Below are 92,950 nucleotides of genomic sequence, written 5' to 3' on the forward strand. Positions count from 1 at the left end.
CCCCCCACCCCCCCCCCACACACAACGGCAGCACTCGACGCGCCGCTCTCGTCGTCGGGCCGGCTCCACACGCCCTTGTACGTCCTTCATCCCGACGGGAGCGCCCCTTCTCGTGGCTACATTCCTCTACAAACTCGGACGGTTCGCCTTCCGGCGACGCCGCTTCGTCGCCCTGATATGGGTGGCGCTGCTGGCGGTCGCCGGTGTCGGCGCCGCCACCGCCTCCTCGCCCGCGGCCGACTCCTTCTCCGTACCGGGTACGGAGTCCCAGAAGACCTTCGACCTGCTGGGCGAGCGCTTCCCCGGCACCAAGGCGGACGGCGCCACCGCGCGCGTGGTCTTCAAGGCGCCGGACGGGCAGCGGGTGACCGCGCCCGAGCAGAAGCAGGCCGTCGAGAAGGTCGTCGGCGAGCTGAAGTCGTCTTCGCCGCAGGTCGCCTCGGTCTCCGACCCGTACCTGGCCAAGGGCGTGGCCAAGGACGGCACCGTCGCCTACGCGCAGGTCACATACAAGGTCTCCGGCTTCGAGCTGAAGGACGACGCGCGCGACGCGCTCAAGGACGCGGCCCAGCACGGCCGGGACGCCGGACTGACCGTCGAGATCGGCGGCAACGCGCTCCAGGCCATGCCGGAGACCGGCGCCACCGAGGTCATCGGCATCGTCATCTCCGCCGTCGTCCTCGTCATCACCTTCGGCGCGCTGATAGCCGTCGGCCTGCCGCTGCTGACGGCGCTGATCGGGGTGGGCATCGGCGTCTCGTCGATCACCGCGCTCGGCAGCGTCCTGGACCTGTCCAGTACGACGTCCACGCTCGCCATGATGATCGGCCTCGCCGTCGGCATCGACTATGCGCTGTTCATCGTCTCCCGCTACCGCTCCGAACTGGCCGAGGGCCGCGAGCGCGAGGAGGCGGCCGGGCGCGCGGTGGGCACCGCGGGGTCCGCGGTGGTCTTCGCCGGACTGACCGTCGTCATCGCCCTGGTGGGCCTGTCGGTGGTCAACATCCCGATGCTCACGAAGATGGGCATCGCGGCGGCCGGCACGGTCGTCATCGCCGTCCTGGTCGCACTCACCCTCATCCCCGCGCTGCTGGGCTTCGCGGGCAAGCGGGTGCTGAGCCGCAAGGCCCGTAAGGGCGCCGCTGCCCCGAGTGAAGCCGACGGCGGCAAGCCCAACATGGGCACCCGCTGGGCGCGCTTCGTGCTGCGGCGGCCGGTCGCCGTGCTGCTGGCCGGGGTCGTCGGCCTGGGCGTGATCGCCGTACCCGCGAGCTCGCTGGAGATGGGCCTGCCGGACGACGGCGCGCAGCCCACCAGCACCACCCAGCGCAAGGCGTACGACCTGCTTTCCGACGGCTTCGGGCCGGGCTTCAACGGGCCGCTGATGCTGGTCGTGGACGGGCAGGGCAGCAAGGACCCGAAGGCCGCGGCCGCGAAGGTGGCCGGTACGGTCGCCAAGCTGGACGGTGTCGCGGCCGTCACCCCGCCGACGTTCAACCCGGCCGGCGACACCGCGATGCTCAGCGTCGTGCCGAAGTCCAAGCCGAGCAGCACCGAGACCGAGGACCTGGTCCACGAGATCCGCGGCAAGGCGGGCGACGCGGCACGGGACGCGGACGCGCGGGCGCTGGTCACCGGCACCACCGCGATGAACATCGACGTGTCCGAGAAGCTCGACGACGCGCTGCTGCCCTACCTGGCGCTGGTGGTCGGCCTGGCCTTCCTGCTGCTGATGGTGGTCTTCCGGTCCGTCCTGGTGCCGCTGAAGGCCGCGCTCGGCTTCCTGCTCTCGGTCGTCGCGGCGCTCGGCGCGGTGGTCGCGGTCTTCCAGTGGGGCTGGCTGGCGGACCTGTTCGGCGTCGAGCAGACCGGCCCGGTCATGAGCATGATGCCGATCTTCATGGTGGGCGTGGTCTTCGGACTCGCCATGGACTACGAGGTCTTCCTCGTGACCCGGATGCGCGAGGCGTTCGTCCACGGGGAGCGGCCGGGCCAGGCGGTCGTCACCGGCTTCCGGCACGGCGCGCGGGTGGTCACCGCCGCCGCGGTCATCATGATCTCGGTCTTCGCGGGCTTCATCGGCTCCTCCGAGTCCATGATCAAGATGATTGGCTTCGGGCTCGCCGTCGCGGTCTTCTTCGACGCGTTCGTGGTCCGGATGGCCATCGTCCCCGCCGTCCTCGCGCTCCTCGGCCGCGCCGCGTGGTGGCTGCCCACGTGGCTCCAGCGGGCGCTGCCCAACGTGGACGTGGAAGGCGAACAGCTGCAGAAGCACCTGGCCCCCGAGCCGGCCGAGGAGCGGCCGGAGCTCGCCAAGGTGTGATCAGCTCCGGGGCAGCCGTGTGAGCGGCGCGGCCGTCCCGGCCCGCGCCGCCCCGTGGGGACGGGGAGCGGCGCGCGACGCACGGCCCGGCGACGGGTCCCGTACGGTACGGGGCCGGCCGCCGGGCCGTGCCGCGTTCCCGGGGTCAGGCGGCGCGTCCGGCCAGGCCCGGTGCCGCGTACACCGCGTTGACCAGCGCGAGGTTACGGGTGTCGTCGCCCGTCGTGCCGCCCTCGAACTTGTTCATCACATACGCGTACGCCAGCCGGTTCTCCAGGTCGGCGAAGGCGAGCGAGCCGCCCGCGCCGCCATGGCCGAAGGCCGCCTGGTTCGGGCCGAAGAAGCCGGCTGTGTTGAGCATGTAGCCGCAGGCCCAGGCGAACGGCAAGGAGGCATCCGGCGCGAACGCGCCGAGGACCAGGTCGGTTTCGCCGGGGCGGCTCTGCCGCTCCCGCAGGGATGCGAGGGTGCCGGGGCCGACCAGCTCGCCCTCGACCAGCGCGCGGTAGACCGCCGCCAGACCGCGTGCGGTCGCGTTCCCGTTGGCGGCGGGGATCTCGGCCGAGCGGCACGCGGCGCTGTTCACGTCGCCCGTGGGCAGGTGGCGCATGGCGAGCGCCAGCGGGGCGAACGGGTGGGCGTCCAGGGACCGGATGGTCCCGTCCGGCACCCCGGGGAACGCGCTGCTGAGGGTGCCGTCGCCGTCCGGGCCGATCAGCTGGGCGCAGCGGTGGTGCTCGGAGGCCGGGGTGCCGATGTAGAGGTCCGCGCCGAGCGGTTCGGTGATCTCCGTACGCAGGAACGTGCCGAGCGAGACGCCGGTGATCCGGCGCACCACCTCGCCGACCAGGAACCCGAAACTGACGGCGTGGTAGCCCTGGGCCGTGCCCGGCTCCCACCACGGCTCGGTGGCGGCCAGCACCGCGCAGGTCTTCTCCCAGTCGTGGACGTCTTCCGGTGTCAGGCGCTCCCGCGGCCCGATGAGGCCCGCGCGGTGCGAGAGCAGCCAGCGCACCGGTACGTCCCCCTTGCCGGCCTGCGCGAACTCCGGCCAGTAGCGGGAGACCGGCGCGTCCAGATCCAGTTCGCCGCGGTCGGCGAGCAGATGGGCGCACAAGGAGGTCATGCCCTTGCTCGTCGAATACACATTGACCAGCGTGTCGCGCTCCCACGGCCGGGTGCCGCCCGCGTCCGCGTACCCGCCCCACAGGTCGACGACCGTCTCCCCGCCCAGGGTCACCGCGAGCGCCGCTCCCACCTCGCCGCGTTCGGCGAAGTTGCGCGCGAACTCGGCCCGTACATTCTCGAACCCGGGGGCGCAGGTGCCTTGAACGGTGGGTGTCACGGTCACCGACTCCTCACACGGGCGGGATGGATGCCCTGGCAACCTAACTCCGGGCGGTGGCCCCGTCCAGGCCGTTACCGAGCGGTTGGACGGCCCGGGAGCGCTCCGGATTCAGACCGCCGTCCGCTCCCGGTGCGAGGAGTCCTCGTCCAGCAGCCGGGCCGCCATGTTGTCCAGCGCGCGGGCCAGCCGGGCGCGGTCCTCGGGGTCCTCGGCGGTCCAGCCCTCCAGGCGGTCGTCCAGCCAGCCGCGCCAGGCGACGATCAGCCGGTCGATCTCGGTGCGGCCCGCCTCGGTCGGCACCAGCCGGCCGCCGTCGTGGCGCGCGTACCCGGCCGAGACGACGCGGGTGAAGATGGGCTCCAGGACCTCCTCCGGCATGCGGTGGGCCCGGGCGATGGCCGCGAGCGAGGTCTCGCCGTGGATGCGCGTACGCCAGTGGATCTGGCCCAGCGCCCACGCCTGGCCGGGTGTGATCGGGCTGCCGGACGCGGCCAGCACCTCCAGGCTCACCGGCCCCTCCGCCTTGCGCATCACCCGGGCCACCGCGCGCTCCAACTGCTGGTCGGAGTCGGTGGAGTCGGGCGCGGCGAAGCCCTCGCCGAGGTCGCCGGCGGCGGCCCGCGCGCTGTCCCGCAGCGGCACCTCCTTGAGGAACCACGCCACCAGGAACCCGGCCAGCGCGACCGGCACCACCCACTGGAAGACATGGTTGACGGTGTCCGCGTACGCGTCGATCACCGGCCTGGCCTGCGCGTCGGGCAGGCGGTGCAGTGCCTGCGGGCTCGCCGCGGCCTCCGGCGGCACGCCCGGGGACTTCGCCAGGGCCGCCTTCAGATTGGGGTCGAGGCGGTTGCTGTAGAGCGTGCCGAAGACGGCGGTGCCGAACGACGAGCCGAGCGTACGGAAGAAGGTCACGCCGGAGGTCGCCGAGCCCAGCTCGTGGTAGTTGACCGTGTTCTGCACGGCGATGGTCAGCACCTGCATGGCCAGCCCGATGCCGAGGCCGAGCACGAACATGTACAGCGACTCCAGCCATACGCCGGTGTCCGCGCCCATGGTGGACATCAGATACAGGCCGAGGGCCATCACCCCCGTACCGATGATGGGGAAGACGCGGTAGCGGCCGGTGCGGCTGACGACGACGCCGGAGAGCATCGAGGTGCCCAGCAGCCCGGCGACCATCGGCAGCGTCCGCACGCCCGACATGGTCGCCGAGACGCCGTCCACGAACTGGAGGTACGTCGGCAGGTACGTCATCGCGCCGAGCATCGCGAAGCCGACGATGAAGCTGAGCACCGAGCAGATGGTGAAGACCGGGTTGCGGAACAGGTGCATGGGGAGCATCGGCTCCTTCGCCCGCAGCTCCACCACGACGAAGGCGGCCAGCAGCACCACCGAGCCCGCGAACAGGCCGATGATCACCGCCGAGCCCCAGGCGTACTCGTTGCCGCCCCACTCCAGGCCGAGGACCAGCCCGGAGGCGCCCAGCGCGACCAGCACGATGCCGAGGTAGTCGATCAGCGGGCGCACCGCGGCCCGCACCACCGGAATCGTCCGGGCCGCCATCGCGACCATCACGACGGCGATCGGGATGTTGACGTAGAAGCACCAGCGCCAGGACGCGTGGTCGGTGAACAGGCCGCCCAAGGTGGGGCCCACGACCGTGGTCACGCCGAAGACGGCGCCCAGCGCGCCCTGGTACTTGCCGCGCTCGCGCAGCGGGATGACGTCCGCGATCAGCGCCATCGCGGTGACCATCAGGCCACCGCCGCCGACGCCCTGCACGGCGCGGGCGACGACCAGCATCAGCATCGAGGTGGAGGCGCCGGCCAGGACGGAGCCGCCGACGAAGACCACCGCGCTCACCTGGAAGATGATCTTCCGGCCGAAGAGGTCGCCGAACTTGCCGACCAGCACCGTTGAGACGGTCTCCGCCAGCAGATAGGCCGTGACCACCCACGCCATGTGCCCGCCGCCGCCCAGGTCGGCCACGATCGTGGGCAGCGCGGTGGACACGATGGTCTGGTCCAGCGCGGCCAGCAGCATGCCGAGCACGATCGTGGTGAAGACGAGGTTGGTACGGCGGCGGCCGAGCGCGGGCGGAGCGTTGCGCGCTTCGGGGGCGGGGGCGTGCGCGGCGGCCGTGGTCATGCGTCCCAGCCTTTGCGCCAATGGCCCGCTTCGCCACCTTTTGCTGCCGCGGGGGTGACGTACCGGCGCCCTTTCGCGGCCCGTGGGCTCTTGCGACACGTTTGCAGTACGGCCACGATGAGAGGACTGCGCGGCTGAGCGGAGACCCTGATGCACGTACCCGACGGATTCATCGACGCCCCCGTTTCGGCCGCCGCCGGTGTCCTCGCCGCTGCCGCCGTCGCGGTCGGCCTGCGCGGCGCCCGCCGCGAACTGGGCGGCACCGGCCCGCACACCGGACTCGGCGCCGAGCGCACCGCGCCGCTCGCCGGGCTGGTCGCCGCCTTCATCTTCGCCGTGCAGATGCTCAACTTCCCCGTCGCCGCCGGGACCAGCGGACACCTGCTCGGCGGCGCGCTGGCCGCGATCCTCGTCGGCCCGTACACCGGCGTGCTCTGCGTCTCCGTCGTCCTGCTCATGCAGAGCGTGCTCTTCGCGGACGGCGGGCTGACCGCGCTCGGCGTGAACATCACCGATATGGCGGTGGTGACCGTCCTCGTCGCGTACGGGATCTTCCGCGGGCTGGTCAAGGTGCTGCCGCGCGGGCGCCGCGCGGTCACGGCCGCGGCCTTCGTGGCCGCGGCCGTCTCCGTACCGGCCGCCGCCGTCGCCTTCACCGGCCTGTACGCACTGGGCGGCACCACCGACGTACCGATCGCCACCGTCTTCACGGCCATGACCGGCGTGCATGTCCTCATCGGCCTCGGCGAGGCCGCCATCACCGCACTCACCGTCGGTGCGGTCCTCGCCGTGCGCCCCGACCTCGTGTACGGGGCGCGCGGGCTGGCCAAGCCGCTCGAACTGCGGACTTCCCCCTTGGCCGGGCCCGCGGCGGCAGCGGGGGAGCGGGAGCCGGAACCGGTGGAGCCGGCGCGGCCCGTCGCCGCCCGGCGCTCCACCCGCCGTGTCTGGCTGGCCGGCGTCGCCGCCGCGCTCGTCTGCGCGGGCGGCCTCAGCTACTACGCCTCGACCAGTCCGGACGGCCTGGAGAAGGTGGCCCGGGACCAGGGCATCGACGCCAAGGCCGAGGAGCACGCCGCGAAGGACTCGCCGCTGGCCGACTACAGCGTCAAGGACATCGCGAACCCGCGGATCTCGGGCGGGCTCGCCGGGGTGATCGGGGTGGGCGCGACGCTCGCCGTCGGCACCGGGGTCTTCGTCGTCGTACGGAGGCGGCGGACCTCCGCGCGGGACACCGCCGTCCCGGAAGCCGCCGGGGACGCCGCGCCCCCGCGCCACTCCCCGGAATCGGCCTGACATGGGCGCCGGGCACGCCCACAAGCTCTACCGGCCCGCGCGCTCGCCGGTGCACGCGCTGCCGCCGCACTGCAAGATCGCGGCGGTGCTGTGCTTCGTCCTGGCCGTCGTCGCCACCCCGCGCACCGCCCTGTGGGCCTTCGCCCTGTACGCGCTGCTGCTCGCCGCGGTCGCCGCGGCGGCCCGGGTGCCCGCCGGATTCCTGCTCAAGCGGCTGCTCATCGAGGTGCCGTTCGTGGCGTTCGCCGTCCTGATGCCGTTCGTCGCCACCGGACCGCGGGTGCACGTCCTCGGGCTGTCGCTGAGCGAGTCCGGGCTCTGGGGCGCCTGGAACATCCTCGCCAAGGGCACGCTCGGCGTCGCCGCCTCCGTCCTGCTCGCCGCCACCACCGAACTGCGCGGCCTGCTGCTCGGCCTGCAACGCCTGCGGATGCCGCCGCTGCTCGTCCAGATCGCCTCCTTCATGATCCGGTACGGCGACGTCATCGCCGACGAGCTGCGGCGGATGCGCATCGCCCGCCTCTCCCGCGGCTTCGAGGCGCGCGGCGTACGCCACTGGGGCGTCCTCGCGAAGTCCGCCGGCGCCCTGTTCATCCGCTCCTACGAGCGCGGCGAACGCGTCCACCTCGCCATGGTCAGCCGCGGCTACACGGGCACCCTGCCCGCACCGGACGCCGCCGCAGCGACCGCGGCCGAGTGGACGCGCGCCGCCGCCCTGCCCGCCGCCGCCCTCGCCGTATGCCTGCTGGGATGGACCCTCTGACCGGGATGGAACCTTTGAACAGCCCCGCGACCGCCCGCACCACCGCACCCGTACCGGCCTCTCCCGCGGCGGACCCGGCGGCCTCCACGCTCTCCCTGGAGGTCGCCGGGCTCGCCTACGCCTACCCCGACGGCCACCAGGCCCTCTTCGGCGTCGACCTGACCGTGGCCCGCGGCGAGCGGGTCGCACTGCTCGGCCCGAACGGCGCCGGGAAGACCACGCTCGTCCTGCATCTGAACGGCATCCTCGCGCCCGGCGCCGGCACGGTCACGGTCGCCGGGCTGCCCGTCGTACGGCGGCACCTCGCCGAGATCCGCCGCCGCGTCGGCATCGTCTTCCAGGACCCCGACGACCAGCTGTTCATGCCCACCGTCCGCGAGGACGTGGCCTTCGGGCCCGCCGCGGCCGGGCTGCGCGGCGCCGAACTCGACGCGCGGGTGGCGGAGGCGCTGGGCCGGGTCGGCATGGCGGACTTCGCCGACCGCCCGCCGCACCACCTCTCCTTCGGGCAGCGCCGCCGGGTCGCGGTCGCGACCGTGCTCGCGATGCGCCCGGAGATCCTGGTCCTGGACGAGCCGTCGTCCAACCTCGACCCCGCCTCGCGCCGCGAACTGGCCGGCATCCTGCGGGCGTTGGACGTGACGGTGCTGATGGTCACGCACGACCTGCCGTACGCGCTCGAACTGTGCCCGCGCGCCGTCGTCCTGTCCGGGGGCGTGATCGCCGCGGACGGGCCGACGCAGGAACTGCTGAGCGACGCGGACCTGATGGCCGCGCACCGACTCGAACTCCCCTTCGGATTCGACCCGCGCTCTGTGACGATCCCCACGTCCTGAGCGCACCCCTGGACACCGCGTTCGCCGACGCCCCTGGTCACCAGCACTGATCCGCGCGTTGCACCATTGATAGGTCACAAACGCGACGGATGAGTGGGAAGCGGGAAACAGTGGTGGACGTCCAGGGCACGGTCGAGGACGGCTTCGAGCCGGTCCGCGACGCCTTCGCGGCCAACTTCGCGCGGCGCGGGGAGCGCGGCGCGGCTGTCGCCGTCTACCGGCACGGGCGCAAGATCGTCGACCTGTGGGGCGGGAGCCGGGACGCGGACGGCCCCGAGGACGGCGGAACCCCCTGGGAGGCGGACACCGCCCAGGTCATCCGCTCCGCCACCAAGGGCGTCGCGGCCATCGTGCCGCTCCTGCTGCACCAGCGCGGCCTGCTCGACCTGGACGCGCCCGTCGGCACGTACTGGCCCGAGTTCAAGGCCGCCGGCAAGGACCGCGTCCTGGTCCGCCATCTCCTCTCGCACCGCGCGGGCCTGCCTGTCCTGGACACCCCGCTCACCCCCGAGCAGGCCCTCGACGGCGTCAGCGGACCCGCCGCCCTCGCCGCCCAGGCCCCCGCCTGGACGCCCGGCGCCGAGCACGGCTACCACGCCCAGACCTACAGCTGGCTGCTGGCCGAGCTGGTCCTGCGGGTCACCGGCCGCACCATCGGCACCTGGACAGCCGACGAGATATCCGGGCCGCTCGGCCTGGAACTGTGGGTCGGCGCCCCTGCCGACGCCCTCGCCCGCACCGGCCGCCTGGCCGACGTCGAAGCACCGGCTCCGCCCGCCTCGGCCGGGCTGCGCGTCCGCCCCAAGCGGGATGTGGCCGACGCCTACCGCGACCCCGCCTCCCTCACCCGGCGCGCCTTCGGCGCCATCACCCCGGCCCCCGACGAGAACGCCGACGCCTACCGCGCCGCCGAACTCCCCGCCTCCAACGGCATCGCCACCGCTCGCGCCCTGGCCCGCTGCTACGCGGCGCTCATCGGCCCCGTCGACGGCCATCCCCGCCTCTTCGCGCCCGCCACGCTCACCCTGGCCCGTACGGAGGAGTCGGCGGGCCCGGACCGCACCCTCGTCGTCAACACCCGCTTCGGCCTCGGCTACATGCTGCACGGCCCCGCCTCGCCGCTGCTGGCCCCCGGCTCCTTCGGCCACCCCGGCCGCGGCGGCTGCCTGGCCTTCGCGGACCCTGAGTCCGGTACGGCCTTCGGCTACGTCACCAACGGCATGCAGCAGAACGTGACGGCGGACCCGCGCGCGCAGGCGCTGGTGCGGGCGGTGCGGGCGGCGCTCGACGCCTGAGCCCGGGGCGGACGTGTCGTAGGTGACGGGTGGGGCACCCGTACGCCTGACACCCCACCTGAAGGAGCCGACATGGCCGACGAGCGGAAGATGAAGGACCCCCGGGAAGCCGGGCCCGCCCAGGACAAGCCGCAGCCGCACCGGAGCGAGCGGGACCGCAGCGCCGAGGAGGTCAACGCGGACCAGCCGTCCGTACGGGGCGAGAAGCCGAAGCCCGCGCCGAAGCGGTACTGACCGGGCGGACGAGGGCTCCACGGTCTGTTGCCCGTGAGGCCCATGCGCCAAGGTGTGCGCATGAGGCGATTCGACGGCTACAGCGTACTGATCACCGGCGCCGGCCGGGGCATCGGCGAGGCCACCGCACGGCGGCTCGCCACCGAGGGCGCGCGGGTCCTGGTCACCGACCTGGACGGGGACCGCGCCGAGCAGGCCGCCGTCCGTATCCGCGAGAGCGCTCCCGTACGGGACGGCGGCGGCACCGCCGAGGCGCTCGCCTGCGACGTGGCGGACCGCGACGCCGTCGAGGCGGCCGTCGCGCACGCCGTGCACCGCTTCGGCGGGCTCGACGTGCTGGTCAACAACGCCTACCGGTGCCTGCCCGACCCGCCGCGCTTCGAGGACCACCGGGACGACAACTGGGCCGGTGACCTGGACATCACCCTCGGCGGCGCCTTCCGCTGCGCCCGCGCCGCGCTGCCGCACCTGGCCGCGGCCGGCGGCCGCGGCGCGATCGTCAGCGTCGGCTCGGTCAACGGCGAGCAGGACTTCGGCAACCACGCCTACAGCGCCGCCAAGGCGGGCCTGGCCTCCCTCACCCGTACCCTCGCGGGCGAGGCGGCGGCCCGGGGCGTACGGGTCAACCTGGTCGCCCCGGGCACCGTCGACACCCCGATCTGGGCCGACCGCCCCGACGCCCTGAAGCGCGCCGCGTCCGCCTACCCCCTGGGCCGCGTCGGCCGCCCCGACGACATCGCCGCGGCCGTCGCCTTCCTGGCCTCCACCGACGCCGCCTGGATCACCGGCATCACACTCCCCGTGGACGGCGGCATCCTGACCGGCAACGCGCCGCTGCGCGAAGCGCTGCACGGCGGGCCCGCACCGACGCCCTAGGCGTGCATCATCAACGCGATCCCCGCCACCATCAGCCCCGCCGCCACCAGGCGCGGGGCCCCGAAGCGCTCCTTGAAGAACAGGGTGCCGATGGCGGCGCCGACGATGATCGAGGATTCGCGGAGGGCGGCAATCGGCGCCAGGTGGGCCTGGGTCTGGGCCCACAGGACCAGACCATAGGCGAAGACGGACAGGACACCGCCGGCCGCGCCGCGCAGCGCCACCGGGCGCAGCTGGGTGAGCAGGGCGCGGCGGCGGGTGGCCAGGGCGTAGACGGGGATGGCCAGGCCCTCCAGGATCATCAGCCAGGCGATGTAGCCGGGCGCGGTGCCGGAGGCGCGGACGCCTACGCCGTCGACGGTGGTGTACGACGCTATGGCCAGACCGGTGGCGAGCGCGGCGACCAGGGCAGGCCAATGCGGCTTCGTCCCCGAGCCGCGGATGCCCCAGAGCGCGACGCCGACCAGGCCAGCCGAGGCGAGCGCCACCCCGGCCACGCCCCACGCGTCCGGCACCTCGCCGACGAAGACGGCGGCCAGGACCGTGACCACGAGCGGCGCGGTGCCGCGTGCGATGGGGTACATCTGCCCGAACTCGCCCAGCCGGAACGACTGCATCAGCAGCACCTGGTAGACGATGTGCAGGACGACGGAGGCGAGGAGCGGCGGCCAGGCGCCGGCCGCGGGCAGCGGCGCGAAGCAGGCCAGTACGGCCCCGCAGAGCGCGCCGCCGCCACCGACCAGGGTGAAGGCGAGCAGCTGGTCCTTGATGTGGTGGGCGATCGCGTTCCAGCCGGCGTGTGTGACGGCGGCGGTCAGCACCGCCGCGACGACCAGGGGGCTCATGCGGGCGTCCGCCCACGTATGCCGGCCGTCCGGCTGCGGGCGTGCGGGCGGGGAGCCGGGGGAGCGTACGGGAAATGGCGCATGGCCCGCACGCTAGCTCTAGGTGTACGGGCCACGCGATGGTCGGCGGGCGGGGTGTGACAGATCACCCCGGGGCCGGGACCGCGGCCCCGGCCCGGAAGTGCCTCAGCCCGCCGACAGGATCGAGCGGACGACCGGCCCGGCGTTCGAGCCGCCGTGGCCGCTGGCCGGGACGACGGCCGCCGCGGCCAAGTCCCCGCGGTAGGCGGTGAACCAGGCGTTCGGCTTCTCCTGGCCGTCCACCTCGGCCGATCCGGTCTTCGCGCCGATGTCGCCGCTGAGCCCGGACATCGCCTCCGCCGCCGTACCGGACGTGGCGGTCAGCTTCATCAGGGACTTCAGGGCCGACGCGGTGTCCGGCTTCATCGAGCGCGGGGCCTTGGCCAGTGACCGGCCGTCGACCGAGGGCGCGACGATGTACGGCTGGTGGAAGCCGCCGCTTTGGACGGTCGCCGCGACCGAGGCGACGGTCAGCGGGTTCATCCGCACCCCGCCCTGCCCGATCAGCGAGGCGGCCATCTGCGCGTCGCTCTGCACCGGCACCGCGCCGTCGAAGGTGGGGATGCCGGTCTGCCAGTTCAGACCGATGCCGAAGACGTCGCGCGCCTGCTTCGTCAGATCGTCGTCCTTGAGCTTGGGCGCCATCGAAATGAACGCGTTGTTGCAGGACGCGGCGAAGCTCTGCGCGAAGGTGCCGTTCTTGATCTCGGTCTTGTTCAGGTTCTGGAACTTCCAGCCGCCGACCGTCACGAACTTCTCGCACGGGTGCGGCTTGTCCGGCGCCGTCAGCCCCTTGTCGATCAGCATCGAGGCCGTCACGATCTTCATCGTGGAGCCGGGCGCCAGCGAGCCCTGGGCCGCGGTGTTGAAGCCCTTCTCCGGGGAGTTGGCGAGGGCGAGGATCTCGCCGGTGCTCGGCTTGAGGGCGACAGCGGACGCCTTCGGCTTGCCCTTGACCGCCTTCTCGGCCGCCGCCTGCAGCTTGGCGTCCAGGGTGGTCTTGAGCGTGCCGGGCTTGCCCTTGGAGAGCACCTTCAGCGTCTCGTCGGGCCGCTGGGCCTTGTCGCCGCCGGGCCGGTCGACGAACACCTCGACGCCCGGCTTGCCGTCCGTCTTCTTGCCGAACTTGTCGCGCAGGCTGTCCAGCACCCCGGCCAGCGCCGGGTGCGCCTCCTTGGTCAGCTCGGCGCCGTTGCGGTCCACCGCCTTGATGGGCGGCGCCTCGGACTCGCCGGTGCGCAGCACGTCGCCCTTGCCCAGCTTGGGGTGCAGCACGCTGGGCGCCCAGGCGACGCGCGGCTCGCCGGTCTCCGCGTCCCGCTTGACGGTCAGTGAAGTGCCGTAGGAGAACGGCACCTTCATGTCCTTGTACGAGACCTGCGCGCTGACCGTGTAGGCGACCTTGTCGCCGGTGGCCTTGCCGGGCGTGACCTTCAGGTCCGTGAAATGGGCCTGCTTGGGGTACGCGGTCAGGGCGGCGGCGGCCGTCTTCGCGTCGTCCGTGAGCGCGGCGGCCTTGTCGGCGGACCCCGCCTTCCAGGCGTCCAGGAACTTCCCGGCGGTGCCGGTCACTTCGGCGGCGGACAGCGGGCCGGACTTCACCGCGGGCGCGCCGGCGGGCTTGCCGTCCTGGGCGGCGCGGACCTGCTGGGGCCGCTCGTCGTCACCGGAGCCGCCCAGCAGCGTGTAGCCGCCGACGCCGCCCGCGATCAGGGCCACCGCCCCGCCGATCAGCCCGTACCTCACCTCACGGCGCATGTCGCCGATCCCCTCCCGAATCCTCGTTCTTCCGCACGCACACAAGAACGTGCAGCGCACTCTATGGGACACGGGGTACGGGGGTGAGTCTCGACCCTGTGATACGGGCGACGCCGTGCCGCCCCGGCCGGTGCCGGTGACGCCTCAGCGCCGCGGCGGCCGTTCCGTGGAGAGCGGCGTCCAGCGCCGGGAGTCGACCACCACCATCGCGGTGATGCGGAAGACCACGGTCTTCTGCCCGTCGACCTCGGTGGTGGCCGTCAGCCCCACCGCGTCACCGACCAGCGGGTTGTTGCTCTCCTGCCAGGTCAGGCCGGGGTAGTGCTGCCGTTCGGCCCAGATCTCGGCCTCTTCCCTGGCCTGTTCCATGTCGGTGAACGCCGCGAGGGCCAGCTCCTTGCAGGCGGGCGCGACCGTACGCAGCGCACCGTGATCCTCGACCTGTTCCGGCTTGTTGTGCTCGATGACGTACACGAGCTGTGGCGTGCTCACTTGCGGTCCCTCCCCGGTACCCGTGGCCCCAAGGCCGCGATCGGCATCGACCGGCATCGTCCGACGGCGTCCAAGTATGACCGCCGCCGCTGCGCGGACGGCGCTTTCGGCGTACGGGTCACGGTCGTGTCGTGACGCTAGACCCAGGTGTCGAACCACATCCGGTTGTGCCAGGCGCTCTTGGGGATCGGCTGCCCGGTGTAGAGCGGATAGAAGTAGATGAAGTTCCACACGATGAGCAGGACGAGTACCCCGGCGCCGACCGCGCCCACCGCGCGCCGCCGTTCGCCCGACCCCGGCGGGCCGAGGATCGCGCCGGTCATCATGGCCAGCGCCAGGCACACGAACGGCACGAACACCACCGCGTAGAACAGGAAGATCGTCCGGTCCTGGTACAGGAACCACGGCAGATAGCCCGCCGCGATGCCGCAGGCGATGGCGCCCGCCCGCCAGTCCCGCTTGAACAGCCAGCGGTAGAGCACATACAGAAGCGCGAAACACCCGGCCCACCACAGCAGGGGAGTACCCAGCGCGAGCACTTCACGCGCACAGCCCTCGGCCGCCGTACACCCGTCGTGCCCCATCTTCGGGTCCTCGTAGAAGTACGAGACGGGGCGGCCCTGCACCATCCAGCTCCACGGATTCGACTGGTAGGCGTGCGGCGTGGACAGGCCCTTGTGGAAGTCGTAGACCTCGGTCTCGTAGTGCCACAGGCTGCGCAGCCAGTCCGGCAGCCACGACCCGCTGCCCGCGCGCCCCTCCGGGGTGGCGGTGGCCCAGTCCCGGTAGTAGCCGCCCTTGGTGACCAGCCAGCCGGTCCACGTCGCCAGATACGCGGCCATCCCCACCACGACGGTCGAGACGAACGCGGGCAGCAGATCGCGGCGCAGCACGGCGCGTACGGGATGCCGGGCGCCCGCCGTGCGCCGCCCGGCCACGTCCCACAGCACCATCAGCACCGCGAACGCCGCCAGGTAGTACAGGCCGTTCCACTTGCTCGCCGCGGACAGCCCCAGGCACAGCCCGGCCGCCAGCCGCCACGGCCGCCACCCCAGCCGCAGCCGGTCGCCGACCTTCTCGTCCGGCCGGGCCAGCCCGTCCGGGCCCACCGGCAGTGCCGCCGCCAGCCGCGCCCGGGTACGGTCCCGGTCCACCAGCAGACAGCCGAACGCCGCCACCACCCAGAACATGACGATGAGGTCCAGCAGCGCCGTACGGCTCATCACGAAGTGCAGACCGTCCACCGCCAGCAGCGCGCCCGCCAGGCAGCCCAGCGCCGTCGAACGCAGCAGCCGGCGGCCGATACGGCAGACCATCAGCACCGACAGCGTGCCGAGCAGCGCCACCATGAAGCGCCAGCCGAAGGGGTTCATACCGAACGCCCACTCGCCCAGTGCGATCATCCACTTGCCCAGCGGCGGATGGACGACGTAGGAGTGCTCGGGCGAGAGCAGGATCTGCTGCGGGTGGGCGACCAGCGCTTCGTTGGCGTCCTTCGCCCAGGTGCCCTCGTAGCCGTACTGGAGCAGCGACCAGGCGTCCTTCGGGTAGTACGTCTCGTCGAATATCACCTTCGCCGGGCTGCCCAGGTTCCAGAAGCGCAGCACGCCGGCGAAGAGCGCGACCAGCAGCGGCCCGCCCCAGCCCGACCAGCGCGCCAGCCGGCCCGCCGCGGCCGGGCCCAGCCCGAGCACCGACCACAACCGCGTCCCCGGCTCGGGGAGCGCCGGCACCAGGCGCTCACGGGCGTCGGCCTCGGGCGCCCCGGCGTAGCCGAACCGGCGCAGCCTGCGCTGCCACCGGCCGGACTGCCCGGCACTCTCCTCGGCGCGGTCGGCGTCTGTCGCGGTGTCACTCGTCACCGGCCCATCGTAGGGAAGCACCCTGTGCGGGACGCGGGGGCGGCACGGCCGGTCCGCACGGCGCGCGGACGCCGCCGGGGATGCCAGGACCGTACGGCTGGGAGGATGGGGGCGTGACTGGAACGCTGGTACTTGCAGGGACGCCCATCGGCGACGTCGCGGACGCGCCGCCGCGGCTCGCCGCCGAACTGGCCGCGGCCGAGGTGATCGCCGCCGAGGACACCCGGCGGCTGCGCCGCCTGACCCAGGCCCTCGGCGTGCACACGACCGGCCGGATCGTGTCGTACTTCGAGGGCAACGAGGCCGCCCGCACCCCGGAGCTGGCCGACGCCCTCGAAGCCGGTGCCCGCGTCCTGCTCGTCACCGACGCCGGCATGCCCTCCGTCTCCGACCCCGGCTACCGGCTGGTCGCCGCCGCCGTCGAGCGCGGCGTCAAGGTCACCGCGGTGCCGGGACCCAGCGCGGTGCTCACCGCGCTCGCCGTCTCCGGCCTGCCCGTGGACCGGTTCTGCTTCGAGGGCTTCCTGCCGCGCAAGGGCGGCGAGCGCCGCTCCCGGCTGCGCGAGGTCGCCGACGAGCGCCGCACCCTCGTCTACTTCGAGGCCCCGCACCGCCTCGACGACACCCTCGCCGCGATGACCGAGGTCTTCGGCGCGGACCGCCGCGCCGCGGTCTGCCGCGAGCTGACCAAGACGTACGAGGAGGTACGCCGCGGCCCGCTCAAGGACCTGGCCGCGTGGGCGGCGGACGGTGTACGCGGCGAGATCACCATTGTCGTGGAGGGCGCCCCCGAGACCGGCCCGCAGGACCTCGGCCCCGAGGAGCTGGTGCGCCGCGTACACGTCAGGGAAGAGGCCGGGGAGCGCCGCAAGGAGGCCATCGCGGCCGTCGCCGCCGAGACCGGGCTGCCCAAACGCGAGGTGTTCGATGCCGTCGTGGCGGCAAAGAATGCGGCGCGAACGGGACCAGCGGAAGGTAAATGACTAGCCTGGAAGGTAAAACGTGGGCCGCGCAGCCGGGCGCATTCTCTACACCCCGCCAAATCTGTGCCAACAGGTCGGAGGCCCTGCTGCGCCACCGCCGGGAAAGGCGTTCCCTGGGAGGTGGGACGTTCGTCCCCGGAGACCTTGTCCAGCGGGCAAGAGGAGCGGCTATGAGTGACATCGCGCGTACGCCGGGTACCACCACCGGCACCCACCCCACCCCCCAGACGGACCCCCCGGCACACGAGGCGTACGCCTTCGCGTGCATGAGCTGCGGCCACGGCTGGGAGCAGTCGTACGAGATAACGCACCACGTCGACGCGGACGGGCGCGCGCACTGTGTGTACTACGCGGACGGCGAGCGCGTACCGTCGCCGCTGACCCGGCCCACCTGCCTGAACTGCGGCGGCCACGTCGTGCGCATCATGCGGGCCGGACAGGTCTCGATGGTCTCCAAGGTGATGGCCGGCCTGCACAGCCAGCCGTCGGCGGGCGCCGCCGAAGGCCACGCGGGCGCGGGCGCGGGATCCGTACCGCAGCAGGGCGAGCACACCGACGACGCCGGCCCGGCCACGGAGGACGGCCACCGCGAGCGCCACCACTGGCACCTCTCCGACCTGCTGCACCCCTTCCAGCACCACCGCAGGTGAGCCGGGGGCCGCGGTCCGGACCGGTGGGTGTCACCGGGCCCTCGTAGGATCGCGGCCATGAGCAGTACGACCAAGGACACGCCGCCGCCACTGCCCGAACCGCTTCGGGTGGCGGTGGCGGACTCGCACACGCACCTCGACATGCAGGACGGGACGGTCGAGGAAGCGCTGGCCAAGGCCGCCTCCGTCGGTGTGACCACCGTCGTGCAGGTGGGCTGTGACGTGAACGGCTCGCGCTGGGCCGCGGAGACCGCCGCCGCGTACGAGGCGGTGCATGCGACGGTCGCGCTGCATCCGAACGAAGCGCCGCGGATCGTGCTGGGAGATCCTGACGGCTGGTCGCGGCAGGGTGCCCGCGAGCCCGGCGGGGACGATGCTCTCGACGCGGCGCTCGCCGAGATCGACGCCCTCGCGGCGCTGCCGCACGTCCGCGGCGTCGGGGAGACCGGCCTCGACCACTTCCGTACCGGCCCCGACGGCATGGCCGCACAGCAGCGCTCCTTCCGCGCCCACATCGAGATCGCCAAGCGGCACGGCAAGGCCCTGGTCATCCACGACCGCGAGGCCCACGACGACGTGCTGCGCATCCTGCGCGAAGAGGGCGCCCCGGAGCGCGTGGTCTTCCACTGCTACTCGGGCGACGCCGAGATGGCCAAGATCTGCGCCGAGGCCGGCTACTACATGTCCTTCGCGGGCAACGTCACCTTCAAGAACGCCCGGCCGCTGCGCGACGCGCTGGCCGTCGCCCCGCCCGAGCTGGTGCTGGTCGAGACCGACGCCCCCTTCCTGACGCCCGCGCCGTACCGCGGACGGCCTAACGCGCCGTATCTCATTCCGGTCACGCTGCGGGCCATGGCCGACGTCAAGGGGATGACGGAGGAAGCGCTGGCCACCGCCGTGGCCGCCAACACGGCGCGTGCCTTCGGTTACTGAGCGGTGCCACGCGGGCGGCGCGGCAGGATAGCGCGGCGACACTGCGTAGCGGGTCCGCTTTGTTGAGTCACCGGTGCTCCGCTACATTCCGGCCCGACAACCCCGACTCGTGGCATGTGGAGCGCCGTGACTCATTCGCAGGGCAGTCGAAGCCACCGCGCCGCGCACGCCGGACGCGGACCGGGCGCCGAGCCGCGGACCGGAGCGGTCGAGGCACCCGATCCGTACGGGAGGTACGCGCCGTACGGGGAGTACGGGGAGTACGGGGAGTACGAGGCGTACGGCGCCTACGGTTCGTACGGGACGTACGCGGCGTACGGGCAGAGCGGTCCGTACGACGTGTACGGGACCTACGGTGCGGGGACGTACGACCGCTACGAGCACGGCGACCCCGTACCGGCCCACGACCCGGCGCAGCGCTACGGAGCGCAGCCACCGGAAGCGCCGGGCGGGCCCGCGGATCCCGGTGGGGGCGGGGGCGCCCCGGAGGCCGGGACTTCCGAGATGCCCGCGGTCCCGCCGGGGCGGGTGCCGCACCAGGGACCGCTCGTGCCGCTGCGCGACGACCTCGCCGGGGTGTCCACCCCCGGCCTGCCGGCGCACCAGGGCCGCGCCGCCGCCCGCCGGGCCGCCCGCGGCACCGCCCACCGCCGCGGCATGACCGACCGCCTCGGCACCGTGGACCGCCGCGGCACCGACGGCACCGAAACCCGCCGCCGGCTGCTCCCGCAGGCCCTGGTCGTGGCCTTCCTCGCCGGCGGCACCTCCGCGTTCATCGCCCACGACAAGGCCGTCCGCATCGACGTGGACGGCGAACCGCGCACCCTGCACACCTTCGCCTCCGACGTCGGCGACCTGCTCGCCGACGAGGACGTGCGGGTCGGCGAACACGACTCCGTCCAGCCCGCCGCCGACGCCGAGCTGACCAGCGGCGACGAGGTCGTCATCCGCTACGGGCGGCCGGTCCGGCTCACCCTGGACGGCCAGCGCCGCGATGTCTGGACGACCGCCGAGACCGTCGGCGGCGCGCTGCGCCAGTTCGGCGTCCGCGCCGAAGGCGCCCACCTGTCCGCGGACCCCGCCCGGCGCATCGGCCGCAACGGCCTCGACCTGGACGTCCGCACCGAGCGCAGCGTCACCTTCGTCGCCGACGGCCGCGAGCACACCGTGCGCACCAACGCCGCCACCGTCCGCGAAGCCCTCGACCAGGCGGGCATCGCGCTGCGCGGCGAGGACACCACTTCCGTCGCGCCCGACTCCTTCCCGCGCGACGGGCAGACCGTCTCCGTGCTGCGCATCACCGGGGCCGAGAAGGTCCGCGAGGAGACCATCGCGTTCGAGACGGTCAAGAAGGCCGACCCGACGCTCTTCAAGGGCACCGAGACGGTGGTGCGGCAGGGCCGGCCCGGTGTGCGGCGCCTGACGTACGAGGTGCGCACGGTCAACGGCGTCCAGCAGAAGCCCAAGAAGGTCGGCTCCGAGGTCGTCCGCGAGCCGCGCGACCGCATCGTGCACGTCGGCACCAAGCCGGTGCCGCAGCGGGTGGCCGGCGCCGACCACCTGGACTGGGACGCGCTCGCCCAGTGCGAGGCGGGCGGACGGCCGAACGCGGTGGACGCGTCCGGCACGTACGGCGGGCTCTACCAGTTCGACACCGGCACCTGGCAGGGGCTGGGCGGCAGCGGACGGCCGCAGGACGCGCCCGCCGGGGAGCAGACCTACCGGGCGAAGAAGCTCTACATCAGCCGGGGGGCCAGTCCGTGGCCGGTGTGCGGGCGGCGGCTGCACGGGTGAGCCGGCCGAGGTGGCAGGGAGGAGCGGGCCCGGCGGGCCGGTGTGGCCGGACCGGGGGCCGGGCGCCGTAAGCTGCACGGGTGAGCAACAGCACCACCGATGAGCCCGGCCCCCTCCTGGGCGCCGCCGACATCCGCGAACTGGCCGCCGCGCTGGGCGTACGCCCCACCAAGCAGCGCGGCCAGAACTTCGTCATCGACGCCAACACCGTCCGGCGCATCGTGCGCACCGCCGAGGTACGGCCGGACGACGTCGTCGTCGAGGTCGGCCCCGGGCTCGGCTCGCTGACCCTGGCGCTGCTGGAGGCCGCCGACCGGGTCACCGCCGTCGAGATCGACGACGTGCTGGCCGCCGCGCTGCCCTCCACGGTCGAGGCGCGGCTGCCCGGCCGCGCGGACCGCTTCGCGCTCGTGCACAGCGACGCGATGCTCGTACGGGAGCTGCCCGGGCCCGCGCCCACCGCGCTGGTCGCCAACCTGCCCTACAACGTCGCCGTGCCGGTGCTGCTGCACATGCTCGCCACGTTCCCGACCATCGACCGCACCCTGGTCATGGTCCAGTCGGAGGTCGCCGACCGGCTCGCGGCCCGGCCCGGCAACAAGGTCTACGGCGTGCCGTCGGTCAAGGCCAACTGGTACGCCGATGTGAAGCGGGCCGGGGCGATCGGGCGCAACGTGTTCTGGCCCGCGCCGAACGTCGACTCCGGGCTGGTCTCGCTCGTCCGCCGCGAGAAGCCGGTCGCCACCACCGCGAGCCGCGATGAGGTCTTCGCCGTCGTGGACGCGGCGTTCGCGCAGCGCCGCAAGACGCTGCGGGCCGCGTTGGCCGGGTGGGCCGGATCGGCCGCGGCGGCCGAGGCGGCGCTGGTGGCCGCGGGGGTTTCGCCGCAGGCGCGGGGGGAGGCGCTGACGGTGGAGGAGTTCGCGCGTATCGCCGAGCACAAGCCGAGTTCCGAGGGGAGTGCCGCGTGATCGACCGGGCCACCGTTACGGTTCGCGTACCCGCGAAGGTCAACGTTCAGCTTGCGGTTGGAGGTGCGCGGGCGGATGGGTTCCACGACCTGGCCAATGTGTTCCTGGCCGTGGGGCTGTATGACGAGGTGACGGCGGCGCCTGCCGAGTCGCTCCGCGTCACCGCTGCCGGGCCGGATGTCGATCGTGTGCCCCTCGACCGTACGAACCTGGCTGCGCGTGCTGCGGAGCTGCTGGCGGCGCGGTACGGTCTCGCGCCTGATGTGCACCTGCATATCGCCAAGGACATTCCTGTTGCGGGGGGTATGGCGGGGGGCAGTGCGGATGCGGCGGGGGCGCTGGTGGCGTGTGATGCGCTGTGGGGCACTGGGGCTTCGCGGGACGAGTTGCTGGCGATCTGTGCCGAGCTGGGTAGTGATGTGCCGTTCTCGCTGGTGGGTGGGGTGGCGCTGGGGCGTGGGCGCGGTGAGTTGCTGACGCCGCTGGAGGTTGGCGGGACGTTTCACTGGGTGTTCGCGGTGGCCGATGGGGGGTTGTCGACGCCGGCCGTGTACCGGGAGTTCGACCGGTTGAACGAGGGCTTGGACGTGCCGGTGCCTGAGGCGTCCGGGGCGCTGGTGGAGGCGCTTGCGGCGGGGGATGCGGTGGCGTTGGCCGGTGCGGTGTCGAATGATCTTCAGGCTGCTGCGGTGTCGTTGCGGCCGTCGTTGGTCGATACGTTGGAGGCGGGGGCTGCCGCGGGGGCGCTGGCCGCGCTGGTGTCCGGGTCCGGGCCTACGACGGCGTTTCTCGCGAAGGATGCGGAGGCCGCTGTGGCGGTGGCTGCTGCGTTGTCGGCGTCTGGGACGTGTCGGGTTGCTCGGGTGGCTGCTGGGCCGGTTCCTGGGGCTACCGTCATCTAGGGTTGCGGGTTTGCGCCTGAGGTTCGGTGGGTGGGGGCTCGGGGCCCCGCAGGGGTCACTCCTCGGCCGCCTGGAGCGGCCGAAATGTATGGACGCAACCGGGGCTTCGGTCGCCTGCGGGGAGACCCCTACGTGTCCCCGAGCCCGGCCGGTCGGCGGCTTTCCCGCCGTCTTGGCTGGGCTCTTTACAAGCCCGTGTTGGTGGCGCTCTTCACGAGTATCTGTACCGCTGTCTCCCCGGCCGCTACTGCCGCCTTGTCCTCTGTGGGGCGGCAGCGGTTTGTCGCTGGGTTGTACTCGGTCATGATCGTGCCTGCGTGGTCGGTGGGGCACTCTGTGTAGGTGGTCGGGTGGGCTGCCTTGTGTAGTACCTCGGCCATGGTGCGGGAGTGGGTGGTGGGGATCACTGTGTCGGTTGTGCCGTGCAGGAGGTGGATGGGGGCGGTGGGTGTCAGGCCCTTTTCCAGGTCTGTCAGGGGTGGGGTGCCGGTGGTGCGGGCCGGGACGTCGTAGCGGCCGGAGAGGGCCAGGACGGCGGTCGGGGGGTGGGCTGCGGTGAGGTCGGGGTGGAGGGCTGTGCCGACTGCGGCGCCCGCGCCGGCGGACCAGCCTGCCAGGAGGAGGGTGCCGTTTGCTTCGTCCTGGGCGAAGGTGCGGGCGAAGGCCAGGGACTCCAGGAGGTGGGTGCGGCCGTTGTCCGCCGCGTCCGAGCGCCAGTCCGGTACGAGGACGGTCAGGCCGTGGTCCGCGGCCGTACGGGCCAGTGGGCGCAGGACGTCGCGTTCGTCGGGGCCGGTGCCGTGCCACAGGAGGACAGTGGCGGTGGGCGGCCCGTCGGGGCGGTGGATGTCCAGGGATTTGCCGCTGGGGCCGTAGGTCCGTATGTCCATGGGCGCACGGTATCTGTACGGGGGCGCGGCGGCTTGCCGACTAGGGTGGGGAGTCGACCGATTCGAAGTTCAGGAGCGTTATGGCCGTCAACCTCGTCAATCTGGAAGCCGTGGGCAAGGTGTACGGGACGCGTGCGCTGCTCGACGGTGTCTCCCTGGGTGTCAATGAAGGGGACCGGATCGGCGTCGTGGGGCGTAACGGCGACGGCAAGACCACCTTGATCCGGATTCTCGCCAAGCTGGAGGGGCCCGACGACGGGCGGGTCACGCACAACAGCGGGCTGCGGCTGGGGGTGCTGACCCAGCACGACTCGCTGGATCCGGCCGCGACGGTGCGCCATGAGGTGATCGGTGATCTCGCTGATCATGAGTGGCGTGGCAATGCCAAGATCCGGGATGTGCTGACGGGGCTCTTCGGCGGGCTGGATCTGCCGGGGCTCGGGCAGGGGCTGGACACCGTGATCGGGCCGCTGTCGGGTGGTGAGCGGCGGCGGATCGCGCTGGCGAAGCTGTTGATCGCCGAGCAGGATCTGATCGTGCTGGACGAGCCGACGAACCATTTGGATGTCGAAGGCATTTCGTGGCTCGCGGGGCATTTGCGGGCCCGGCGGTCCGCGCTGGTGTGTGTGACGCACGACCGGTGGTTCCTGGATCAGGTGTGCACGCGGATGTGGGACGTCCAGCGCGGTGATGTCCATGAGTACGAGGGTGGGTACAGCGATTACGTTTTCGCCCGGGCTGAGCGGGAGCGGATTGCGGCCAGTGAGGAAGCCAAGCGGCAGAATTTGATGCGGAAGGAGCTGGCCTGGCTGCGGCGGGGGGCTCCGGCGCGGACGAGTAAGCCGCGGTTCCGTATTGAGGCCGCCAATGAATTGATCGCGGATGTGCCGCCGCCCCGGGACACCGCCGAGCTGATGAAGTTCGCCAACTCGCGGCTGGGCAAGACGGTTTTCGACCTGGAGGACGTGACCGTACAGGCCGGGCCGAAGATGCTGCTGAAGCATCTGACGTGGCAGCTCGGGCCGGGGGACCGGATCGGTCTGGTGGGTGTGAACGGTGCGGGCAAGACGTCCTTGTTGCGGGCGCTGGCCGATGCCGCGCGTACGGGGGGCGAGGCGCAGCCTGCGGCGGGGCGGATTGTTGTCGGCAAGACCGTGAAGCTTGCTTATCTGTCGCAGGAAGTCGCGGAGCTCGATCCTTCCTGGCGGGTGCTGGAGGCCGTGCAGCGGGTGCGGGAGCGGGTGGATCTCGGCAAGGGCCGGGAGATGACCGCGGGGCAGCTGTGCGAGAAGTTCGGGTTCACGAAGGAGAAGCAGTGGACGCCGGTCGGCGATCTGTCGGGCGGTGAGCGGCGGCGGCTGCAGATTCTGCGGCTGCTGATGGACGAGCCGAATGTGCTGTTCCTGGACGAGCCGACGAATGATCTCGACATCGAGACGCTGACGCAGTTGGAGGACCTGCTCGACGGGTGGGCCGGATCGCTGGTGGTTATCAGCCACGACCGGTATTTCGTCGAGCGGACCACGGACCGGGTGTTCGCGTTGCTGGGCGATGCGACGCTGCGGATGCTGCCGCGTGGGCTGGACGAGTACCTGGAGCGGCGGCAGAAGGTGATCGAGGCTGCTGCGCCGGCGGCTCCGGCCGAGGCCGCGCCCAAGCAGAAGCCGGCCGCTGTGACGCGTGCCGCGCAGAAGGAGCTGCAGAAGATCGAGCGGCAGCTCGACCGTATCGGCGAGAAGGAGTCGAAGCTGCACGCGCAGATCGCGGAGCACGCCACGGACTTCGAGAAGGTCGCGGGGCTGGACGCGCAGTTGCGGGAGCTGGTGGGGGAGCGGGAGGAACTGGAGATGCGGTGGCTGGAACTGGCCGAGGACGCGTAGCGTACGGCCCGTTCCGCCGGCCCGGTGAGGCCCGCTTCGATGCTCTTCTTGTCACATACGGACAGGAAGGCGTGGGTAAGTGGGCCTGAATGGCCGGGATTTCAGCGTTGCGGCAGGCTTCTTCCCCTTAGGGGGCGCGCAACGTCGAACAAGCGTGTAGCTTCCGGGGACAAGGGGCCCGGCGGGGGCCGGGGGGCTGGGCTCGCCGGGGAATTGGGGGGTTGCTGCAATGGGCGTGCGGCTGATGGTGGTCGACGATCACCGACTGCTCGCCGAGGCACTCGCCTCGGCCTTGAAACTGCGCGGGCACCGCGTGCTCGCGGCGGCCGCCCCGAGCGCCGGGGCGGCGGATCTGGTGGTGAGCCGCGCGCCCGAAGTGTGCCTGCTGGGCACCGCCACCCCGGCCGAGCCGGGCGCCTTCGACCCGGTCGTACGGATCAAGAAGGAGCGGCCGCAGGTCGCGGTGGTGGTGCTCGGGCCGGTGCCCAACCCGCGCGGTATCGCCGCCGCGTTCGCCGCGGGTGCTTCGGGGTACGTACGGCACGACGAGCGGATCGAGGGCGTGGAACGCGCCATGATGAAGGCGCGGGCCGGCGAGGCGGCGATCGCGCCGCAGTTGCTCCAGCAAGCCTTCGAGGAGTTGCTGCATCCGGCAGCGCAGCCTGACGACGAGGGTGCCCGGCTGTTGCAGATGCTCACTCCGCGCGAGGTGGAGGTGCTGGTGCGGGTCGCCGAGGGCGAGGACACCCGACTGATCGCGGCGGGCATGGGCATCGCGCCGAGTACCGCCCGTACGCATGTGCAGCGGGTCCTGATGAAGCTCGGCGTCGGCTCGCGGCTGGAGGCGGCGGCGCTGGCGGCGCGTACGGGGCTGCTGGACCGGGCGGCGACGCGGGGCGCGGACGCGCGCGCGGCGGCGGGGGCCGAGGCCGCTCCGCCGCCGTGACGGGCGCCGCTCAGTCGGTGTCCTCCTGGAGGGCCGCGATCTCCTCGGCCGTCGGCGGGACGACCGGGCGCAGCTTGATCCAGGCCAGGAAGAACAGGCCGAGCAGCAGCATGCCCACGCCCGTCCAGAGGTTGATGTTGATGTCCTGGGCCTTCTTCAGGTCCGCGTCGGAGGCGGTGAACCCGGCGATCATCACGATGACGCCGTAGAGGGTGAACAGGCCGCCGATGATCAGGCGGATGTCGAAGAGCCGGGCGGCCGTGGCCGACCTGCGTTCGAGGTCGATCTCGTGCTGGTAGTCGCTCATGGGGCGGGTTCCTTCGGGTGCGGTCAGAAGGAGTACGGGACGTAGCAGAGCGCGGCCAGGATGATCGCGCCCCAGCCGAGCAGGGCCGGCTTGCGGTACCACGCGTCGTCGCCCTTGGCGGGCGGCTCGTCCAGGCCGGGGGACCTGGTGCCGTAGACCAGGCCGGCGAGTTCCGCCTCCGGCTTGGGCTGGGTGAACAGGGTGACGCCGACCATCACCACGGCGCCGACGACGAAGGCGACGATCGCGGAGACGAAGTTGGCGCCCTGGTCGGTGGGGATGGCGATGATGCCCTGCTTGTAGATCCAGAAGTAGTTGACCATCGCCGCGGTGGTGCCCGCGACCAGGCCCCACACACCGGACTTCATGGACGCCCGCTTCCAGAACATGCCGATGATGAACACCACGAACATCGGCACGTTGAAGAACGAGAACAGCGTCTGGAGGTAGCCCATGATGTTGTTGAAGGTGGCCGCCAGGAAGGCCGTGCCGATGCTGCACAGCACCCCGACGGCGGTGACCATCCGGCCGAACCGCAGGTAGTAGCGGTCCTCGCGGCCGGGCCTCACGTACTTCGCCCAGATGTCGGAGGTGAAGACCGTGTTGAAGGACGAGACGTTGGCCGCCATGCCCGCCATGAAGGCGGCCAGCAGGCCGGTGACCGCGATGCCGAGGACGCCGTTGGGCAGCAGATCGCGCATCAGCAGCGGAATGGCGTCGTTGTAGGTCAGGTCGGAGCCCTCCTGGCCGATCTTGGGCACGACGACCGCGGCGACCAGGCCGGGGATCATCACCAGGAACGCGATGAACATCTTCGGGTAGGCGGCGATCAGCGGGGTGCGCTGCGCGGCGGAGAGGTTCTTCGCGGACAGCGCGCGCTGCACCTCGGCGAAGTTGGTGGTCCAGTAGCCGAAGGAGAGCACGAAGCCCAGACCCAGGATGATCGTCAGCCAGTTGGCGCCGAGCGCGTTGGGCTCGCCGATGCCGGTGCCGTCCCAGGCGGTCAGGAAGCTGTGCCCGTGCTGCTTCTCCAGCGTCGAGGACAGCCCGTCCCAGCCGCCGACCCGCTTGAGGCCGATGACGCAGATCGGGATGAGCGCGGCCAGGATCACGAAGAACTGCAGCACCTCGTTGTAGATCGCCGAGGACAGGCCGCCGACGGTGATGTACGCGAGGACGAACAGCCCGGCGACGACGATGGCCACCCACTGCGGCCAGCCCAGCAGCGCCTCGACGACGATCGACAGCGCGTAGAGGTTGACGCCCGCGATCAGGATGGCGGCGAAGGCGAACAGCACCGAGCTGAGCAGGTGCGCCGACTTGTCGAAGCGCTGGAGCAGGAACTCCGGTACGGAGCGGACCCGCGAGCCGTAGTAGAAGGGCATCATCACCAGGCCCAGGAACACCATGGCGGGGATGGCGCCGATCCAGTACCAGTGCACGACGGCGACGCCGTACTGCGCGCCGGTGGCGGCCATGCCGAGGATCTCGGTAGCGCCGAGGTTGGCGGCGACGAAGGCGAGGCCGGTGACCCAGGCGGGCAGCGACCGCCCGGACAGGAAGAAGTCCAGGCTGGTCTTCACGCTGCGCCGGGCGGCGAAGCCGATGCCGAGGACGACGACGAAGTAGATGGCCAGAATCGCGTAATCGAGCCCGTTGGTGGGCAGCCGTAGCCCTGCGGCCAAGGTGATCATGGGGCACTCACTTCTCTGTGCGTGATGAACGCACAGGAACCTACGCGCGGTCCTTCAGAAACTGAAGACTTTTGTTCGTTCTCGTGGTGGGATCGTGATGGGGGCGCGCGCTTTGTGGCGGAATCTCCACGGGGAGATCCGGCCGCGGTGCGGCGCTGTCGGGCGTTGACGGGCTTGTTTAGTTGTGCTTCATTGTGTGTGTTTGTGTTTGGTGGGTGTGGCAGTGCTGCCAAGGAGTGCTCCAGTGAAGAAGACGATGACCCGGCTCGCCGACGGCCGGGAGCTCATCTACTACGACCTGCGCGACGACGTGGTACGCGACGACGCCGACCACCGGCCGCTCGACCCGGTCTCCACCGCCTCCGAGATCCGCCACGACCGCCTGCTCGGCGACTCCGTAGCCGTCGCCTCGCACCGCCAGGGCCGCACCTACCTCCCGCCGGCCGACGCCTGCCCGCTGTGCCCCTCCCGCGACGGCCGCGCCACCGAGATCCCCGCCGCCGACTACGACGTCGCCGTCTTCGAGAACCGCTTCCCCTCCCTGGCCGGCGACACCGGCCGCTGCGAGGTCGTCTGCTTCACCCCCGACCACGACGCGTCCTTCGCCGACCTCACCGGGGAACAGGCCGCGCTCGTCCTGGAGGCATGGACCGACCGCACCGCCGAACTCTCCCAGCACCCCGCCGTCCAGCAGGTCTTCTGCTTCGAGAACCGCGGCGCGGAGATCGGCGTGACCCTCGGCCACCCGCACGGCCAGATCTACGCCTACCCCTTCGTCACCCCGCGCACCGAGCGCATGCTCACCCGGCTCGCCGCCCACCGCGAGAAGACCGGCGGCAACCTCTTCGACGACGTGCTCGCCGGCGAACGCGCCGACGGCCGCCGCATCGTGCTGGACACCGAGCACTGGACCGCCTTCGTCCCCTACGCCGCCCACTGGCCGTACGAGGTCCACCTCTACCCCAAGCACCGGGTCCCCGACCTGCTCGCGCTCGGCGAGGCGGCGCGCACAGAGTTCCCACAGGTCTATCTGGAAGTCTTGCGGCGGTTCGACCGGATCTTCGGCCCCGACGAGCCCCCGACCCCCTACATCTCCGCCTGGCACCAGGCGCCGCTGCACGCCGCCGACCGCGGCGAGTTCGCGCTCCATCTGGAGCTTTTCACCGTCCGCCGGACTTCCGGCAAGCTGAAGTTCCTCGCGGGTTCCGAATCCGGCATGAACGTGTTCATCAACGACGTGCCGCCGGAGGCTGCGGCCGAGCGACTGCGAGAGGTAGCGAGCGAGTGAGCAACAAGTACCTGGTCACCGGCGGAGCGGGATACGTGGGCAGCGTCGTGGCGGCGCACCTGGTCGAGGCGGGACACGCCGTCACGGTCCTCGACGACCTGTCCACCGGGCACCGCGAAGGCGTCCCGGCCGGCACCGAGTTCATCGAGGGCCGCGTCCAGGACGCCGCCCGCCACCTGGACGCCTCCTACGACGCGGTACTGCACTTCGCCGCCTTCTCGCAGGTCGGCGAGTCCGTCACGGACCCCGAGAAGTACTGGCGCAACAACGTCGGCGGCACCATGGACCTGCTCGCCGCGATGCGCGGCGCGGGCGTGCGCACCCTGGTCTTCTCCTCCACCGCCGCCACCTACGGCGAGCCCGAGCGCACCCCGATCACCGAGTCCGCGCCCACCGCGCCCACCAGCCCGTACGGCGCCTCCAAGCTCGCCGTCGACCACATGATCGCGGGCGAGTGCGCCGCGCACGGCCTGGCCGCCGTCTCGCTGCGCTACTTCAACGTCGCGGGCGCCTACGGCGACTGCGGCGAGCGCCACGACCCCGAATCGCACCTGATCCCGCTCGTCCTCCAGGTCGCCCTGGGCAAGCGCGAGGCCATCTCCGTCTACGGCGACGACTACCCGACGCCCGACGGCACCTGCGTACGCGACTACATCCACGTCGCCGATCTGGCGGAAGCGCATCTGCTCGCCCTCGATGCCGCGGCGCCCGGCGAACACCTCGTCTGCAACCTCGGCAACGGCCACGGCTTCTCCGTACGCGAGGTCATCGAGACCGTCCGCAAGGTCACCGGACACCCCGTACCCGAGATCACCGCGGGGCGCCGCGGCGGCGACCCCGCCGTCCTGGTCGCCTCCGCGCGGACCGCGATCGACCGGCTCGGCTGGCGCCCCAGCCGCACGGATCTGGCCGACATCGTCGCGGACGCCTGGGAGTTCGCCCGCAGCAGGGAGGCCGTGCGCGGGGAGACCGGTACGCCATGACGGACACCGGCCACCTGACGGCGGACGACGCGACGCGCGCCCGGCACACCGCCGACCGCTTCCGCGAGGTCTACGGCGCCGCCCCCGCCGGGGTGTGGGCGGCGCCCGGCCGCGTCAACCTCATCGGCGAACACACCGACTACAACGACGGCTTCGTGATGCCGCTGGCCCTGCCGCACACCACCCTCGCCGCCGCCGCGCCCCGTACCGACGGCGTACTGCGGGTGCACTCCGGCGACGGCAGCGGCGGCGGCCAGAGCGTCGAACTGCGCCTGGACGCCCTGCGCCCGGCCGCCGACGGCGGCTGGGCGGGCTATCCGGCGGGCGTCGCCTGGGCCCTGCGGGAGGCCGGGCTGCCCGTCGGCGGCGCGGACCTGCACTACGAGAGCACCGTCCCGGTCGGCGCGGGCCTGTCCTCGTCGGCCGCCCTGGAAGTAGCCACCGCGCTCGCCCTCGACGACCTGTACGGCCTCGGGCTCACCCGGCAGCGCCTGGCGCAGCTCGCCCAGCGCGCGGAGAACGCGTTCGTGGGCGTGCCCTGCGGCATCATGGACCAGACCGCGGCGGCCTGTTGCACGGACGGCCACGCGCTGTTCCTGGACACCCGCGACCTCTCCCAGCGGCAGATTCCGTTCGATTTGGCGGGGGAGGGGCTGCGGCTCCTGGTCGTGGACACCCGGGTGAAACACGAGCTGGGGGACGGCGCGTACGCACAACGGCGCGCCATGTGCGAGCGCGGTGCGCGGGCGCTCGGCGTACACGCGCTGCGCGATGTGCCGTACGCGCATCTGCCCGGGGCACTGGACAAGCTGGCCGCGACGGACGAGGAGCCGGACGGCGGGAAGGGCGACGGCGGACCCGGCACGGCGGCGGTGGTCCGGCACGTGGTGACCGAGAACCGGCGGGTCGAAGAGGTCATCGCCCGCCTGGACGCCGGCGAGGCCCGCGCCATCGGCCCGCTGCTGACCGCCGGACACGCCTCGCTGCGCGACGACTTCCGGGTCTCCTGCGCCGAACTGGACCTGGCCGTCGAGGCGGCCGGGGCGGCGGGCGCGCTCGGGGCCCGGATGACCGGCGGCGGGTTCGGCGGCTCGGCCGTCGTCCTCGTGGCGGAGGCGGACGCGGACACCGTCGCCGTACGGATCACGGAGGCGTTCGCCGCGGCCGGTCACACGGCGCCGCGGATCTTCCCGGCCGTGCCGAGCGCGGGGGCGCGGCGGCTGGTGTGAGGCACGGGGGCGGGCCGGGGTCACCGGCCCGCCCCCGGCCGATCGAATTGAGACGAACCTTGTCGACTTCCGCCCCTCGACGGCCGCTGGGCCCCACCCTGAACACTTGGGCCGGGCAGTTTTGCCAATAGCCTTCCGTTGCCGCACCCCGTCCGTAATCTGAGTCCCAGCACCGGTGGGGGCCGGTGCTGATCAGGGGGCGAGACAGTCGGGTACGACGCCCGGGGGTGGGGTGGTCTTGCGGCACGGCGGCGGCCGTGTGGCTGCGTCGGCCTTGGTCCCGGGCGTCGTGCCCACTTGGTCCGTTCCCCGAGACAGGGGGTCTCAGTGCAACGCATCCGGGTTCTGGTGGTCGACGACCACCGCATCTTCGCCGAGTCCCTGGCGGCCGCGCTCGCGGCCGAACAGGACGTGGACGTGGCGGCGGCCGGCAGCGGACCGGCTGCCCTGCGCAGCCTGGAGCGGGCGGCCGCCGACGGCCGGCGCTTCGACGTGATGCTCATCGACGCCGACCTCGGCACCGTCACGGCGCCGCTGGCATCCGTGCCGGACCGGCCCGTGCCGGGCCGCGACGGCAACGCCGACGGCGGCCCGCTGGACGGCATCTCGCTGGTCGCGGGCGTCCGCACGGCCTATCCGTACGTCCGTACCGTCGTCCTCGCCGAGAAGGACGACCCGCGCCGGGCCGCCTTCGCGCTCCAGGCGGGCGCCGGCGGCTGGGTCGCCAAGGACTGCTCGCTCTCCCGCCTGCTCGCCGTCATCCGCGGCGTGCTGCGCGACGAGACGCACCTGCCGCCCGCGCTGCTGACCGGCGTCCTGCGCGAGCTGACGGCGGCGCGCAAGCACCGCACCGAAAGCGAGCGCCTGGTGGAGTCGCTGACGCCGCGCGAGCGCGAGGTGCTGCGCTGCATGGTGGCCGGGCTGGGCCGCAAGGCGGTCGCCGAGCGGCTGTTCCTGTCCCCGCACACGGTCCGTACGCACATGCAGAACGTGCTCGGCAAGCTCGGCGTGCACTCGACGCTGGCCGCCGTGGCGCTGGCGCGGCGGGCCGGAGTGGGGCCGGTGGAGCTGGAACCGGCCACGGCCGCGGCCTCCGCGCTCACCTGAGGCGCGGCGCGGGGACCGCCCGCGCCGCGCCCGGCACCGGTCAGCCGCTGGTGGACACCGCCCTTCGCGAGTCCTTCAGCACGGCCACGCCACGGGCCGGCAGCGCGATCCGGTAGGTGTGCTCCGACCGCTCCCCGCGCGCCCCGGCGAGCGCGTCGGCCATCGGGCAGGGCAGCGTGATGTCGGCCGCCCGCGCGCCGTGGTTGAGGAGGAAGAGGAAGCGCCCGCCGTCGCCCTCCCGTACGGTGGCCTGCACGCCCTCGGGCAGCCCGGCCAGCACCGGCCGCACGCCCGCCGCCGCCCGTACGCCGTCCATCAGGGCCCGCATCAGGGCCGGTTCGAGCCGGGTGCCGACGTAGGTGACCCTGCCCGCGCCGTAGCCGTGCCGGGTGACGGCCGGGGCGCCCGCCAGCTCGCCGTCGGCGAACCGGGCGACGGGCTCGGCGCCTTCGAGGAGGACGGCCTCCGACCACAGGTCGCCCGTACCGGACGGCAGCTCCCAGGCGCCCGCCGCCGCTTCCGCGCGCGCCGGCCCGCCCGGCCTCCGTACGGCCGCGACACCCCGTACGCCCACCGTCGCCCCCTCGTCCAGCGGCCAGAACTCCTCCACCCGCAGGCCCAGCAGCGAGCGCAGCGGCCCCGGACAGCCGCCGGGGTGCACCCGGTCGCAGGCGTCCACGACACCGGAGAAGAACGACACCAGCAGGTGCCCGCCGCCCCGTACGTACGCCGCCAGCCGCTCCGCGGCCCGCTCGGTCAGCAGGTACAGGTTCGGCACGACGACCAGCCGGTAGCCGGACAGGTCGCGGTCCGGCGGCACCACGTCGCATGCGACACCCGCCTCGAACAGCGGCCGGTAGTGCCCCAGCGCCAGTTCCGGCAGGCGCAGCGCCGTCGACGGGTGCGAGTCCAGCTCCAGGGCCCGCCAGCTGTCCCAGTCCGTCACCAGCGCCGCCGTCGGCCGCACCACCCGCGTCCCCGCGATCCCCGGCACGGACGCCAGCTCCCGCCCCAGCTCCGAGACCTCACGGAAGATCCGGGTGTCCGTACCGGCGTGCGGCACCACCGCGGAGTGGAACTTCTCCGCGCCGCCGCGCGACTGCCGCCACTGGAAGAACAGCACGGCGTCCGCGCCCTGCGCGACGGCCTGCCAGCTCCACAGGCGCATCGCACCCGGCGGCTTGGGACCGTTGCGGGCCCGCCAGTTGACCGCGCCGGGCGCCTGCTCCAGCAGCAGCCAGGGCTGCCCGCCGCGCGCCGACCGCATCAGGTCGAAGGTGTACGCGGCCGTCAGATGCGTACCGGCGTCGAAGGGGTCCTGGTAGAAGTCCAGCGCCATCATGTCCATGTCCCGCGCCCACGCGAAGGCGTCCACCGGCTTGTGGAACGGCATCAGGTTCGTGGTCACCGGCACCGACGGGCTCAGCCGCGCCAGCACCTCCCGCTCCGCCAGATAGCACTGGCGCAGCGCGTCGTCGCTGAAGCGCAGATAGTCCAGCTGCTGGGCCGGGTTGGGGAAGGTGGGGGCCGTACGCGGCGGCAGCACCTCCTCGAAGTCCGTGTACGCCTGCGACCAGAAGGCCGTCGACCAGGCGTCGTTGAGGCGCTCCACGCTCCCGTACCGCGCGCGCAGCCAGTCCCGGAAGTCCGCGGCCGACACATCGCAGTAGCACTGGCGGGTGTGGCAGCCGTACTCGTTGCCGACGTGCCACAGGGCCAGCGCGGGATGTCCGGCGTAGCGGGCGGCGAGCCGCTTGACGAGGCGGACCGCGTGCTCGCGGTAGACGGGGCTGGACGGGCAGTAGTGCTGCCGCCCGCCCGGCCAGCGGCGCCGCCCGTCCGGGCCCTGCGGCAGGACCTCCGGGTGCGCGCGGGTGAGCCACGGCGGCGGGGAGGCGGTCATGGTGGCCAGACACACGCGGACACCGGCGCCGCCGAGGCCGTCCACGACCCGGTCGAGCCAGTCGAAGTCGTACGCGCCGGGCCGGGGCTCGGCCCGCGCCCACGAGAAGATCCCTGCGGTCACCAGCGTGACGTGCGCCTGCTTCATCAGACGCAGATCCGCCTCCCACACCTCCTCGGGCCACTGCTCGGGGTTGTAGTCCGCACCGAAATGGATGCCCATCGGGTCTCCCGGATCGCGACGTGTACCGGCACGAGCTGCGGGCGGCGGGTACCCGGGGCACGGCCGCCCGTACGCCATGATTCCCGCCCGCGGGCGCCGCCGGGCGCACAACCGGCCGCCTCAGGACGAGTTCTTGCGTACGCTCCAGCCGCCGTCCACGACCAGCTCCGTCCCCGTCACGAACGACGCGTCGTCGGAGAGCAGGAACGCGACGGCCGCCGCCACCTCCTCCGGGCGCCCGAGCCGCCCGGCCGCCGTCTCCGCCGCGCTCGCCCGCCGGTCCGCCTCGCCGATGCCGTCCCACGCGGCGGTCAGCACCGGGCCCGGCAGGACGCAGTTCACCCGCACCTCCGGCCCGTACTCGACCGCCAGCTGGCGCGCCAGCCCGGTCAGCCCCGCCTTGGACGCGGCGTACGCGGGACGGCCCGGCAGCCCGAAGCGGGCCTGCACCGACGAGGTGAGCACGACCGCGCCGTGCTGCTCCCGCAGATCCGGCAGGACGGCCCGCACGCCCAGGAAGGCGCCGGTCAGGTTGACCGCCAGCTGCCGGTCCCAGTCCGCCGGGGCGGCCAGGTCGGCGGGCGCGTGCAGCCCTTGCAGGGCGGCGTTGCCGACCAGCGCGTCCACCGGGCCGTACCGCTGCCGGGCGGCCCGTACGGCGCGCTGCCAGTGGTCCTCGCGCGCCACGTCGCAGCGCTCGTAGGAGGCCCGGCCGCCCGCGGCGCGGATGCGGCGGGCGGTGCGCTCGCCCAGCTCGTCGTCGATGTCCAGGAGCAGCACCTGCGCGCCCTCGGCGGCCAGCCGGTCGGCGGTGGCGGCGCCGATCCCGGCGGCGGCGCCGGTCACCAGGACCGTACGCCCGGGGAAGCGCGCGCCGTCCGGGGCTCCGGAGGGCCGCCGGTGCCCGCGCCGCCCGTACGGTTCCTGCTGCTCGCGGTGTCCCGGCCGGCCCTCGCGCCCGTGCCGCCCCTCGTGTCCCTGCCGTCCCTCGTGCCCTTGCTGGCCCCGCGGGCCGTGCTGGCTCATGGCGGCGATCCAAGCCCACCGGGCGGGTGTCCGGCAAGGGGACGTGGCGGGCCGGGCGCGGCCCCGCGGGATCAGCCCGGCGTGTTGTCGAAGGGGGCCGTCAACTGGCGCAGCAGCCGGGCCAGTTCGCCGCGCTGCTGGTGCGACAGCTCGGCCAGGATCGCGCGCTCCTGGGTGAGCAGCCCGGCCAGCGACTCGTCCGCCGCCTCGCGCCCCTCCGGCGTCAGCCGCACCAGCACCCCGCGCCGGTCGCTGGGGTCGGGCAGCCGCTCGACCAGGCCCTTCTTCGCGAGCCTGTCGATACGGTTGGTCATCGTGCCGGAGGTGACCAGGGTCTGTGTCAGGAGCGCGCCGGGGGAGAGTTGGTACGGTGCCCCCGCGCGGCGCAGCGCGGTGAGCACGTCGAATTCCCAGGGCTCCAGGCCCACCTCGGAGAAGGCGAGGCGGCGGGCGCGGTCGAGGTGTCTGGCCAGCCTGCTGATGCGGCTGAGGACCTCAAGCGGTTCCACGTCGAGGTCCGGGCGCTCCCGGCGCCATGCTGCGACCAGTCGGTCGACCTCGTCCTCCATGGAGATCAGTGTAGTTGGTCTGTCGATGTGAAGTCTCTTGACGTCAAGATATATTTCCGTGGACTATTGGGCATCGTCGGCGAGGGGCCCACGCTGTGCCCGCGTGGCCTGGACCAGCCCTGCATCCGCTGAAGGGGTTCGAACATGCACGTCGCACCAACCTGGGATCCACAGCAGTACCTGCGCCACGCCGGACACCGCACGCGCCCGTTCCACGACCTGCTCGCCCGCATACCCGAGCTGCCCAACCGGAACCGCCCCGCCCGCATCGCCGACCTCGGCTGCGGCCCCGGCAACGTCACCGTCCAGCTCGCCGACCGCTGGCCCGACGCGCACATCACCGGCCTGGACAGCTCGGCGGAGATGCTCAAGGAAGCCGAGGTCTACGCGGGCCCCACCCCCGGCGGCGGCCACCTCGACTTCGGGCCCGCCGACGCCACCCGCTGGCGCCCCGAGGAGCCGTTCGACCTGATCGTCTCCAACGCGGCGCTGCAATGGGTCCCCAACCACCCCGACTCCCTGCCCGCCTGGATCGACGGCCTCACCCCCGGCGGCACCCTCGCCTTCCAGGTCCCCGGCAACTTCACCTCGCCCAGCCACGCACTGCTCGGCGACCTGTGCGACGAACCCCAGTGGCGCGACCGGCTCGCCGGCCACGGCCGCCGCTTCGTGCACATCCTGGACCCCACCGGCTACCTGGAACGCCTCACCGCGCTCGGCTGCGCCGTCGACGCCTGGGAAACGACCTACGTCCAGCTCCTCCAGGGCGAGGACCCGGTCCTCGACTGGGTCAAGGGCACCGCCCTGCGGCCCGTGCTGACCGCCCTGGAGGACGACCCGGCCGCCCGCGACGAATTCCTGTCCCAGTACCGCGACCTGCTCCGCAAGTCCTATCCACCCGGTCCGCACGGCACGGTCTTCCCGTTCCGGCGCATCTTCGTGGTGGCCCACAAGGAGCGATGACCCCCTGAGGTGAGCCCATGATCACCGGCCTCGACCACGTCCAGCTCGCCGCCCCACCGGGCAGCGAAGCCGCTCTGCGCGCGTTCTACGGGGGTGTGCTCGGGCTTCGGGAGATTCCGAAGCCGCCTGCGCTCGTCGGAGGGTGTTGGTTCGAGGCCGGTGAGGCTCAGCTCCATCTGGGCATCGACCCCGATTTCCACCCTGCCCGCAAGGCCCACCCGGCCCTGCGCGTCACCGGCCTCCGCGCGTACGCCCGGCGCCTCGCCGGCCAGGGGGTGCAGGTGAGCTGGAACGACGACCTTCCGGGCCACGACCGGTTCTACGCGTACGACCCCGTCGGCAACCGCCTGGAATTCCTGGAGCGGCGCGGCGGCGGGTGACCGGCCCCGGGCCGGGCCGGTTCGGACCGGTTCAGGACCGGCGGTGGCCTATCAGCCGCGGCTTCGGCTCCAGGCCGTCCAGCCCGTGCCAGGCCAGATTGACCAGGTGGGCGGCCACCTCCGGCTTCTTCGGCTTGCGGACGTCCAGCCACCACTGGCCGGTCAGCGCGACCATGCCGACCAGGGCCTGCGCGTACAGCGGGGCCAGTTTCGGATCGAAGCCGCGCGCCTTGAACTCCAGGCCCAGGATGTCCTCGACCTGGGTGGCGATATCGCTGATCAGCGACGCGAAGGTGCCCGTGGACTGGGCGACGGGGGAGTCGCGGACCAGGATGCGGAAACCGTCCGTGTACGTCTCGATGTAGTCGAGCAGCGCGAACGCGGCCTGTTCGAGGAGTTCGCGGGGGTGCCCCGCGGTCAGCGCGCCGGTGACCATGTCCAGCAGCTGGCGCATCTCGCGGTCCACCACGACCGCGTACAGGCCCTCCTTGCCGCCGAAGTGCTCGTAGACGACCGGCTTGGAGACACCGGCCTTCGCCGCGATCTCCTCGACCGAGGTGCCCTCGAAGCCGCGCTCCGCGAAGAGGGTGCGACCGATGTCGAGCAGCTGCTCACGGCGCTCGGCGCCCGTCATCCGCACCCTGCGGGCACGCCGGGTGCCCGCGCCGGAGGGGGCCTTGCCCTGTTTGTCGTTCACGCTGCTGCCGTCGATCGCCACCCGTCCATCATGCCTTCCCCGGCCACCGCCCCCCGGCCGCCCCGCTCGCGGCCCCGTCCAGGCGCTTGGCGTCGAGACGGGAGGCGCTCGGCCAGCGCACGTCGTACGCCCAGCCGGCCTTCTCGAACCAGCGGATCAGCCGGGCGCTGGAATCCAGCTGCCCCCGCAGCACGCCGTGCCGCGCGCACGTCGGGTCGGCGTGGTGCAGGTTGTGCCACGACTCGCCGCACGAGAGCACCGCCAGCCACCAGACGTTGCCGGACCGGTCGCGGGACTTGAAGGGCCGCTTGCCGACCGCGTGGCAGATGGAGTTGATCGACCAGGTGACGTGGTGGAGCAGTGCGACGCGCACCAGGGAGCCCCAGAAGAACGCGGTGAGCGCGCCCTGCCAGGACATCGTGACCAGGCCGCCGATCAGCGGCGGGGTGAGCAGCGAGACGACCGTCCACAGGACGAACTGGCGGGAGACGCGGCGGATCGCGTCGTCCTTGATCAGGTCGGGCGCGTACTTGTGCTGCGGGGTCTGCTCCTCGTCGAACATCCACCCGACGTGCGCCCACCACAGGCCCTTCATGAGCGCCGGCACCGTCTCGCCGAACCGCCAGGGCGAGTGCGGGTCGCCCTGCGCATCCGAGAACTTGTGGTGCTTGCGGTGGTCCGCCACCCAGCGCACCAGCGGCCCCTCCACCGCCATCGACCCCATGATCGCGAGCGCGATGCGCAGCGGGCGCTTCGCCTTGAAGGCGCCGTGGGTGAAGTGCCGGTGGAAGCCGATCGTGATGCCGTGGCAGCCGATGAAGTACATCGCCGCCAGCAGCGCCAGGTCGAGCCAGCTCACCCCCCAGCCCCAGGCCAGCGGCACCGCGGCCACCAGCGCCAGGAAGGGCACGGTGATGAACAGCAGCAGGGTGATCTGTTCGACCGAGCGTTTGCTGTCGCCGCCGAGTGTCGCGGACGGCAGCGGGTTTCCGGTTTCGGCTGGTTTGGGGGTTTCTTCGATGACTTCGGGGCTAGCGGTCATATGGCGTCCCTCGTCGGGGGCTCGGGGGCACGGCTACGGCTACGGGACCGTAACCTACGGTCTCGTAAGTATGGCAGTGCCCCCGGCACGGGCAAGGGTCCGACAGGTCGGTAACGAGTGACCGAATTGCGGCAGAACACGCCAGTCGAGCGGTGCAAGTTCCGTCACATCCGGTCAACGCGCAGGTGTGAGCGCCACCCGTGGCAGGTAGGTCCCACAGAACGGACAGGGTGATCCGCCGACCGCGCGGAGACCTATCCTGGGGAACGTCGGACAGCGCGGTCCGCGACCCTCCCCGCCCACCACCGGCAGGGAGTACCCCCTGCAAGCCCGGACGTGCTCAGATCACGAAGATCACTGCAAGGAGCCGCACCTGTGAGCAGTGCCGACATCACCCCCGCCGCGAACGACGAGCGCACCGCCGCCCCGGCCGCCGCCGACGCCGCCCGCGACAACGGGCCCCTGCGCGCCGACATCCGCCGCCTCGGCGACCTCCTCGGCGAGACCCTCGTCCGCCAGGAAGGCCAGGAGCTGCTCGACCTCGTCGAACAGGTGCGCGCCCTGACCCGCTCCGACGGCGAGGCCGCCGCCCGGCTCCTCGGCGAGACCGACCTGGCCACCGCCGCCAAGCTGGTCCGCGCCTTCTCCACCTACTTCCACCTCGCCAACGTCACCGAGCAGGTCCACCGCGGCCGCGAACTGCGCGCCAGGCGCGCCGCCGAAGGCGGCATCCTCGCCCGCACCGCCGACATGCTCAAGGACGCCGACCCCGAGCACCTGCGCGCCACCGCCGCCAACCTCGGCGTCCGCCCCGTCTTCACCGCCCACCCCACCGAGGCCGCCCGCCGCTCCGTCCTCACCAAGCTCCGCAAGGTCGCCGAACTCCTCGACCGTACGGACGCCACCGAACGCCGCCGCGTCGACCTCCGCCTCGCCGAGAACATCGACCTCATCTGGCAGACCGACGAACTGCGCGTCGCCCGCCCCGAGCCCACCGACGAGGCCCGCAACGCCATCTACTACCTCGACGAACTCGGCCGCGGCGCCGTCGGCGACGTCCTCGAAGACCTCGCCGCCGAACTGGAACGCGCCGGCACCGAGCTGCCCCCCGGCACCCGCCCGCTGACCTTCGGCACCTGGATCGGCGGCGACCGCGACGGCAACCCCAACGTCACCCCCCAGGTCACCTGGGACGTGCTGATCCTCCAGCACGAACACGGCATCACCGACGCCCTCGAACACATCGACGAGCTGCGCGGCGCCCTGTCCAACTCCATCCGCAACTGCGGCGCCACCGAAGAACTCCTCGCCTCCCTCCAGCAGGACCTCGACGCGCTCCCCGAGATCAGCCCCCGCTACAAGCGGCTGAACGCCGAAGAGCCCTACCGCCTCAAGGCCACCTGCATCCGCCAGAAGCTCGTCAACACCCGCGAACGCCTGGCGGGCGACACCCCGCACGTCCCCGGCCGCGACTACCTCGGCACCACCGGCCTCATCGAGGACCTCACCCTCATCCAGACCTCGCTGCGCGAACACCGCGGCGGCCTCGTCGCCGACGGCCGCCTGGAGCGCACGATCCGCACCATCTCCGCCTTCGGCCTCCAGCTCGCCACCATGGACGTCCGCGAACACGCCGACGCCCACCACCACGCCCTCGGCCAGCTCTTCGACCGCCTCGGCGAGGAGTCCTGGCGCTACACCGACATGCCGCGCGACTACCGCCGCAAGCTCCTCGCCAAGGAACTGCGCTCGCGCCGCCCCCTCGCCCCCAGCCCCGCCCCCCTGGACGAGGCCGGCGCCAAGACCCTCGGCGTCTTCGAGACCATCCGCAAGGCCAAGGACACCTTCGGCCCCGAGGTCGTCGAGTCCTACATCATCTCCATGTGCCAGGGCTCCGACGACGTCTTCGCCGCCACCGTCCTGGCCCGCGAAGCCGGCCTGATCGACCTGCACGCCGGCTGGGCCAAGATCGGCATCGTGCCGCTCCTGGAGACCACCGACGAGCTGAAGATCGCCGACCAGCTGCTGGACGAAATGCTCGCCGACCCCTCCTACCGGCGCCTGGTCGCCCTGCGCGGCGACGTCCAGGAGGTCATGCTCGGCTACTCCGACTCCTCCAAGTTCGGCGGCATCACCACCAGCCAGTGGGAGATCCACCGCGCCCAGCGCCTGCTGCGCGACGTCGCCCACCGGCACGGCGTACGCCTGCGCCTCTTCCACGGCCGCGGCGGCACCGTCGGCCGCGGCGGCGGCCCCTCCCACGACGCGATCCTCGCCCAGCCCTACGGCACCCTCGAAGGCGAGATCAAGGTCACCGAACAGGGCGAGGTCATCTCCGACAAGTACCTGGTCCCCTCCCTCGCCCGGGAGAACCTGGAACTGACCGTCGCCGCCACCCTCCAGGCGTCCGCGCTGCACACCGCGCCCCGCCAGTCCGACGAGGCGCTCGCCCGCTGGGACGCCGCCATGGAGACCGTCTCCGACGCCGCCCACGGCGCCTACCGCAAGCTCGTCGAGGACCCCGACCTGCCCGCGTACTTCTTCGCGTCCACCCCCGTCGACCAGCTCGCCGAACTCCACCTCGGCTCCCGGCCCTCCCGCCGCCCCGACTCCGGCGCCGGCCTCGACGGCCTGCGCGCCATCCCGTGGGTCTTCGGCTGGACCCAGTCCCGCCAGATCGTCCCCGGCTGGTACGGCGTCGGTACGGGCCTGAAGGCCGCCCGCGAGGCCGGACTCGACGTCGTCCTCGACGAGATGCACGAGCACTGGCACTTCTTCCGCAACTTCCTGTCCAACGTCGAGATGACCCTGGCCAAGACCGACCTGCGGATCGCCCGGCACTACGTCGACACCCTCGTACCGGACGAGCTCAAGCACGTCTTCGACACGATCAAGGCCGAGCACGAACTGACCGTGCAGGAAGTCCTGCGCATCACGGGCGAGACCGAACTCCTCGACTCCAACCCCGTGCTGAAGCAGACCTTCCACATCCGCGACGCCTACCTGGACCCGATCTCCTACCTCCAGGTCTCGCTGCTCCACCGCCAGCGCGCCGCGGCCGAGCGAGGAGAAGAGGCGGACCCGGTGCTGGCACGGGCGCTGCTGCTCACCGTGAACGGCGTGGCGGCGGGGCTGCGCAACACCGGCTGAACCCAGGGGCCGGCCGGGGCACGCGCCCCGGCCGGCCCGTATCCATGAAGGGCCGGGCATGGACGAAGAAACCTGGCTGGCCACACAGCGGCCGTCACGCATAAGGGAAGTCCAGGCCGGACGGCTGTCCTGGACCTCCGTGGACGTGCTGGACCTGGAGGGCGGGGACGGACGGCCGCTGCGGGACGCACTGGAGTGCTTCGGCGTGCAGGTGACCTACCTGCCCATCGGACAGCCCCGCCACTTCGTGGCCGCCCTCGACGGCAGCCGCACCGTCGCGCCGTACGTCATCCTCTGCTGCCACGGCGACGAAGGCCGCGTCCTGCTGGACGAACTCGCCCCGCAAATCGCCGCCCACCAGCCGTTCAACGGCTCCGCCGGCCCCGAAGAAGTACGGGCGCACCTCCGCCTGCCGGGCAGCGTCGTCATCAACAACGGCTGCGACACCGGCGACCCCCGCCTGGCCGACGCCTTCCTCGACGCCGGGGCGAGCGCCTACATCGCACCGCGCGGCGCCCCGTTCGGCTACGCCAGCGTCTTCGCCCCGCTGTTCCTGTTCTACGAACTCACCGAACAGCGCACCCTCACCGAAGCCGTCACCCGGCTGCGCGCCCACGACGGCGAACTCGGCATGTGGGACATGCGGCACCGGCACTGAACCCCGGCCCGTACGCCCTACAACGCCGCAAACGTAGCCCCCAGCAACACCGCCCCCAGCGCCCCCATCACCCACGCCGTACGCCGCAGCTTCATGCCGCCCGCCACCACCAGCGCCGCCAGCAGCAGCGAACCCGCGAACGGCACCCACGCGTGCAGGATGCCGGCCGGTCCGGTCCGGACGGCGCGGTCCGTGCCGGGCTTGAGAATCACCTCGACCCGCTCGCCCTCGCCGGGCGCCGCCGCGGCCGCCAACGACACCCGCGCCCGGCGCCGGCCGTCACCCCCCGAAGGCAGGTACGGGCCCGAACACCGGTCGTCACGGCAGTCCGCCACCGTCATCGTGCCGCGCTCGCGCCCCTTGACGAACATCGCGTACTGCGCCGTGTTCCACGACGTCCACACGCCCGCCACCAGCAGCAACAGCGCCAGCGCCGCCATCAGCCCGGTACGGGCGACCAGCAGCAGCCCGTAGGCGCTCTCCCCCAGCCGACGGGAACGGCTGCGCTTCTTGGCCGGACGGCCGGTACGGGTGCGCGTCTTGGTACTCGGGCTGCTCTTGGGCATGGCGGCGATCCTTGGGCATGTGACTGTCCGCGGTCAACCTCGGACGGCGCACCACACGGACCGCGCCACCCCGCCGTCACGAGTTGTACGTGCTCTGCGCCCGCTCCAGACCGTCCACGATCAGCGCCTCCACCGCGTCCGCCGCCCGGTCCACGAAATAGTCCAGCTCCTTGCGCTCCGCGCCGGAGAAGTCCTTCAGAACAAAATCCGCCACCTGCATACGGCCCGGCGGACGCCCGATACCGAACCGCACCCGGTGATACTCCGCACCCAGCGACTTCGTGATCGACTTCAGACCGTTGTGGCCGTTGTCACCGCCGCCCAGCTTCAGCCGCAGCGCCCCGTAATCGATGTCCAGCTCGTCGTGCACCGCCACGATGTTGCCGACCGGCACCTTGTAGAAGTCCCGCAGCGCCGTCACCGGACCACCCGACAGATTCATGTACGTCATCGGCTTGGCGATCACCACCCGGCGGCTGCCCGGACCCGGCGGACCGATCCGGCCCTCCACGACCTGCGCCCGCGCCTTGTGCGCCTTGAACCGCCCGCGCATCCGCTCCGCCAGCAGATCCGCCACCATGAACCCCACGTTGTGGCGGTTGGCCGCATACTCGGGGCCCGGATTGCCCAGCCCCGCGACCAGCCAGGGACCCTCAGCGTCCGTCGTCATCCTCATGTCTCCTTGCAGCAACCGGACCGGCCGGACCGGCCGATCCCCGGCCGGGCCCGTGAAACGGCTCGACCGCCGCCCCGCACGCACGGTGCGGAGCGGCGGTCGAGACAGTAACCCGTGTTACGGAAGCGATCAGCCCTCGGCGGACTCGTCGCCCTCGGCCTCCGCCGGCGCCTCGGCCTGCGCCGCGACGACCTGCAGCAGCACGGTCTCCCCGTCGATCGCCAGCGCCGAACCCGACGGCAGCTTCACGTCCTTGGCGTGCACCGAGTCACCGGCGTCCAGGCCCGCGACGGAGACGGTCACCGACTCCGGGATGTGGGTGGCCTCGGCCTCCAGCGGCAGGGTGTTCAGCAGGTGCTCCAGCAGGTTGGCACCCGGCGCCAGGTCGCCCTCGGTGTGGATCGGCACCTCGACGGTGACCTTCTCGCCCTTGCGCACGGCCAGGAAGTCCACGTGGACCAGGAAGCCACGGATGGCCTCACGCTGCACGGCCTTCGGGATGACCAGCATGCTCTCGCCGTCCATCTCCAGACGGATCAGCGCGTTCGGGGTCTTCAGGGCCATCATCAGCGCGTGGTTGTAGATGGCGACGTGCTTCGGGGCGTCACCGTGACCGTAGATCACGCCGGGAACCATGTTCTCGCGGCGGGAACGGCGGGCGGCACCCTTACCGAAGTCGGTACGGATCTTGGCTTCGAGCTTGACCTCGGCCATGTGGCACTCCTCGTAGTCGGCACGGTCGACGAAGACCGGACGGATCTGTGGGGCGTCACCCGGCCCACGACAGACCTGCTACGAAGAGCGCGTCGATAACGGACCGCCGCACCACAGAAAAGTGCGGCCTCCCTCGCCGAGCAACTCCACGAGTCTACCCGGCGGGGAGGCCGCCCCCAAAGTCGATCTCCGCGGCCCCTTGCGGGCTACGGAATCCGGCTCACTGCTCCTCGAAGAGGCTGGTCACCGAGCCGTCCTCGAACACCTCACGGATCGCCCGGGCGATCGTCGGCGCCATCGACAGCACCGTGATCTTGTCCAGCTCCAGCTCGGACGGGGTGGGCAGGGTGTTGGTGAAGACGAACTCGCTGACCTTCGAGTTCTTCAGCCGGTCCGCCGCCGGACCGGACAGGATGCCGTGCGTGGCCGTCACGATGACGTCCGCGGCGCCGTTCGCGAACAGCGCCTCCGCCGCGGCGCAGATCGTGCCACCGGTGTCGATCATGTCGTCCACCAGGACGCAGACCCGGTCCTTGACGTCACCGACGACCTCGTGGACGGTGACCTGGTTCGCCACGTCCTTGTCCCGGCGCTTGTGGACGATCGCCAGCGGCGCGTCCAGCCGGTCGCACCAACGGTCCGCGACCCGCACCCGGCCCGCGTCCGGCGAGACCACCGTCAGCTTCTCGCGGTCCACCTTCGCGCCCACGTAGTCCGCGAGGACCGGCAGCGCGAACAGGTGGTCCACCGGGCCGTCGAAGAAGCCCTGGATCTGGTCCGTGTGCAGGTCGACCGTGACGATACGGTCCGCGCCCGCGCACTTCAGCAGGTCCGCGATCAGCCGGGCCGAGATCGGCTCGCGGCCGCGGTGCTTTTTGTCCTGGCGGGCGTAGCCGTAGGACGGGATGACCACGGTGATGCTGCGGGCCGAGGCCCGCTTCAGCGCATCGATCATGATCAACTGTTCCATGATCCACTTGTTGATGGGAGCCGTGTGGCTCTGCATCAAGAAGCAGTCCGCACCACGCGCCGACTCCTGGTAACGGACATAGATCTCTCCGTTGGCGAAGTCGAACGCCTTGGTCGGGACCAGCCCGACACCCAGCTGGTGGGCGACCTCCTCAGCCAGCTCGGGGTGGGCGCGGCCGGAGAAGAGCATCAGCTTCTTCTCGCCGGTCGTCTTGATCCCGGTCACAGCAAATCTCCTCGAATCCTGTTTGCGTGCACTTATCACGGTACGCCCCGCACGGCGCACCCGAGCACGATCACTGCTCGCCGTCGGACTCCTGGCCAGCAGCAGACGCAGCCTGCGCGGCGGCGCTTCCGGGACGCTTACGGGCGACCCAGCCCTCGATATTCCGCTGCTGGCCGCGCGCGACCGCCAGCGAACCCGGGGGCACATCCTTGGTGATGACCGAGCCGGCCGCGGTGTACGCGCCGTCCCCGACCGTGACAGGAGCCACAAACATGTTGTCCGAGCCGGTCTTGCAGTGCGACCCGACCGTCGTGTGGTGCTTCGCCTCACCGTCGTAGTTCACGAAGACACTCGCCGCGCCGATATTGGTGAACTCACCGATCGTCGCGTCACCCACATACGACAGATGCGGCACCTTCGTACCCTCACCGATCGTCGCGTTCTTCATCTCCACATACGTACCGGCCTTCGCCTTCGGACCGAGATCCGTACCCGGACGCAGATACGCGTACGGACCCACACTCGCCCCCGGACCGACCTTCGCGCCGTCCGCGACCGTGAACGACACCGAAGCACCCTCGCCGACCGAGGTGTCCTTCAGCCGCGAATCCGGACCCACCTCGGCGTGCGCCGCCACATGCGTCGCACCCAGCAGCTGCGTACCCGGGTGCACCGTGGCGTCCGCCTCGAACGTCACCGACACATCCACCCACGTCGTCGCCGGATCCACGACCGTCACACCGTCCAGCATCGCCCGGTGCAGCAGCCGCTCGTTCAGCAGCTTCCGAGCCTCCGCCAGCTGCACACGGTTGTTGATGCCCAGGATCTCCCGGTGGTCGTCCGCCACCGCGGCACCCACCCGGTGCCCGGCCTCCCGCAGAATCCCCAGCACATCGGTGAGGTACTCCTCACCCTGGCTGTTGTCCGTACGCACCTTCCCCAGCGCGTCGGTCAGCAGCTGCGCGTCGAACGCGAACACCCCGGAGTTGATCTCCCGGATCGCGCGCTGCGCGTCCGTCGCGTCCTTGTGCTCCACGATCTCGGTGACCGCGCCGGTGTTCTCGTCCCGCACGATCCGGCCGTACCCCGTCGAGTCCGGCACCTCGGCCGACAGCACCGTGACGGCGTTGCCGTCCGCGGCGTGGGTGTCACCGAGCTTCTTGAGGGTCTCGCCGGTCAGCAGCGGGGTGTCGCCGCACACGACGATCACGGTGCCGTCGAGGGTGACACCGCTGTTGCCCAGCTCCTCCAGGCCCATGCGGACGGCATGGCCGGTGCCGTTCTGCTCGTGCTGCACCGCGGTGCGCACATCCGGGTCGATCTCGGCGAGATGCCCGCCGACCTGCTCACGGGCGTGACCGACGACCACGACGAGGTGCTCGGGATCCAGCTCTCGGGAGGCGGCGACGACATGCCCCACGAGGGAGCGTCCGCAGATCGCGTGCAGAACCTTGGGGGTCGACGACTTCATGCGGGTGCCCTCACCCGCTGCGAGAACGACGACGGCGGCCGGGCGGTTGGCGCTCACGGGATGCCCTTCGGCTTCTTCGGGTGGTGGACACCCGAAGGATACCGGTGCGGTTTGCTGGCGAAACGCGGGCGGGTCCCGACCGGAGGTCGGGACCCGAACTTGGCATGGCTCCCGGGGGAGGACTCGAACCCCCATCTGCTGAACCAAAATCAGCGGTCTTGCCCTTAGACGACCCGGGATTACCGTTATGTCCGGTTCGCCTCCTGGCTGCCGCGGACGCCCCCTACTATGCCGTACCACCAGCCTTCGATGCGACGGTAGAGGTCGGCTCCTTGCCGAACTCGGACCACAAGACAGCCGCGGTAGCTCTCGCCCACGTTCTTCCGAACGGTCTTCGGGTTGTGCTTCTTCAGCGTCGTCTTGCCGAAGGCCGCGGCGTCGACGCCGAGCAGGTTCGCCCAGTACTGCTCGGCCGCGGGTACGTCGGCGGACTCGTGGATCATCACACGGAAGTTCAGCCGATCCCCCGTGACGCCCATGAGCTTGAGCCAGGCGAGATAGACCTCGATCATGTCCGGATCGCTGTTGATGAACGTGACGACTTCGGCCCTGCGGTATGGCTTGCTCTTCGTGCCCTCAGCCCAGTAGAGCCCCACTCCGATCAGGAACAGTTCGCGGTCGCTCAGGGTGCCGACCTCATCGGCGGCGGCGCGCTTCGTCCGCTGCCGCTCCTCTTCGCGGCGGCGCAGCGTCGCCTCCCAGCCGCGCTTCGCGATGGCGGACGCCTGATCGCTGGTGCGCCTCGGGGGCCTGGGCATGTCCCGGACCCAGAGGGAGATGGAGCTCTTCGAGCAGCCCAGCTCGACCTGGATCGCGTCGTACGTCATCCCCTGCCCCCGCAGCTCCCGCGCCCTCGACCGGAGGTCGTCCTTCGCGTTCGGGCGGCGGGTCCAGTCCGGTGGGGGTTCGCCCTGGAGGAGGCGGTTGAGGATGTCGTTGTTGTGGATGTGGAGGCGGTCGCGGATCTGGCGGCGGCTGAGGCCCGCGCGGCGGAGGGTGACGGCCTGGTCGCGCAGGGACTCGAAGTCCGCTTGTGTGTGGCGGTGCATGCGCTCAGCTTCGGGCCGGACGCTGGACAAAGCTGTCGAAAATGTGGGCGATTCAACAGTTCGAGGGAATACGAGCCGGTACCCGTCCGTAACGGTGCACTCGCGTGCAGAGCGCTCGACGGAAAATCGCGTGCGGGCGCCCGTAGGCTGGTCGGTATGACCGCAACGGGGGCAATCGAAGCAACGGGCGCGAGGGACGCGCCCGCCGGGCCGTGGTGGTGGCCGCGGCGGCGGAGCGCCGTGCTGGACGTGTCGCTGGCCGTCGTCTCGACGCTGGAGACCGTGTTCGAGGGCTTGGACTTCGCGGGGGACTCCGGGCTGCCGGCGTGGACCGGGCTGCTGCTGGGCCTGGTCGTGGGCCCGGTGCTGCTGCTGCGCCGCCGCTGGCCGGTGGCGGTGGTGCTGGTCTCGATCGCGGTGACGCCGACGCAGATGGGCGCGCTGCTGAGCATCGTGGGCCTGTATTCGCTGGCGGTCTCGGACGTGCCGCGCCGGGCGCTCGGGCTGCTGGCCGGGATGTCGGTGATCGGGACGCTGGTCAGCAGCTTCTTCTCGCTCCGGCAGGATCTGCTCAACGAGCCCGGGTTCCGGCCGCCGACGTGGTTCATGCTGGTGATGGCGGCCGCGGTGGGGCTGATCGTGACGGCGCCGCCGGTGCTGTGGGGCCTGTACGTAGGGGCCCGGCGCCGCCTGGTGGAGAGCTTGCGGGAGCGGGCGGACGGGCTGGAGCGGGAGCTGTCGCTGCTGGCCGACCGTGCGGAGGAGCGGGCGGAGTGGGCCCGTAACGAGGAGCGGACCCGGATCGCGCGGGAGATGCACGACGTGGTGGCGCACCGGGTGAGCCTGATGGTGGTGCACGCGGCGGCGTTGCAGGCGGTGGCGCTGAAGGACCCGGAGAAGGCGTCGCGGAATGCGGGCCTGGTGGGGGACATGGGCCGGCAGGCGCTGACCGAGCTGCGGGAGATGCTGGGCGTGCTGCGGAACGGGGAGGGGGCGTCGGGCCGGTCGTCGGCGCCGGTGTCGGGCGAGCCGGAGCGGCTGGTCGCGGTGGCGTCCAAGGCGAAGGCGAAGGCCGGGGAAGAGGCCACGGGTGCGGACGCGCAGGCGCCGGGGCCGGTGGAGTCCGGTGGCGCGCGAGGTGCCGGACCGCGGTCCGGCGCGCGTGCGGCGGAGGCCGGTGCCGGTGACCGGGCGCGGGGTGGTGCCGCGGTGGCGACGGCGGAGCCGGAGGGCGGTGAGGGGCCGTCGCTGGCGGAGCTGGGTGTTCTGGTGGGGCAGTCGCGGGCGGCCGGGATGGCCGTGGAGCTGTCGGTGGACGGCGCGGCCGCGGAGAGCGGTTATCCGTCGGGGGTGGAGCAGACGGTGTACCGGGTGGTGCAGGAGGCGCTGACGAACGTGCACAAGCACGCGCCGGGCGCCCGGGCCCGGGTCCGGCTGGCGCACCGCGAGGGCGAGGTCGCCGTACAGGTGGAGAACGGTCCGTCGGCGGGCGGCGCGGTGGATGTCGGCCTGCCGAGCGGTGGCAACGGTCTGGTCGGCATGCGGGAGCGGGTGACCGGCCTGGGCGGGGTGTTCGTGTCGGGGCCGACGGAGGCGGGCGGCTTCCGGGTGTCGGCGGTGCTGCCGGGGCGGCAGGCGGAGGGGTAAGGGGGCTGAGGGCCCGTTTCGTACGGGCCCCGCATCAGCCGTAGCCGCAGGAGCAGGAGCAGCAGCAGGTCCCCAGGTCCAGGTCCGGTCCGGGAGCAGGGCCAGCCCCGCCCGCCTCAGCGCTCCGCTTCTCCCGACCCCGACCCGGAGCCAGAACCAGAACCAGAACCGGAGTCCGCCCCCGTCCCCGCCCCCGCCGCACTCAGCCGTACCGGCCGGACGCCCAGGACGAGGGTGTTCAGGGCCTGGTCGATGTCCGGGCCGAGGTACCAGTCGCCGGTGTGGTCGAGGCTGTAGACGCGGCCTTCGGTGTCGATGGCGAGGACGGCCTGGCCGCCGGCTTCCTGGCCGAGCGGGGCGACCTCCGTCTCCAGGGCGCGGCCGAGGTCGCCGAGGGTGCGGGCGAGGTGGAGGCCGTGCAGCGGGTCGAGGGTGAAGGGGGTGGGGGCGATGTGGCGGCCGGGCCCGGTGGGGTTGATGTCCAGGCCGCCGAACTCGGCCCACGCCTCGACGGCGGCGGGGAAGACGGTGTGCCGGTGCCCGGCGGGGGAGGTGTGGGTGCGCAGGGCGTCGGCCCAGTGTTCGGCCTGTTGCATGTCCCAGCGGCCGGGGCGCCAGCCGGCGTCCTGGAGGGCCGCGTCGACGGCGACGGGGAAGCGGGTGGCCGCGCTGCGGGAGTGGTCGTAGAGCGGTGCGACGGGCGCCGCGGAGTCCGCGGACGGTGCGGTGGGGGGCATGGTGCTGGTCAGCTCCCTGCGTGCGTGCCGATGGGCATGACGCCGAAGAAGGCGAGGAGGGCGTCGCAGGAGCGACAGGGGGGAGCGTAGCTGCCGTGCAGGGGGTCGCCGTCCTCGCGGATGTGCCGGGCGGTGAGTTTGGAATGTTTCAGTGAGCGGCGGGCTTCGCCGTTGGTGAGGGGTTTGCGGGAGGCGCGTTTGCCGCGGTTGGCCTCGACGGCGGTCAGGTGGCGGCTCAGCAGGACGGCTTCGGGGCAGCGCCCGGTGAAGCGTTCGCGCTGGGCGGTGGCGAGCGTGTCGAGGAAGTCCTGCACGAGGTGGTGGAGCACGGGGGGCTGTTCGGCCTTGCTCGCGGTGCAGGTGAGGGTGCGTCCGCGTACGGACAGGGCGGCGCCGACGGTGGGGAGGATGCCGTCGCGGCGGTGGCGGAGGGCAGGCGGACGGTCGTCGTCGGCGGTGCCGCTCCAGCCGACGCGGGGGTCTCCCGTGGCGGCGGTCTTCTGGTGTGCCGTGGTGCGCATGGTCAGTGCTTTTCCCTCCCCGAATCCCCGGGACGCCGGAGGTCCCCCGCAAGGGTAGGGGGAGATCAGCCTGCCAAATGCCCCGGGTCTTGGGGAAGTCGGATGGGCTGTCGGTGATGTCACGGTTGTGTCCGGGTCCGGTCGCGGTACGGGCACCGGTACGGGGATGGGCAGCGGCCGGGTGTGCGGTGGGGGCGTGCGGTGAAGTGGGCGGTCGGCGGCGGGTGTTGGGTCCGGGGCGGCGGGTGCCGGGCCGATGTGTGCGGGAGAGCCTGTTGCGGCACGGCATAGGCTGTGCCCAGTAGCCAGAATCAGCCAGGGAGCACCGCCATGACGTCAGGTCGGCACGGGCTGGGGGCACCTCCCGGCCCTCAGGCCGCGGGCCACGCCGCGCCACCGAACTCGGCCTATGCCGGGCAGGTCGTGCACTTCCCGGATCCGGTGCGGGCCGCCCGGTATCCGCGGGGGGTGCCGGTGGACGGGCGCGGGTTCCCGGACTTCTCGTCGTATGCGCGGGCGGCCGCGGAGATCGCGGAGCCGCCGGAGGGTTTCGGCGTGGACGAGCTGCGGCTGACGGACTATGTGTCGGCGAATGTGGCGCTGCACGCCGAGGGGCACGAGCTGTGGGAGGACGTGCCGCCGGTGGCGACGCCGCACGGCTGGACGTGGCACCACGTGGCGGGTACGCGGCGGATGGAGCTGGTGCCGGTCGACGTGAAGGCGCTGCTGCGGCACCACGGCGGGCTGGCGACGGCGTCGGTGGATCACGGCAGGCGCGGTACGCGGCCGTTGCAGGACACCCGGCCGGTGCACTTCGGGCTGCCGCACCGGGAGCTGTCGGTGGCGGAGGAGCAGGTGCAGCAGGCCGAGGAGTCGCTCGGGTACCGGCTGCCGGGTGCGTACCGGGCGTTCCTGAAGGCGGCGGGCGGCTGTGCGCCGGTGGGTGTGGGGCTGTACGCGGATCTGGGGCTGCTGGTGGACCAGCCGTTCTTCACGGTGCGGGACGAGGCCGCGATGAACGATCTGGTGTACGTCAACAAGTGTCTGCGCGATCACTTCACCAAGGACTATCTGGGTGTGGGGTTCGTGCAGGGCGGGGTGATCGCGGTGAAGGTGCGGGGGGACGCGCCGGGGTCGGTGTGGTTCTGCGCGTACGACGACGCGCGGGACCGGGACGGCCGGCCGGTGCAGGAGCGGGCGGAGCGGCTGCTGTTGCCGTGCGGCGCGGATTTCGACGATTTCCTCCAGCAGTTGGCGGGCAGTCCGCCGGAGCTGGAGACGGTGGCGAACCTGATGGTGGACGGCGGCTTCGCGCGTGCCGTTCCGGTGGAGGGGTGAGGCGCGGTGGTGACGTTCGCGCAGGCGCAGGAGCGCGCGGAGCGCTGGGTCAACGGTGACGTGCCGGGTCCGTTCCAGCGTGAGGTTCGGGTGCGGGAGTTCGAGCTGGGGTTTGTGGCCTGGGCGGAGGACCGCGAGGGCGGGCCCACAACCGATGGCGGCCGGGCCCGGCTGGTGATCGCGCGGGACAGCGGGGAGACGACGCTGTGGCCGGGGCTGCCGGTGGGCGAGGTGATCCGGCGGTACGAGGAGGAGTACGGCGCGATGGCGGACGCCGCCCCGGAGGCGCCGCCGCAGCGGATCGACCTGGAGGCGACGTCCTTTCTGCTGACGCCGCCGGAGTGGCTGCAGGAGGCCGCGGACCAGATCGGGCTGGCGGACCGGCGGCCGGGGCAGACGGCTGCGGGGGCGGCGGGGGTGGCGGGGACCGCCTCCGTACGGGACGAGCCGCCTGTACGGGATAGGCAGCCCGCAAGGGACGAGTCGCCCGTACAGGATGAGCAACCCGTACGGAACGAGCAGCCCATACAGGACGAGCCGCCCGTGCAGGACCGGGTCCCGGACGGGGCCACCCCTTGGTCCGGTACGGACGTCCGGGCCGACGAGGGCGGTGACGACCGCTCGGTGGGGCTGCCGGAGACCGTCTTCGCGCCGCCGCTGGCCGGGTTCGACGAGCAGGACACGCCGCCGCCGAGCGCGCGCCCCGAGGCGAAGACCGAACTGATCGCGGGCGGCAGCCAGTTGCCGCGGACGATGCTGGCTCCCGCGGTCGAGGAGCCGGGGACCGGCGGGCCGGCGTCGCCGCCGATGCCGTCGTCGCCGCCTCCCGCGCCGCCCGGCCCGCCCGCCGGGCCGATGCCGCCTGCCGACACGGCGGGGCTGGCCGATCTGCCGCCGCCGTCCGGACCGCCGGTCGCCGACGTGCCGCCGCCCCCTGCGTACGCGGGCCCCGGCGGCGGTTCCGGTGCGCCGGGTGGTTCCGAGGGGCCGGGTGTGCCGCCTCCGCCGCCGTCCGGGCCGCCGGCCGGCGGGGTGCATGCCGCGGCGACGATGCTGGCGGACGGTTCGGCGCTGCCGGGGAACGCCGGTGGTCCGCCGCCTCCCGGTGTGCCGGGCGCCCGTGACGAGGGCCGTGACCGTACGGACGCGGCGGCGCCGGGCGCCGAGGGCGGTGCCAAGGGCGCCGCCGCGAAGCCGCCTGCCGCCGCGCCCGCCGGCGGGTACATCCCGACGCAGCTCGTTTCGCAGCTGGACGCGGACGAGGTGGACCTCAGCGCGGTGGACGGCCCGGACGCGGCGTCCCCGAAGCCGGAGCAAGGCCCGCCCGCGCCGCCTTCCGGCTCTTCCGGCGGTCCGGGCGGCCCCGGCGCGTCCGGCGGTGGTGTGCATGCCGCCGCGACGATGCTCGCCAGTGACGCCGCCCTCCGCCCGGAGGCGGGCGGCCCCGGCGTACCGCCGCCCTCCGCTCCGCCCTCCGCGCCTCAGGCCGCCCCGCCCGGACCGCCCGCCGCGCCCCCCGGCCCGCCGAGCGCCCCCAAGGCGTCCGGCACGTCCGGCAAGCCGTCCGGTTCCGGTGACGCGGGCGGCCCGCCCCCGCCGCCGTCCGCCCCGCCCGGTGGCGGTGTGCACGCGGCGGCGACGATGCTCGCCGACGGCGCGGGCGGTCCGGCCGCGCCGGGCCCCGGCATGCCGCCGCCCGCCGTTCCGGGTCCGCCCGCGTCCGGCCCGGCCGTACAGCAGCCGCCGGGCCCCGACTCGTACGGCTATCCGCAGGCGCCGTCCGGGCAGCCGACGGTGGGCCCGGGTTACATGGCCGTGCTGAGCTACCGGGCGCCGGATGGTTCGGAGCAGAAGATCGTGCGGCGTTCCGCGCCGGGTGCGCCGCATCCGGAGTGGCAGCTGCTGCACGAGCTGCGCGCCATGAACGTGCCGCCGCAGCAGGTGGTGGAGCTGCACACGGAGCTGGAATCGTGCGACCTGCCGGGCGGGTACTGCGCGCGGATGGTGCGGGAGACCTGGCCGCAGGTGCGGATCAGCCATACCGCCCCGTACGGGACGGAGCACGCGTCGCGGCAGCAGGGCATGCGTCATCTCCTGGCGCATCAGGGCGAGTTGCACCAGGTGGCGGACGGTCCGGCGCGGCCGGCGCCGGTGCGGGTGCCGTTGCCGCATCCGTCGCAGGTGCAGCCGGTTCCGCCGGTGCCGCCGCAGGCGATCGGGCAGGAGCTGGAGCAGTCCTTCGGGCCGCAGGGCGTCTTCCGTTTCGATCAGCGGGCGGTGTCCCGGCAGGGTGTGCCGGACGTGGTGGCGCAGACGCTGGTGTGGGCCGGGCTGCCGGTGGACTTCGGGCCGTTCTTCTGGGCGCAGGCGCAGCCGGGCCGTCCGGTGCCGACGCTGGCGGAGCTGGCGGCGGAGCGCGGGGTGCGTCCGGCGGCGGACGCGGGGTCGTACCTGGTGATGGGCAACGACTTCGGGCGTCAGCTGTGTGTGCAGTACGGGACGGCGCACATCGTGGCGGTGCCGTTGGAGGCTGCCCCGAACGGTCAGCCCGCGGTGCCGCAGTTCGTGAACAGCGGGCTGCCGGAGTTCGTGCGCTGTATGGCGATGCTGGGCCGGATGTGGCGGCTGCGGTACGGGCTGACGCCGGAGCAGGCCGGGCGCTGGACGGTGGACTTCCAGGCGCAGCTGGTGGCGCTGGACGCGCCGGCGCTGGGGTCGCCGGAGTCGTGGTGGTCGGTGCTGCTCGAACAGATGTGGGACGGGCTGCTGTAGGCGCGGTTCACCCGGTGTGCCGCCGGTGGCGGCGCTCGACCTGCGGGACGGCCGGGTGACCATGATCCTCTGTATATGGGTCAGCCGTCCTGGTCATCGCCGCCGTCGCCGGAGGGTACGTCGGCGCTGTACCGCGCCGGGCGGCGGGGCCGCCGGCCGCGCGGCCGGCGCCCGCTGTCCTGGCCCAGGCGGATCGCGCTGGTGCTGCTGATCCTGGTGGTGCTGGCGGTGGCGGGCGGTGTGGCGCTGTACGTATGGGCGGGCGGCCAGGTGCGCCGTACGGACGCGCTCGCCGACTACTCCGGCAGACCGCCGTCCGGCAAGGGCACGAACTGGCTGCTGGTCGGCTCGGACAGCCGGCAGAGCCTGACGCCGGAGCAGCGCGAGCGGCTGCATGTGGGCAACGAGGAGGGCCTGAACACCGACACGATCATGGTGCTGCACCGCGGGGACAGCGGCCCGTATCTGGTGAGTCTGCCGCGGGACAGTTACGTGGCGGTGCCGGGCCACGGCCGCAACAAGGTCAACGTGGCGTTCGCCGAAGGTGGCCCGAAGCTGCTGACGCGTACCGTCGAGCAGGCGACCGGGCTGCGGATCGACCGGTACGCCGAGGTCGACTTCCTGGGCTTCGTGCAGGTGGTGGACGCGCTGGGCGGCGTACGGATGTGTCCGGACAAGCCGCTGAAGGACGAGAAGTCAGGGGCGGACTTCCGGGCCGGGTGCCAGGAGATGGACGGGGTGAGGGCACTGGCGTACGTACGGGCGCGCTATACGGACCCGGAGGGTGACCTGGGCCGGGTGCGGCGGCAGCGGCAGCTGATCGGTGCGCTCGGCGACAAGATGCTCGGGGCCGGTGTGCTGCTGAATCCTTTCGCCCTGGTGCCGGCGCTGGACGCGGGACTGTCGGCGTTGACGGTGGACCGGGCGGCCGGGGTGCCGGACCTGGCACGTCTGGGCCGGTCGATGAAGAACATCGCGGACGGCGAGGGCGCGGCTACCACCGTTCCGGTGGCTCGTCCCGGGGTGGACCTGGGAGGTGTCGGAGATGTGGTGGAGTGGGACGAGCAGGGAGCACGGCGACTCTTTTGGGCTCTTCGCGAAGATGTCCCGATTCCGACTTCTGGCAACAATTAACGCATCCTGGAGCATTGAGAGGGGCGGAGTGTCGCGTAACGGTCGCTTCGAATCGATCCAGAAAGATGTGCGCACAATCGCGCCGCACGCCGGGAAGGGGCTTGAGGGATGAGTGCATCGGTTTCGCCTCACGGGTTCGAGATCGTACGAGGGCGTGGCTACCGTCCCGAGGACGTCGACCGGCGGGTGGAAGGGCTCTCCATCGACCGCGACTCCTGCTGGGAGCGCGCGGCGCGGCTGACGGTCCTCGCCAACGAGATGACGGCCGAGCTGGCGGAGCTGCGGGAGTACGTACGGCAGCTGCCGCCGCAGACGTACGAGTCGCTGGGCGACCAGGCGCGGCTGATACTGACGACCGCGGAGTCGGAGGCGGCGCGGCTGCGCAAGGACGCCGAGGAGGCGGCCGAGCGGGCGCGCGAGGAGGCCGAGGCGTACGAGCGGCAGATCACCGAGGCCACCGACCGGGCGGCCCAGGAGCTGCGCGACGAAGCCGAGGACTGGGCGCGGCGCCGGGTCGCGGCGGCGTGGTCCGAGGCGGACGGCATCGAGGCGGCGGCGGCCAAGGACGCCGAGCAGTGGCGGTCCGAGGCGGCGGAGGCGCTGCGCCAGATGGAGCGGCGTACGGCGCAGATGCTGCGGGAGCAGGAGGAGGAGCAGACCGAGCAGTGGGACGCGCTCGGCCGGGACCTCGCCGCGCAGGAGGCCGACCTCGAACAGCGGGTGGCGGAGCTGGAGGAGCTGGGCCGGGCCAAGGTCGCCGAGGCGGAGCGGTTCCGCGCGGAGACCGAGGAGGCGGCGCGCCACCGCGACGAGGACGCCGAGGCGCGCGCCGCCGACCTGCTGGCGCAGGCCCGTATCGAGGTGGAGCGGATCGAGCGGGCCACGGAGCGGATACTGCGTGAGCACGCGGAGCGCCGCGAGAAGGTGCGCGAGCACATGACGCATGTGCGCAACACCCTCGCCGCGCTGACGGGCAAGGCCCCGGACGAGGACGAGGTGGCCGCGGAAGAGGGCGTCGAAGGCGCGGGGGCCACGTCGCATGCGGAGGGCGGCACGGTGCTGCTGGAGAAGCCCGGCGGTGCGGAGGCGGACGCGGCCGGGGCCGGTACGGCCGAGGAGGCGGCGGCCGGTCCGGACGGGGCCGCTGACGGGGCGCCGTCCGACTCGCGGGCGCCGGTGGACCCCGACAACGAGGACACCCTGGAGAACCAGCTGCCGCGCCCGCCCGAGCAGCAGTGATACGCGCTCTCGGGTGGACGGGGAGGGGCGCGGGCGCCGAGGGGCGCCGCTTCCTTCCCCGGCGGCCGCCCTGACCAGCGACCGGCTGCCCTGACCGGGGCTGTCAGCCCTTGAGGCCCTCGCGGCCCTTCCCGCGTGCGTTCTGTACGGCCGTACCGGGCGCCGCCTCCCCGTGCACCGGGAAGCGGCGCGGTGCGAGCAGCAGCAGGATCAGGAAGGCGAGGGCGGCGGCGACCGCGGCGCCGATGTAGACGTGCTCCACGGCGACGTCCACCGCGCGCCGCAGGTAGTCCGCGGCGCGGTCGGTGAGGGTGCCCGCGCGGGCCAGGGCGTGCGAGACGGAGTCCAGGTCGCCGGGCAGGCCGGGCCGGATGTCCGCGGGCGCGTCGGCCAGGCGGGCGTTGAGCGTGGCGTTGGCGACCGCGCCGAAGAGAGCGGCGCCGACGCACTGGCCGACCTGGCGGCAGAAGAGGATGGACGCGGTGGCGGTGCCGCGTTCCTCGAAGCCGACCGACGACTGCACGCCGATGATCAGCGGCAGCTGGAAGATCCCCAGGGCCGCGCCCAGCGCCAGCATGATCAGCGCGGGCTGCCAGGCGGCGCCCGGGTAGGGCAGCAGCGGGAAGGCGAGCAGGATCAGCGTGGCGGCGCCGATGCCGGTCATGGCGCAGGCCCGGATGCCGATCCGGTTGTAGACGTGGCTGCTCAGGGCCGAGGAGACCGGCCAGCTCAGGGTCATCGCGGAGAGCACGAACCCGGCCGCGATCGGGCCCAGGCCCAGGACGGCCTGGGCGTAGGTGGGCAGGAAGACGGTCGGCGCGACCATGAGCAGGCCGACGGCGCCGAGCGCGAGGTTGACGGCCGAGATCGTACGGCGGCGCCAGACCCAGCCCGGGATGATCGGCTCGGCGGCGCGGCGTTCGACGACGACGGTGGCGGCGGTGCACAGGGCGCTGCCGCCGAACAGCAGCAGCGAGGGCACGGAGAACCAGGGCCAGGCGACGCCGCCCTGGACGAGGGCGCTCAGCAGCAGGCCGCCGCTTGCGAAGATGGCGAGCGCGCCGGGCCAGTCGATACGGGGCCGCCGCTCGCGTTCGCGCGCGGGCAGCGACTCGCGGAAGTGCCGGATGACGAGCCACAGGGCCAGGGCGCCCACCGGCAGGTTGACCAGGAAGATCCACCGCCAGTCGGCGTACGCGGTGAGCAGGCCGCCGAGGCCGGGACCGGCGACGGCCGAGGTCGCCCACACGGTGGACAGCTTGGCCTGGATCCTGGGGCGCTCCTTCATCGGGTACAGGTCGGCGGCGATGGTGTGGATGGTGCCCTGGAGGGCGCCGCCGCCCAGGCCCTGGAGGACGCGGAAGGCGATCAGGGAGCCCATGTCCCAGGCGCCCGCGCACAGCAGCGAACCGACGAGGAAGACGATCACGCCGGTGACCAGGACGGGCTTGCGGCCGAAGGTGTCGGAGAGCTTGCCGTAGACGGGCAGGCTGACCGTGACGGCGAGCAGATAGCCCGAGAAGAGCCAGGAGAAGACGGCGAACCCGCCGAGGTCGCCGACGATCTGGGGGACGGCGGTGGCGATGATCGTGGAGTCGAGGGCGGCCAGCGCCATACAGAGCATGAGGGCGGCGACGATCCGGCCGCGGTGGGCGGGGGCGGGGGTGCTGGGCGCGGGCGTGCCCGGCGCGGGGGTGTCGGCTGCGGCCGGTCCGGGGGTGTGCGGTGCGCGTACGGGGGCGCCTGCTCCGGGTGCCGGTGCGTCCGCTTCGGACGGGGGGCCGCCCGCTCCGGGTACCGGGCTGCCCGCCCCCGGTATCGGATCGCCTGCCCCGGATATCGGACCGCCGACCGCCCCCGTACCCTGCCCGTCACCCGCCTCCCGCCTGGCCCCCCGCCCCGCCGCCTCGCCCGTGCCCTGCCCCGCGCCGTCCCGTTCCGTGCTGTTGCGGTTCACGTGCCCATGCCCCCTCGGCTGTTCCGTGTACGTCACACCCTTCCACGCGGACGCGGTATCCGGAACGGCGCTTCGCGACGGGGCGCGGCCCGGCGGCCGTGACGAGTGGAACGCGGGTGTCAGTGGGGAGTCGTACTCTTGTTGAAACCCGGCCCGTCACACGTGCCGGGCTGCTCGCGTTGTTCGTCTCACCAGGACGGGAAGCCGTAGATCTCATGAGCCTGACCGGTCTGCTCGACGCCGTTGTCCAGGACCCCGCGCTCGCCGAAGCCGTGCGGGCCGCGGGCGACGGCAACCGTCCCCATGTGGATCTGGTGGGCCCGCCGGCCGCCCGTCCCTTCTCCGTCGCGGCGCTCGCCCGCCGCAGCGGCCGTACGGTCCTGGCGGTGACCGCCACCGGCCGCGAGGCCGAGGACCTGGCCGCCGCGCTGCGCTCGCTGATGCCGGCCGGCGAGGAGAACGCGGTCGTGGAGTACCCCTCCTGGGAGACGCTGCCGCACGAACGGCTCTCGCCGCGCTCGGACACGGTCGGCCGCCGCCTGGCGGTGCTGCGCCGGCTGGCCCACCCCAGCCAGGACGACCCGGCCGCGGGCCCCGTCTCGGTGGTCGTGGCGCCCATCCGTTCCGTACTCCAGCCGCAGGTCAAGGGCCTGGGCGACCTGGAGCCCGTGAGTCTGCGGTCCGGGCAGACGGCGGATCTCGAAGAGATCGTGGACGGGCTGGCGGCGGCCGCCTACGCCCGTGTCGAACTGGTCGAGAAGCGCGGCGAGTTCGCGGTGCGCGGCGGCATTCTGGACGTCTTCCCGCCGACCGAGGAACACCCCCTGCGGATCGAGTTCTGGGGCGACGACGTCGAGGAGATCCGCTATTTCAAGGTCGCCGACCAGCGGTCCCTGGAGGTGGCCGAGCACGGCCTGTGGGCGCCGCCGTGCCGGGAGCTGCTGCTGACCGCCGAGGTGCGGGCGCGCGCCGCCGACCTCGCGGAGCGGCACCCGGAGCTGGGCGAGCTGCTGGGCAAGATCTCCGAGGGGATCGCCGTCGAGGGCATGGAGTCGCTGGCCCCGGTGCTGGTCGACGAGATGGAGCTGCTGCTGGACGTGCTGCCCGAGGGCAGCATGACGGTGGTGTGCGACCCGGAGCGGGTGCGTACGCGCTCCGCGGATCTGGTGGCCACCTCGCAGGAGTTCCTCCAGGCGTCGTGGGCGGCTGCCGCGATGTCCAGCACGGACGAAGTCCGTTCCACCAAGGGCGGTGGTGGGCGACGGGTGGGCGGCGGGCAGGCCCCCATCGATGTCGGTGCCGCCTCCCTGTGGGGCATCGCCGACGTCCGGGACCGGGCGCGCGAGCTGGGCATGATGTGGTGGACGGTGAGTCCGTTCGCCGCCGGTGAGGAGCTGGACGGGGACACCCTCAAGCTGGGGATGCACGCCCCGGAGACGTACCGCGGCGACACGCAGCGCGCGCTGGCCGACACCAAGCGCTGGGTCGCGGACGGCTGGCGTTCGGTGTTCATCACCGAGGGGCACGGCCCCGCGGCCCGTACGGTCGAGGTGCTGGGCGAGGAGGGCATCGCGGCCCGCCTGGACCCTGAGCTGGACGAACTGTCGCCGTCCGTCGTCCATGTCTCGTGCGGCTCGATCGACACCGGCTTCGTCGACCCGGGCCTGAAGCTGGCGGTGCTGACCGAGACGGACCTCACCGGCCAGAAGGCGGCCAGCAAGGAGCTGGGCCGGATGCCGGCCCGCCGCCGCAAGACCATCGACCCGCTCACCCTCCAGGCGGGCGACTTCATCGTCCACGAACAGCACGGCGTCGGCCGCTACATCGAAATGGTGCAGCGCACGGTCCAGGGCGCCACCCGCGAATACCTGCTGGTGGAGTACGCGCCCGCCAAGCGCGGCCAGCCCGGCGACCGCCTGTACATCCCCACCGACCAGCTGGAGCAGGTCACCAAGTACGTCGGCGGCGAGGCGCCGACGCTGCACCGCCTCGGCGGCGCCGACTGGACGAAGACCAAGGCGCGCGCCAAGAAGGCCGTCAAGGAGATCGCCGCCGACCTGATCAAGCTGTATTCGGCGCGGATGGCGGCGCCCGGCCACGCCTTCGGCCCGGACACCCCCTGGCAGCGCGAGCTGGAGGACGCCTTCCCGTACGCGGAGACGCCCGACCAGCTCACGACGATCGCCGAGGTCAAGGAGGACATGCACAAGTCCGTCCCGATGGACCGGCTGATCTGCGGCGACGTCGGCTACGGCAAGACCGAGATCGCGGTGCGGGCGGCGTTCAAGGCCATCCAGGACGGCAAGCAGGTCGCGGTGCTGGTGCCCACGACGCTGCTGGTGCAGCAGCACTTCGGCACGTTCACCGAGCGGTACGGCCAGTTCCCCGTCGTCGTCAAGGCGCTCAGCCGCTTCCAGACGGACACCGAGGCCAAGGCCGTCCTCGAAGGGCTCAAGGACGGCTCGGTCGACCTGGTCATCGGCACCCACCGCCTCTTCTCCTCCGAGACCAAGTTCAAGGACCTGGGCCTGGTCATCGTGGACGAGGAGCAGCGCTTCGGCGTCGAGCACAAGGAGCAGCTGAAGAAGCTGCGCGCCAACGTGGACGTGCTGACGATGTCCGCCACGCCCATCCCCCGTACGCTCGAAATGGCGGTGACGGGCATCCGCGAGATGTCCACGATCACCACCCCGCCGGAGGAGCGGCACCCGGTCCTGACGTTCGTCGGGCCGTACGAGGACAAGCAGATCGGCGCCGCCATCCGCCGCGAACTGCTGCGCGAGGGCCAGGTCTTCTACATCCACAACCGGGTCGAGTCCATCGACCGGGCCGCGGCGCGGCTGCGGGAGATCGTGCCGGAGGCGCGGATCCGGACCGCGCACGGGCAGATGGGCGAATCGCAGCTGGAGCAGGTCGTCGTGGACTTCTGGGAGAAGAAGTTCGACGTGCTGGTCTCCACGACCATCGTGGAGTCCGGCATCGACATCTCCAACGCCAACACCCTCATCGTCGAGCGCGGCGACAACTTCGGCCTGTCCCAGCTGCACCAGCTGCGCGGCCGGGTCGGCCGCGGCCGTGAGCGCGGTTACGCCTACTTCCTCTACCCGCCGGAGAAGCCGCTCACCGAGACCGCCCACGAACGCCTGGCGACCATCGCGCAGCACACGGAGATGGGCGCGGGCATGTACGTCGCGATGAAGGACCTGGAGATCCGCGGCGCGGGCAACCTCCTCGGCGGCGAGCAGTCCGGGCACATCGCGGGCGTCGGCTTCGACCTGTACGTCCGGATGGTGGGCGAGGCCGTCGCCGACTACCGGGCGTCCCTGGAAGGCGGCGCGGAGGAGGAGCCGCCGCTGGAGGTCAAGATCGAACTGCCGGTGGACGCGCATGTCCCGCACGACTACGCCCCCGGTGAGCGGCTGCGCCTCCAGGCGTACCGCGCGATCGCCGCCGCGTCCTCGGAGGAGGACATCGCGGCGGTCCGCGAGGAACTGACCGACCGCTACGGCAAGCTGCCCGAACCGGTCGAGAACCTCCTCCTGGTGGCCGGTCTGCGCATGCTCGCCCGCTCCTGCGGTGTCACCGACATCACCCTCCAGGGCTCCAACGTCCGCTTCTCCCCGATCGACCTCCGCGAATCCCAGGAACTCCGCCTCAAGCGCCTCTACCCCCGCACCATCCTCAAGCCGGCCACCCGCCAGGCCCTGGTACCGCGCCCGACCACCGGCAAGATCGGCGGCAAGCCGCTGGTCGGGCGGGAACTGCTGGCCTGGGTGGGGGAGTTCCTGACGTCGGTGCTGGGGTGAGCGAGGGCCACCCACAGGGCGCGGACGGCGGCCCTGCACACCTCTCCCGCATTTGGCTGCTGGTGCGGTTCGTGTTCCAGTGGCCGGTGCTGCTCGTGGGACTGGCGCTCGCGGTGGCCTGGTACGTCTGCGCGTTCCTGGCGAACGCGGTGGTCGAGGCCGAGCCCGGCGTCGACCGCCTGGCCACGTACTGTCTCGGCCCCCGGCGGCTCGCCCGCGAGTGGAGCCGGGACCCGGGGCGCTGGGAGGACCACTTCCGGGCGCTCCTGCCCGAGCTGCGTGCGGCGACGACGAAGATCTCGTCGTCGCCGGGGGGACGGGCTCGGTACCCGCTCGGAGCGCGCTTCAAGTACGGGATGACCCACACCCGCGCGGAGCACGGGGAGAACTCCGACCTCTGCCCCGACATCGCGTTCACCGTCCCCGCGAACCACTACCGCGGATGCGGACCGGAGGCCGCCCGGCGCATCGCCCGCGCCGACGGCTGGCGGATCATCGCGCCCGGACGGTCCGTCGGGAACGGCAAGGCCCCCGCCGACCGCGACGGCCTCGCCCTGGCGATTCCGGCCCCGCGCGGGAATGCGGCGTAACGCGGTTTGACCCGCCTTCCGCCCGATTCAGGCATCTTGGCGGTGACCGGTGGGAGATATCGCTCTATCGTCGGGCTGCCCCGTGCGTCCCACGGGGTTCCCGGCCATCGAGAACTGGATGTTTCCCCCGTGATAAGACCCCGCCGCGCCGCTCTGTCCGCCGCCTCTCTGATCACCGCGGCCCTGGTCGCCCTCTCCGGCTGTACGCCGGACGGCGGTGCGGACAAGGGCGGCGCGGCGAGCCCGTCCGCGACAGCCTCCGCCTCGGCTTCCGTCACGCCCTCGCCGTCCGCGTCGCCGACCGAGAGCCCGAGCCCGAGCGCCACGCCGTCGTCCGCCGCGCCCACGCCCGAGGCCGCCGAGCCGCCGGCGCGTAAAACCCACAAGACAGGCGGAGGATCGGACTCCGGTTCCGGTGGATCGGGCTCGGGTGGGTCCTCCTCCGGTGGATCCGGCTCCGGCGGGTCGTCCTCCGGCGGGTCCGGATCCAGTGCTTCGGACGGGGTGATCCTCGCGCCGTCCGGGAACCACTACCGCCGCGGCCAGTTCTGCAAGAAGGCCCACCTCGGCCTGACCACGCAGGACGCCCACGGCGCCACCCTCACCTGCGCGATGCAGAGCGGGCGTCCGCACTGGCAGTGAGCCCCGCGGCCCGGCCCGTCCTCACACCACGCGGGCGGCGATCAGCCGGGCGCAGGTGGCGGGGTCGGTGCCGGTGGTGTCCACCTCGATGTCGTAGGTGACGCCCCGGTGGACCAGTTCGGCCTGGGACGCCGCCATGCCGGTGACCCGGTCGCCGCGTGCGGCCTCGCGCGCGGCGGCCGTCTCCGGGGCGCAGCGCACGCCGACCCACAGCACCGACAGGCCCTTCAGCGTGCGGCGCCAGCGTTCCTGGCCTTCGGCGCCGCCGAGGAACACCTCGTCCAGGAGGACCCCGGTACCCGTGCGGGCGATGGCCGCGACGCCCTCCTGCCAGTCGGTCTGCAGGGCGCGGAAGACCGGCCCGACGGTGATGCTGCCGTCGGGCGCGAGGCCGAGGCCCGGCGCGGTCGCGGACGCCTCCGGCGTGACCAGCGACCGCGGCAGGGACTCGATGAAGGAGTCGACGCCGAAGGTCAGCCAGGGCCGGGGAAGGAGTTCCTGCAGCTGCCGGATGAGCGTCGAAGTGCCGGAGCTGGAAACGCCGTTCAGGACGACGACATCGGTGCGGGTGGACGGGGAGCCGGTGGTCATCGGGACACCGTACGCAGCCGGGGCCGGGCCTGTCCTCCGTAATTACGCGGCCGGAGCCGGACCGGAGCGCGCGGTCAGGGGCGACCGAAGCGCGCGGTCAGAGCCGACCCGAACCGCGCAGTCACAGCCGCCCCATCCGCTGCAACACCGTCACGTCACCGGCGGTGCCGACGATGCCGTAGACGGCCCGGGGGTGGCGCTTGCGGGCGTCGTCCAGGGTCTGTTCGGCCTTGCGGTCGTCGTGCTGTTCCACGGCGATGTAGTCGGGGGCGATGCCCCGGGTGTCCCCTATCCAGAAGACCCGGGCGCGGCCGGTCAGCCGGGAGATCGGCCGTATGTCCGCCTCGACCGTGGCGCCGTTAGGGATACGGTCCAGCAGGCGTTCCGCTGCCGTCGCGGCGGGCGGCTTGCGGTAGGTGGCGGCCTCGGTGAGGCGGGCCAGCGGGAGTGTGGTGGTCAGGGCGAGCGCGGCGGCCAGTACGGCGGTGGGCAGGTGGTGGGCGTACGAACGAACCCAGGGGCGTGCGGAGACCAGCGTGCGCGGCAGGGCGTCGACCAGGGCCAGGAAGACCACCGGCATCAGGACGGCGCTGTAGTGCCAGTCGACGCCCCAGTAGTGCGGCTCGTGGGAGATGAAGCGCCAGCCGAGGGTGGGCAGCGTGACCAGGAGCAGCGGGGAGCGCAGCGCGAGCATGCCGGAGGTGGGCAGCAGGATCCACAGCAGGGTGCGTACGGCGGTGTCGAACGGGATGCGCCGGGTGGGCCCGTCACCGCCGCCGATCTTGTTCCAGTAGTCGTACGAGCCGGAGCCGTTGAAGCCGGGGATGATCACGCCGAGGGTGACGGCGGTGGCGGCCAGCCCGAAGACGACCAGTCCGACGGCGAGCGGCACGGCCTGCCGCGCGCGGACGAGGATCAGCGCGCCGATGGCGGCCGCCGTCACCCCGAGGTCCTCCTTGACCAGCACGAGCGGCGCCGCCCAGCACACCGCCGCGGTCCAGCGCCCGCGCAGCACCGCTTCCAGCGCGAAGGCGATCAGCGGTACGGCGAAGGCGATCTCGTGGAAGTCGAAGTCGACGGCTTTCTGAAGGCCCCAGGACAGTCCGTACGCCACGCCGACGGCCAGGCCGCGGCCGCGCCCGAGGAACCGGATGGCGGTCCGGGTCACCGGCACGGCGGACAGCGCGAAGAGGAACGATTGTGCGCACAGCAGGGTCAGGGCGCCGGGGAAGATGCGGTAAAGGGGGGCGAGCAGCGCCAGTACGGGGCTGAAGTGGTCGCCGAGGAGGTTGGTGCCCGGCCCCTTGAGGTCGGCGACGGGCGCCCGCAGATGCGCGTAGGCCCGTACCGCCTGCTCGAATATCCCGAGGTCCCACGAGGACGTCGCCATCGCGCGAAAGCGCAGGCCGGAGACGGCGAAGAAGACGACGAAGAGGGCCGCGGCGGTCCAGTACGGGACGGACTGCGGGGCGAACAGGGCGGCGGTACGGGTGCGGAGCCGGCCGGCGGCGGGGGCGGATCCGGCCCCGCCGCCGGCCGGGGCCGGGGGCCTGCCCGTCGCCGCGGTGGCGGTGGCCGTGTCCATGCGCGTCCTCACTCTCAACTTCCGAAAAGATATCCGAGGCCGACGAACCGGCCGGTATTGCTGCCTTATTTGAGATGGGATGTCCCTCTTGCTCCGGATACGGACTGCCGCCCTGTCCCGCGAACGGAACCTGTCCCGCGTGCGGACCCGGCCACGCGGCGGCACTGTCGCCGCGGCCGGACTGGCCGCGCTGCTCGCCCTCGCCGGCTGTACGCCCGACGGCGGCAAGGGCGGCGGTACCGGGGGAGACGGCGGCGGGGAACCGGCCGCCGGGGGCACCGCGCTGCACGCCGTCGCGTCCCTGACCGTCAAGGGCCGCGCCCCCAAGACCGGTTACGCGCGCGAACGCTTCGGCACCGCCTGGGCCGACACTGACGGCAACCACTGCGGCACCCGCGACGACATCCTCAAGCGGGACCTGACCGCGGTGCGGTTCACCGACGGGCACTGCAAGGTGGCGTCCGGGAAGCTGGCCGAGGACCCGTACACCGGGCAGGCGGTGACGTACGAGCGCGGGCGCAGCAAGGTGGACATAGACCATCTCGTAGCACTGTCGGACGCGTGGCAGAAGGGCGCGCAGCAGTGGCCGGGGCGCAAGCGGGTGGCGCTCGCCAACGATTCGCTGAACCTGATCGCGGCCGACGCCTCCGCCAACCGGCAGAAGGGCGACGGCGACGCGGCGACGTGGCTGCCGCCGAACAAGGCGTACCGCTGTGACTATGTGGCGCACCAGGTCGCCGTGAAGAAGAAGTACGGGCTGTGGGTGACGCAGGCGGAGAAGGACGCGATGACGGGGGTGCTCAAGGGGTGCCCGACGCTGAAGCTGCCGTCGGGCGGGGCTCCTACGGAGGCGCCGGAGCGGTTCGCGGCGAAGTAGGGGAGTAGGGGAGTAGGGGAACGGGGGAGTAGAGGCGGGGAAGCAGGACGGGCCGCCGGCCCGGAACCGCGTGCTGCGGTTCCGGGCCGGCGGCCTGTCGGTGTGCGGGGTCCGTACTCGGTGCACGGGTGGGGCCCGTACTTGCTGTGCGGGGTCCTGCCCGGTGTACGGGCGGGGCCCTCCTCTGTGTACGGGCGCGCCCCGTGCCCGGCCCCCGCGCGGTCAGAGGGTGAGCTGCCAGTGGGTGCCCTTGTGGTCGAAGCCCGGCTTGACCTCCACGTCCAGGGTCTTCGCGCCGGCCGGTACGTCGAAGGCGAAGTCGGCGGTGGCGGTCCGGCCGGCCGTCAGGGTGCCGCCGAAGCCGGAGCCGACCTTGCCGTCGTAGATCCGCTCGGCGGTCTTGCCGTCCTTGCCGGCCCGCGCCTCGACCGTCACCAGGTCGCCGGACACGTCCTTGCCGCCCTTGTTCTCCAGGCGCACGGTGACCTTGTACGACTTGTTGCCCTGCTCGTGGCCCACCGCGAACTCGTCGGCCCGATAGGGGCTCGGCTTGGAGACGGTCACGTTCAGGCCGGTGCTGTAGACGGCGGTGGCGCCGCCCTGGTAGCCCTTCGCCGATGTGCCGCCGCCGTCCTTCGGCTTGGCCTCCGCGCCCTCCAGGGCCTTGTCGACCTCCTTGTTGACCTCCTTCACCGCCTGGTCGACCGCGGTGACGGTGATCACCAGGCCGATGGCCGAGGCGATCAGCGCGAGGACGCCGAAGATCGTGCCGGTGATGGCCACGCCTTTGTTGGTGGCCTGTCCGCGCTTCGCCCGGCCGAGTCCCACCAGTCCGAAGATCAGGGCCAGCAGGCCGAGGATGCCGGCGAGCCAGAAGAACAGCGGGATCAGGCCGCTGAGCAGGCCGATGAGGCCGAGGACGAGTGCGGCGATCCCCAGCCCGTTGCGGGCGGCCTGCTGCGGCGGCATGCCCATCGGGGCCTGCGGCGCGTGCGGGTGGTGCATCTGGTGCGACATGGAGATACGGCCCCTTCCGGGCGCTGGATCGGTGGATCGGTGAATCGGTGTGCAGCGGTGCACCGCGCGCCGGAGTGAACCGGAGCCCCCGTGTGAACCGGTGGTGCGATGGGTCAATAAGAGCATCAGCTGTGAACCGAGTCAACACAGTTAACGGGTTCGAGTGGATTCACGCCGTGAAGGGGGCGTTGACGCATTCGTGGGTATGCTCGGCGCCACAGCAGGCCAAGAGGGCCAGGGGCGAGCGGACGGGAGCCGGCCAGGTGGCGGAGCAAGCAGCAGCGGGGCACGCGACGGAGGTGACCGCCGCCGGGATCGCACGGCTGGCCGGAGTGGGCCGCGCCGCGGTCAGCAACTGGCGCCGCCGCCACGCCGGTTTCCCCAAACCCGTCGGCGGCACGGAGACCAGCCCCACCTTCGCCCTCGCCGAGATCGAGCAGTGGCTGCGCGAGCAGGGCAAACTCGCCGAGGTGCCGCTGCGCGAGCGGGTCTGGCAGCAGGTCGTCTCGCACCCGGCCGGCGCCGCCACCGCCCTGCGGCACGCCGGCGCCGTCCTGCTGTTCGTCCGCGACCGGCCCTCCGCCTGGCGCCAGCTGGACCACGCCGCCAACGACATCGAACTGGCCGGCATGCTGCCCGCCATCCTCGAATCCGTCCTCGCCGCGCACCTCGGCCGCCACCACCCCGTACACGGCCTGACCCGCGACGCCCTGCTGCCGTCCGCGGCCCTGGTCCGGGCCACCGCCGGACTCGCCACGGAAGGGGACGGCGACGACGGGGACGAAGGGGGCGGCGCCGTCCCGGCGTTCGAGTTCCTGCTCGGCCGCCACCTGGACGCCAACCCCCGGCAGTACACGCTCACCCCGCCCGGCCCGGCCGGTCTGATGGCCGCGCTGGCCGGCGCGCCCCGTAGCGTCCTGGACCCGGCGTGCGGCACCGGCGGCCTGCTGGACGCGGCCGAGGGCGCCGAGGAGCTGTACGCCCAGGAGGCCGACTCCGATCTGGCCGCGCTCACCGCGCTCCGGCTCGCGCTGCACGCCCCCGGCGCCCAGGTGCGCGTACACGCCGCCGACACCCTCAGGGCCGACGCCTTCCCGCGGCTGGCCGCCGATGCCGTCCTCGCCCACCCGCCGTTCAACGAACGCAACTGGGGTCACGACGAACTGGCCTACGACCCTCGCTGGGAGTACGGCTTCCCGGCCCGTACGGAATCCGAACTGGCCTGGGTGCAGCACGCGCTGGCCCGCCTGCGCGCGGGCGGCACCGCCGTCCTGCTGATGCCGCCCGCCGCCGCCTCCCGCCGCTCCGGCCGCCGTATCCGCGCCGACCTGCTGCGCCGCGGCGCCCTGCGTGCGGTCATCGCCCTGCCCGCCGGCGCCGCGCCCCCGTACGGCATCCCGCTGCACCTGTGGGTCCTGCGCAAGCCCGGCGCCACCGCGCAGCCCTCGCCGCACCTGCTCGTCGTCGACACCGCCGCACTCACCGCGGGCGGCGCCCCCGGCCGCGACAACGTGGACTGGCAGGCCGTACGGACCACCGCGCTGGAGGCGTGGGAGACCTTCGACCGGGACGGCGGTGTCGAGGAACAGCCCGGCGTACGGCGCACCCTGGCCGCCATCGACCTCCTCGGCGACGACGTGGACCTCGCGCCGGCCCGCCACCTGCCGCCCCCGCCGGCCGCCGGCGGCCCCGCCGGACTGGCCCAGGTGCGCGACCGGCTGGCCGACACCCTGGCCCGCACGGCCGAGCTGACCCCCGACCCGGCCGCGGCCCCGCAGTCCCCGCCCGCGCGCTGGCCGCTGACCACCGTCGGGGAACTGGCGCGCGCCGGTGCCCTAGTGCTGCGCGCCGGCGGCCCCGGCACGGCGACCGCGGACGCCGCGCCCGCCGTCCTCACCGAGCACGACGTGATCGGCGGTACGGCCCCCAGCGGCGCGCTGCCCGAGCCCGCCGGGGCCGCCGGGACCGCCGAGGAGCCGGTGCTCGTCGCGGCGGGCGACGTGGTGGTGCCCGTACTGGGCGGCGGCGCCGTCGCCCGCGTCGTGGACGAGGCCACCGCCGGGGCCGCCCTCGGCCGCAACCTCTTCCTCCTGCGGCCCGACCCGGCCGCCCTCGACCCGTGGTTCCTCGCCGGATTCCTGCGCGGCACCGCCAACACCCGGCAGGCCAGCAGCTACGCCTCCACCGCCACCCGCCTGGACGTGCGCCGCCTCCAGCTCCCGCGGCTGCCGCTGGCCGAGCAGCAGCGCTACGGACAGCGCTTCCGCGAACTGGCCTCCTTCGAGGAGACCCTGCGCCACGCGGCCCGCCTGGGCGAACAGCTCGTACAGGGCCTGCACGACGGCCTGACGGAGGGCTCGGTCACGCCCGGCTGATTTCCTACAACCCCGGCGGCATCAGCGGTGTCGTATATACGCTCGATCACACGCACCCGCAGCATGTCCCCGGCGCCGCGCCCATCGCACGGCGCCGGGCCTTGATCCGTCAGGAGCAGTAATGCACGGCCCCGTTACGGCACCGCCGCCGCACCGTCCCGCCTCAGGCAGGACGGTCGTCCTGCTGCGGGTGGTCTTCGTGGCGGTGGCCGTGCTCAGCCTGGGCTTCCTGGCCTGGGTGACGCTGCTGCGCGCCGCCGTCGTGCAGCGCCGCCCGCTGGGCTGGTGGGTGTTCGGCGCCGACCTGGCGCTGTTCGCCGCCGCGGTCGTGCTGGCCGGAGGCGAGGACGACAACTCCTGGCAGGCCAACACCGGCGCGGGCCTGGTCGTCTGCCAGATGATCGCCGCCGTGGTGTACTACCTCGTCGTCGATGTACGCGCGCACCGCGTCGCGCCCGGCTGGCAGACGTACGGACCGCCCGGCGCGGGCCCTGTGTACGGCGGCCACCCGGTGCCCGGCCCGGCCCCGGCCGCCATGCCGCCCGCCCCGAATCCGCCCGCCCCGAACCCGTACGCCGGAGCCCAGCCGCCGCGGCAGGCCGCCGAGCCGCCGGCGCAGGACTGGCCCTACGCGCAAACCCACACACAGGGCTCCTTCCAGCCCGGGCCCCCGGCCCGGCCCGCACCGCAGCAGCAGCCCGCCACCCAGTACGACCAGCCCGCCGCCCCGTACGGAGGCCAGCCCCAGCGCATCGACCAGGTGCGCGCTGAACTGGACGAGCTGAGCGACTACCTCCGCAGGGAGGAAGGGCGTTGAACGGCCGCGTCGTCGCCGAGCGCTACGAACTCTCCGCGCTGCTCGGCCAAGGCGGCATGGGCCAGGTCTGGATCGCCTACGACCGCCGCCTCGACCGCCGGGTCGGCGTCAAACTGCTGCGCCCCGACCGGGTCTCCGGCACCCCGGACGCGGAGGAGATGCGCCGCCGCTTCGTCCGCGAGTGCCGGGTCACCGCGCAGGTCGACCACCCCGGCCTGGTCACCGTGCACGACGCGGGCAGCGACGGCGACGACCTGTACCTGGTCATGCAGTACGTCGAGGGCGCCGACCTCGCCGACCACCTGGCCGAGCACGACCCGTACCCCTGGCAGTGGGCGGTCAGCGTCGCCGCCCAGCTGTGCGCCGTGCTGGCTTCCGTACACGCCGTGCCGATCATCCACCGCGACCTCAAGCCGCGGAACGTGATGGTCAAGCCGGACGGCACCCTCACCGTCCTCGACCTCGGCATCGCCGCCGCCCTGGACACTGACACCACCCGTCTGACCAGCACCGGGTCGCCCATCGGCAGCCCCGCCTACATGGCGCCCGAGCAGGCCATGGGCGGCACCGTCGGCCCGTACACGGACCTGTACGCGCTCGGCGTGCTGCTCCACGAACTGCTCAGCGGCGAGGTGCCGTTCGCCGGCTCGACCGCGCTGGGCGTGCTGCACCGCCACCTGTACGAGCCGCCGGTCCCGGTGCGCAGGCTCCGCGCCGATGCGCCCGAGCAGCTGGAGGCGCTGGTCCTGCGGCTGCTCGGCAAGGACCCGCAGGAGCGGCCCGCCGACGCCCAGGAGGTCTACCAGGCGCTGGTGCCGCTGCTGCCGGCCGCGTCCCGGGGGCGGGCCGGTACGGGCGCGCCGATGGACCCGACCCGGCCGTTCCTGCACCCGCACGCGCCGTGGCCGGTGCGCGCCGAGGCCCCGGCCGCACCGCCGCCCGCCTTCTCGCCGCCGCCCGCCGTTCCGCCGCCGGGCGCCGACCCGCGCGTATCCGGGGTGAGCGCCGGCCCGCGGACCTCAAGGCCGGGTGCGGACCCGTGGTCTTCGGGGGCGGGCATCGACCCACGCACCTCGGCACAGGCGGGCGCCGACCCGCGCACCTCCGGAACGGGCGGCGGCGGCCCCGATGTCGCCGCCGCCGTGGACGAGGTCAAGCGCCTCCTGGACCAGGGCCGCATCACCCACGCCGTGGACATCCTCGGCGGCATCCTGCCGGCCGCCGCCGCACGGCACGGCGCGCACTCCCCGGTCGTACGGACGCTGCGCAAGCAGTACGCGGCCACGCTCATGGACGACGGCCAGTACCGCCGGGCGCTGCCCGAACTGCGCGCACTGGCCGAGGAATTCGCACGCGACAGCGGGCCGGGGGCGGCGCGCCAGGCGCTCCAGTTCCACTACGAGGCCGCGCAGTGCCTGGAGCAGCTGGGCGAGGTGACGCAGGCGCTGAACGAGTACCGGGCCCTGCTGCCGCACTTCGAGCGCTACCCGGACGACCCCGTGCGGCCCCTGGAGATCCGCCGTTCCATCGGCCACCTGCTGCTCGCCCTCGGGGAACGCGGCGCCGCCCACGAGGCGCTGTCCCGCCTCCTGTACGACGCGGAGCGGCTGCACGGACCGCACGGCGCCTTCCCGGCCGAGGTCCGGCGCACGCTGTACTGGCTCGGGCAGGTCCGCGGCTGACCCCGTACATACGGGCATACCTTCAGGAGAGAAACCGCCTTCCGGGCAACTCGTTGTGCGAATCAGTGGCCTGGATCACGCGGACTCTTTAGCATCGGCATCGATCAACGCCAGGCCAGGAAAACAGGTAGGAAAAGCCGCACCGCCGCCGCACCGTCGTTGCACCCCGCCAGGAGGCTTGATGTTCCGCCGTAGGACCGCGCTTCCCGTTTCCGCCGCCGCCGCGCTGCTGGCCGCCGCCCCGCTGCTCACCGCCTGCGGTACGGACGCGCACCCCGGCGCCGCGGCCGTCGTGGACGGGCAGCGGATCACCGTCGCGCAGCTCCAGTCGCGGGTCCAGGACGTGCGCAGCGCCCAGGAGAAGTCGCCGCAGGCCGCCCAACTGGTGGAGAACACCGGCAAGCTCGGGCCCGCCACCCTGAACGGCATGATCTTCGACCGGGTGCTGGAACGGAACGCGAAGGACGCCGGGGTCACGGTCTCGCGCAGCGACGTGCAGAAGTGGCGCGCGGCGGCCGAACGCAGCGCGGGCGGCGCGGAACGGCTGAAGCAGATGTGGCTCCAGCAGGCCATCGCGCCCGGCGAGATCAACGCGGTGGTCCGCAACCAGCTCCTGCTGGACGGCATCGCCAAGCACATCGGGGCCGACCGCGGCCGGCCGCAGGGCCAGCAGCAGCTCGCCACGGAGCTGGCCAGGACGTCCCGGAAGATGGGCATCGACGTCAACCCGCGCTACGGCAAGTGGGACGACGGCCAGGTCATCCTCGGCCAGACCAAGGAGCCGTGGGTCAAGAACGTCTCCGGCACGGCGGAGCAGCAGACCTGAGCGGGGCCGGGGGAGGGGCGGGACGGACCGTGTGTGCAGGCCCCGCCCCGGCCGGACCGCAGCCGGGAGGAACCCGCCCGCCGGGACCGGGGCAGCGCTCGCGGCCCAAGCCCGGCCGGGCCGCCCGCGCTGCGCTCCCGTGCGTCGTTGTCAGTGCCGTGCGTTACGTTCGTCGGGTGAACGCTGACGCCACCGCCGCCCCCGACGCGCCGGACACCGCCCCCGGCCGCCTGGTCCTGCTCACGACCAGCCACCGGGTCGCGCCCGGCCTGCTGTCCTGGCCCGCGTGGCAGACGCTGCGCGCCGCCGACCGCGTGCTGTGCGCCGACGACGCCCATCCGCAGCTCCCGTATCTGCGCGAGGCGGGCGTCGCGGTGGAGCGGGCCGTGCCCGGCGCCCGCGAGCTGGTGGAGTTCTGCCGCGACGGCGGCCGTACGGCCGTCGTCATCACCTCCGCCGACGGCGACTCGGAGCTGACCGACGGCCTGGCCCGGATGGCCGGCTCGGGCCGGGAGACCATGCCGGACCTGGAGCTGCTGCCCGGTTCGTACGACCTGCCGGGCGCCCGCCTGCTCGATGTCGCGCAGGTCATGGACCAGATCCGCCGCCAGTGCCCGTGGAGCGGCGTGCGCACCCACGAGGACCTCGCGAAGTACGGCATCGAGGAGATGTACGAGCTGGTCGAGGCCATCGAGGAGGACGACCGGGAGGCGCTGCGCGAGGAGCTGGGCGATGTGCTCCTCCAGGTCGTCTTCCACGCCCGGATCGCCCAGGACGACCCGGACGAGCCGTTCTCCGTGGACGACGTGGCGGGCACCCTCGTGGACAAGCTGATCCGCCGCCACCCGCACATCTTCGGCGAGGAGGCCGCAGACACCCCCGAGGACGTCAAGGCCCACTGGCTGCGCGAGAAAGCGGCCGAGAAGCAGCGCACCTCGGTCACCGAAGGCATCCCACTCGGCCAGCCCGCCCTGGCCCTGGCCGGCAAGCTGGCCTCCCGGGCCCGTACCGCCGGCATCGACGTCCTCCCGGCGGGGGAGGGCATCGGGTACGAGCTGCTGGCGCTCGCCGTGCGGGCCGAGGCGTCCGGTACGGATCCGGAGACGGCGTTGCGGGCCGCTGCTCGTACCTACCGGGACGCGATCCGGTCCGCCGAGGAGGCCGCCTCCGGCGCCGCGGACTGAGCGTCGGGCCGCCCGTTGCCGCGGTGTCGCAGCCGCTCGGCCGTCCAGACGGCGGCGACGGCTGCGCTCACCGCCGCGCCCACGACGCACACCCCGCCCCAGCCGGCCGCGCCCCACACCGCGGAGGTGAGCGCCGAGCCGACCGCGCCGCCGACGAAGTAGCTGGTCATGTAGGCCGAGTTGAGGCGGTTACGGGCCTCGGGGCGTACCGCGTAGACCAGGTTCTGGTTGCTGATGTGCACGGCCTGCACCGCCGCGTCCAGGACGATCACCCCGGCCAGCAGGGCGGCCAGTGCCCAGGGGCCGCCCGCGCCGCCGGCCGCCAGCAGCGCCCAGGAGCCGAGCAGCAGGAACCCGCCGAGGCCGGTGACCCGGTGGGCCAGGCCCCGGTCGGCCAGCCGGCCGGCGACCGAGGCGGACAGTGATCCGGCCGCGCCCACCAGGCCCAGCAGTCCGATCGCCGATTCCGACCACCCGTAGGCGGGGCCGGACATCAGGAAGGCCATCGCCGTCCACAGCACACTGAACGCGGCGAAGGACAGCGCGCCCAGCGCGGCCCGCCGGCGCAGCACCGGTTCCTGTACGAAGAGGGCGAGCGTGGAGCGGATCAGTGCGGGGTAGCGCAGCCCGGCGCCGGTGTGCAGCGCGGGCAGCCGCAACCGCAGCAGGAGGGCCATCAGCAGCATCAGCCCGGCGTTGACCCAGTAGACGGTGCGCCAGCCGCCCAGGTCGGCCAGCAGTCCGGCCGCCGTACGGGCCAGCAGGATGCCCAGCAGCAGCCCGGTCATGACGGTGCCGACCGTACGGCCGCGTTCGGCGGGCGCCGCCAGGGAGGCCGCGTACGGGACGACGACCTGGGCGGCGACGGAGGCCAGGCCGGTGAGCGCGGTGCCGGTCAGCAGCAGCGCCCCGTTGGGCGCGCTGGCCGTAACGGTCAGGAAGACCGCGGTGGCCGCGCACAGACTCACCGCCAGCCGCCGCCGCTCCAGCAGGTCACCGAGCGGGACGAGGAACAGCAGCCCCAGGCCGTAGCCGACCTGCGCGACGGTCACCACCAGGGCCGTGGTGGCGGAGCCCAGGTGCAGGTCGCGGCCTATGACGTCGAGCAGCGGCTGCGCGAAGTAGTTGCCCGCGACCGACAGGCCGGTTGCCACGGACATCAGCAGCAGCGTGCCGCGCCCGAGCCCGGGCCGCCCCTCTTCCTGCGATTCCTGGGTAGACATCAGGTCCCTTTCCGCACTGCGCGCCACCCCGTCGGTGTTGCTCCGTCCCTCAGCCTCCGCGGCACCGGTCGATGAGTCCAACACATAGTTGTCATCCCACCCATCGTGAACCGCGATCGACGGTCGGCGGCGGGGCGCTGGCTACGCTCGCGGTATGGAGCTGCAACAGATGCGGTACGTGGTCGCGGTCGCCGAGACCGGTGGCTTCACCCGGGCCGCCGAGCGCTGCCATGTGGTGCAGTCCGCGCTCAGCCACCAGATCGCCCGCCTGGAGAAGGAGCTCGGCGCCCGGCTCTTCCACCGTACGAGCCGCAGCGTGCGGCTGACGGCCGCGGGCGAGGCGTTCGTGCCGGTCGCCCGGCAGGCGCTGGAGGCGGCCGACCGGGCCCGCGCCGAGGTGGAGGCGGCGGCCGGCGAGGTACGCGGCCGGCTCGCGGTGGGCGCGATCTCCACCGTCGCGGCCGTCGACCTGGCCCGTGAGCTGGGCGCCTACCGCGCCCGCTATCCCCAGGTGCGGATCAGTCTGCGCATGGAGATGAGCGAGCAGCTGATCGAGCAGGTCCGGCAGGGCACGCTGGACGTCGCCTTCGTCGGCCTGGTGCCGGGCGCCCGCAGCCAGGGCGTACGGGAACGGGCGCTGGCCCACGGCGAGCTGGTGGCCGTCGTACCGCCGGGCCACCCGCTGGCGGGCCGGGAGTGGACGGATCTGCCGCGGCTCGCCGAGGAGACCTTCGTGGACTTCACGGCCGGTTCGGCGGCCCGCCGCCAACGGGAGGAGGCGTTCCGCGCGGCGGGCCTGACGACCGAGGTGGCCTTCGAGGTGACCACCGTGGAGTTCCTGGCCAAGCTGGTCCGCGCGGGGCTGGGCATCGGCATGGTGCCGCAGGCGTTCGCCTCGGAGCTGACCGGGCTGAGCGTGGTGCGTGTCCGCAACGCCCCCGCCCGGGTCGAGCGCGTCGTATGGAACCGGCTGGGTCCCTCGCCCGCGGCGGCGGCCTTTCTGGCAGCGCTGGGCGTGGACCCTTCGGCCCCGGAGCCGGACCGGATGCCGACCGTACCGGTTGCTCAGAGCACCTGATCGGCGGTCCGGTTGCTCAAGGCACCTGACCGGCTGCCCGGCCGGCGATCCGATCGCTCAGCGCATCTGACCAACTGCCCAGCAGACCACCGCTGACCTGCGCCTTCGCCCCCGTACCGGCCGGACGGTCCGCTACCGGCCGCCGCCCGCGCATCGTCCCCGCCCACCCGGGTACCCGGGTCAAATGACAGCAACGATCGTTTCGGCCACACCGGCCCAGGACATCGGCTCTGTGCAGCAGGCCGTGGACTTCACCCGGGACATGGTCGTCGGCACCGGTCCGCTGGTCGCCGGGATCGTCATCGTCCTGGGGCTGATCCTCGCCGTGGTCTACGGCAGGCGCCGCCGGGACCGTGAACCCGACCCGCCCGAGCCGGAGACCCAGCCGACGCCGCCCAAGAACCCGACCGGGTACGAGAGCGAGCTGCGCGACCCCAACGAGGTGCCGCGCGACGGCGACCACCGGCTGACCCCGCACGAGCTGCCGGACTACGGCAACGCGCCCACCCGCCACGGCGAGGACCAGAACCGGGAGCGCAAGCGCTGGCAGGAGGGGCACAGCGGCTCGTTCGGCGGGGGTTAACGTCGAGGGGTGCGCCAGCAGACCCCACACCCTTCCGACGAACAGCCCGCGGCCCCCGCCGCGCCCGGCACCGCCTGCCCCGTGTCCGGCCACGGACCGGCGGCCGTCCCGCCCTGCCCGGAACTGTTCACGTGGGAGTTCGCCTCCGACCCGTACCCGGCGTACGCCTGGCTGCGCGAGCACGCGCCCGTACACCGCACCCGGCTGCCCAGCGGTGTCGAAGCCTGGCTGGTGACCCGGTACGCGGACGCGCGGCAGGCGCTCGCCGACACCCGGCTGTCGAAGAACCCGGTGCACCACAGCGAGGCCGCGCACGGCAAGGGCAAGGTCGGCATCCCCGGCGAGCGCGGCGCCAACCTGATGACGCACCTGCTCAACATCGACCCGCCGGACCACACCCGGCTGCGCCGCCTGGTCTCCAAGGCGTTCACGCCGCGCCGTATCGCCCGGTTCGCGCCCCGCGTACAGGAACTGACCGACGCGCTCATCGACTCCTTCGCGGAGCGCGGCGAGGCCGACCTCATCCACGAGTTCGCCTTCCCGCTCCCCATCTACGCCATCTGCGACCTGCTCGGCGTCCCGCGCGAGGACCAGGACGACTTCCGCGACTGGGCCGGGATGATGATCCGGCACGGCGGCGGGCCGCGCGGCGGCGTCGCCCGGTCGGTGAAGAAGATGCGCGGCTACCTCGCCGAGCTGATCCACCGCAAGCGCGAGGCCCTGGGGGAGGAAGGGGCCGACGACCTCATCTCCGGTCTGATCCGCGCTTCCGACCACGGTGAGCACCTGACGGAGAACGAGGCCGCCGCGATGGCCTTCATCCTGCTGTTCGCGGGCTTCGAGACCACCGTCAATCTCATCGGCAACGGCGTGTACCAGCTGCTGCGCCACCCCGACCAGCGCGAACTGCTCCAGAAGGCCGCGGCGGCGGGCGATACGGAGCTGCTCGCCGCCGGGGTCGAGGAACTGCTGCGCTACGACGGCCCGGTCGAGCTGGCCACCTGGCGCTTCGCGACCAGGGACCTGACCCTGGGCGGGCAGCGCATCGCCGAGGGCGACCCGGTCCTGGTCGTGCTCGCCGCCGCCGACCGCGACCCGCGGCGCTTCGCGGAACCGGACGTACTGGACCTGACCCGCCGCGACAACCAGCACCTCGGCTACGGCCACGGCATCCACTACTGCCTGGGCGCGCCGCTGGCCCGCCTCGAAGGCCGGACCGCCATCGCCACGCTGCTGACCCGGCTGCCGGACCTGGAACTCGCCGCCGACCCGGACGATCTGCGGTGGCGCGGCGGACTGATCATGCGGGGGCTGCGAGCCCTGCCGGTGGGGTTCACACCCGTACGGAAGTGATGGTTCCGCTTATACGGAAGTGACGCCATACCCCGTACGGAAGTGACGCCACGTCAGGCCGTGACCTGAGCGTGATCTCCGCTACACCGGCTTGTGACGAGCGGGCCGCACCGCTACTTTCATCCGTCTGAAAGGCCGGGGCGGGCCGTGCGGCCCACGGTCCCGGCCTTTCGACGACAACTCAACCGCCGCTCGAAAGGCAACCGCATGCGCTCCGGGACCGGCCGACACCGTCGCCCCCGTCAGGCTCCGGCCATCTTCGTCACGGCGGGAGTCGCCGGCGGCGCCCTCGCCATGCCCCTGCTCGCCGCCGCCGACGCGCAGGCGGCCGACGCCGCCACCTGGGACCGGGTCGCGCAGTGCGAGAGCGGTGGCGTGTGGAGCGCCAATTCCGGCAACGGTTTCTACGGCGGCCTCCAGCTGACCCAGGAGATGTGGGACAAGAACGGCGGCGGGGCGTACGCCTCGCGCCCCGACCTGGCCAGCCGCTCGCAGCAGATAGCCGTCGCCGAGTCGATCCTCGCCGCGCAGGGGCCGGACACCTGGCCGAGCTGCGCGGTGAACGCGGGGCTCAAGAAGGGCGGTGGCAGACCGGACGTGGACCCGGGCACCACCCCGTCGCCGGAGCCCTCCTCGTCGGCCCCTTCCTCCAGGCCCTCCCCCTCCACTCCCGCCGAGCCGTCGCCCTCCGGCTCCGGCAAGCCGTCCCGGACGCCCGAGCCCGGCGGCACGCGGACCCCGGAGCCGAAGCCGTCGCCGACCGACCCGTCCCGCAGCGGCGACGCGTCCCGTACGCCGGACCCGTCCGGTACGGGCCGTACGGACGACCCGGCCACTCCCGGCGGCGACAAGGCCACGGAGCCCACCACACCTCCGTCCCCGGGCGGCAAGCACCGCGGCAAGCCCAGCGAGGACGAGGGGCCCGCCACGGGCACCGGAGGCACGGGTGACGCGGGCCGGTCCGGCGGGGAGCACCCGTCGCGCGGCGGTGACGCGCACCGTACGGACCCGGCGTCGCCCGGCGACTACACCGTGCGGCCGGGTGACAACCTGTCAGTTATCGCCGAGGACCGCGGGGTCTCCGGGGGCTGGCCGGCGCTGTACAAGGCCAACAAAGGTGTCATCGGGGGCGATCCGGACCTCATCCACCCTGGCCAGCGCCTTGATCTGACCGCCGAACCGAGTGGTTCGTAAGTAATTGACCGGTTTGGTGAAAGTGAGACATGGATCTCGTTCGGCAACCCGCCGTCCGCCCTGTCCGTTGTTTCCAAACCTGCGACGACCTGCGGAAATGTGATGATCCTGTGATGTCTGAGGGTCAACTGGCCTCAGATGTAGGGGTTTGAACCGGCGGGCCGTTCGTGTTTACCGTCTTCATCGCTCGCCAAAGCGGGCCCTTCAGCCACACGCCGAATCCTGCCGGTGGCCGGAGGTCATACGTCGCGACAGCGCCGAAGGCAGGAGCGGGGGACCCAAGGTAAGTCGCCGGCCCCGCCCGCGGAAGCGGGACAGCCGGCTTGGGGTGAAGCCGCGTGGAAGCTCACGCGGCCGGGCCACTCACAGCCCGAACCCGACAGCTCACCTCGTAGGCGTCGGTGAGGAAACGAACCATGCTGAACACCAAGGGCAAGCACCGCCGTCCCTCCAAGGCCGTCCGCGTCGCCACGCTGGCCGGTGTCGCCGGTGCCGCTGTGGCCGTCCCGCTGATGGGCGCCACCTCTGCCTCCGCCGCGAACAACTGGGACGCCGTCGCCCAGTGCGAGTCCGGCGGCAACTGGTCGATCAACACCGGCAACGGCTACTACGGTGGCCTGCAGTTCACCAACTCCAGCTGGAAGGCCGCCGGCGGCACCAAGTACGCCCCGCGCGCCGACATGGCCTCCAAGAGCCAGCAGATCGCCGCGGCCGAGCGCCTGCTCGCCATCCAGGGCCCGGGCGCCTGGACCTGCGCCGGCGGCCACCTGGGCAAGGGCAACTCGAACGCCACGGCCGAGGGCGGCTCCTCGCAGGGCTCCCACAAGTCCTACAAGTCGAAGCGCTCCTACTCGGCGCCGCAGCACTCCTCGCGGTCCGAGGCCCGTAAGCAGGGCGAGGAGCTGGCCCGCAAGACCCCGGCCCCGTCCCACAAGTCGACGCCGAAGTCGAACCCCAAGGGCAACTACACCGTCAAGTCCGGTGACACCCTCGCCAAGATCGCCGCTTCCCACGGCACCAACTGGAAGTCGGTCTACGAGAACAACAAGTCCGTCATCGGCGGCAACCCCAACCTGATCTTCCCGGGTCAGAAGCTGGCCGTCTGAGCCCGCTGAAACCCGACGGCCCCCGGGTGACCGTGTCGCCCCGTACGTACGGCGGTACGCACGGAACGGCACGCGCCCGGGGCCGGGCCGCTCGCACCGGGAATCCGCTCATCCCGTGAGACCGCCCCGCCACGGCGTGTGAACCCCCGCACGCGCCGCGGCGGGGCTTCTCCCTTTCCGCCGGCCGCCCGGCTCCGCAGCGGGCCCGTACCACCCACGCGCCCACTTCCCCGTACAGCGAACATTGCGCCCGTACGTCCCGTGAACAGGGCCTTTGCGGGTGTTTTCGTCCCAAGGGCCGGGCTGGCGGCGAGCGGAACCCCGGGAGGCCGTTAGGCTCGTGCTGCAGAACTCCAGACACCCATGAAGGAGACAACGTGCCGTCCATCGACGTCGTCGTAGCTCGCGAGATCCTCGACTCGCGAGGCAATCCCACGGTCGAGGTCGAGGTCGGCCTCGACGACGGCAGCACCGGCCGTGCCGCCGTTCCGTCCGGCGCCTCCACCGGCGCCTTCGAGGCCATCGAGCTGCGGGACGGGGACCCGAACCGCTACCTGGGCAAGGGCGTGGAGAAGGCCGTCCTCGCGGTCATCGAGCAGATCGGCCCGGAGCTGGTCGGCTACGACGCCACCGAGCAGCGCCTGATCGACCAGGCCATGTTCGACCTGGACGCCACCGACAACAAGGGCTCGCTCGGCGCCAACGCCATCCTGGGCGTCTCCCTGGCCGTCGCGCACGCCGCCTCCGAGGCCAGCGACCTGCCGCTGTTCCGCTACCTGGGCGGCCCGAACGCCCACGTGCTGCCGGTCCCGATGATGAACATCCTGAACGGCGGCTCGCACGCCGACTCCAACGTGGACATCCAGGAGTTCATGATCGCCCCGATCGGCGCGGAGTCCTTCTCCGAGGCGCTGCGCTGGGGCGCCGAGGTCTACCACACCCTCAAGAAGGTGCTGAAGAGCAAGGGCCTGGCCACCGGCCTGGGCGACGAGGGCGGCTTCGCCCCGAACCTCGGCTCCAACCGCGAGGCCCTGGACCTCATCCTGGAGGCCATCAAGGAGGCCGGCTACACCCCCGGCCAGGACATCGCGCTCGCGCTGGACGTCGCCGCCTCCGAGTTCTACAAGGACGGCGTCTACGAGTTCGAGGGCCAGCAGCGCACCGCCGAGCAGATGACCGCGTACTACGCGGAGCTGGTCGACGCCTACCCGCTGGTCTCCATCGAGGACCCGCTGTTCGAGGACGACTGGGACGGCTGGAAGGTCATCACCGACCGCCTGGGCACCAAGGTGCAGCTGGTCGGCGACGACCTGTTCGTGACCAACCCGGAGCGCCTGGCCCGCGGCATCGAGGAGGGCTCCGCCAACGCCCTGCTGGTCAAGGTCAACCAGATCGGTTCGCTGACCGAGACCCTGGACGCCGTCGAGCTGGCCCAGCGCAACGGCTTCAAGTGCATGATGTCGCACCGCTCCGGCGAGACCGAGGACGTCACCATCGCCGACCTGGCCGTCGCCACCAACTGCGGCCAGATCAAGACCGGCGCCCCGGCCCGCTCCGAGCGCGTCGCCAAGTACAACCAGCTGCTGCGCATCGAGGAGATCCTCGACGACGCGGCGGTCTACGCGGGCCGCTCCGCCTTCCCGCGCTTCCGCCTTGCGGACTGACAGGCACAGCAAGGGCTGATCGGGCTGATCCTTCCGGGGCCGCGCGGCCCCGGCGGCAGTCAATGACGTACGTCCCCGGCGGCGGTCCCGTACCGTTGCCGGGGACGTACGTGCTCCGGGCCGCACCGGCCCGGGCCGCTCACCCAGGGAGGGCGACGTGTCCGCGGAACGGTTCTCCACCGCGACCCGGCTCAAGGCGCTCGGCGAGCAGGCCGCCGCCCGCGTCCAGCGCGCCCGCCCGCGCCGCCGCGGCCGCCTGACCGGCCGCGCGGCGCTGCTCGCCCTGGTCCTGTGCTCCCTGGTCGTCGCCCTCGCCTACCCCACCCGGCAGTACATCTCGCAGCGCGCCGAGATCGCCGACCAGCGCCGCCAGGCCGAGCGGGCCGGGCAGCGCGCCGACGAACTGCGCGACGAGAAGGCCCGCTGGCAGGACCCCGAGTACGTACGGCAGCAGGCCCGGCTGCATCTGCACTACGTCATGCCGGGGGAGACCGGCTACATCGTCCAGGACGGCTCCGGCGACGGGAAGCGGCGCACGGGCCAGGGCGCCGCGGAACGGCCCTGGTACGACAACATCTGGAACGGCCTCGACGCCGCCGACAAGTAGCCTGGCCGGGGCGCCTGAGCCGCCCCGCCCACCAGCCCGGCACCACCACACAACCGAAAGCATCATGTCCGTGTCTGAACACCGCATGCCCCCGCCGCAGACCGAGCGCACCGAACCGACCGAGGCGGACATCGCGGCCTTCAAGGAACAGCTCGGCCGCCCGCCGCGCGGCCTGCGCGCCATCGCGCACCGCTGCCCCTGCGGGCAGCCGGACGTCGTCGAGACCGCCCCGCGCCTGGAGGACGGCACCCCCTTCCCCACGCTCTACTACCTCACCTGCCCGCGCGCGGCCTCCGCGATCGGCACGCTGGAGGCCAACGGCGTGATGAAGGAGATGACCGAGCGGCTGGGCCGGGACCCGGAGCTGGCCGCGAAGTACCGGGCCGCCCACGAGGACTACATCCGGCGCCGCGACGAGATCGAGGAGCTCCAGGGCTTCCCCAGCGCGGGCGGCATGCCGGACCGGGTCAAGTGCCTGCACGTCCTGGTCGGCCACTCGCTGGCGGCGGGCCCCGGCGTCAACCCGCTCGGCGACGAGGCGCTGGCGATGCTGCCGCAGTGGTGGCGCAAGGGCCCGTGCGTGACCCCCTGCCAGGAGCCGGGCGAAGGAGAAGGCGAATGAGGCGCGTCGCCGCCGTCGACTGCGGCACCAACTCCATCCGCCTGCTCGTCGCCGACCTCGACCCGGCGACCGGCGAGCTGAAGGACCTGGACCGCCGGATGACGATCGTGCGCCTGGGCCAGGGCGTGGACCGTACGGGCCGGCTGGCCCCCGAGGCGCTGGAGCGCACCTTCGCGGCCTGCCGCGAGTACGCCGGGATCATCCGTGAGCTGGGGGCCGAGAAGCTCCGCTTCGTCGCCACCTCCGCCTCCCGCGACGCCGAGAACCGCGACGACTTCGTACGCGGTGTGCGGGACATCCTCGGCGTCGAGCCCGAGGTGATCACCGGCGACCAGGAGGCCGAGTTCTCCTTCACCGGGGCCACGAAGGAACTGACCGGCCGCACCGACCTGGCGACGCCCTACCTGGTCGTCGACATCGGCGGCGGCTCCACCGAGTTCGTCCTCGGCTCGGACGCCGTACGCGCCGCCCGCTCCGTGGACATCGGCTGTGTCCGTATGACCGAACGCCACCTCGTACAGGACGGCAGGATCATCGCCGATCCGCCCGGCGAGGACCGCGTCGCCGCCATAAAGGCCGACCTCGCCCGGGCCCTGGACCAGGCAGCGGAAACCGTTCCCCTCGCCGAGGCCCGCACCCTGGTCGGCCTGGCCGGCTCGGTCACCACCGTCGCCGCCATCGCCCTGAACCTGTCGGAGTACGACTCCGCCGCCATCCACCACTCCCGCATCCCCCTCTCCCAGGTCCGCGAGATCACCCAGCGCCTCCTCACCACCACCCACGAGGAGCGCGCCAAGATCCCGGCCATCCACCCGGGCCGGGTGGACGTCATCGCGGCGGGGGCCCTCGTCCTCTTGTCGATCATGGAACGGATCGGCGCCGAGGAGGTCGTGGTCTCGGAGCACGACATCCTGGACGGGATCGCCTGGAGCTGCGCGTAAGCCGTGCGGGACGGCCGCCCGGGTGCCCGGCGTCCGGGCGGCGCCGGAGCACCCTCCGGCCGCCCCGTCCAGGGCCCTCCAGACCCCTTCAGGGCCGCTGAAGGCCCCCTTCCGCGAAAAACTTCGTGAAACTCTTCACATGAAAAAACCGCCCACCGGGCGCACAAACCGGGCACCAGGCCCTACTTCTGAGGCCGTAGGCCCCTGGCGCCGCAAAAATGTGTGGTTTCAGCGGTGTTAAAGAGATCCTTACGGGACGGGTGGTCCAGCCGTTCCCGAGGTCGCAATCCCTGATCAACAAGGGTGTCCAACGCTTCGGAGGGTACGGTGGTTCCCCTCTGGAGCTATGGCGTCGATCACGAAGGCGCGGAGTGTAGCAGACGCCCCCCGCAACCTTGTGAAGGGGCTCACGAGGGGTGCTCCGAGTGGGGGTGGATACTCGATTGCATGAGCACCACGGAGCGTCCCAGGATCCTCGTTGTAGGCGGTGGGTACGTAGGTTTGTACGCGGCACGCCGCATCCTCAAGAAGATGCGGTACGGCGAGGCGACGGTCACGGTCGTCGACCCGCGCTCGTACATGACGTACCAGCCCTTCCTCCCTGAAGCTGCGGCCGGCAGCATCTCTCCCCGCCACGTCGTGGTGCCGCTGCGACGCGTGCTCCCGAAGGCGGAGGTCCTCACCGGCCGCGTCACCACGATCGACCAGGACCGCAAGGTCGCCACGATCGCGCCGCTGGTCGGCGAGGCGTACGAGCTGCCCTTCGACTACCTGGTCATCGCCATGGGCGCGGTCTCCCGCACCTTCCCGATCCCCGGCCTCGCCGAGAACGGCATCGGCATGAAGGGCATCGAGGAGGCCATCGGCCTGCGCAACCACGTGCTGGAGCAGCTCGACAAGGCCGACTCCACGACCGACGAGGAGGTCCGCCGCAAGGCGCTGACCTTCGTCTTCGTCGGCGGCGGCTTCGCCGGTGCGGAGACCGTCGGCGAGGTCGAGGACATGGCCCGCGACGCCGCGAAGTACTACAAGAACGTCAAGCGCGAGGACATGCGCTTCATCCTGGTCGACGTCGCGGACAAGATCCTGCCCGAGGTCGGCCCGAAGCTCGGCGCCTACGGCAAGGAGCACCTGGAGAGCCGCGGGGTCGAGATCTACCTCGGCACCAGCACCAAGTCCTGCGTCGACGGCCACGTGGTGCTGAGCAACGACCTGGAGGTCGACTCCAACACCATCGTGTGGACCGCCGGCGTCAAGCCGAACCCGGCGCTCTCGCGCTTCGGTCTGCCGCTGGGCCCGCGCGGTCACGTCGACACGCAGGCCACCCTCCAGGTGCAGGGCACCGACTACATCTGGGCCGCGGGCGACAACGCCCAGGTCCCGGACCTGGTCGGCCGCAAGGCGGGCAACGAGAACGCCTGGTGCCCGCCGAACGCCCAGCACGCGCTGCGCCAGGCCAAGGTCCTCGGCGACAACGTGATCTCCGGCATGCGGGGCTTCCCGCAGAAGGAGTACAGCCACGCCAACAAGGGCGCGGTCGCGGGCCTGGGTCTGCACAAGGGCGTCGCGATGATCGTCCTCGGCAAGACGAAGATCAAGCTGAAGGGCCGGCTGGCCTGGTACATGCACCGCGCGTACCACGGCATGGCGATGCCGACCTTCAACCGCAAGATCCGCGTCTTCGCCGACTGGACCCTCGGCATGTTCCTCAAGCGCGAGATCACCTCGCTCGGTGCGATGGAGAACCCGCGCGAGGAGTTCTACGAGGCCGCCAAGCCGGCCCCGGCGCCCGCCGCCGCGGCCGACGACAAGGCGAAGGCCGACAACGCCGACAACAACGACAAGGCGAAGGCCAAGGCTTCCTGACCTTCCCGTTGGGATGACGCCGTCCGGCGCGCGTCACCCCGTACACCACCGCCGAAGGGGCGGCTGCCATCCGTGGTGCGGCCGCCCCTTCGGCGTATTCGTTGTGGCGCCCCGCGGCCGTTTTGCTGTTCCCTTACGAACGAGCGGGACTACCGGGACTCCCGAACGGCGTTTACGTGGTGGGTGAAACTTCTTCGCCCTTCCCGTCAACACGGAGGTGTGCGACATGGCCGACGCCGCTGGACGGCTCTCCAAGCTCGCCGAGGAAGTGCTGGGAGCCCCGCTCCCGATCCGCATCCGCGCCTGGGACCGCAGCGAGTACGGCCCGCCGGGAGCACCCGTGCTGGTGATACACAACCGCCGCGCCCTGCGCCGCCTCCTGTTCAAGCCGGGCGAGTTGGGCCTCGCGCGCGCTTGGGTGGCCGGTGACATCGACGTGGAGGGCGATCTGTACAAGGCCCTGGATCTGCTGTCGGGGCTGATCTGGGAACGCGGTACGTCGGCCGAGAAGCCCCGGCGGGCCGCCGCCCTGCGCGCGCTGGCCAAGCCGGAGATCCGTGCCGCCGCCCGCGAACTGGTGACCCTGGCGGGCCTCCCCGTACCGCCCAAGCCGCCCGCCGAAGAGGCACCCAAGAGCCACGGGCCGCTGCACACCCTGCGCCGGGACAAGGAAGCCATCAGCCACCACTACGACGTGGGCAACGACTTCTACGAGCTGGTGCTCGGCCCCTCGATGGTCTACTCGTGCGCGTACTGGGAGAGCCCCGACGCCACCCTGGAGGAGGCCCAGCGCGACAAGCTGGACCTGATCTGCCGCAAGCTGCGCCTGGAGGAGGGGCAGCGGCTGCTGGACGTGGGCTGCGGCTGGGGCTCGATGGCCCTGCACGCCGCCCGCGAGTACGGCGTACGGGTCGTCGGCATCACCCTCTCCGAGGAGCAGGCCGCCTACGGCCGCAAGCGCGTCGCCGAGGCCGGCCTCGCGGACCGTATCGAGATCCGCGTCCAGGACTACCGCGAGGTCCACGACGAGCCGTTCGACGCGATCTCCTCCATCGGCATGGCCGAGCACGTCGGCCGCGCCCGCTACGCCGAGTACGCCGCCGACCTGTACGCGCTGCTCAAGCCCGGCGGGCGGCTGCTCAACCACCAGATCGCCCGCCGCCCGCTGGCGGACGAGGACTCCTACCACGTCGACGAGTTCATCGACCGGTACGTCTTCCCGGACGGCGAGCTGGCCCCGGTCGGCCGCACCGTCGGGCAGCTGGAGGACGCCGGGTTCGAGGTGCGGGACGTGGAGGCGATCCGCGAGCACTACGCGCTGACGCTGCGCGCCTGGGTGGCCAATCTGGAGGCGCACTGGAAGGAAGCGGTCCGCCTGACGTCGCCGGGCCGGGCCCGGGTGTGGCGGCTGTACATGGCCGCCTCCGCGCTGTCCTTCGAGCGCAACAAGATAGGGGTCAACCAGGTCCTGGCCGTCCGCACGCCGGAGCCCGGCACTTCGGGGCTGCCGCTGCGCGCCCGTGAGTGGCGCGGCTGACACGGCACAGGAAGGGCCCCGGTGCCCGGCCGCCTCGCGCGGTCCGGGCACCGGGGCCCTTCCGTACGGTGTCCGCTACTCGGCCTTGATCGCCGCCAGCATGTTCAGCTTCGCGGCCCGCCGGGCCGGCCACAGCGCGGCCAGCATGCCGACCACCGCGGCGAGCGCCAGGAAGACGACCAGCTCGTACGTGGCCATCGAGGAGCCGATCAGCTCACCGGCCGCCCAGCCGAAGAAGACGCCCAGGCCGATGCCGAGAACCCCGCCGAACAGCGCGATGACCAGCGACTCCAGCCGCACCATCCGCTTGATGCCGGACCGGTCCAGGCCGATCGCCCGCAGCATGCCGATCTCCTGCTGCCGCTCGAAGACCGACATCGCCAGGGTGTTGACCACGCCGAGCACTGCGACGACCACGGCCATGGCGAGCAGCCCGTAGAGCATGTTCAGCATCAGATTGATCATCTTCGCGATGCTCTCGGACACGTCCTTCTTGTCCTGCACGGAGATCGCCGGGTTCTTGCCGAGCGTCTCGACCAGGGAGTCCTTGGTGGCCTCGGACGCGCCGTCCTTCGTCTTGACCAGCACCCGCATGTCGGCGGGCTTCTTCTGGTGCGGGGCCAGCACGGAGGTGTCCAGCAGGATGCCGTGCAGCATGTCGTTGCCCTCGAAGACACCGGAGACGGTGAGCCGCCCCTTCCTGCCGTCCTCGAAGGTCGTCGCGAAGGACGAGCCGACCTGCCAGCCGTGCTGCTTGGCGGTGGCGCTGTCGACGACCGCCCGGTTCGCCTCCGGGGTGCCGAGCCCGTCGAAGGAGCCCGCGGTGAACTTCAGGTTCGTCAGCTCGCCGATCGCCTTGCCGTCGACCCCGGTCAGGTACTCCGTCTCGCCGCCGACCCGGGCGGCGGCGCTGCGCAGCGGACTGGAGGCGGTCACCTGGGGGTCGGCCGCCAGCTTCTTCGCCACGTCGGGGGAGAGCGGGCTCATGGTGGCCATGCCGACGACGTAGTCCGCCTTCAGGGCGTCGGTCGCCATCTTGTCGACGCCCTTCTGGACGCTGCCCGCGATCACGGTCAGGCCGGTGACCAGGGTGAGGCCGATCATCAGGGCGGAGGCGGTGGCGGCCGTACGGCGCGGGTTGCGCACCGCGTTCTGCCGGGCCAGCTTGCCCGAGACGCCGAAGGCGCGCAGGACGGGCGCGGCGGCCGCGATCAGCGGGCGGGACAGCAGCGGGGTCAGGACGAAGACACCGATCAGGAGCAGCCCGGCGCCGAGCGCCATCAGGCCCTTGCCGTCGGCGCCGATCGCGGTGGCGCCCAGCACGCAGGCGATGCCCGCGGCGGCGAGGACCGCGCCGATGGCGTTGCGTACCACCAGGGACTTGGTGGTGGCCGCGGCGTGCACGCTGTTCATCGCGGCGACCGGCGGGATCTTCGCGGCGCGGCGGCCCGGCAGCCAGGCGGCGAGCACCGTCACCACGATGCCGACCAGCAGCGAGGTGACGACGGTCGAGGGGGCGACGACCAGCGGGCCGTCCGGGACGGTGCCGAGCGCACCGGTCAGCGCGCGCAGCCCGGCGCCGATGCCGATACCGGCCAGCAGACCGGTGACGGCGGCGACCGCGCCGACCACGAACGCCTCGATGAGCACCGAGCGGGTGACCTGGCGGCGGCTCGCGCCGACCGCGCGCATCAGGGCCAGTTCCTTGGTGCGCTGGGCGACCAGCATGGTGAAGGTGTTGGCGATGATGAAGATGCCGACGAAGAGCGCGATGCCGGCGAAGACCAGCAGGCCGGTCTTCATGTTGTCCATGCTCTTGGCGATCATCTCGGCCTGGTCGTCGGCCATCTTCTTGCCGGTGACGGACTCGGCGGTACCCGGCAGCACCTTGTCGACCGCCGACTTCAGCGCGTCCTGGGACGTGCCGGGCGCGGCCTTCACGTCGATCTCGCTGAACTCGCCGGGCGCGGCGAACAGCTTCTGCGCCGTCGCGGTGTCGAACAGCGCGAGGCTGCCGCCCGCGGCGACCGCGCCGTCGTCGGTGGTGAAGATGCCGGAGACCTTCGCCTCGCGGACCGGCCCGTCGACGGACAGCCGTACGGTGTCGCCGACCCGGTAACCGGTCTGCTCGGCGGTACCGGAGTCCAGGGCGACCTGGTGCGGCCCCTTGGGCGCGGTCCCGGACGTCATCGGGAAGCGGGCGTCCTTGCCGTCCGGGCCGGGGTAGTAGTTGCGGCCCTTCGAGCCGGCGCCGTTGCCGGCGAGCTTGCCGCTCTTGTCGGCGATGGCGGTGAAGCCCTCGACGGTGCCGGTGGCGCCGGCCGCGCCGGGGACCTTGCCGGCCCGGTCGAGCAGCGCCTGGCTCAGCCCGGGGGCCTTGCCCGGCCTGGCGTCGGCGGCGTCCGAGCGGTGCGGCTGGACGGCCACGTCGACGCCGGAGAAGCCCTTCTGGGAGCTCTTCTGCGTGGCGTCGGAGAGGGTGGAGGTGAAGACCAGGGTGCCGGAGACGAAGGCCACGCCGAGCATGACGGCGAGGACGGTCATCAGCAGCCGGGCCTTGTGCGCGAGCACATTGCGCACGGCGGTACGGAACATCGTCAGTCCTGTGGGAGAAGGGCGGTGGACGGGCTGCGGGTACGGGTCAGCTGACCCGGCCCCTGGCGTCGAAGCCCTTCATGCGCTCCAGCACCCGGTCGGCGGTGGGGTCGGCCATGTCGTCCACGATCCGGCCGTCGGCGAGGAAGATCACGCGGTCCGCGTAGGCCGCCGCCACCGGGTCGT

At 72.5% G+C, this 92,950-nt stretch carries 76 protein-coding genes, 1 tRNA gene, 1 pseudogene and 1 riboswitch; of the genes and pseudogenes, 48 read left to right on the top strand and 30 right to left on the bottom strand.

Features of this window, described 5'->3' with window-relative positions; genetic code table 11:
- Positions 1 to 112: 112 nt before the first annotated feature.
- Positions 113 to 2,323, top strand: a complete 2,211-nt coding sequence (locus ADK86_RS13875; protein WP_053696879.1) for an MMPL family transporter — start codon at positions 113 to 115, stop codon at positions 2,321 to 2,323.
- A gap of 145 nt (positions 2,324 to 2,468) precedes the next feature.
- Here ADK86_RS13875 and ADK86_RS13880 read toward each other — a convergent pair whose 3' ends face one another.
- On the bottom strand, positions 2,469 to 3,674 hold the full coding sequence (locus tag ADK86_RS13880) for a serine hydrolase domain-containing protein (protein WP_053696880.1): 1,206 nt from the start codon (positions 3,672 to 3,674) through the stop codon (positions 2,469 to 2,471).
- Positions 3,675 to 3,779: 105 nt separating this feature from the next.
- Entirely contained in the window at positions 3,780 to 5,822 is a 2,043-nt protein-coding gene (locus ADK86_RS13885) for an MDR family MFS transporter (RefSeq protein WP_053696881.1), read from the bottom strand.
- Between the two features lie 150 nt (positions 5,823 to 5,972).
- Here ADK86_RS13885 and ADK86_RS13890 point away from each other — a divergent pair, with 150 nt between their 5' ends.
- The 6 genes from ADK86_RS13890 (at position 5,973) to ADK86_RS13910 (ending at position 11,122) form a co-directional block, all read left to right on the top strand.
- On the top strand, positions 5,973 to 7,118 hold the full coding sequence (locus tag ADK86_RS13890) for an energy-coupling factor ABC transporter permease (RefSeq protein ID WP_053696882.1): 1,146 nt from the start codon (positions 5,973 to 5,975) through the stop codon (positions 7,116 to 7,118).
- Position 7,119: 1 nt separating this feature from the next.
- Positions 7,120 to 7,881, top strand: a complete 762-nt coding sequence (gene cbiQ / locus ADK86_RS13895; protein ID WP_030644470.1) for a cobalt ECF transporter T component CbiQ — start codon at positions 7,120 to 7,122, stop codon at positions 7,879 to 7,881.
- Positions 7,869 to 8,717, top strand: coding sequence for an energy-coupling factor ABC transporter ATP-binding protein (locus tag ADK86_RS13900; RefSeq protein WP_234345846.1), 849 nt, complete (start codon positions 7,869 to 7,871; stop codon positions 8,715 to 8,717). The genes cbiQ and ADK86_RS13900 overlap by 13 nt, the downstream gene beginning before the upstream one ends.
- Before the next feature lie 89 nt (positions 8,718 to 8,806).
- On the top strand, positions 8,807 to 10,012 hold the full coding sequence (locus ADK86_RS13905; RefSeq protein ID WP_053696883.1) for a serine hydrolase domain-containing protein: 1,206 nt from the start codon (positions 8,807 to 8,809) through the stop codon (positions 10,010 to 10,012).
- A 72-nt stretch (positions 10,013 to 10,084) separates the two neighbouring features.
- The gene (locus tag ADK86_RS43135) at positions 10,085 to 10,246 is read left to right on the top strand and encodes a hypothetical protein (RefSeq protein ID WP_156100299.1); all 162 of its coding nucleotides are present in this window, start codon (positions 10,085 to 10,087) and stop codon (positions 10,244 to 10,246) included.
- A gap of 60 nt (positions 10,247 to 10,306) precedes the next feature.
- Positions 10,307 to 11,122 (top strand): SDR family NAD(P)-dependent oxidoreductase, encoded by an 816-nt coding sequence (locus ADK86_RS13910; RefSeq protein ID WP_053696884.1) that lies wholly within the window; start codon positions 10,307 to 10,309, stop codon positions 11,120 to 11,122.
- Here the strand turns inward: ADK86_RS13910 and ADK86_RS13915 are convergent.
- The 4 genes from ADK86_RS13915 to ADK86_RS13930 all read right to left on the bottom strand — a co-directional run bounded on the left by ADK86_RS13915 (position 11,119) and on the right by ADK86_RS13930 (position 16,160).
- Positions 11,119 to 11,967 (bottom strand): EamA family transporter, encoded by an 849-nt coding sequence (locus ADK86_RS13915; protein ID WP_053696885.1) that lies wholly within the window; start codon positions 11,965 to 11,967, stop codon positions 11,119 to 11,121. The genes ADK86_RS13910 and ADK86_RS13915 overlap by 4 nt on opposite strands.
- A gap of 186 nt (positions 11,968 to 12,153) precedes the next feature.
- Positions 12,154 to 13,806, bottom strand: coding sequence for a penicillin-binding transpeptidase domain-containing protein (locus tag ADK86_RS13920; RefSeq protein WP_053696886.1), 1,653 nt, complete (start codon positions 13,804 to 13,806; stop codon positions 12,154 to 12,156).
- Positions 13,807 to 13,950: 144 nt separating this feature from the next.
- A complete protein-coding gene (locus tag ADK86_RS13925; protein ID WP_053696887.1) occupies positions 13,951 to 14,298 on the bottom strand; it encodes a hypothetical protein in 348 nt (115 codons plus the stop codon).
- Positions 14,299 to 14,435: 137 nt separating this feature from the next.
- Positions 14,436 to 16,160 (bottom strand): dolichyl-phosphate-mannose--protein mannosyltransferase, encoded by a 1,725-nt coding sequence (locus ADK86_RS13930; protein ID WP_053696888.1) that lies wholly within the window; start codon positions 16,158 to 16,160, stop codon positions 14,436 to 14,438.
- A gap of 113 nt (positions 16,161 to 16,273) precedes the next feature.
- On the opposite strand from ADK86_RS13930, the gene rsmI reads away from it, so the two are divergent.
- From rsmI to ADK86_RS13960, 6 genes are all read left to right on the top strand, one after another.
- On the top strand, positions 16,274 to 17,143 hold the full coding sequence (gene rsmI / locus ADK86_RS13935; protein WP_030374383.1) for a 16S rRNA (cytidine(1402)-2'-O)-methyltransferase: 870 nt from the start codon (positions 16,274 to 16,276) through the stop codon (positions 17,141 to 17,143).
- 170 nt (positions 17,144 to 17,313) lie between these two features.
- On the top strand, positions 17,314 to 17,793 hold the full coding sequence (locus ADK86_RS13940) for a hypothetical protein (RefSeq protein WP_053696889.1): 480 nt from the start codon (positions 17,314 to 17,316) through the stop codon (positions 17,791 to 17,793).
- A 57-nt stretch (positions 17,794 to 17,850) separates the two neighbouring features.
- Positions 17,851 to 18,726, top strand: coding sequence for a TatD family hydrolase (locus ADK86_RS13945; protein WP_053696890.1), 876 nt, complete (start codon positions 17,851 to 17,853; stop codon positions 18,724 to 18,726).
- Positions 18,727 to 18,852: 126 nt separating this feature from the next.
- Positions 18,853 to 20,520 (top strand): resuscitation-promoting factor, encoded by a 1,668-nt coding sequence (locus ADK86_RS42240; RefSeq protein WP_107088474.1) that lies wholly within the window; start codon positions 18,853 to 18,855, stop codon positions 20,518 to 20,520.
- 80 nt (positions 20,521 to 20,600) lie between these two features.
- Positions 20,601 to 21,491, top strand: a complete 891-nt coding sequence (gene rsmA, locus ADK86_RS13955) for a 16S rRNA (adenine(1518)-N(6)/adenine(1519)-N(6))-dimethyltransferase RsmA (RefSeq protein ID WP_030593664.1) — start codon at positions 20,601 to 20,603, stop codon at positions 21,489 to 21,491.
- Complete coding sequence (locus ADK86_RS13960) at positions 21,488 to 22,393, top strand: 4-(cytidine 5'-diphospho)-2-C-methyl-D-erythritol kinase (protein WP_107088475.1); 906 nt, start codon at positions 21,488 to 21,490, stop codon at positions 22,391 to 22,393. Before rsmA ends, ADK86_RS13960 begins: the two co-directional genes overlap by 4 nt.
- Before the next feature lie 185 nt (positions 22,394 to 22,578).
- Here ADK86_RS13960 and ADK86_RS13965 read toward each other — a convergent pair whose 3' ends face one another.
- A complete protein-coding gene (locus tag ADK86_RS13965; RefSeq protein WP_053696891.1) occupies positions 22,579 to 23,283 on the bottom strand; it encodes an alpha/beta fold hydrolase in 705 nt (234 codons plus the stop codon).
- An 80-nt stretch (positions 23,284 to 23,363) separates the two neighbouring features.
- On the opposite strand from ADK86_RS13965, the gene ADK86_RS13970 reads away from it, so the two are divergent.
- Together ADK86_RS13970 and ADK86_RS13975 are read left to right on the top strand one after the other, a co-directional pair.
- Complete coding sequence (locus ADK86_RS13970) at positions 23,364 to 25,163, top strand: ABC-F family ATP-binding cassette domain-containing protein (protein ID WP_053696892.1); 1,800 nt, start codon at positions 23,364 to 23,366, stop codon at positions 25,161 to 25,163.
- Positions 25,164 to 25,392: 229 nt separating this feature from the next.
- Positions 25,393 to 26,109, top strand: a complete 717-nt coding sequence (locus ADK86_RS13975; protein WP_030181294.1) for a helix-turn-helix transcriptional regulator — start codon at positions 25,393 to 25,395, stop codon at positions 26,107 to 26,109.
- A gap of 10 nt (positions 26,110 to 26,119) precedes the next feature.
- Here the strand turns inward: ADK86_RS13975 and ADK86_RS13980 are convergent, their stop codons facing one another.
- Both ADK86_RS13980 and ADK86_RS13985 read right to left on the bottom strand, forming a co-directional pair.
- Complete coding sequence (locus ADK86_RS13980) at positions 26,120 to 26,416, bottom strand: hypothetical protein (RefSeq protein WP_053696893.1); 297 nt, start codon at positions 26,414 to 26,416, stop codon at positions 26,120 to 26,122.
- Positions 26,417 to 26,439: 23 nt separating this feature from the next.
- Positions 26,440 to 28,110: a sodium:solute symporter family protein gene (locus tag ADK86_RS13985; protein WP_053696894.1), complete on the bottom strand. Its 1,671-nt coding sequence runs from the start codon at positions 28,108 to 28,110 to the stop codon at positions 26,440 to 26,442.
- A gap of 244 nt (positions 28,111 to 28,354) precedes the next feature.
- Here ADK86_RS13985 and galT point away from each other — a divergent pair, with 244 nt between their 5' ends.
- The 4 genes from galT to ADK86_RS14005 all read left to right on the top strand — a co-directional run bounded on the left by galT (position 28,355) and on the right by ADK86_RS14005 (position 32,717).
- A complete protein-coding gene (galT, locus tag ADK86_RS13990) occupies positions 28,355 to 29,398 on the top strand; it encodes a galactose-1-phosphate uridylyltransferase (protein WP_053696895.1) in 1,044 nt (347 codons plus the stop codon).
- On the top strand, positions 29,395 to 30,381 hold the full coding sequence (galE, locus tag ADK86_RS13995; RefSeq protein ID WP_053696896.1) for a UDP-glucose 4-epimerase GalE: 987 nt from the start codon (positions 29,395 to 29,397) through the stop codon (positions 30,379 to 30,381). The genes galT and galE overlap by 4 nt, the downstream gene beginning before the upstream one ends.
- Positions 30,378 to 31,610 carry a galactokinase gene (gene galK, locus ADK86_RS14000; protein ID WP_053696897.1) on the top strand — a complete coding sequence of 411 codons (1,233 nt, stop codon included), beginning with the start codon at positions 30,378 to 30,380 and terminating at the stop codon, positions 31,608 to 31,610. The genes galE and galK overlap by 4 nt, the downstream gene beginning before the upstream one ends.
- Before the next feature lie 327 nt (positions 31,611 to 31,937).
- Positions 31,938 to 32,717: a LuxR C-terminal-related transcriptional regulator gene (locus ADK86_RS14005; protein ID WP_053696898.1), complete on the top strand. Its 780-nt coding sequence runs from the start codon at positions 31,938 to 31,940 to the stop codon at positions 32,715 to 32,717.
- A 40-nt stretch (positions 32,718 to 32,757) separates the two neighbouring features.
- Here the strand turns inward: ADK86_RS14005 and ADK86_RS14010 are convergent, their stop codons facing one another.
- From ADK86_RS14010 to ADK86_RS14020, 3 genes are all read right to left on the bottom strand, one after another.
- The gene (locus tag ADK86_RS14010) at positions 32,758 to 34,842 is read right to left on the bottom strand and encodes a beta-galactosidase (protein ID WP_053696899.1); all 2,085 of its coding nucleotides are present in this window, start codon (positions 34,840 to 34,842) and stop codon (positions 32,758 to 32,760) included.
- A 120-nt stretch (positions 34,843 to 34,962) separates the two neighbouring features.
- On the bottom strand, positions 34,963 to 35,868 hold the full coding sequence (locus ADK86_RS14015; protein WP_078952032.1) for an SDR family NAD(P)-dependent oxidoreductase: 906 nt from the start codon (positions 35,866 to 35,868) through the stop codon (positions 34,963 to 34,965).
- Between the two features lie 71 nt (positions 35,869 to 35,939).
- Positions 35,940 to 36,437: a MarR family winged helix-turn-helix transcriptional regulator gene (locus ADK86_RS14020; protein ID WP_003984378.1), complete on the bottom strand. Its 498-nt coding sequence runs from the start codon at positions 36,435 to 36,437 to the stop codon at positions 35,940 to 35,942.
- A 144-nt stretch (positions 36,438 to 36,581) separates the two neighbouring features.
- On the opposite strand from ADK86_RS14020, the gene ADK86_RS14025 reads away from it, so the two are divergent.
- Together ADK86_RS14025 and ADK86_RS14030 are read left to right on the top strand one after the other, a co-directional pair.
- On the top strand, positions 36,582 to 37,400 hold the full coding sequence (locus ADK86_RS14025) for a trans-aconitate 2-methyltransferase (protein ID WP_053696900.1): 819 nt from the start codon (positions 36,582 to 36,584) through the stop codon (positions 37,398 to 37,400).
- 17 nt (positions 37,401 to 37,417) lie between these two features.
- Complete coding sequence (locus tag ADK86_RS14030) at positions 37,418 to 37,780, top strand: VOC family protein (RefSeq protein ID WP_053696901.1); 363 nt, start codon at positions 37,418 to 37,420, stop codon at positions 37,778 to 37,780.
- Between the two features lie 31 nt (positions 37,781 to 37,811).
- On the opposite strand, the gene ADK86_RS14035 is transcribed toward ADK86_RS14030, so the two are convergent.
- Both ADK86_RS14035 and ADK86_RS14040 read right to left on the bottom strand, forming a co-directional pair.
- A complete protein-coding gene (locus ADK86_RS14035) occupies positions 37,812 to 38,498 on the bottom strand; it encodes a TetR/AcrR family transcriptional regulator (RefSeq protein ID WP_053696902.1) in 687 nt (228 codons plus the stop codon).
- Between the two features lie 7 nt (positions 38,499 to 38,505).
- Complete coding sequence (locus tag ADK86_RS14040; protein ID WP_053696903.1) at positions 38,506 to 39,519, bottom strand: acyl-CoA desaturase; 1,014 nt, start codon at positions 39,517 to 39,519, stop codon at positions 38,506 to 38,508.
- 375 nt (positions 39,520 to 39,894) lie between these two features.
- Here ADK86_RS14040 and ppc point away from each other — a divergent pair, with 375 nt between their 5' ends.
- The gene (gene ppc, locus ADK86_RS14045) at positions 39,895 to 42,669 is read left to right on the top strand and encodes a phosphoenolpyruvate carboxylase (RefSeq protein WP_053696904.1); all 2,775 of its coding nucleotides are present in this window, start codon (positions 39,895 to 39,897) and stop codon (positions 42,667 to 42,669) included.
- 58 nt (positions 42,670 to 42,727) lie between these two features.
- Positions 42,728 to 43,327 carry a hypothetical protein gene (locus ADK86_RS14050; protein ID WP_053696905.1) on the top strand — a complete coding sequence of 200 codons (600 nt, stop codon included), beginning with the start codon at positions 42,728 to 42,730 and terminating at the stop codon, positions 43,325 to 43,327.
- Between the two features lie 17 nt (positions 43,328 to 43,344).
- Here the strand turns inward: ADK86_RS14050 and ADK86_RS14055 are convergent, their stop codons facing one another.
- From ADK86_RS14055 to ADK86_RS14085, 7 genes are all read right to left on the bottom strand, one after another.
- Positions 43,345 to 43,893 carry a hypothetical protein gene (locus ADK86_RS14055; RefSeq protein WP_053696906.1) on the bottom strand — a complete coding sequence of 183 codons (549 nt, stop codon included), beginning with the start codon at positions 43,891 to 43,893 and terminating at the stop codon, positions 43,345 to 43,347.
- 76 nt (positions 43,894 to 43,969) lie between these two features.
- Entirely contained in the window at positions 43,970 to 44,563 is a 594-nt protein-coding gene (pth, locus tag ADK86_RS14060) for an aminoacyl-tRNA hydrolase (protein ID WP_030374401.1), read from the bottom strand.
- 135 nt (positions 44,564 to 44,698) lie between these two features.
- Positions 44,699 to 45,283 carry a 50S ribosomal protein L25/general stress protein Ctc gene (locus ADK86_RS14065; protein ID WP_030593719.1) on the bottom strand — a complete coding sequence of 195 codons (585 nt, stop codon included), beginning with the start codon at positions 45,281 to 45,283 and terminating at the stop codon, positions 44,699 to 44,701.
- 220 nt (positions 45,284 to 45,503) lie between these two features.
- Positions 45,504 to 46,478, bottom strand: coding sequence for a ribose-phosphate diphosphokinase (locus ADK86_RS14070; protein ID WP_030374403.1), 975 nt, complete (start codon positions 46,476 to 46,478; stop codon positions 45,504 to 45,506).
- 70 nt (positions 46,479 to 46,548) lie between these two features.
- Complete coding sequence (glmU, locus tag ADK86_RS14075) at positions 46,549 to 48,006, bottom strand: bifunctional UDP-N-acetylglucosamine diphosphorylase/glucosamine-1-phosphate N-acetyltransferase GlmU (RefSeq protein WP_078952033.1); 1,458 nt, start codon at positions 48,004 to 48,006, stop codon at positions 46,549 to 46,551.
- 108 nt (positions 48,007 to 48,114) lie between these two features.
- A tRNA-Gln gene (locus tag ADK86_RS14080) sits at positions 48,115 to 48,188 on the bottom strand.
- A 6-nt stretch (positions 48,189 to 48,194) separates the two neighbouring features.
- The gene (locus tag ADK86_RS14085; protein ID WP_053696907.1) at positions 48,195 to 49,058 is read right to left on the bottom strand and encodes a hypothetical protein; all 864 of its coding nucleotides are present in this window, start codon (positions 49,056 to 49,058) and stop codon (positions 48,195 to 48,197) included.
- 156 nt (positions 49,059 to 49,214) lie between these two features.
- Here ADK86_RS14085 and ADK86_RS14090 point away from each other — a divergent pair, with 156 nt between their 5' ends.
- Positions 49,215 to 50,705 carry a sensor histidine kinase gene (locus ADK86_RS14090; protein WP_234345847.1) on the top strand — a complete coding sequence of 497 codons (1,491 nt, stop codon included), beginning with the start codon at positions 49,215 to 49,217 and terminating at the stop codon, positions 50,703 to 50,705.
- Positions 50,706 to 50,821: 116 nt separating this feature from the next.
- Here the strand turns inward: ADK86_RS14090 and ADK86_RS14095 are convergent, their stop codons facing one another.
- Together ADK86_RS14095 and ADK86_RS14100 are read right to left on the bottom strand one after the other, a co-directional pair.
- Positions 50,822 to 51,442 (bottom strand): SUKH-3 domain-containing protein, encoded by a 621-nt coding sequence (locus tag ADK86_RS14095; RefSeq protein ID WP_053696909.1) that lies wholly within the window; start codon positions 51,440 to 51,442, stop codon positions 50,822 to 50,824.
- 8 nt (positions 51,443 to 51,450) lie between these two features.
- Positions 51,451 to 51,963 (bottom strand): YwqJ-related putative deaminase, encoded by a 513-nt coding sequence (locus tag ADK86_RS14100; protein ID WP_003984393.1) that lies wholly within the window; start codon positions 51,961 to 51,963, stop codon positions 51,451 to 51,453.
- Between the two features lie 330 nt (positions 51,964 to 52,293).
- On the opposite strand from ADK86_RS14100, the gene ADK86_RS14105 reads away from it, so the two are divergent.
- The 4 genes from ADK86_RS14105 to ADK86_RS14120 all read left to right on the top strand — a co-directional run bounded on the left by ADK86_RS14105 (position 52,294) and on the right by ADK86_RS14120 (position 58,446).
- The gene (locus ADK86_RS14105; protein ID WP_030593727.1) at positions 52,294 to 53,301 is read left to right on the top strand and encodes an SMI1/KNR4 family protein; all 1,008 of its coding nucleotides are present in this window, start codon (positions 52,294 to 52,296) and stop codon (positions 53,299 to 53,301) included.
- Positions 53,302 to 53,307: 6 nt separating this feature from the next.
- A complete protein-coding gene (locus ADK86_RS14110; RefSeq protein WP_053696910.1) occupies positions 53,308 to 56,073 on the top strand; it encodes an SUKH-4 family immunity protein in 2,766 nt (921 codons plus the stop codon).
- Between the two features lie 75 nt (positions 56,074 to 56,148).
- On the top strand, positions 56,149 to 57,207 hold the full coding sequence (locus ADK86_RS14115; protein WP_420718847.1) for an LCP family protein: 1,059 nt from the start codon (positions 56,149 to 56,151) through the stop codon (positions 57,205 to 57,207).
- 108 nt (positions 57,208 to 57,315) lie between these two features.
- Positions 57,316 to 58,446 (top strand): cellulose-binding protein, encoded by a 1,131-nt coding sequence (locus ADK86_RS14120; RefSeq protein ID WP_324611391.1) that lies wholly within the window; start codon positions 57,316 to 57,318, stop codon positions 58,444 to 58,446.
- Positions 58,447 to 58,549: 103 nt separating this feature from the next.
- On the opposite strand, the gene ADK86_RS14125 is transcribed toward ADK86_RS14120, so the two are convergent.
- Entirely contained in the window at positions 58,550 to 60,070 is a 1,521-nt protein-coding gene (locus ADK86_RS14125; protein WP_053696938.1) for an MFS transporter, read from the bottom strand.
- A gap of 548 nt (positions 60,071 to 60,618) precedes the next feature.
- On the opposite strand from ADK86_RS14125, the gene mfd reads away from it, so the two are divergent.
- From mfd to ADK86_RS43140, 3 genes are all read left to right on the top strand, one after another.
- The gene (gene mfd, locus ADK86_RS14130) at positions 60,619 to 64,209 is read left to right on the top strand and encodes a transcription-repair coupling factor (protein WP_053696911.1); all 3,591 of its coding nucleotides are present in this window, start codon (positions 60,619 to 60,621) and stop codon (positions 64,207 to 64,209) included.
- Positions 64,206 to 64,799, top strand: a complete 594-nt coding sequence (locus tag ADK86_RS14135) for a hypothetical protein (RefSeq protein WP_053696912.1) — start codon at positions 64,206 to 64,208, stop codon at positions 64,797 to 64,799. Before mfd ends, ADK86_RS14135 begins: the two co-directional genes overlap by 4 nt.
- Before the next feature lie 504 nt (positions 64,800 to 65,303).
- Positions 65,304 to 65,441 (top strand): hypothetical protein, encoded by a 138-nt coding sequence (locus tag ADK86_RS43140; protein ID WP_003986357.1) that lies wholly within the window; start codon positions 65,304 to 65,306, stop codon positions 65,439 to 65,441.
- 21 nt (positions 65,442 to 65,462) lie between these two features.
- Here the strand turns inward: ADK86_RS43140 and ADK86_RS14140 are convergent, their stop codons facing one another.
- Together ADK86_RS14140 and ADK86_RS14145 are read right to left on the bottom strand one after the other, a co-directional pair.
- A complete protein-coding gene (locus tag ADK86_RS14140) occupies positions 65,463 to 66,032 on the bottom strand; it encodes a chloramphenicol phosphotransferase CPT family protein (RefSeq protein ID WP_053696913.1) in 570 nt (189 codons plus the stop codon).
- Between the two features lie 121 nt (positions 66,033 to 66,153).
- Positions 66,154 to 67,617 (bottom strand): DUF2079 domain-containing protein, encoded by a 1,464-nt coding sequence (locus ADK86_RS14145; protein ID WP_053696914.1) that lies wholly within the window; start codon positions 67,615 to 67,617, stop codon positions 66,154 to 66,156.
- A 139-nt stretch (positions 67,618 to 67,756) separates the two neighbouring features.
- Between ADK86_RS14145 and ADK86_RS14150 the strand changes: the two genes are divergently transcribed.
- Positions 67,757 to 68,494 carry an HNH endonuclease family protein gene (locus ADK86_RS14150; protein ID WP_053696939.1) on the top strand — a complete coding sequence of 246 codons (738 nt, stop codon included), beginning with the start codon at positions 67,757 to 67,759 and terminating at the stop codon, positions 68,492 to 68,494.
- Between the two features lie 222 nt (positions 68,495 to 68,716).
- On the opposite strand, the gene ADK86_RS14155 is transcribed toward ADK86_RS14150, so the two are convergent.
- Complete coding sequence (locus tag ADK86_RS14155) at positions 68,717 to 69,511, bottom strand: DUF4352 domain-containing protein (RefSeq protein WP_053696915.1); 795 nt, start codon at positions 69,509 to 69,511, stop codon at positions 68,717 to 68,719.
- A 299-nt stretch (positions 69,512 to 69,810) separates the two neighbouring features.
- On the opposite strand from ADK86_RS14155, the gene ADK86_RS14160 reads away from it, so the two are divergent.
- The 5 genes from ADK86_RS14160 (at position 69,811) to ADK86_RS14180 (ending at position 76,395) form a co-directional block, all read left to right on the top strand.
- A complete protein-coding gene (locus ADK86_RS14160; RefSeq protein ID WP_053696916.1) occupies positions 69,811 to 71,886 on the top strand; it encodes an N-6 DNA methylase in 2,076 nt (691 codons plus the stop codon).
- A 121-nt stretch (positions 71,887 to 72,007) separates the two neighbouring features.
- Complete coding sequence (locus ADK86_RS14165; RefSeq protein WP_053696917.1) at positions 72,008 to 72,703, top strand: hypothetical protein; 696 nt, start codon at positions 72,008 to 72,010, stop codon at positions 72,701 to 72,703.
- Complete coding sequence (locus ADK86_RS14170) at positions 72,700 to 74,385, top strand: serine/threonine-protein kinase (RefSeq protein WP_053696918.1); 1,686 nt, start codon at positions 72,700 to 72,702, stop codon at positions 74,383 to 74,385. Before ADK86_RS14165 ends, ADK86_RS14170 begins: the two co-directional genes overlap by 4 nt.
- A gap of 181 nt (positions 74,386 to 74,566) precedes the next feature.
- A complete protein-coding gene (locus tag ADK86_RS14175; protein ID WP_053696919.1) occupies positions 74,567 to 75,211 on the top strand; it encodes a SurA N-terminal domain-containing protein in 645 nt (214 codons plus the stop codon).
- A 176-nt stretch (positions 75,212 to 75,387) separates the two neighbouring features.
- Positions 75,388 to 76,395: a nucleoside triphosphate pyrophosphohydrolase gene (locus ADK86_RS14180; protein ID WP_053696920.1), complete on the top strand. Its 1,008-nt coding sequence runs from the start codon at positions 75,388 to 75,390 to the stop codon at positions 76,393 to 76,395.
- Here the strand turns inward: ADK86_RS14180 and ADK86_RS14185 are convergent.
- Positions 76,341 to 77,618 (bottom strand): MFS transporter, encoded by a 1,278-nt coding sequence (locus ADK86_RS14185; RefSeq protein ID WP_053696921.1) that lies wholly within the window; start codon positions 77,616 to 77,618, stop codon positions 76,341 to 76,343. The genes ADK86_RS14180 and ADK86_RS14185 overlap by 55 nt on opposite strands.
- A 154-nt stretch (positions 77,619 to 77,772) precedes the next feature.
- On the opposite strand from ADK86_RS14185, the gene ADK86_RS14190 reads away from it, so the two are divergent.
- The 11 genes from ADK86_RS14190 (at position 77,773) to ADK86_RS14240 (ending at position 90,169) form a co-directional block, all read left to right on the top strand.
- Positions 77,773 to 78,696 carry a LysR family transcriptional regulator gene (locus ADK86_RS14190; RefSeq protein ID WP_053696922.1) on the top strand — a complete coding sequence of 308 codons (924 nt, stop codon included), beginning with the start codon at positions 77,773 to 77,775 and terminating at the stop codon, positions 78,694 to 78,696.
- A 184-nt stretch (positions 78,697 to 78,880) separates the two neighbouring features.
- The gene (locus tag ADK86_RS14195) at positions 78,881 to 79,279 is read left to right on the top strand and encodes a DUF6479 family protein (protein WP_234317710.1); all 399 of its coding nucleotides are present in this window, start codon (positions 78,881 to 78,883) and stop codon (positions 79,277 to 79,279) included.
- Between the two features lie 81 nt (positions 79,280 to 79,360).
- Positions 79,361 to 80,632: a cytochrome P450 family protein gene (locus ADK86_RS14200; RefSeq protein WP_199834403.1), complete on the top strand. Its 1,272-nt coding sequence runs from the start codon at positions 79,361 to 79,363 to the stop codon at positions 80,630 to 80,632.
- Positions 80,633 to 80,839: 207 nt separating this feature from the next.
- A complete protein-coding gene (locus ADK86_RS14205) occupies positions 80,840 to 81,826 on the top strand; it encodes a transglycosylase family protein (RefSeq protein ID WP_053696924.1) in 987 nt (328 codons plus the stop codon).
- Positions 81,827 to 82,029: 203 nt separating this feature from the next.
- A riboswitch (cyclic di-AMP (ydaO/yuaA leader) is annotated at positions 82,030 to 82,239 on the top strand.
- 3 nt (positions 82,240 to 82,242) lie between these two features.
- Entirely contained in the window at positions 82,243 to 82,932 is a 690-nt protein-coding gene (locus tag ADK86_RS14210) for a transglycosylase family protein (RefSeq protein ID WP_053696925.1), read from the top strand.
- Positions 82,933 to 83,309: 377 nt separating this feature from the next.
- A complete protein-coding gene (gene eno / locus ADK86_RS14215) occupies positions 83,310 to 84,596 on the top strand; it encodes a phosphopyruvate hydratase (protein WP_053696926.1) in 1,287 nt (428 codons plus the stop codon).
- Positions 84,597 to 84,753: 157 nt separating this feature from the next.
- Positions 84,754 to 85,203: an FtsB family cell division protein gene (locus ADK86_RS14220; protein WP_030593780.1), complete on the top strand. Its 450-nt coding sequence runs from the start codon at positions 84,754 to 84,756 to the stop codon at positions 85,201 to 85,203.
- 85 nt (positions 85,204 to 85,288) lie between these two features.
- Positions 85,289 to 85,825: a DUF501 domain-containing protein gene (locus tag ADK86_RS14225; protein WP_053696927.1), complete on the top strand. Its 537-nt coding sequence runs from the start codon at positions 85,289 to 85,291 to the stop codon at positions 85,823 to 85,825.
- Positions 85,822 to 86,766: a Ppx/GppA phosphatase family protein gene (locus ADK86_RS14230; protein WP_053696928.1), complete on the top strand. Its 945-nt coding sequence runs from the start codon at positions 85,822 to 85,824 to the stop codon at positions 86,764 to 86,766. Before ADK86_RS14225 ends, ADK86_RS14230 begins: the two co-directional genes overlap by 4 nt.
- 447 nt (positions 86,767 to 87,213) lie before the next feature.
- Entirely contained in the window at positions 87,214 to 88,632 is a 1,419-nt protein-coding gene (locus tag ADK86_RS14235) for an NAD(P)/FAD-dependent oxidoreductase (protein ID WP_053696929.1), read from the top strand.
- 226 nt (positions 88,633 to 88,858) lie between these two features.
- Positions 88,859 to 90,169 carry an SAM-dependent methyltransferase gene (locus ADK86_RS14240; protein ID WP_053696930.1) on the top strand — a complete coding sequence of 437 codons (1,311 nt, stop codon included), beginning with the start codon at positions 88,859 to 88,861 and terminating at the stop codon, positions 90,167 to 90,169.
- Between the two features lie 75 nt (positions 90,170 to 90,244).
- On the opposite strand, the gene ADK86_RS14245 is transcribed toward ADK86_RS14240, so the two are convergent.
- Together ADK86_RS14245 and ADK86_RS14250 are read right to left on the bottom strand one after the other, a co-directional pair.
- Positions 90,245 to 92,764 carry an ABC transporter permease gene (locus ADK86_RS14245; RefSeq protein ID WP_053696931.1) on the bottom strand — a complete coding sequence of 840 codons (2,520 nt, stop codon included), beginning with the start codon at positions 92,762 to 92,764 and terminating at the stop codon, positions 90,245 to 90,247.
- Between the two features lie 46 nt (positions 92,765 to 92,810).
- Positions 92,811 to 92,950, bottom strand: a pseudogene (locus tag ADK86_RS14250) (ABC transporter ATP-binding protein); the annotation flags it as partial.

The organism is Streptomyces sp. NRRL F-5755 (genome assembly GCF_001279365.1).
Lineage (GTDB): Bacteria > Actinomycetota > Actinomycetes > Streptomycetales > Streptomycetaceae > Streptomyces > Streptomyces rimosus.

What these genes read in the sequence shown, in the direction of transcription:
- ADK86_RS13885 (WP_053696881.1), bottom strand. Translation starts at nt 5,822, where the DNA reads ATGACCACGGCCGCCGCGCACGCCCCCGCCCCCGAAGCGCGCAACGCT.
- ADK86_RS13890 (WP_053696882.1), top strand. Translation starts at nt 5,973, where the DNA reads ATGCACGTACCCGACGGATTCATCGACGCCCCCGTTTCGGCCGCCGCC.
- cbiQ (WP_030644470.1), top strand. Translation starts at nt 7,120, where the DNA reads ATGGGCGCCGGGCACGCCCACAAGCTCTACCGGCCCGCGCGCTCGCCG.
- ADK86_RS13900 (WP_234345846.1), top strand. Translation starts at nt 7,869, where the DNA reads ATGGACCCTCTGACCGGGATGGAACCTTTGAACAGCCCCGCGACCGCC.
- ADK86_RS13905 (WP_053696883.1), top strand. Translation starts at nt 8,807, where the DNA reads ATGAGTGGGAAGCGGGAAACAGTGGTGGACGTCCAGGGCACGGTCGAG.
- ADK86_RS43135 (WP_156100299.1), top strand. Translation starts at nt 10,085, where the DNA reads ATGGCCGACGAGCGGAAGATGAAGGACCCCCGGGAAGCCGGGCCCGCC.
- ADK86_RS13910 (WP_053696884.1), top strand. Translation starts at nt 10,307, where the DNA reads ATGAGGCGATTCGACGGCTACAGCGTACTGATCACCGGCGCCGGCCGG.
- ADK86_RS13915 (WP_053696885.1), bottom strand. Translation starts at nt 11,967, where the DNA reads ATGAGCCCCCTGGTCGTCGCGGCGGTGCTGACCGCCGCCGTCACACAC.
- ADK86_RS13920 (WP_053696886.1), bottom strand. Translation starts at nt 13,806, where the DNA reads ATGCGCCGTGAGGTGAGGTACGGGCTGATCGGCGGGGCGGTGGCCCTG.
- ADK86_RS13940 (WP_053696889.1), top strand. Translation starts at nt 17,314, where the DNA reads ATGAGTGACATCGCGCGTACGCCGGGTACCACCACCGGCACCCACCCC.
- ADK86_RS13945 (WP_053696890.1), top strand. Translation starts at nt 17,851, where the DNA reads ATGAGCAGTACGACCAAGGACACGCCGCCGCCACTGCCCGAACCGCTT.
- ADK86_RS13965 (WP_053696891.1), bottom strand. Translation starts at nt 23,283, where the DNA reads ATGGACATACGGACCTACGGCCCCAGCGGCAAATCCCTGGACATCCAC.
- ADK86_RS13970 (WP_053696892.1), top strand. Translation starts at nt 23,364, where the DNA reads ATGGCCGTCAACCTCGTCAATCTGGAAGCCGTGGGCAAGGTGTACGGG.
- ADK86_RS13975 (WP_030181294.1), top strand. Translation starts at nt 25,393, where the DNA reads ATGGGCGTGCGGCTGATGGTGGTCGACGATCACCGACTGCTCGCCGAG.
- ADK86_RS13980 (WP_053696893.1), bottom strand. Translation starts at nt 26,416, where the DNA reads ATGAGCGACTACCAGCACGAGATCGACCTCGAACGCAGGTCGGCCACG.
- ADK86_RS13985 (WP_053696894.1), bottom strand. Translation starts at nt 28,110, where the DNA reads ATGATCACCTTGGCCGCAGGGCTACGGCTGCCCACCAACGGGCTCGAT.
- galK (WP_053696897.1), top strand. Translation starts at nt 30,378, where the DNA reads ATGACGGACACCGGCCACCTGACGGCGGACGACGCGACGCGCGCCCGG.
- ADK86_RS14010 (WP_053696899.1), bottom strand. Translation starts at nt 34,842, where the DNA reads ATGGGCATCCATTTCGGTGCGGACTACAACCCCGAGCAGTGGCCCGAG.
- ADK86_RS14015 (WP_078952032.1), bottom strand. Translation starts at nt 35,868, where the DNA reads ATGAGCCAGCACGGCCCGCGGGGCCAGCAAGGGCACGAGGGACGGCAG.
- ADK86_RS14020 (WP_003984378.1), bottom strand. Translation starts at nt 36,437, where the DNA reads ATGGAGGACGAGGTCGACCGACTGGTCGCAGCATGGCGCCGGGAGCGC.
- ADK86_RS14025 (WP_053696900.1), top strand. Translation starts at nt 36,582, where the DNA reads ATGCACGTCGCACCAACCTGGGATCCACAGCAGTACCTGCGCCACGCC.
- ADK86_RS14030 (WP_053696901.1), top strand. Translation starts at nt 37,418, where the DNA reads ATGATCACCGGCCTCGACCACGTCCAGCTCGCCGCCCCACCGGGCAGC.
- ADK86_RS14040 (WP_053696903.1), bottom strand. Translation starts at nt 39,519, where the DNA reads ATGACCGCTAGCCCCGAAGTCATCGAAGAAACCCCCAAACCAGCCGAA.
- ADK86_RS14050 (WP_053696905.1), top strand. Translation starts at nt 42,728, where the DNA reads ATGGACGAAGAAACCTGGCTGGCCACACAGCGGCCGTCACGCATAAGG.
- ADK86_RS14055 (WP_053696906.1), bottom strand. Translation starts at nt 43,893, where the DNA reads ATGCCCAAGAGCAGCCCGAGTACCAAGACGCGCACCCGTACCGGCCGT.
- pth (WP_030374401.1), bottom strand. Translation starts at nt 44,563, where the DNA reads ATGACGACGGACGCTGAGGGTCCCTGGCTGGTCGCGGGGCTGGGCAAT.
- ADK86_RS14065 (WP_030593719.1), bottom strand. Translation starts at nt 45,283, where the DNA reads ATGGCCGAGGTCAAGCTCGAAGCCAAGATCCGTACCGACTTCGGTAAG.
- ADK86_RS14085 (WP_053696907.1), bottom strand. Translation starts at nt 49,058, where the DNA reads ATGCACCGCCACACACAAGCGGACTTCGAGTCCCTGCGCGACCAGGCC.
- ADK86_RS14090 (WP_234345847.1), top strand. Translation starts at nt 49,215, where the DNA reads ATGACCGCAACGGGGGCAATCGAAGCAACGGGCGCGAGGGACGCGCCC.
- ADK86_RS14095 (WP_053696909.1), bottom strand. Translation starts at nt 51,442, where the DNA reads ATGCCCCCCACCGCACCGTCCGCGGACTCCGCGGCGCCCGTCGCACCG.
- ADK86_RS14100 (WP_003984393.1), bottom strand. Translation starts at nt 51,963, where the DNA reads ATGCGCACCACGGCACACCAGAAGACCGCCGCCACGGGAGACCCCCGC.
- ADK86_RS14105 (WP_030593727.1), top strand. Translation starts at nt 52,294, where the DNA reads ATGACGTCAGGTCGGCACGGGCTGGGGGCACCTCCCGGCCCTCAGGCC.
- ADK86_RS14115 (WP_420718847.1), top strand. Translation starts at nt 56,149, where the DNA reads ATGGGTCAGCCGTCCTGGTCATCGCCGCCGTCGCCGGAGGGTACGTCG.
- ADK86_RS14120 (WP_324611391.1), top strand. Translation starts at nt 57,316, where the DNA reads ATGAGTGCATCGGTTTCGCCTCACGGGTTCGAGATCGTACGAGGGCGT.
- ADK86_RS14125 (WP_053696938.1), bottom strand. Translation starts at nt 60,070, where the DNA reads ATGCTCTGTATGGCGCTGGCCGCCCTCGACTCCACGATCATCGCCACC.
- mfd (WP_053696911.1), top strand. Translation starts at nt 60,619, where the DNA reads ATGAGCCTGACCGGTCTGCTCGACGCCGTTGTCCAGGACCCCGCGCTC.
- ADK86_RS14140 (WP_053696913.1), bottom strand. Translation starts at nt 66,032, where the DNA reads ATGACCACCGGCTCCCCGTCCACCCGCACCGATGTCGTCGTCCTGAAC.
- ADK86_RS14145 (WP_053696914.1), bottom strand. Translation starts at nt 67,617, where the DNA reads ATGGACACGGCCACCGCCACCGCGGCGACGGGCAGGCCCCCGGCCCCG.
- ADK86_RS14155 (WP_053696915.1), bottom strand. Translation starts at nt 69,511, where the DNA reads ATGTCGCACCAGATGCACCACCCGCACGCGCCGCAGGCCCCGATGGGC.
- ADK86_RS14165 (WP_053696917.1), top strand. Translation starts at nt 72,008, where the DNA reads ATGCACGGCCCCGTTACGGCACCGCCGCCGCACCGTCCCGCCTCAGGC.
- ADK86_RS14175 (WP_053696919.1), top strand. Translation starts at nt 74,567, where the DNA reads ATGTTCCGCCGTAGGACCGCGCTTCCCGTTTCCGCCGCCGCCGCGCTG.
- ADK86_RS14185 (WP_053696921.1), bottom strand. Translation starts at nt 77,618, where the DNA reads ATGTCTACCCAGGAATCGCAGGAAGAGGGGCGGCCCGGGCTCGGGCGC.
- ADK86_RS14190 (WP_053696922.1), top strand. Translation starts at nt 77,773, where the DNA reads ATGGAGCTGCAACAGATGCGGTACGTGGTCGCGGTCGCCGAGACCGGT.
- ADK86_RS14195 (WP_234317710.1), top strand. Translation starts at nt 78,881, where the DNA reads ATGACAGCAACGATCGTTTCGGCCACACCGGCCCAGGACATCGGCTCT.
- ADK86_RS14205 (WP_053696924.1), top strand. Translation starts at nt 80,840, where the DNA reads ATGCGCTCCGGGACCGGCCGACACCGTCGCCCCCGTCAGGCTCCGGCC.
- ADK86_RS14210 (WP_053696925.1), top strand. Translation starts at nt 82,243, where the DNA reads ATGCTGAACACCAAGGGCAAGCACCGCCGTCCCTCCAAGGCCGTCCGC.
- ADK86_RS14225 (WP_053696927.1), top strand. Translation starts at nt 85,289, where the DNA reads ATGCCCCCGCCGCAGACCGAGCGCACCGAACCGACCGAGGCGGACATC.
- ADK86_RS14230 (WP_053696928.1), top strand. Translation starts at nt 85,822, where the DNA reads ATGAGGCGCGTCGCCGCCGTCGACTGCGGCACCAACTCCATCCGCCTG.
- ADK86_RS14235 (WP_053696929.1), top strand. Translation starts at nt 87,214, where the DNA reads ATGAGCACCACGGAGCGTCCCAGGATCCTCGTTGTAGGCGGTGGGTAC.
- ADK86_RS14240 (WP_053696930.1), top strand. Translation starts at nt 88,859, where the DNA reads ATGGCCGACGCCGCTGGACGGCTCTCCAAGCTCGCCGAGGAAGTGCTG.
- ADK86_RS14245 (WP_053696931.1), bottom strand. Translation starts at nt 92,764, where the DNA reads ATGTTCCGTACCGCCGTGCGCAATGTGCTCGCGCACAAGGCCCGGCTG.